Source organism: Dyadobacter sp. HNCC25DJ183, assembly GCF_056895175.1.
The window spans coordinates 229137-318814 of the sequence record NZ_JBXHAP010000010.1; the positions used below are offsets into that span (position 1 = coordinate 229137).

The window sequence follows — 89678 nt, forward strand, 5'->3', positions numbered from 1 at the left end:
AGCCAGGATCACATTCAAGCCGACCGACTTACCCTGTCCGGTTGCACCCGCCATAAGCAAGTGGGGCATTTTGGCAAGGTCAACAATGTGAATATCGTTTGAAATCGTTTTACCCAAAACAATGGGCAGATCGTAATTAGACTTCTGGAAACGCTCATTGGCCAGCACCGATCGTGCAAAAACAGTCTCACGGTTTTTATTAGGTACCTCAATACCGATTGTCCCGCGTCCCGGCATAGGTGCAATAATCCTGATACCCAATGCAGCAAGACTTAATGCAATATCTCCTTCCAGGTTTTTGATCTTCGAAATACGGACACCTGCTTCCGGGATAATCTCGTATAATGTAACAGTCGGGCCGATCGTAGCTTTGATCTTGGATATATTGATCCCGTAGCTTCCGAGCGTATCCACAATCTTGGTTTTATTGCTTTCCAGCTCTTCCTGACTTACTTTTTCGTGGTGGTTATCTTCCACTTCATTCAGCAGATCCACTTTCGGAAAATGGTAGGAAGGCAAATCGAGCATCGGATCATACTGGCCGAATTCTCTCAGGATAGACGCATTTACATCCTCGTCTTCAAACTCCTCCGGCGCAGGCTCAGCGACCTGGGTAGTATCTTCCACTTCCAGTTCCAGCCTTGTTTCAACCGGGGCGACAGGCACAACAGGTACAACCGGCACTGGTGCTTTGATCACCTTTTCCTGTTCTAGTATCAATTCCGGCTCTTCTTCCGGTAACTCTTCCTCATCATCATCTTCATCAGCCGGCAGGTCATCGTCATAGGTATCGTTTACAACTGCTGCGAAACCTTTCGCCGGCTCAGCTATCTTCTCTGCGGGTGCCTTTTCCTCAGCTGCTACTGCGGGTGCTGCGCCATTCAATTCGGGCGATACTTCCGGACGGGCGTTTTTCTGCTGCCAGGCTTCGTAAGCAGAGCGGGCATCGTAGAAGAACACGGCAAAGACAAACAATGCGAAAATGATCGGGAGGATACTTCCCCATTTCAGCCAATCAAACAGCGCCACGTTGACCATGTAACCAATACCGCCGGAGACGAAGCTCATGGTACTTTCCGTATTGCTCATCAGGATCACATAGCCCATCAATGCGCTGATCCACAATGTGAAAAAAATCACTTCCTTCGTAGTACGGTTGAGCGGGAGTATTTCTTTGTCAAAGGCTATTTTCCAGCCGGCCACAATGGGCACGAGCGGGAGCAGCAATGCGCCCACGCCAAACCACCTGTAAACAAAGAAGTGAGATATCACCGCACCAAGTACCCCGAAGAAGTTGCGCGTTTGCCGGCCCGCATCACGGATCGACTGCTGCCCCAGGCCATCGATCACGCTCTGATCGGAGATACCTGTAACGATATAGGAGATAAAGGCGATTTCCAGGAAGATTCCCAGCAAAATGAAAAAAGTCCCCCAGGCGAAAGTGCCTTTTGGACTTGAAAAAATTTGCTCCCAATCAAAAGAGAAGCGAATGCGCGGCTCCGCAGCTTCCTCCGCTTTCGCACGTTGTGTGTTTGCTCTTGGCTTATTAACAGACATTTATTTCAACTCTGGGATGCGTGAAAGGTAATTTTCTACCTATTTCTGATCAGGGACTTACAAATGTTCTTCGCGAGCCCCGGACCTTCATAGATGAATCCGGTATATAACTGAATCAATGCAGCACCTGCATTTTTCTTCTCCAATGCATCCGCTGGCGAGGATATTCCACCTACGCCTATGACTGGAAAAGCATGATCCGATTTATCGCAAATGTAACGAATAACTTCCGTTGACCGATGTGTAAGTGGCGCCCCGCTTAGCCCGCCCGCACCTATTTGTCCGATCTCCTCAGCACTGGTACGAAGGTTATCCCGGGCGATTGTAGTATTGGTTGCAATCACGCCGGCGATTCCGGTTTCTTTTACAATATCGATGATATCGTCCAGCTGACTGGTGGTCAGATCCGGAGCAATCTTTAAAAATATAGGTTTTGGATTAAACTTCTCGCGATTCTTTTGTTGAAGCTCTTTCAGCAATGCAGTAAGCGGTGCCTTTTCCTGCAAGTCGCGCAGGCCCGGCGTGTTGGGGGAACTTACATTGACAACAAAATAGTCAACCACGTCGAACAACTCGCGGAAACAGATCAGGTAATCGCTCAATGCCTGGTCGTTGGGTGTATCCTTGTTCTTACCGATATTCCCTCCTACCAAAATCCCCGATTTGCGTTTACTAAGCTTAGCCGCCGCCACAGCAGCGCCTTTATTATTAAAACCCATCCGGTTGATGAGCGCCTTGTCTTTTTTTAACCGGAACAATCTCGGCTTGTCATTTCCCGGCTGCGGGCGGGGAGTTACCGTTCCGATCTCGATGAAACCAAAGCCCAATGCTTCCAGCTGATCGACCATTTCGGCATTTTTGTCAAACCCGGCCGCAAGTCCCACGGGGTTCCTAAACCGCAACCCTGCTACTTCGGTCACCAGGTCTGGATGCTCAAATGTGTACATCGACCGCAATAACTGGGGCACGAACGGGATTTTGAATGCAAAATGCAGCAGGTCGGTCACGAAATAATGGATCCGCTCCGCATCAAACAGGAAAAGTATAGGGGAAATGAGGATTTTATACATGCTGCAAAAATAGGTGGTTTCGCAGCAAGGGGTGGAAGCAAGAGGAATTTATTTTTGACTGTCCAAACGCCCCGGCAGGCTCACTGCTCTTTGCGTTTTGCTAATTCTTCGAGCATCTGATCTATCATCAGTATATCATTCAAATCGCGCGGGCGGCGCGACAGCAACTTTGCCTCGCGCAGGTCATTGATATGAATGAAATAAATGTCTCCGGCCTGCGTAGTGAAGCGTCGTGCCCTGCTGCGGCAAACGTGATAATCCATTCGAAAATGAATGAAAGTAAGAACATCAATGGGGCCATCATGATTTTCTAAATCCAATCGGGTCTGGAAATGATGATCCTTTTCGCAGAACCTGCCTGACTTTCCAAAGGAAAAAGACTTTTGTAGAGCTTTCTGAGCTGCCAGAATTTTTCCCATCGCTCTTCGAGCGATGATTCCAGATTATCCCTAAGCTGATCAGCGTCAAGCTGCTCGAAAGAATCGTAAATTTTGATTTCCTTCTTTTTCATAGTTGCCGGATCATTGGAAAAAGTCACACAAAGATAAGTAAACATAAAATTCTGAAAGAGAATCTTCCTGAACTTACAGCGCCGGATTGTTTATGAATGTTTCCTAATCTTAATTTTTTAATAATTTTATGTAATTGTTTCTGAGAAACGCGCGTTAGCAATATTCAGGTAACTTTGCAGTTCCCGGTTCAGATCCGGTTCTTTTTGGCTACTCCCACACTACCTTCGTTCGCCTTCCGGCAATTTAATTCCTGGTAAAAATCAAAATCCTATCCCCGTGACAAAATCTACTTTTCTGTGCCTCATTACCTTTCTAGCTTCTCCGGTCAGCCTTCTTGCAAACCATTCCCCAATTTTTACGGAAACATTTACGGTAACGTCACCGGCGGCTGAGGGTGGAAAGCTGGTAGGAAAAGTAGTAGAATCTCCGGCCAATACCGCCGTGAGTTTTGCCACCGTGGCACTGCTCGCCGCACGCGACTCGTCCATTACCGACGGTGTGGTAACGGACGAGAATGGCGCATTCACCATGGCGAATGTAGCTGCGGGCAGCTATTTGCTCCGCATTACCAACATGGGCTACCAAACTTTGTTTGTCCCCAATATTCGTGTTTCTCCCGAAGCCAATCTGATCGATCTTGGTTCTATTACCCTGATCCCGGAAGCACAAAAGCTTGCAGAAGTAGTTGTGAGAGGTGAAAAAAGCATGATCGTGGACGATATCGACAAAAAGATCGTCAACATCGGAAAAGATATGCTGGCTACCAGCAACAATGTAAGTGACCTGCTCGAAAAGGTACCCGCCGTTTCGCTCGACGAAAATGGCAATCCACAGGTTAGGGGAAAAGGCAATGTAGTGGTATTGATCGATGGAAAACCTTCCAATCTCTATGGCAGCGACCTTCCTACCATTCTTCAATCTTTCCCTGCCAACCTGATCGAAAGAATAGATGTAATGACCACGCCGTCGGCCAAGTATGAAGGCGAAGGCGCGTCGGGTGTTATTGATATTATAACCAAAAAGACGAAGATCCGCGGAACAAATGGGGGGTTGCGCCTTGGTCTGGGAAATAAAAACAACCATAACGTTTCCGGTAATCTCAGCTACCGCGCTGGTAAGTTCGGGCTTAATGCGTCGCTCAGCGGACAAAGCCGCGGGATGACGTGGAAGAGAACGCTGAGCCGCGACAATTTCCTCTCCGAAGCAAGCTCTCACCTCGAACAAAGCGGTACCGGTGCCAATAAAGGAAACAATGCATTCGGCAGGATCGGGATGAATTATGATTTCAATGAAAAGAATTCGCTTGAAGTCGGAATGAATTATTCACAAAACAACAACCGCAACAACAGCAACCTGCTCAATGAAACAAGCAACACTGCCGGCGCCGTGGTTGAAACTTTCCGCAGGTTGAACAACAGCAAGGGAAATGGAAATAACATGAACTTCAATGTGGACTACCGCAAGAAGTTTGATAAAAAAGACCACCAGTTTAACTTCACTACCAGCTACTCGCTCGGTGAGTCGGACGGTGAATCGTATTATGTGCAGGAAAGCGAGATTGACAGTCTGATGCGCAACCAGCAGAACCTGCGCAACAACAACCGGAATTCACTTTTTGTGAATGCGGATTACACCTGGCCTATTACATCAAAAGCGACCATTGAGACAGGTTTCAGGACAAGAATGAGCTCGAACGACAATACCAATTCGTTTTACAATAAAAATCTCGAATCCGGCGCGTATGTTTTTGATGAAAACATCAGTAACATCTTCGGATATAAAGACGCTACTTACACGGGCTTCATGACGTTTTCACAAAAAACAGACGATTGGGGAATGCGGGTTGGTTTGAGGGTGACAGATTACAACCAGGAAATTAACCAGATCAGTGCTGCCCGGAAGTTTGACGTGCATTTCCTTACGCTGGTACCTTCCCTGGCGCTTACCCGCAAGCTGAGCGATGCTTCGCAGCTGAAATTGAATTACAGCCGCCGCGTGCAGCGCCCCGAGGCTGACTGGCTCAATCCATTTACCGACGTATCCGATCCACGGAACATTCAATCGGGTAACCCTAACCTCCGGCCAGAGTTTACCCATAAGGCGGAAATGGGCTACTCGAACTACGAAGAGGCAGGCGGCTTCGGCCCGTCACTTTTTATGGATTACAGCAATAATGCGATCACACGTATCCGCACGCTCGACGAGTCGGGTATCTCTTTGACAAGATACGACAACGTGGGCCGCGAGCTTTCGTACGGCTTTGAAACAGATTTCTCGAAGAAGATCGGTGATATATTGAAAATCAATGGAAGCGGCAGGGTTTTCAGAAGTGAAGTTGTTTCGCAAGTCGCACAGATCGATAACCGCACGTGGAGCTATTCGGGTAACCTGAATGCATTTATCACACTTCCTGCCGACTTCCGCGCTTCGGCTTATGTGAATTACGAAGGTCCGCGAGCAATTGCGCAGGGTACGCGTGAAGGTGTTTTTATCGCCAATATGGGTATCCGGAAAGATCTTCTGGAAAAAAAGGCCACAATCTCGTTTAATGTGCAGGATATATTTTTGTCAAGAGCATATAAAAGTCAGCTGATGACAGAAACGTACTCTCAGAGCTCTTTATGGCAGCAGACAAACCGCCAGGTAAACCTTACATTCCAATATAGGTTCGGTAAGATCTCCGCAAGCGGGGACGACGCATAAGGAAAATGTCACCACGAAACACAATTGGGAAGGGCCTTCAAGCTCTTCCTTTTTTGTTTTACCCATATTATCATGGATATTCCAGCTAACCCGACGATATGGAATGGTTTTTGCAACTCCCGCAAAACAGCAGGCGTATAGGCTAAGATTAAACCTAGCGCGTCCTAACTGATCTAAAATGTTGAAATTGGGCGATGATCGAAAAAGTGCATTCCCAAACACATTTTAAACAAACAATAAGATGATACAAATGAAAAACACTTGGAGAATTCTGATCGCATTGATGCTGATCAATACTGCTTCCTTTGCTCAAAAACTACCTGCCGATTCCATTTTCAATAATTTCTATAAAGCAACGGGAGGTAAGGCACTTTGGGATGGTGTGAAATCTTACAGTCTGAAACGGAATTACAGTGCCGCCGCTGCTGCGCCTTATGACGCAAACATTACGGTTTCGTTGCCGGAACAATCTATCTACAAATCCAAAACCATCATGAAACGCAGTTTTGTGTATACGGTAAAAGGTGACCAGGGCTGGATCAAAGTTCCACTGGGGCAACGGATGGATGTGAAAGACCTGAGCCAGGCCGAGCAGCAGAACATGCGACTTGAAATGTACGATATGCTCGCGCCATTTATCGACTACAAAATCAGAGGCCTGATTGCTACCACGGTGGGTACCGAAACATTGAATGGTGTACAGGTTAACCAGGTAGAACTGCAGGGAAAAGGTGTCAAGTATAACCTGTATTTCGATGCAAAAACAGGCTTGCTGGTTCGCCAGAAAGAAACGAGCGGCGGAGTGGAAACTACGACCGATATGTCGGATTATACAAAATCGGCTTACGGTATTTCATTTCCTTCCAAGCTGGTCGAGATCAACACAGCTGACAAAAAACCTGTTACTATCAAGTCTGCATTAACAGTCAACCAGCCTGTTAGCGCAGATCTTTTTAAAAGGTAATTGTCAGGATAAATCGAAAATGAACTGGATAGCCGAACAGGACTTTGGCTGTCCAGCTTTTTTATAAAAACGGGACGCAATTTAAATCACCAGCCTTGAAATACGGGCCGGATCAAAAGCAAGGGATGAAGAAAGCATTAAAGGTACTGGCAATCGTAATCTTAACAATACTTATTCTGGTGGGTGTGCTGATCTGGGGGATTACAACACCTTACGGCCAGAATGTTCTTACATCCCAGGCGAATTCATTTTTACGTAAAAAGCTGAAAACGAAAGTCAATATCGAGAAAGTCCGCTTCGATATCCCCGACTGGATCCTGCTGGAAGGCGTTTACATTGAAGATACACACGGAGATACCCTTGCTGCGGGTAAAAGGCTGTATGTGGACCTGGACATGTTCAGCCTGATTAAAGGTAATATCGGGATCAACAAGGTGGAACTGGAAGGTATCAATGCAAATATCAATCGCGTATTGCCGGATACTACTTTCAACTTCCAGTTTATCGTAGACGCATTTGCAAGCACCGACACAACTACTGTAGAGGATACTACCGCTGCTCCGCTGGAAATGCGGCTTGACCAGATTTCACTGAAACAAGTGCGTCTGTCATACCGGGATGCGGTGACGGGAATGGACGCGATTGCGGTAATCGACTCGGCTCATGTTGAGTTTGATAAGTTCAACCCTACAAAATCACAGTACCACCCTACTATGGTGGCTTTGCTGAACAGCCAGGCGAAACTCCGAATGTACGCCCCGCTTAAAACGGCTGCAGCCGGCCCGCCACCTGAAACTGAACCGGGAGATACGTTGGATCTAAAACTAGGAGATATCCTGCTCAGCCAGTTCAAATTCCAGCTTGACGATGAAGTTTCGGGATTGAAAAACGGAGTATCTGTGGGAAAACTGCAGGGACATATTAATAAGCTTTTCATGGAGAGCCAGCAGGTGGATGTGAAAAACCTGAACCTGGAAAATATGTCGCTTTTCGCGGAGTTTGCTAAAAAGGCTAAAACTCCTGAGAAGAAAGATGCAGATACTACTGCTGCTGAAACGCCGGGATGGAATGTAAAAGTTGGCCAGATCAGGCTGGTGAATAACGATATCCGCTACGACGATAACAATACGGCGGCACTGCCGAAAGGACTTGATTTCGCTCACTTAAATGTAAAAGACCTGAACATTGATCTGCAGGATTTCGTGTTCTCTCCAGAAGTGATTTCAGGCGCATTGAAATCGGGCTCATTCAATGAGAAAAGCGGATTTAAGTTGCAGGAATTCCACACTAATTTTGCCTACGGAGAACAGGAAACGTACCTGCGGAACCTGCTCGTAAGAACCCCAAATACGATTTTACGCGACGAGCTGAGCCTGCGCTATGCGAACATGGACCAGCTCACCAAAGACATAGCGAAGGTAAAACTCAAACTAAGACTGACGAACAGCCGGGTATCCTTCTCGGACGTGCTCCTGCTGATGCCCGACCTGGCAAAAACACCTCCATTTGATAAAGAACCAAATGGCGTTGTGCAAGGGTCAGCCAACATTACCGGATCTGTGAATGATATGCTGATTTCGAAGGCGGACTTCCGGATGCTCGATGGAACAGTATTGAATGTAAATGGCCGCGTACAAGGATTACCGGAGGCAGAAAAGCTGGCAATGGACCTGAACATCAATGAGATTTCTTCCAGCAAGCAGGATCTTATGAAAATGCTGCCGGACAGCGCGGTACCTGCTTCTATCGAGTTGCCTGAAAACATCAAGATCTCCGGAAAAGTGAAAGGTTCGATGGAAAACCTGACGATGACTACTACCATCAATACTTCATTTGGCACAGGTACTTTTTCCGGAAATCTCAAAAACATCACCGACAGTCTCAAAGCCCAATACAACGGAACATTGGCATTCCAGGATTTCGATTTGGGTAAATTAATGAAACAGCCGCCGCAGGAAATGGGCAAGCTGACGCTCCGCACTGACCTGGAAGGTACCGGATATGCTCCTAACACCATGAAGGCGCGGCTCGATGGTACCATTGCAAGCGCGGATATTAAAGGATATGTATATCAGAATCTGCAGTTGAAAGGGGATATTGATCATGGTCTCGCCAATATCACTGCTGATATGCAGGACCGTAACATCGATGTAAACCTCACAGCGCAGGCGGATCTTTCCAAAGAGTACCCTACTGTTAAAGCAGATGTTTCCATTGATAACCTGGACTTGACTGCCTTGAATCTGTATGCGGATTCTCTGCAGGTGAAAGGGAACATTAAGGTAGATATGCCTTCGACCAATCCCGAAAACCCCATTGGAACTGTCAATATCAATAATCTGGTACTAACCCATCACCGCCGCCCGATTGGCGTGTCGGATATTAATATGGCGCTGACCGATTCAAGCGGACAAAAACAGGCGAATATAGACTCACCATTTTTGAAAGTGAAAATGGAAGGAGATTATTCCTATACCGAACTCAGCGACGCATTGCTGACCGAGGTTGGAAAGCACTTTAAAGCGCCAAGTCTGACTTATACAGAGGTAACCAAACCGGTCAACTTTACATTAGCAGCGACCGTTACCAACCACCCTGTTCTGCAAATGTTCGTTCCGCAGCTGCGGGAAATGAATGAAGTCCAGTTTAATGCGAAAATGGACAACCAGAAAGATTCGTCGATCGTAGCGCGGCTGAGCATTCCGATGGTGGATTACGACAGCATCCGGGTGGAGCGCGTTTCGGTGGATCTGAGCAGTGTTGAAGAGAATGCCGCATTGAATGCTAATGTCGGTTCAGTAAATACAGGCAGTTTCAGGATCCAGAATACTTCATTGCAAAGCAAGATTGTTGACAATGACGTTAAGTTCGATTTTGTTGTAAGAGACTCGGTTAATACGGAGCGGCATTCGGTGAAAGGTGATCTTGCTGTTGCTGATACCCGTTACCGTCTCAATCTGCGAGAAAACCTGCTCCTGAATTACAGCGAATGGGAAACTGATACTGCAGGCTACATTCAGTATGCGACAGACAGTTTGTATGTCAAAGATTTTGTGATCAAAAACGGTGAGCAATCGCTGACAATCAACTCTACCGAGCCGGTACCAAACAGTCCGTTGAATGTAGAAATGGCAAATATCTCCATTGGCAACCTGATCGAGATCGCTACCCGCGACTCTACAATGGCGACTGGGATATTGAATGGGAAGGTATTGCTGAGCAATTATATGGTTGCGCCCGTGTATACCGGCGAGCTTACCATTGACAGCCTCGCCGTAACCACGATCCCTGTTGGAAACCTTTCTTTGAAATCGACCAATGAGACGGAAAACCTGATCCGTGTAGCTATGTCGCTGGTAAGTGCGCAGAACGATATCAGCGTAGATGGAAGCTATAACCTGAAATCCGAAACTCCGATGGATTTCAAGATGGACCTTAAAAAGCTGAGTGCAAAAACGATTGAAGCATTTAGCTTCGGTGAATTGCAGCGGGCTGAGGGTAATCTGACGGGAGATATTGCAATTACCGGCTCAACCAGCAGTCCCAAACTGAATGGCGCACTGAACTTTGATAATGTCGCATTCAATGCAACGCAGCTGGGTTCACGGTACTCACTGGGCAACCAGAAGATCAATTTCAATGGCCAAACGATCAATTTCAACAACTTCACCATTGCCGATTCACTGAACCAGCAAATGAAGATCAACGGTAATGTGAACATTGCGAATATTCCGAATGTGGGTTATGATCTTTCCATTTCCGGTAAGAATTTCAATGTGCTGAATTCAACCCAAAAACAAAACGAGCTCTTCTTCGGAAAAGCGAATATTGATGCAAACCTGACTGTAAAAGGTGTGGGCAGCAAATCGGTGATCGACGGAAGCGTGAAAGTTGATCCGGGAAGCAACATTACCGTGGTACTGCCAAACGAGGCTACCGAAGCCGGCGATGCGACCAAAGGTGTGATCGAGTTTGTGGATATGAGTGATTCGACGCAGGTAGCGCAGGCAGATTCGGCAGAAAAGACGCAGCAGATCATGGTCGATTTTGCTTCGCAGATTTCGCTCGACGTAGCTGTAGATGACAAGTCCGAATTTAAAGTGGTGATTGATGAACTGAATGGGGATAATATCAGGCTTAAAGGAAATGCGCAACTGAACACAGGTATCGCTCCAAACGGACAACTCTTCCTGCTCGGTTCTTACGATTTGACGGAAGGTTCCTACGATCTGACATTGCAGATCCTGAAAAGACAATTTGAAATCAAAGACGGCAGTACACTACTTTGGACAGGCGATCCGATGAAGGCCGATCTGAATATTACCGCGGCTTACCCTGTAATGGTTGATCCGGGTTCGATTTCCTCCAAATTCCAAGGGGCAAGTAAGATTCCGGTGGAAGTACAAATCATTATTACCGGTAACCTGACTACGCCAAATATCACATTTAATATCAATCTGCCGAAAGCTCAGATCGACGAGCAGATCATCAGCGATATATCCAGCCAGAGATTCTGGGAGGATATGCAGGGCAATCCCGCAGAGATGAACAAACAGGCATTTGCCCTTTTAATCACCAACAAATTTATAACAGATCAATCTTCGCCCGGCTTTAACCTGGGATCTAGCGCAGAGGCAGTAGCCCGCCAGAGCGTAAGCCAGCTATTAACTGACCAATTGAACAATCTGGCATCGGATCTGATCAAAGGCGTCGACCTGGATATCGGCTTGAACTCAACGGCTGACCAGATTTCGGGTGCACGTACAGATTTAAATCTAGGATTGAGCAAAGCATTTTTGAATAACCGATTGAAGGTTTCAGTAGGTAAAAACTTCGAATTAGAGAGCCAGAATAACTCTGCAAGCTCCACGGAGGTTTTTGACAACATTGCCCTCGATTACTCGCTGACCAAAGACGGAAGATACCTGTTCCGTGGTTATCGCAAGAATCAATACCAGTCCATTCTGGAAGGTTTTATCGTCGAAACCGGCGTGAGTTTTATTATCACTGCGGATTATGATCTTTTCCGTGAAATTTTTCAAAGGCAGCGAAATGAAGAATAGTTTATTTGGAATATTGATTTCATGTGCATTGTTGACGGGCTGTTCGGTCAACAAATATGTTCCGGAGGGGCAAAGTCTTTATGTAGGCAGCAAAGTCAATGCACAGCCGGATAGTATTACCCGTCCCAATATTTCCGGCGTTGCCAGTCAGCTTGAAGGCATTATCAAACCGCCACCAAACAAAACGCTATTTGGTTTTCCCTGGAAGGTTTGGTTCTACTATTGGATCGGGGAACCCAAAGATGAGGGTGGATTGAAGAGCTGGTTCCGCAATAAACTGGGAGAGCCTCCGCGTTTTGCAACACAACGTGTAGCGGATATCAATGCTGATAACATGGTTTCTTTTCTTGACAATGAAGGCTACTACCGGTCTTCGGCTGAGGGTAAGCTTGTACAGAGCAAGAAGGCGAAGCGGAGAACCGCAACCATGGAATTTGATGTGTATGTCATGCCGCGGTATGTAATCAATGAAATAAGTTACGTTGTACCCGACAGCTCCCTGTTCAATAGGGACCTGGTTCTTGCTAAAAAAGATACTTACCTGAAAAAAGGTGACCCTGTCAGGCTGGATGTGATTTCATCTGAAAGAACCCGCATTGACAACGAGCTCAAAGGAAAGGGTTACTATCTATTCAATCCTGATTACCTGATCATCAAGGTTGACTCTACCATCGGGAGAGCCGACTCTACATTGGCGCCGCAGCAGGTTAATTTGTTTTTGGAAGTAAAAAACACAACTGCTCAAACCTCATTGAAGCAGTATTTTATCAACCGTATTTATGTCAACACAGGAACTGATGAAAATAAATCTGCGGACACAGTAACAAACCAGCCAATACGCCGGGGATTGAACATCACGGATCCGGGCAAGCTATATAAGAGACGGATTTTCTATGATGCTATCGGATTTCGTCGTGGTAGCATGTATAACAACAAAATGCATGATGTTTCATTGCAGCGACTTGTCAACCTGCAAAACTTCAAGTTCGTACGTAACCGGTTTGAGCTGGTACCGCGTTCGGATTCTGCATTGTTGGATGTTTATTACGACTTGGCTCCATTAAAGAAAAAAGCCCTACAAACTACAATTGCTGCAAGTACCAAGTCCAATAACTTAGGAGGATCGCAGCTGGATGTAACCTGGCGCAACAGGAACACCTTTAAAGGGGCTGAAATGCTGTCAATCAGTCCGTACTTTGGATTTGACGTACAGCTCGGTGGCGGACAGCGCGATAATTCGAACCAGCTGGGAAGGGAATATATCAGGTACGGAGCACGTGCCGATTTGTCTTTCCCCAGATTTGTCGTGCCCTTTGTAAGGATCAGGCCGGAAAAAAGCCAGGCGCTACCGAAGACTATCCTATCACTTACTTATGAAAACAGGGTGCAGCGTAATTTTTACACTACTACATCCATTCGTGGTGACTGGTCTTATGTTTGGAGAAAAAACCAGGAAGTGGAGCATACACTTACGCCAATCTCCATCAACTTTGTAGAACCAAGGAATGTAAATGGAGAGACTCTGGACGCAATTGTATTTGATCCAAATACTAATCCGCTTGATGTTAAAAGGTACCTTGACATACTCAGCCAGAAATACCTGATCGCAGGTTCCAACTATTCCGTTTCATACCGGCCAACTCCCAAACCATTCAGTCGAAACCAATTTGCGCTGACAGGAGGAATTGACTACGGTGGCAACTTGCTGAGTCTCTTCGCAAAAAGGCCTGTCGGCGATACTTTGCCGAAAGAGTTCTTGGGAGTTCCCGTATTTCAGTATATCAAATTGGATGGTGATGTAAGATATTACAGAACTATAACCCCGGGTATTAAATGGGCAAACAGGCTTTTGCTGGGAGCTATTCGCCCGTATGGGAATTCCAGGACAATGCAAACTCCTCAATTCAAGCAGTATTTTGGAGGGGGAAGTACGGGTATCAGGGCGTTCCGGGCCAGGTCACTTGGGCCTGGATCTTACCCTCCTGATACGCAACAAATAAGTTTATATGGGTACCAGTCTTTTGCGGATATCCGAATGGAGTTCAACAGCGAACTTCGCTTTAAACTAACTAATCTGATTAACATAGCAGCGTTTGTTGATGCAGGAAACATCTGGGCTTTTGGTGACTCATTACGGGCCGGATTTGATTCGCGGGGAATAATAAAAAAGGATTTTCTCAGAGAATTGGCAGTTGGCGGCGGCATCGGCCTGCGGCTGGACTTTTCATTCCTGGTTTTCCGCCTCGATCTTGCCACGCCTTTCCGGAAGCCCTGGTACAAAGGTCTAGCTGATCCTGACAACCCCGACGATCCTACAAGAAACAAGAACCCCTGGGTGTTCAATGAGGTTAATTTCCGGGACAAAGCCTGGCGGCGCGAGAATCTTGTACTGAATATTGCGGTGGGGTTACCGTTTTGAGTCTGAATTACGCTATCGCGAAAATGATGATCTCATGCCCTGCCGTAAAATAAACAGACTGCCAGCCAGACAAACGCTATTAACCAGATAACGCGCGTTTTACTGCGCCCAGACCAATTCCTGATTGTAAAGTAAATTATTGCTTCCGCTGTAAGAGATAATGCAGCGGCAAGCATATAATATCGGAACGGAAGTCTTTCAGACGGGACATTGTTTTCAACCAAAACACAAAATATCGAGAACAGGAAACTTCCTATAATTATATACTGCCACAGGTTTTTACTCAGATCTTTTGGGGTAGACTGGTCCATAAGGTGTGATTTAAGAGTCTGCAATCTCCTGACATAACTCAATTAAAATCCCATTGGTACTTTTCGGATGGAGAAAGCATACCAGCTTATTATCGGCGCCGGGTTTGGGTTCGGGGTTCAGGAGGGTGAAACCTTCTTTTTGAAGCCGCTCCATTTCGGCATATATATCTGCTACTTCAAAGGCGACGTGGTGAAAACCCTCGCCTTTTTTTTCTATAAACCGGGCAATTACGCTATCCTCCTTCGTTGCTTCCAGCAACTCGATTTTCGTTTGGTTGATTTTGAAAAACGAAGTAGCGACGCTTTCAGATTCTACGATTTCCTGTTTGTAGGGCTGCACATTGAAAAGCGCAGAAAAAAGCTTCTCAGCAGCCGCCAGCTCCTTCACCGCAATCCCAATATGCTCCACATTGATCATATCAAAAAACTAAAAACTTATAGACTCTAAACTCATAAACTCTAAACTCATACTCACTTCCTGTTATCCTGCCCACCCACCATGCTCAAATAACTCTCATACCTGCTGAATGCAATGTCACCCTCCGACACTGCATCTTTCACAGCACAGCCCGGCTCATTAATATGCTGACAATTATTAAACCGGCACTTGTTTAAGAGCTCGCGCATTTCAGGAAAATAATGACTGATCTCCGAAGCTTCCATATCGGCGAGGCCCAGCTCTTTGATACCCGGCGAATCAATAATGAAAGTGCCGGGTTCCAGCTCGAACATTTCGGCGAATGTGGTCGTATGTACCCCCTTGTTGGCAAACGTGGAAACTTCCTGCGTTTTAATGGAAAGATCAGGTGCAATCGCATTCACAAGCGTGGACTTACCCACACCAGAGTGGCCGGAAAGCAGCGAAACCTTGCCGCTTAGCAATGCAGCGAAATTATCCAGCCCCTGCTCGCTCAATGCAGTCGTTGCCAGACAACGGTAACCGAGGCTGCTGTAAAGCTCCATCAGCTCCGATTGAAACTCTTTCATTTCGTCGTTCAGCAAATCCTGCTTGTTAAAAATAAGTACACCAGGTATCCTGAACGATTCGATAGCCACCAGAAAACGGTCAATAAAGCCGAGGGATGTTCTTGGGAACACCAGTGTGGCGATCAGAATTGCCTGATCCACATTGGCTGCAATTAAATGTGCGTGGGCCGTTTTGTGGACTGATTTACGTATCACATAATTCTCCCTGGGCAGTATTTCGTGAATAATACCGAAATTCTCTCCCTCATCTTCCTCCTCAAAATTGACGTAATCGCCTACCGCTATCGGGTTGGTTACCTTCAATCCCAACGCTTTGAATTTGCCCTTCAACCTGCATTGCCAGATATGTCCGTCGCGGCTGTCGCGCACTTCATACCAGGATCCGGTTGACCTTAATACCAAGCCTTTGATCAAGCTCATTCTATGTTTTTTTCGACTAAGTACAGAAAATAAACAGCAGTTTTCCAAACCACATGAAAATTAATGCCACTTTAAATAAATGCGGATCGCTATTCCAGTAGTTTTTAGTTTTAAATGGTTTTATTTGGCAAAATACCATACCTAACTACTAGGGTAAACATCACCCATAAGTCTCCATCGGTTACCCGCAACGAATTTTATTAAATAATATTTTTTAAAAAAATCGATCATGCGCAGCTTTTTTCCTACATTAGTTCGCATTTATCATAAAGAATATTAATAATACACCTACAAAAGAGCTTTACCTTGATGGACTTAGTTGCCGAAGAACCGAATTCGGTCATTGATATTCGAAAAAATCGCATTAAAAGCAATCTGCTGCTTCATTTATATCAAAATGGCGATACTTCAATTAACAAGATGGCGCGGCTTTTCCACGCCAGTATTCCATCGGCAACCGGAATAGTCAACGACCTGATCAGGGAAGGCTGGATTACTGAAACAGGTACCGGACCCGCACGCGCTGGCCGCCCGCCGGTACTCTACGGTCTGAATGCAAAAAAGTACCTTACCCTGATCATGGATATCAACCGGCACGACACCCAGCTGGTTGTATTTGATCTGCATAATCAGCTCGTTGTCAAGAAGAAAGTTGATATCCGTCTTGACGATTCCACGACCTTTCTGGAACAACTTTTCGAACAAACCGACGAGTTTTTAAACTCCAATAATATCAATATCAGCAAGCTCTGGGGAATAGGCGTGTCCATGCCCGGACTGATCAATTCATCGCAGGGTATCAATTTGACATACCCGAACCTGACTGCACCCGGGGAACCGCTGATCGTGCGATTGAAGAAGCATTTTAAAGTACCGATCTGTCTTTTCAACGATACAAAAGCGACTACCATCGGAGAGCACCGTTTCGGGCTGGCAGCTCAAAAATCGCAGGTACTTACAATCAACATTGACTGGGGTGTCGGATTGGGCATTATCATTAATGGAGAAGTATTCAATGGAGCTTCCGGGTTTGCCGGTGAATTGGGCCACATCCAGGTGAAGCCTGACGGAATGCTGTGTCACTGCGGGAAAGTAGGTTGCCTGGATACGATTACCTCCGCGATCGCGCTGATACGTCGCGCAAAAGAAGGTATCGCGTCAGGCCGGGCCACGATCCTTACGCAAATTGTGAATGGTGATCTGAGCCGGCTTGAAACGTCTCATATTATAGAAGCAGTGCACGCCGGAGACGAGTTTTCCATTGACCTGCTCAGCAATGTAGGCATAGAACTTGGCAAAGGTCTGGCGACGGCTGTACACCTTTTCAACCCAGAAGTAATTATTGTCGGCGGCTTGCTAGCTGAGGCAGGACCTTTCATTTCGAACCCGATAGAACAGGCGATCAACAAATACTGTTTATCTGACTTCAAGAACTCGCTGTCGATCCATATCTCCAAACTAGGTGCAAAGGCCCGCTTGCTGGGAACCCAGGCGCATTTGTTCGAACACTTGATTGTAAAAGAATTTCCGTGATAGAAGGGCTGGCGCTGGTCAGCCCATTATTTCTTTTACCTGATCCATTATAATCGACGTAGCACCAGTGCCGCTAGCTACGTAATCCCTGGAAATACTTCCCGCCTGAGACCTGTAAGCGTCATCTTGCAGCATTTTGGTTAGCAGCAGCCCGGTATCTGTACTGTTGGTTACTGCAAATGCACCACCAAGCCTGACAAGATCTGCTGCTTCCTGAAAGCGCTGATAGCTTTTGTTCCCAAAAATGACGGGCAATCCGAAAGTCGCCGCTTCCAGGATATTGTGTAGTCCCGCGCCGAAAGATCCGCCTATAAAAGCGAGCTCTCCATATCGGTAAAGGGATGAAAGCATTCCGATGTTGTCAATAATAAGATAATCAAAGGCAGCTGTGTTCATTCCTGCTTTAAGCTCCGAATAGCGGATCGTTTTTCCCGAAAGCTGCTTCCGCCAGGCTTCGATCTCTTCACTTTTGATCTCGTGTGGAGCAATAACTGCCTTCAAGCCGCTCCCGATTTTGTTCAGAGCTGGAATCAAAACCTGCATATCCGCTTCCCAGACTGAACCTGCAATCAGACAGGTCTTACTATTTTTGAATGCCGCTATTTCAGGGAGGTCACGCGCATTCAATGCGATTTCGCTAACCCGGTCGAACCTGGTATCGCCCGCAATACTGCAAGACGAAATTCCGATCCCATTCAACAACCGGACAGACTCCTCATTTTGAACAAACAGATAGTCAAGACTAGCGAGCATCTGACGATGAAGAAAACCGTGTGGTTTAAAATAGATTTGTTGAGGACGGAAAATGGCTGAAAATGAAATGGTGTAGCAATGCTGCTGTTTGAGCTCCTGCAGGTAGTTCAGCCAGAATTCGTATTTGATAAAGAATGCAATCCTCGGCTTTACAATTCGGACAAACTCAGCCGCATTGGCGCGGGTGTCGATCGGGAGGTAGGCGATATAGTCAGCGCCTGTATAATTCTTTCGTACTTCGTAACCGGATGGAGAGAAAAATGTCAGCAGTATAAAGTGGGTCGGATAGGCAATTCTGTAAGCTTCTATAACCGGTCTACCCTGTTCAAATTCACCCAGAGAGGCTGCATGAAACCAGGCAGCAGGTCTGTTTTTCGGCTGCTTTGAAAACTGCTCTTCCAACCTTTTCAGCACGCTATTTCTCCCTTCAACTCCCAGCTTTATCTTTTGACTAAAAGATGCAGCCATTTTTACAACCGACGCGAACAGTTGTATAGCAATCTGATAAATAAAATTTCCCAAGGATTCTGATTAAAAGGGGATTAGAGAGAAAAAATGTTTCCAGGAACGCTCAGATTTCAGGCTATCTGGCAGGCTTTTTTCCCTCTTCTTTCGTTTAAAGAACATAAAAGTACAAAAAACCGTTAAAGTGGAGTCAGCATAAGATTGCTTACCCGATTATTTTGTATTTTCACTTTTTAGAAGACACATACCTATTCACGGAGAACTTATTTTACGAAATGATGCGTGTAAAACTTTTACTTTCAGTATCTATCCTGTTTGCACTATCAACAGATATATACGCTCAACGCCGTGCGGCAAAGAATGAGGACAGTGAGGAGAGCTATAAATCTTTCACCTCGGTAGGTATCACTACAAATACGAACTCAGGTATCCTTGGCGGGGCTGTCTTCCGTCAATCTTCCGCGCTTCCTTCCAAGCTTTTTGGCAAAAACCAATATAGATATCTGGCTGTGGAAGTGGTGAATGTTAAACATCCGAAAGAGCTTTCAACGCAGGATTTTGTTACCGGCGCCCGCCTGGTTTTCGGAAAGGAAAATTATCTTTTCGTGGTAAGACCAGAATACGGACGGGAGCTATCGCTGTTCAGCAGGCAGGATGACGAAGGGATTTCGATCAGCGCGATTGTAGCTGCCGGACCTTCTCTCGGTCTTGAAAAACCTTATATGGTGCAATTCCAGTCCTCGGATGGTCGTGTTATCACAGAGCCTTTCGATCCCGTTAAGCACGCGGGAAGTACGCAGAGCACAGGTATTGTAGGCGCAGGAAGTTTCTTCCAGGGTTTTGGTCAAATGAAGGTGGTACCCGGCTTGCACATAAAAACCGCAATGAGTTTTGAATTAAGTGCATTCAGGGAGAACGTTACTGGCCTCGAAATTGGTTTTGTAGCAGAAGCGTTCACCAGAAAAGTTCAGATCATGGCATTTGCCGAAAACCGCAGCCTGTTTACGTCGGGTTATCTCACACTTTATTTCGGAAGCAAAAAACGCTAGTTCCCATTACAAATTGGCTGACCGCTCAACAAAACCGGCTGGCCAGAGATTACAGATTTTATGATTGAATTACCAGTTATTCCATCGGAGCGCAAAAAAAGGCCCGATTGGTTGAGAGTTAAACTTCCCGCAGGACCAGAATTCAGGAAAGTAAGGCAGCTTGTTGATAACTATAAACTGCATACAATTTGTGAAAGCGGCAACTGTCCCAATATGGGAGAATGCTGGGGAGCCGGGACAGCTACTTTCATGATCCTGGGAAATGTTTGTACACGAAGCTGCAGCTTTTGCGCAGTAGCAACAGGCCGCCCCAGCGAATACGATACAGACGAGCCCAGGCGCGTGGCAGAGGCGATTAAGCTGATGCAGGTAAAACACGCAGTACTTACATCCGTTAACCGCGACGAGCTGAAAGACAAAGGCGCCGAGATATGGTACCAGACGGTGAGGCAAGTGAAAGAGAACACGCCTGAAACAACAATCGAAACTTTAATCCCGGACGTAAAAAGCAACTGGGATGCATTGATCCGAATGATTGAAGGCGGCCAGGAAGTGGTGTCGCATAACATGGAAACCGTGGAACGTTTATACCGCGCAGTGCGCCCGCAGGCTAAGTACGCCCGCAGCCTTGAACAGATTAAAAGGACGAAAGAATATGGTCAGCGGACCAAATCCGGCATTATGCTGGGACTGGGCGAGACGCAGGACGAAGTGTATAAAGCAATGGACGATCTGGCGGAAAACGGTCTGGATATCCTTACCCTCGGCCAATACCTGCAGCCAACCAAAATGCACCACGAGGTGATCGAATGGATCACCCCTGAAATGTTTGAAAACTACAAAGAGGAAGGATTGAGACGGGGACTGAAGTATGTAGAGTCCGGACCGCTTGTACGTTCCAGCTATCATGCGGAAAGACACGTGAATGTTCCTATCTGATTTTCACCAAATGAAAAAGCCTGTCTGGATTGATCCAGACAGGCTTTTTCATTTTTAGCTTCCTTATTTCACCTTAATTATTACCCGCTCAGGCCCTCGTTTTTCAGTTTGTTTTATTTGGTTAATGACTTAAAAAAAGTCAATTTTGTCTTTTAGTCTATACACTACATTGCAGTCTCTACAGATCAACTTTCATCAATTCAGTTTATGCCGTACTTATTCACCTCGGAGTCCGTATCTGAAGGACACCCAGACAAGGTAGCAGATCAAATATCAGATGCGCTCATTGATAACTTTTTAGCCTGGGATACAGATAGCAAAGTGGCTTGTGAAACTTTGGTAACAACTGGCCAGGTAGTGCTCGCAGGAGAAGTTAAAACCAACACCTATCTCGATGTTCAGAAAATTACGAGAGAGGTAATCAGACGAATAGGATATACCAAGAGCGAGTACATGTTTGAAGCCAATTCCTGCGGGATTTTGTCTGCCATTCATGATCAGAGCGCAGATATCAACCAGGGTGTTGACCGTGCAGTATCCTCTTCAAGCTTCGAAGAAAAAGCAAATGCACAAGGTGCGGGTGACCAGGGTATGATGTTCGGCTACGCAACGCGCGAGACTGAAAACTACATGCCACTTGCGCTCGACCTTGCTCACAAGATACTTCAGGAAATGTCGGCTATCCGTAATAACGAGGCCAGCCTGATTCCTTACCTTCGTCCGGATGCAAAGTCGCAGGTAACAATTGAGTACAGCGACGATAATGTGCCTCAGCGCATTGACACGATAGTGGTTTCTACCCAGCACGACGACTTCGATTCAGAAGAAGCAATGCTGGCAAAAATCAAGCAGGATATTATCAGCATTGTAATACCACGTGTAAAATCCAAGCTGACTCCTGAACTTCAAAAACTATTTACAGGTGAAATTACCTATCACATCAACCCAACCGGCAAATTCGTAATCGGTGGCCCGCACGGTGATACAGGCTTGACTGGAAGAAAAATCATCGTAGATACTTACGGTGGAAAAGGTGCACACGGCGGTGGCGCATTCTCAGGAAAAGATCCTTCCAAAGTGGATCGCTCAGCCGCTTACGCAACTCGGCACATCGCTAAAAACATGGTAGCATCCGGTCTGTGCGACGAAGTACTTGTTCAGGTATCTTACGCGATCGGTGTTGCAAAACCTTGCGGTTTGTATATCAATACCTACGGAACTGCGAAAGTAGCTGACCACGACGGTGTAATTGCAGAAAAAATTGCTGAGATCTTCGACTTGCGTCCATACGCAATCGAGCAGCGCCTGAAACTGCGTAACCCAATGTACTCGGAAACTGCGGCTTACGGTCACATGGGACGCAAAAATGAGATCGTTACCAAGTATTTCAAAGGCGCAAATGGCGAAGAGAAACAAGTAGAAGTCGAACTTTTCACCTGGGAAAAACTTGATTTCGTTGACAAGATCAAAGAGAAGTTTTCGATCTGATTTAATCTGAAATTATATAAACTAAAAATGCCAGCATCCGTGCTGGCATTTTTAGTTTATATAATCTTCCGGACAGATCAAAACTGAGCCTGCTCTTCTAGTTCGCTATCGTGTGCGATGCGCTCGATCATTCGCATTTTCTCGTAGTTCTTAGGCCGTGAGAAGAATGTGTAAATGGCTGGGATTACATATAAAGTCAAAACAAGCGAGAACAGCAATCCTCCCATAATAACAATCCCCATGGACATCCGGCTTTTACCCGCTGAGCCCAGCGCCATTGCAATGGGTAATGCGCCCAGGATTGTCGCCAGACTCGTCATTAAAATCGGCCTGAATCGCAGGGTAGCTGCTTCCAGTGCGGCTTCCTGAATACTCCTGCCCTGCTCCCGTAGCTGGTTTGCAAATTCCACAATCAGGATACCGTTTTTAGTTACCAGCCCAATCAGCATGATCATTCCGATCTGCGAGAAGATATTTAGAGTCTGATCAAAGAACCAGAGTGAGAACACTGCTCCTCCGATAGCCAGCGGCACGGTGAACATGATTATAAACGGATCCACAAAGCTTTCGAACTGGGCTGCCAGAATGAAATAGATCAGTATCAATGCAAGGAAAAACGAGAACATTGTATTGGACGAGCTTTCGGCATAGTCACGCGAAGAGCCGCTGAGTGACGTTTGAATGGATTCATCTTTCAATTTATCCCTGATCCTGTCCATTGCAGCAATTCCGTCACCAATGGTTTTTCCGGGCGCAAGTGCGGCTTGTACCGTCGCGCTCATGTAGCGATTATAGTGAAACAGCTGCGGCGGACTGCTTTCCTCCTCCGCTTTCACGATGTTATCCAGCTGCACCAGCGTTCCGTTGGCCGTTTTTACAAACATACTTTTCAAGTCGAGCGGCTCGTCCCGGTTTGTGCGATCGTACTGACCTATAACCTGGTACTGGCGACCATTCATCGTGAAATAACCAAAACGTTGACCTGCAAATGCAAGCTGCATAGTTTGCGCTACGTCCTGAACAGATACGCCAAGTGACTTCGCCTTTTCCCGGTCAATGGATATCTGGATTTCGGGCTTGCTGAATTTCAGGTTAACATCAGTAATCGCGAATGTCGGGTCGTTTGAAGCTTCCTCCATGAATTTGGGCAGGTACTCCCGCAACTTTTCGAAATCGGGCGCCTGGATCACATACTGAATGGGCAAGCCGCCGCGCGAATCCACAGAGATTGTCTGCTGCTGCACTACAAAAGACTTGGCGTCAGGCATTTGCTTCAACTTCTGGTTGATATAGTCCGCAATTTCCTGCTGCGACTCTTTCCTGAATTTCTTATCAACCAATGCAATCCTTCCGCTGCCCGTATTGGCCGCACCCAAACCAGAGTTACCCGGCGAAGTGATCAACATCAGCCCCTTTCTACCCGGCATGGAATCCATTAACATTTCACTTACATTTTGCACATACCGGTCTGTAAACTCAAATGAAGAACCTTCTGGCGCAGTCATATTGATCCGGAACCAGTTGCGGTCATCCAAGGGCGCCAGCTCGGATTGAAGGTCTTTTCCAAAAAACCAGATCATACCCACCGTCACCAAAACCAGCGGCACAGCTACCCAGCGCATCTTCAAAAACTTGCCCAGCGCAGTTCCGTAGTTCTCAGTTATTTTTTCAAAAAAGGGCTCCGTCTTTTCATAAAACCAGCTCTTTTGATGCGTTTTACGAACCAGGTATGCATTCAGCATAGGTGTTAATGTGAGCGATACAAATGCAGAAATCAATACTGCTGCTGATATCACGATCCCGAATTCCCTGAAAAGCTTCCCAACAAATCCTTCCATAAAAATCACCGGCAGAAACACGGAAGCCAGCGTAATGGAAGTTGACAAAACCGCGAAAATGATCTCATTGGATCCCTTAATAGCCGCTTCAATGGGGCTCATTCCCTGCTCTATCTTTTTAAAGATATTTTCCGTGACCACAATTCCATCGTCGACTACCAGGCCAGTCGCCAGTACAATTGCAAGCAGCGTAAGTACATTGACCGAAAAGCCCATGATATACATAATGAAGAACGTCCCGATCAGCGAAACCGGAATATCAATCAATGGACGGAATGCGATCAGCCAGTCGCGGAAGAAGAGGTAAATGATAATAACCACGAGAACAATCGCGATCAGCAGCGTTTCGCCTACTTCCTCAATCGACCGTTCTACAAAAATGGTATTGTCGATCAGCGTATCCAGCTCATAATCTTTCGGCAGCTCCTTTTTAATATCCGCCATTCTCTTATTCACCTCTTCGGCGATATTGAGGTAATTGGCGCCCGGCATCGGGGATATCGCAAGACCGATCATCGGCACATTGTCCAGACGGAGAATTGTTTCTTCGTTTTCAGGTCCTAATGTTGCGTGGCCGATATCTTTGAGGTGGATGGTTTGAGTGGATGAATTTTTAACGATCATCTCATTAAAATCATTTTCCGTGCGGAACCTTCCGATCGTCTTGACGGTCAATTCAGTATTGTCGCCTGCCAGCTTTCCACTCGGCAACTCTACATTCTCCTTATCGAGCGCGACTTTCACATCCTGCGTCGTAATACCCAGCGCGGCCATTTTAATAGGATCCATCCAAATCCGCATGGCGTATTTTTTCTGCCCGAAAATGCGGATCTCACTTACTCCCTCAATGGTTTGAAGGCGCTGCGCGATGACGTTTTCAGCATAGTCACTTACTTCCAGATGTGAGCGCGTGTCGCTTTTGAAAGTAAGTACAATAATAGGTTCAGAATTGGCGTCGGCTTTACTTACAACAGGCGGGCCGTCAATATCAAGCGGTAAAGTCCGCGAAGCCGAACCTACTTTATCCCGGACATCATTGGCAGCCCGCTCCATATCTACTCCAATATCGAACTCAACAGTAATCTGGCTTGTACCCTGGCTGCTCGTGGAGTTAATGGATTTTATTCCCTCAATGCTGTTCAGCTGCTTTTCGAGGGGTTCTGTGATCTGGGACTCAATGATATCTGCATTCGCGCCGGTATAGCTCGTCCTGATCGAAACGACCGGCGGATCAATGGAGGGGAATTCACGCATTCCCAGAAACTTATACCCCAGAAAACCGAAAAGAATAATCAGCAGGTTCATGACAATCGCAAGAACCGGCCGTTTGATTGAAAGAGTTGAAATACTCATAAATAAGTAGGATATCAGTTCATCTTGACGGCTGTATTCGGCTTGATCGCAATGATTCCGGAGGTAATGAGCGAGTCGCCGGGTTGAAGACCGTCAACTACCTGAATTTTCTTGTCGGTCCGTAAACCTGTCGTCACCATCACTTCCTGTGCCTTTCCATTCTTTACCACAAAAACCTTCTTGCCTTTCAAAACGGGCACAATCGCCTCGGTAGGGACCATCAGAGCGGCTCTGTTTGCTTCCAGATCTGCAAGTATCTTAACAAACATTCCGGGAACAAACCGGTTTGACGGATTTTGTGCGACTGCTCTAATGCGCAGTGTTCTCAAATCCTCGTCAACCTTCGGGTCAATGGCCAGAATTTTCGCATTGTAAGTAGCGGGGTCACCGTCGAGGCTGAACTTCACTGTGTTACCGATTCGGATATTCGGGGAGTATTTTTCAGGCACTGTAAAGTCAATCTTCACCGGATTGCTTTGCACAATGGTTACGATGGGCGTACCCGGAGCCAGATATGCGCCTTCACTGATGTATTTCAAACCAATGCGGCCACTGAAAGGCGCGCGGATCTCGGTCTTTTCAAGCTGAGCTTGCAATACTTCCTTTTCCGCTTCCAGAAGGCGAATGTTATTAGAAGTCACATCATATTCTTCCAGGTTGATCGCTTCCACATTCAACAGCTTCTTCTGGCGCGCCTCGATTTTCTTGCTAAGATCCTGGTTGTAAGCTACTTTTTGCAACTGCGCCTGTAACTCGCGGTCATTGATCTTGGCGATCAGCTGGCCTTTTGTGATTTGCGCGCCTTCCTGGATATTCAGCTTTACGAGCCTTCCCGAAGTTTCCGCCATCAGATTTACCTCTTCATTCGGCAGCACGGTACCTGACGCGAATATTTGATTTTCAATGGTTTCATTTTTCACAACAAACACATTCACCGGAACCGGAGCGCCACCCGCGGACTTGGCACCTTTCCCTTCACCGCTCTTTTTGGTGTTGCCGCTTCCATCGGTACCTGGCTTTGAGAAGATAAAAAGCTTACCTATTACCAGCCCTACAATGATTACCCCCACCAGCATTATTGTACGCATGATCTTACTTCAAATAAATTTCGTTCAAAAACAATACTAATAAATTATATTCCCTTATCTCACCTAATTAAAGATACTTCATATTGTACAAAGCGGCAACGAGTAATTTTTATACTTCCCGGCAATGGGAAAGTTGTGTTACCATTTTATTTCCAAATACCTCCTTTGGATAATTGGTTTACCCTCATTTACTCTGTTAAACTATATTTAATAAAACCTCACATTACCAAAATGAAAACCTCCTACAGTGCCACGATTTTACTATCCACACTATTTCTTATCCTAAATACAATGCACGCAAACAGCCAGAACCCGATTAAAACCTATGATGCCAATTGGAAGAAAGTAGCAGATTTACAGGCAACGGGTCTTGCTAAATCTGCATTGACGGAAGTCCGCGAGATTTACAGGCAAGCCAGACAAGAAAAGCAGGACGCACAGGTGATCAAAGCTGCCATCGCAATGGTCACTCTGCAGAGCGAGCTCAGGGAAGACAATGAGATTGCAGCTATTAAAGACCTGGAAGCCGAACTTGCAAACAGTTCGGGTGTGGTTAAGTCAATTTTCAGCAGCCTGTTAGCCAGTCACTACTACAATTACTACCAGCAAAGACGGTGGCAGATCTATCAGCGCACCGAAACAACCGGCTTCGTAAAGGAAGATATTAATACCTGGTCAACGGGTGATTTTCATAGCAGGATCGCTGAGCTATACCTGGCTTCCCTTCAGAATGAAAAAGAGCTGCAGCAAACAAAACTGGAACCCTTCGATGCAATCATCACAAAGGGCAACGTCCGCCAGCTGCGTCCTACCTTATACGATTTGCTTGCTCATAACGCATTAGGATACTTTTCTTCAGACGAAGCAGAATTGAAGAGACCTGCCTATGCCTTTGAAGTCAATTCAGCATCAGCCTTCGATCCTGCGGCGGATTTTATACACCGCCATTTTGAAACGAAAGATTCTGCCTCGCTCGAACTGTATGCATTGAAGCTCTATCAAAAATTAATTGCATTCCACCTTAATGATCCGATTCCTGATGCATTGATTGATGTTGACTTGGCCCGCATTCAATATGTGAAGCAAAAGTCTGTGCATGAGCAGACGGACGAGCTTTACTATATGTCAATCAATCACATTGCGCAGCAATATCAGCAAACCCCGGCGGCGGCCCAGGCTTGGTACTTGCTGGCTCAATACTACTTTCTGCTGGGGAGTTCCTACAATGCAGGAGCAGATTCTGCGCATCGGTTTGAGAAAGTAAAAGCGCTGTCTCTCTGCAAGGATATCATCAAACAAAATCCTAAAACCGAGGGCGGGATCAATGCGGTGGGTTTACTAAGTAGCATTCGGGAAAAGACACTGCAATTTAATGCGGAACATGTAGTAGTTCCTGAAAAGCCTTTCCTGGTTTTTGTTGAGTATAAAAATATTAACAACTTATACCTCAGGTTTGTACATGCAACAGCGTCACTTAAATCCGGCTTTGAAAAACGCGATAGTGATACTTTCTGGCGAACGGTTTCCAAAGCGCCGGCTGTCAGGAACTGGACCCAGCCTTTGCCGGAGACCAAAGATTATCAGGAGCATAGCGTGGAAATCAAAGCAGATGCATTGCCGACAGGCGAATACATGCTGCTGGCCAGTTCAAGCCCCGACTTCTCCGATACGCAATCCATTGGCGGCGTGCGGCTTTTGTATGTAAGCAACATCAGCTACATCCAGCGCGAGCGCGACTATTTCGTTTTGCACCGCGATACCGGACAGCCACTTGCAGGAGCTACTGTGAAAAGGTGGGATTCCGCATTTGATTATCAAACACGAACTTATAAGAAAAGCCTTGCTGCGCATTATACGACAGACAAAAACGGGTATTTTAGAGAGAGTATGCCCAGCCAGTCGAAGGTACAGTCAGAATCTTTTGAGATACTTCATGGGAGTGACAGGCTTTTCATTCAGGAATCTACAAATACCTACTACAATGATGAGGAAGAGGAGGAGGAAGCGGGCACTACGATTTACCTGTTTACAGACCGAAGCTTGTACAGGCCGGGACAAACTGTTTTCTTCAAAGGCATTGTGGCCGAGGGAACCAGTGTCCTGAAAGACAAGAGCAGGAAAATTGCGATCAAGCTTCAAAATGCCAACTATGAAGAGGTTGAGACCGTTACCAAAACTGTGAACGATTTTGGCAGCTTCTCAGGCTCCTTTGTGCTTCCTGGAACGGGCTTGAATGGTGACTTTTCGATTTTGGCTGACGACGACCACGCCGTTTCTTTCCAGGTTGAAGAATATAAGCGGCCCCGGTTTGCAGTCAGCTTTGATACACTTCGTAATACTTACAAGTTGGGTGACACGATCAGGGTTATGGGTACCGGAACCGCTTATGCGGGCAACCGGATAGATGGCGCAAAGGTGGTTTACAGAGTAGTGAGAAATGAAAGGTTCTTGTATCCGTGGACGCGGAGAACCGGCTATTTTCCACTCAGCCCACCAAAGGAAATTACCCACGGCGAGACTGTTACAGATCAGCAAGGACGGTTTTATGTGATTTTTGAAGCAACACCAAATGCAAAGACGGACAAGAACTTCGATCCCGTATTCAACTACACCATTTATGCAGATGTGACAGATACAAACGGAGAAACAAGAAGTGCTGAAACTTCGGTTTCTGTTGGATATAAATCATTGCTGATCAACGCCGAAATCCCCGAGAGAGCTTCGGCTGATGATTTTACCCGGCTGAAAGTCCGCACAGAAAACATGAATGGCGGGTTTGTTCCAGCTGCGGTAAAAGTGAAACTTACCCGCCTCATTCCTGAGAGCAGACTAATTCGTCCACGATACTGGGCACAGCCAGATATGTTTGTGATGACCAAATCCGAGTTTGTAGACAGTTTCCCACACGATGAATACAACAATGAAACTGAAAAAGAAAACTGGCCGGAGCAGGCGGTAGTTTTCGAAAAGTCGCAGGCACTTACCGCTCATGAAGAGCTGGCATTTCCCGGCCAGAAAGTCGCCGCGGGATTTTACAAAATAGATATTGCTGCGACGGGTCAGGACGGGGACGAAGTAAAGGATACCAGGTACATTGAACTGACCGAAGAAACGAATCCTAAGCTGCCAAGCCCGGAGTACCAATGGACTAAGAGCGGCCCAGCGGTTGAACCCGGAGAGGAAACGAATGTGCAATTTGCAACTTCTGCGCCAGACGTTTTCTTAATCAGCACTTCCGGCAAGACTGAAAATCCTGTGAATTTTTCATTTCTAAAACTGAACAATGAAAAACGGATTTTCACACTTTTGGCGAAAGAAGCGGACCGGGGCGGATATGCCATTGATTATGTATTTGTAAAACATAACCGCGTGCACCAGGCGCAGAACTTCGTAGATATCCCCTGGACTAATAAAGAGCTGAAAATCGAATACGAAACATTCCGCGACAAAGCATTGCCAGGAAGCAAAGAGCAATGGAAGGTCAGAATATCCGGGTATAAAAAGGAACAAGTCGCCGCTGAAATGCTAGCAAGCATGTACGACGCTTCACTTGATCAGTTTTACGACCATCAATGGACCAAGCCGGACCACTGGCCAACTGGCAGGATGCTAAACAGGTGGGCTAATGGAATTAATTTCATGTCGAAAGATGCGGGAATTGTCAACTTTCTGTTTTCTCCGGAAAAAACTTTTGAGAAGAGTTACGATCAGCTAATCTATCCGAGGACTGGTCGAATGTCAAGAGGGGGTGGGAGAAATGTTCGACATCGTCGAACTCTGTCCCGAGACCAGCTCTCTTACAAGAAGCCGGAAATGCCAGAAGAAGAAGTTGCGACTACAGTAGAAGCTCCGCCGATGATTGGCGAGGATTTAAGCGCATTAAACGAAGTTGTGACAGTCGGGTATGGACAAACAAAGCCCCAAACTCCTGCTGTTGAACCTGAAAAGACCAAAGTCCGAAAGAACTTCAACGAAACTGCATTCTTTTTACCGGATCTAAAAACGGATGAAAATGGTGCGATAACCTTTTCATTTACATTGCCTGAGGCACTTACCCGCTGGAAGTTTCAGGCTTTGGCGCATACGCCTGAGTTGGCATTCGGTTATAGTAAAAAGGAGATTGTCACCCAGAAAGAGCTGATGGTACAGCCTAATGCGCCGCGTTTTTTGCGCGAGGGTGACCAGATCCTGTTCCCCGCAAAAATTGCCAACCTATCTGATCGTACATTGAACGGGAATGCGACTTTGCAACTTTTCGATCCTGCCACCAATGAAAATGTTACCGCACACTTCGGGCTGATTTCAAATGAAAAAGCTTTTTCAATCACAGCCGGGCAAAGTGCAACCGTCGATTTCAATTTAAACATCCCGGCTGGTTACCATCACGCACTTACCTGGCGTGTAGTTGCAAAAGCCGCGAACCTGTCCGACGGAGAGGAGAATACCTTACCTGTATTGTCAAACCTGATGCTCGTGACGGAAAGTTTGCCGCTGACAATGCGCGGGTCCGGCAAAAAGGAATTCAGATTTGAGAAGCTGATCAACTCAGCGAATTCAAAGTCCCTCGCCCATGAATCTGTTACTGTTGAATACACCAGCAATCCGGCCTGGTACGCGGTGCAGGCGCTGCCCTATATAATGGAATATCCACATGAATGTGCCGAGCAAACCTGGAACCGTTATTGTGCCAATGCAGTAGCAAGCAATATCGTAAGCAAATCACCCAGGATCGCTGCCATTTTCAATTCCTGGAAAACAGTTGATACAGTTGCGTTGGCGAGCAACCTTCAAAAGAATCAGGAGCTCAAATCCTTACTTCTTGAAGAAACACCCTGGGTACTCGCCGCGAAGTCCGAATCGGAACAGAAGCGGAATATCGCATTGCTTTTTGATTTGATAAAAATGAAAGGCGAACTGGATACTTACCTCGCAAAACTGAGGGAAATGCAAAACGAAAGTGGCGGATTTCCCTGGTTCAAAGGCGGGCATGACGATCGGTATATCACCCAATATATTGTAACAGGAATTGGCAGGTTATTTCAAAAGAAGGTTATCGCCGAAAATCGTGATATCAATGCGATCATTGAAAAAGCATTCCCGTATCTGGATCGTCAGATCAAAGAAGACTATGACAGGCTGATCAAAAATCAAGTCAACATGCAGGAATACGTTCCCGGACCGCAGCAGGTGCAGTACCTGTATATGCGATCGTGCTTTGACGATGCGCCTATTGAAACAACTGCATTCGATGCGTATGAATTCTTTCTGCAACGCGCCAGGGCGAGCTGGCCAAAGCAATCCAAATACATGCAGGGACTGATTGCACTTATGCTGCACCGTTCAAAAGATGCGGCCACGCCGAAGGCGATTCTGAAATCACTGCGGGAAACTTCGATCAGCAACGAAGAACTGGGGATGTACTGGAAAAACACCCGGAGCTGGTGGTGGCATGAGGCTCCTATCGAGCAGCAGGCACTTTTGATAGAAGCTTTTCATGAAATAGCGGGTGATAGTGCAACAGTGGATAAACTGAAAACCTGGCTGCTCAAAAACAAGCAAACCAACCGCTGGGAAAGTACCAGAGCAACTGCCGAAGCTTGTCACGCACTTTTGCTGACGGGAAATAATTGGCTGGTTGAAGAGAAAGTACCAACTGTCCGAATCGGGAGCGAGGTTATAAAGCCCGACAATATCGAATCAGGAACCGGCTATTTTAAGAAGGCTTTCGAAAGCAGCGTGGTCAATGCTGAAATGGGCAAAATTGAGGTGGATATAAGCAGCAGCGGTAATTCCAAATCGCCCGGCTGGGGAGCTGTGTACTGGCAATATTTTGAGGATCTGGATAAAATCACGTTTTCAGAAACGCCATTGAAATTATCCAAGAAGCTGTTTATACAAACAAATACAGACCGCGGACCTGTGTTGTCGGAGGTTAAGGAGGGTGACAGCGTCAAAGTGGGAGACAAAATCGTCGTGCGCATTGAGCTGCGCGTGGATCGTGATATGGAATACGTGCATATGAAGGATATGCGTGCAGCTGCACTGGAACCTGTGAACGTATTAAGCGGCTACAAATGGCAGGGCGGATTGGGATACTACGAATCCACGAAGGACGCCAGTACCAATTTCTTCTTTGACCGACTGAGAAAAGGGACTTACGTGTTCGAATATCCCCTATTCGTAAATCACCAGGGCAATTTCAGCAATGGAATAACGAGCATTCAATGCATGTACGCGCCCGAGTTCACCGCGCATAGCGAAGGAATCAGGATCAGCATTCGAAAATGAGGTTAGCATGAACATAAACAAGCTGCTGGAATACGAAAAAATCCCTTCCAGCCTTAAAGATATGATTGCTGACGAGCAGATTGCCAATCAGCTTAACAGGATGGAATGGGTCGCAACCGAGAAAATCCATGGCGCAAATTTCAGATTTATATACCAGGGGAAAAGGCTGTATTTTGGAAAACGAAAGGAATTGCTTGCCTGGGAAGACGATTTCTTTGGTTTTCAAGAGGTGGTAGTAGCAATAGAGTCTCACATTATCGCCTTGTGCGAGCAGTTGTCGCTTGATTCCGGTGCTGACACTATCATAATTTTTGGCGAGTTGTTTGGCGGCTTGTACCCACATGCGGATGTACCTGTTCGCGCGCACATTGAAGCAATTCAAACAGGCATTTACTATTCGTCTGACATTCGTTTTTGTGCCTTCGATATTGCATTTAAAAATGAGCCAGACAAGAAAACATACCTGAGCTACGCACAATCCCTGACCTACTTCGATCGCTTCGGCATTCTTTACGCAAAGCCTTTAAAGACCGGAAAACTAACGGATTTGCTGAATCTTGACCTGCGCATTGAAAGCCGCATACCCTTTGAGCTTCGTCTGCCCGTGATTGCAGGTAACTGGATTGAGGGTGTTGTCATCAAGCCTTTCGGCCAGCTTCCGGATACAGTACCATTCCGCCCGATTCTCAAACTCAAAAATCCGGAATTTGAAGAGAACCAAATGTACCATCAGGCTAAAAAATGGTCATTGATACCAAATGTGAATAGCCTATCCCGAAAGCTGGATTTCCTGATGGATGAAGTAAGAAATTACATCAACGAAAACAGGCTCAACAGCGCCATCTCCAAAATCGGAAAACTCAGCCCAGCTAACAAAAATCAAATCGTTACGGAGTTCATGGAAGATGTCCTGACGAATTTTAACCTGAATCATAACAACATACTGGAAGAATTGGGTGAAGCAGAAATTAAATGGATCAGGAATCGGGTGGAAGCTGAAATCCTGCGGCTACTTGCTAGCTGATCATCGCACGCTGTATCTTCAAAATCGCATGCACGAATTGCTCTATATCCTCTTTATCCCCCAGCATTGCATGTTGCAGTATCCAGACTGCGTCTGTGCTGCAAGCTTGCTCAGCTACCGGGCAATGCACCTTCGTATAGTCAACATATTCAGGAATGGCGTAGCACATGAAGTTCTTATTCTGAAAAAGCGGCTGCTTGTAGAGCGGGTGCGGATAACCCTTGAAGCAAGGCACACCTTCCGCAGCCAGCATTTCAGCAAATTCATTCTTAGGTAATCCCCCAAATGCGGAAGCGTCGTACTTGAAAATGTATATATGATAACAATGCAGGGTAACTTCCTCGTTACGTTGCAGCGGGGTAATTCCTTTAACCTTACTCAGCAAAGTATTGAGATACATTCCATTGCTGTTACGCGCTCGCGTTTGTGCTTCCAGTCTTTTCAGCTGTGCAGACAGCAGTACCGCCTGCATTTGAGTGATCCGATAGTTGCAGCCGGGATTGTAGTGATCATACCACTGTCCTCCTTCAATGCGGCCCACATTTCTCAGAGAATGCATTGTTGCGTAGAGTTCATCATCGTCCGTGATCACAATTCCGCCTTCACCGGCAGTCAGGTTTTTGGAAGATTGAAAACTAAAACTGCCTACATGCCCGATTGAGCCCAATTTTTTCCCTTTGTATTCCGCGCCGTGTGCGTGCGCCGCGTCTTCAATTACTTTCAGATTATATCGCCGGGCAATATTCATAATCGCATCCATATCGCAGGCCAATCCGCCGAAATGTACCGGTATAATTGCCTTGGTACGTTCCGTAATGGCAGCTTCAATGGCAGCCGGACTGATGTTATAAGTATCAGGATCAATGTCTACGAAAACGGGTACGCAATTGCATTCAATGACGGAAGAGGCTGTTGTGATAAAAGTATAAGGCGGAACGATCACCTCATCTCCCGGCTTAACCCCGCACGCAATCAATGCAAGGCGCAGTGAAACAGAACCATTCACACAGGTTATCGCATATTTACTGCCGCAATAAGCTGCAAATTCCGCTTCAAACCGGGCTACTGCGTCACCACAGTCCGGGTTTCCCCATTTGCCGCTCGCAACGATTTCCGTTACTGCATTCACTTCCTGCTCGTCGAAAACAGGCCAGTGAAAGTTGGCATTAATGGTTTTCGGACCGCCTTGAATTGCCAGTTTTTCGCTCATAATGGTGTCTCGTTTTAATTGTATACTAATCGTACCCGCAACTATTTACGGATTACCAACTCGTCTTTCAGCTTTCCGGCGGGATCCAGGCATTTATAATGGAGCTCCCCGTCTTTAATAGAAATATGCTGGTAAAGTGGCCCGTCCTTGTATCTGACAACCGCATAGCTCTCGTCTGGCCATTGCTCCTGCTTACCCGGTATGCTGATCGACATGGTATAAATGGTCCCTTCTGCGGGACTCACAGCCGGCTTCCCTGCGTACATGGGCTTGGTCCGGAGATAGTAATGCATGTGCCCGTTCATCACCATATCCACATGGTATTTGTCAAAAAGTGAACACCATTCCCGCATGATCTCCTCGTAAGGTTCTTGCAGATTGTAAGGCGGAAAATGGAACATCACAAACTTCCATTTCGATTTGCTGTTTTTTAACGTCGCTTCCACCCAGGCGCTTTGTTTCGGAACAGACAATGTTGCGTCCAGCATTACAAACAATGCATTCTGATATTCAAAAGAATAGGTCATTTCAGAAGGCTGACCTGCGGGCCCGTTTTCAGGCAAACTAAACATTTCCTTGTACATCCAGGCACCGAGCCCATCCTGACTATCGTGGTTTCCGGGAACCGGCATCAGCGGGCGTGTAGTGAAAGTTTTGCCGCTATGCGCCCAAAGCTGGTCCCATTCGTCCCGATGTAAGCCTGTACTCACCAAGTCCCCCGCAATAGAGAAAAAGGCAGTTTCAGGATGTCGCCTGATCGACCACTGCGCCATATCCCCCCATACAGGTGAATAATGCGTATCGCCAAACCAGATGAATGAGAAATCCGCTTTGTTTGCCGGTGCCGTTTTAAATGCAGCCGCTTGTGCCCATTGATTTTGCTCACTCCGCAATGCATATCCGTACTCAGAGCCCGGCTTTAATTCTTTGAGCTTGGCAGTAAAGCGGTTTACATAGCGATCATTTTGTAACAACCTGTCCTCCATTTTAAACAAGGAGGCTTTTGCAAAAAGCGTATCATTTGCGCCCGTTTTCCAGTATTTGACTTCGCCAGCTTGCACGGTGCTTGCTGTCCGCCATTGAATGTCCACGGTTGTTTGCGGATCGCCGCTCCATGTAAGCAGTACCTGGTCAGGCTGCGCCGACGAAGGATGCGGTGTAGTCCTGAATGCTTTTACCAGATGTGCTTCTCTCGCCCTGCCGCGCACGGTTGTAAAAAGTACCTGCCCTTTCAATTTGTCCGGCACTTCCGTTAACACAAGTCCGTCCCAATCGTGGTAGGTAAATGCGCCCGGCTGCATGGTGCTCAGCTTGTACTGGGCGGGCATCACATTTGAAATTTCAAGCTTACTGGCTTTATCTTGCGGAGCTACACTGATAAAGTAAACAGGCCTGTGCTTATCAAAGCCATTGATCCCCAAACCAATGTCGCCTTCATCGAAATCTTTCTGCCAGACTTCGTACGTATATTCTTCGTTTTTGACCAGCATCTCCGTTTTCCTGAAACCGCTTTCTGCCAGCCAAAATGGTTCGACGCGCTGAGCAGTATCCCGCATTACGGAAACCGTCACAGGCACATTGGCATGAAAAGTCCAGAATTTACCGGCAAGCACTTCTTTCTCTTCTGCGGTCAGAAAGCCAAGTATGTAGTTTTCAGAAATCGTGTCCAGCTGCGCAGGTGAAAGGTTTTCATAAAACCGGGTTACCGCGCTATCGATTACCTCCTTCACATTTCCTTCCGGCAATGCTTTCTTCTGATGATTACAGGATACTAATGCAAGCAGCAGCAGGCCGGTCGTAAGTAGCTTCATTTTCATATATCATTTATCAAAACAAAACCGGGACTGTCAACATTTGCAGCCCCGGTCTAAAATCTATTCACTTCAAAACAATTTCAATTACCAGGGCTTTCCGGTTCCTTGTATCAACCAGGGTTTGGACCACTGGCTATTCTTTTTGCGGGGACCTGAAAAACTCGTTTCTTCCAACCTGTCAATTGCGCTCCTTACACTTGCGCCATTGTTGTTCAATTCATTATTACTGTAAATGAAGCGCAATGGAAGCGCCCGGGACGAAGGTGCCACACCTGGAACCAGCGCAGGTAAGCCCGTCCTTCTGAAATCAAACCAGGCCTCGGTTGCTGTTGTCCAGCTGGCTATCCACTTCTGCTCGATAATCTGCGCCAATGTACCTTTATAAGCTACCGTTTTGATAAAAGCATCGTATTGATTTTCAACTCCCCAGGTTTGCAGTGATTGCCGGATCGCGTTGTTGTAATGCGTTTCTGCACTTCCTGCTGCCCAACCCTTCTGTGCCGCTTCGGCTAGGATGAATGAAGTTTCAGAAGCAGAAGCCAGTCTCGCTTTCAATATCCCTCCTTTTTGCCCCTGATACGTATAGCTCAGTTGTGACGCATGCTGATTTTGTACCTGCTGACCGGTAGTCGGATTTTCATTGTAATAAGTTGGATCGAGCATCCCGGCAGGTATACCCACGTATTCATTGGTATTGATTGGTCCATTAAAAAAGTCAGGACGCGTCGGTTTGTACGTATTTGGGTTAAAATGGCGGGTGTACTTGTTTCCGGCAGCGATACCAGCTTTCAATTCTTGCTCGGTAAGTGACTTAACCCCTGTCTGGATCACCCCGTTTTTGCGGATAAACTCGTCCATTCCCGTAGCAAGTGCCGGATCTGCAACCCACCTCACGTGAACTGGCTGAAACCAGACTTTTAAACGCGGATCATTGTTGGTCACCAGGCTGTTCATCAATGTGGCAGCCGGTCTTCTTCTCCGCCAGCCGGACTCACTTACGTCATAAGCTATTGCATTTGGCCAGGAGTTGTTTGAAGCTGTGCCTATGAACTCCATCACGGCGTCGTCCGCTGCATCCTTAATGTAGATACCTGAAGTGTAAACGGATTCTATGCCTGCTTTTGAAATGTCAGGCAGCTTGGAAGAAATGCGCATATAGTAGCGCAGCAAAAGTGTATTTGCAAACTTCTGCCACTTTTGCGTGTTTCCATTGAAATAAACATCGTACCCCGGCGCATAAGTACCCGCATCGCCAGTGGCGAACATGGCAGAAGCTGTTTTCAGATCTTCAATCACACCTTTGTAAATAACTTCCTGGCTATCAAACTCCGGAAGCATTTGACCTTCATCACCTTTCAGTGCATTGGTGTAAGGCGCGTCGCCCCATAAATCGGCGATAGTCCCGAAAATAAAGGACTTCATGGTCAGCGCTACTGCCTGGTGAAACTTCGAATTGGTCTCAACCGCTCTTTTATAAAGCAGATTGTTGTTACGCAGGAAACCGTACCAGGCTGTCCATTCAGAATCCTCTTCCGACCAGTCATAGTCATTAAAACCATTTTTCCAGGCATCTTCCTGTGTATGCTGAACTACGCCGGCAATGCGGCCAAACCCCAGCCCAAGGTATTGATTGGCAACACCAGTCATCACAGTCGGCATAAGCAGGTTTGGATTTGCGCTGTTCGGATCCACGCCATTCGGGTTTTCATTGATCTCCGTCAGCGACTCGTTACAGGAAGTCACCGCCAGCAGCATCATGATAAATGCTATTTGAGGAATGTATTTAAAAATCTTCATCGCTTTATGATTAAATATGAATAAGCGTTTGAGCCTTAAAAGTCAAAGTTGAGCTTGAATCCGAATGGAATGGTCCAGGGCATTACGTTCTGGCGCTCGATACCCTGACGGAAACCACCTTTGGAAGGATCTGCCCAGAATGCTCTCTCAGGATCAATACCAATGTTCGCAGCTGTCCACAACATGATATTTCTTGTGTAAACAGAAAGGTTCGCATTGCGGATTGTACCAAAAAGCACCGGGATCTTATAGTTTAACGTCACCTCTCTCAATTTCACAAAAGAAGCGTCGAAAGTAATCTGCTGATTGTAATCCCATGGATAGGCATTGGTAATCGGCATTGTTTTTGTGCCTGGGCCACCTAACCATTCGTGGTAGTTACCATCTTTATCCTCCCAAACACCCGGAATAAATGCACCGTCGCCATCTTCACCAAACCCGCCGGTAGCGGCTGTATGTCCACCGACTCTCGGGAAGTTTCCATTTTTCGGAATAATGTATTTCTCAGGGTCCGACTTCAAGAGTGCTACCAATTCATCAGGACTGTACAGGCCGCCCGGGATCAGGTTGTCGATCTGGCGTTGTGATTTCCAGTCGGATTCTCCATAACGATAAGTAAATGACATAAACTCTCCGCCCTGGCGCCAGTCAAAGCTCAGGCCAAGCGAAAATCTTTTGTAAGAAAGTGTAGCCTGCGCGCCCACAAGAAAGTCGGGATTATAGTTACCTACCTTCACGTTGGTCTCGCGCCCGCCTGCTCTTTGCCAGTCCATATCACCATTACCCTCTTCATCATAAGCGATAATTGGCCAGCGATAGTACGGTGAACTTTTGTCTGTAACAGATGCAAAACCGCGGCTGTAAATGTTACCAATCTGCTCACCTACGTAAGTATAAGCACCAGCGCCGTTTTCACTCCATTGCTCGAAGAAGGGGAAGTTTGGCGCCAGCTCCTTCACAGTGACACGGTTGCGGCTGAAATTCGCATTCAGATCAAGGCTCCATCCATTCCGGTTATTGATCGGAGTTCCGCCTAATCCGATTTCCCAGCCACGGCTCACCAGTTTTCCTGCATTGATATTCTTGCTGGCGTAACCTGTAGAAGGCGCCATTGGAACACTGAAAATCTGGTTGGTATTGGCGCGGTCATAATAGGTAAGGTCAAAACGCAACCGGTTGTCAAACAAATTGAAATCAACACCACCTTCGACAGATGTTGCTATCTCGGGCAATAAGGTAGGGTTCAGCAAAACATCACCCAGGTTAGCAGTTACCAGATCTCCCCAGTTGCCTGTACCCAGATTTGGGTACAGCTGATAAGGATCTGTATCATTACCCACCTGCGCCCAGCCTCCGCGAAGTTTGAAGAGAGACACATAGGAAGGCAGATTGAATGTAGTGCTCGCCAGCCAGCTCAGAGAAGCAGAAGGATAGAAGTATGACCTGTTTGTCTCAGGCAATGTACTCGACCAGTCATTGCGGGCAGTCAAATCCAGGTATAGCTGGTTTTTAAACCCGATTGAACCCAGCGCGTACAAACTGTAAATCGCCTTTTTGAAGATGCCATTTCCAACAATCCGGTTCCCAACAGGGATATTGGAGATATTATATAACCCCGGAACCGACAAGTCACGACCGCCCAGGTTTGAGCTGTTGCCGTGCTGCTTCATGATGTTACCACCACCGGAAATGTTCACATCCAGATCACCTGCCTTGATATTTTTAGTAATCAGGAAGTCGGCATTGCTTTCATTACGACCGATGTTTTCAAGATAGTAACCACCTTTCGCCATGCTTTTGTAGCTCCACGGAATTTTGGTCTCCCGGTCTTCATCGTACATATCATGTGAGTAGCGAACAAACGCAGTCAAGCCAGGTGCGATAGTCCAATCCAGTTTCAAGTTTCCATATAAACGGTCACGAGTATACGCATTGGTCAGATACTTGGCAAGGAAGTAAGGGTTGTCGATTTCACCTTTGGCAATGGTAAGCTGTTCTATTTGCTCCAATCCCGGCTTCCATACACCTTCCAGATCCTTTATATTATAGCTGGGCGAATAGTACACTGCCTGTAAAGGGTTTCCGTCGCGCTCGGAAGTCTGCGGCCGACTGTTCGAGTTGGATCTAACAAAATTGACATTGGTACTCAATTTCAGATTCTTGTGCATATCGAACGTTCCTGCCACTGACAACGAGTTACGGTAAAGGTCCGAATTGGGGATCAGGCCGCGGTTGCTCATGTTGTTGTAAGAAACCCGGTAAGTAGACTTGTCCGTCGAACCCGAAACCGTCAGGTTGTTGGTTGAAGTAATTCCGGTTTGCAGGAAGTTCTTCATATTGTCTTTATACGATTTCAGCTCGGTCGGCACCGGCTGCCCGTTGGCGTCCAGCGGGCTGTTCCATTGTACTTCTTTAATTCCCTGATCGAGTGGCAAGCCGCCCCAGTAAGCGGAAGATTCGTCCAGCTGAAAAGGTCTTTCTCCGTTCGCATATTTATAATGTAAATCGAGATAGCGGTAAGGTTTTTCAAAAACATTGGATGTTGAAAAAGAAACCCCCAGACCTTTGCCTTTCTTGCCCGATTTGGTAGTGATCAGGATTACCCCGTTACCTGCACGCGAACCATAAAGTGCTGCTGCACTGGGCCCTTTCAATACCGACATACTTTCAATATCGTCGGGATTGATATCAGAAATCGCATTACCGTAATCGACTTTATTACCATTTCCCTTCTCGCTTACGTTGGCGAGACTGTTAGCAAGAGGAACACCGTCGACCACAAACAGCGGCTGGTTGTTTTTCAATGAAGCTGCGCCACGGATAACAATGCTGATCGAAGACCCGATACCGCTCGTCTGGTTGATAGAAACACCTGAAACGCGCCCGGAGAGAGAGGTAAGTACGTTTTCGTTGGCTACATTGGCAATATCCTTAGCTGCCACTTTACCCACATTATAGCCCAGGGAGCGCACATCCCTTTTAAGACCAAGCGCCGTAGTTACAACCGCTTCCTGCAGTGTAGCGACATTTTCTTCCAATACTACATCCATCACACTTTTCCCCTGTACCTCCATTTCAATGGTATTGAAACCAATATAAGAGAATACGAGTACTACATTGCTTCCGTCGGCATCAATGGAATAAGCACCTGCCGCGTCCGTGGTGGTACCTATCTGTGTGCCTTTGATCAGTACATTCACACCCGGCAGCGGCGCACCGTCAACTGCGGACGTTACTTTACCCCTGATCCTGGCCACTGCGAAATCATTTTCAATTTTCACGATCCCGGCTGCAAATGCGGAGATGTCCGTTCCGGAGAAGAAGAGCAGAGCGAGCATACATCGTGCCGCCATTTTCAAAGTCGCTTTCGGTTTCATAATAACAAGTTGGTAGTAGTTAAAAACATAGGTTGCGTTTTGTTAAAATCATTTTTCCTGCTTTTGCCCCTCTTTCAGGAGCTGGTTGAAATAGGCTTCCAAAACATCCGAGTACTCCTGCTGCTGCTCTTCGCTCGTAATGCCGGCGAGCAGCTCAGAAAGCTCTTCCCCTGAAAGCTTATTGCTGATGAGCTTTTCTATCAATGTTTCCGCCCGGGAAAGTGACATGGTTTTTGGCTTGTTATGTATGTCAAGGATACTGGCGGGGCCGGGGAATGGACTACTGATTTTGCAATGTATTTTCCATCATTTTTCACCATATTCAAGGAAAGTATCGTTTCTTTACGGAAACCCGGTTGTGAAGAATGAATTCTGTCAAACGCTGTATTTCTTTTATTTTTCTTCTACTCACTTACACACAAGCAACTTATTCACAAGAGGTTGTACCCGACAGCACCGGCACAATCGTGATTGGAGAAGTAAGTGTGGAGGGAAACCATAAGACACGCACCGGCATTATCCTGCGTGAAATGGCGATCAAACCGGGCGATGCCATACCGGCAGCACTGCTGAAAGAAAAGCTGGAAGTTGACAGGCGCAAGGTGATTAATACCAACCTGTTCATTACTGTAGAGCTTCTTGCCAAACCCAATCCCGATTCGCTGCGTACAGATATCCTGATCCTGGTCAAAGAACGTTGGTACCTCATTGCATTGCCGGTATTCCAGCTGGCCGACCGTAATTTTAATGAATGGTGGTACGAACGCAAGCGTGATCTTTCCCGAACAACTTACGGAGCCTATTTCAGTTACGGAAATGTGACAGGCCGCGCGGATAAGCTTCGTATTCTGGCGGAATTCGGCTTCATTCCGAAGTTTGAAATCGCCTATACCCTGCCCTATCTGGACAAGGCACAAAAGACCGGCATTACCATCGGTACCTCATTTTCGATCAACAAAACCACTGCATACAGGACCTGGCGCGACAAGCTGCAGTACCTCAACAGCGAGGATGTGAACCGCAGGCGCTTTTACACGTACGTTAGCCTCACCCGCCGCAACAAATACTATGCATTTCATTCGGTAGATCTCAGATGGAGCCATTCCCGGATTTCGGATACCATTGCGATTTTGAACCCGAACTACATGCTTGACGGGAGAAGGCGGCAGCAATATGTGCAGCTTACCTACACTTTCAGCTACGATAAGCGGGACAATGTCCAATATGCATTGCAGGGACAGAGCTTTTCGGCACAGATCTCCAAACTGGGTATCCTCCCCGGCGACGATGTGAACACACTTTACTTGTACGGTTCGTACAGGAAATATGTCCCTCTGGGCAAGAATTTCTACTTCAACACCGGCATGAGAGGAAGGGTATCTTTCCCGAAAAGGCAACCATATCTGCAAACGATCGGACTTGGCTACCGGAACGATCTTGTACGGGGTTATGAACTTTACGTGGTGGACGGGCAGGATTATGCCCTTCTTAAAAACGAATTGAAATACCGGCTGTTTTCCGTTCAGAAACATCTCTCGTTCATTCCGATCAGGCAGTTTAACACCATTCCGCTGGCGGCTTATATCAATACTTTTGCAGATGCCGGCTATGTCAAAAACAGTTATCCTGAATTCAGTAATACGAGGCTGGGCAATTCCATGCTATATGGCGCAGGCGCCGGGCTGGACGTGGTAACTTTTTATAATATTGTAACCAGGTTCAATATCACACTGAATGCAAAAGGCGAGCGCCGGTTCTTTTTCAATGTTTCGAGAGAATTCTAGGGCCGTTTTCAGAGTTTGTATTTATCATTAAATTGCATTGACAGGCCAAACCACAGAGCAAGGCACGACTATTTTACCGCACATTAACCTGACTGAATGAAAATAATGTTTACGCCCATGAAATATTGTACTTATTGGGCCTCTATAATGCTCCTGGCGATTATTGTAGGTGGCTGCGATACCAAAACAAATGAAAAATCCGAAGCCTCAACCGATTCGGTAGTTACAGAGCAACCTTCACAACCTGATCTTAACAGCGATCAGTCAGAGCTCCTGGATACCATTCTCGGGTCTGCCGAAGATAGTGAGCAAACTGTGCTGAGAGGAGTTGCATTCGGAGATCCGGTAGCGAAAGTCAAAGCTGCCGAGACATTCGAAATGTTTGAAGAAACAACTGATCACCTCGGCTACACGCACGAAACGAGCCGGCTGGAAACGATCGACGTTCAATATTTTTTTGATAAAGACAAGAAGGTTAACAGGATCACCGTTGACGTTTACCTGAATAGCCCGGAAGCAACAAAACAGCTTTGGCGGGCAGGAAAGAGTCATTTTACGGAAAGTCAAGGTGCACCGAAGGAGGAGCCTAAGAAGATTGTCTGGAACGGAAAATCTGTTCGCGTAAATATGGAAGATGTTTCCGAAGGCAAAGATTACGGGTTAAAATTCCAGTTTTACCCGGCAAATAAAAACGTACTGGCTGCAAACTAATACTTATGAAGACCAAAAATTCGATTATTCTGGCAGCATTGTGTCTGCTGTCTGTTCATGCATTTGCTCAAAAGAAATCTAAAAAAGACGAGGTAGTTACCATCGAGACGGATAAGGGAACAATGCGTTTTATCCTATTTGACGAAACCCCTAAACACAAAGCCAATTTCATTAAGCTTGCCAAGGAAAACTTTTACGACGGCGTACTTTTCCACCGCGTGATCGACGATTTTATGATCCAGGGAGGCGATCCCAAATCGAAAAATGCCAAACCTGACGATAACCTGGGCAATGGGGAAAACGGGTACCGGATACCTGCTGAATTCAGCCCTAAATTGTTTCATCAGAAAGGCGCACTTGCTGCTGCCCGCGATAATAATCCCGCGAAAGAATCGAGCGGCTGTCAGTTTTATGTCGTAGAGGGTCGGAAATGGAGTAAAAACGATCTGGACAAGCAAGCCTCACGGGCAGCCCGTAAGCTGACCGACGCACAACGGAAAGTGTACGAGACTGTGGGAGGTACCCCTCATTTGGACGGTTCTTATACTGTGTTCGGTCAGTTAATTGACGGAATGGATGTAATTGACAAGATTGCTTCTGTTGATAAAAATGAAAGAGACCGGCCGGAGAAGGATATTACGATGAAGGTTTCCGTCAAAAACATGAAAAAGAAGAAGATTACAAGAAAATACGGCTGGAAATACGAGGCTTGATTTACCATTGAAAAAACGAATCTTAATTACCGGCTCAAACGGGCTGCTAGGTCAAAAGCTGGTTGAGCTTCTTGTTCAGCATCCTGACATTGAAACGATTGCGACTGCGAAAGGCGCAAACAGGTTGCCTTTTCAGGAAGGTTATCAGTACCTCGAAATGGACATTACCGATCCCGTGCAGGTAGATGCGATTGTGGGAGAAGTTCGTCCGGATGTAATCATCCACACGGCAGCAATGACCAATGTGGATCAATGCGAACTGGAAAAAGAAGCTTGCTGGAAGCTGAATGTGACTGCAGTTGAAATCCTGATCGCTGCTTGCCGCAAGTACAATGTATTTCTGCAACACCTTTCTACCGACTTTGTATTCGATGGAACCTCCGGCCCGTATAAAGAGGAAGATCTACCAAACCCGATCAGCTTTTATGGTTGGAGCAAGTACGCGGCCGAAAAGGCGGTACTCAGTTCGGATATCCGGTTTGCTATCACCAGAACCGTACTCGTATATGGCATAGCGCACGATATGAGCCGCAGCAATATTATACTTTGGGTTAAAAAATCGCTGGAAGCCGGGAAAAACATTCAGGTTGTTACAGATCAGCATCGCACACCAACCCTTGCGGAGGATCTGGCGACAGGCTGTTTTTTGATTGCTGTAAAAGAAGCAGAGGGCATTTTCCACATTTCCGGAAAAGACTTTCTAACCCCATTCGAAATGGCGATTATGACAGCGGAGTACTTTAATCTTGACAAGTCATTGATCTCCCCTACCGACGCTTCCGCATTCACCCAACCTGCCCGCCGCCCGCCGCGAACAGGTTTCGACCTCAGCAGATCCCGCAGCATTTTAGGCTACGAGCCGCATTCATTTAAAGAAGGAATTGCATTGCTGGCCAGCCAGATAAATTGATTATTCAATGATCTGAATAACTGATTTATCTGGCTGAAAAGGAAAGCTGGATGATCCTGCGGCCTAGTACAACTTTTCGTAATACTCTCTCGCCATACGATCGGAGTTGAATGGTACACTCACGTCGTTCATGCTGTTGAGTACCATTTCCCGCCACTTTTTCTGACCATTATAATACGTCGGAATCACCTCACGTTCGAGCTTTTCCATCAGGTTATCACAGTCCTGCTTGTTGATATCATCGCCTTTCGCAACCGGCAGCAAAAATGAGTTTTCACCATCTTTTGCAAATTCACAGATCCAGCCGTCGAAAGTTGAAAGGTTAAGCGACGCATTCATCGCCGCTGTCATTCCGCTGGTACCCGAAGCTTCACGGGTCACTACGGGCGTATTCAACCAGATATCCGAACCGTCTTTCAACAGCTTGGAAAGCGCCAGTTCATAACCCGTCAATACTGCCAGATTAGGATAAAGGTGACTCAGATAGAAAAGCCGGTTGAATGTATTGACTGCATCTTCATCTTTCGGATACGGTTTACCTGCCCAGATAACCTGCACCGGCTGCTGGATATTGTTCATCATCCTCGTGAACCTGTTCATATCCCATACAAGCATATCCGGCCGCTTATAGGCTGCAAACCGGCGAGCCCATACTATTGTCAGTACATTCGGGTCAAATATCTTACCGCATTGGTCAGCTACGGTTTTAAATAATACTGCTTTCAGCTCTTTCTTCCTGGCTGCTATGCGGTCGGTATCCTTATCGATCCTGGCTTGTTCCAGCTGAGGATCAACCCAATATGTATTATTTTGTGCATTGGTGATGTGCCCGATCGGCGCAATGCCCGGAAATGCCTTCCACATCCCCCGCGACACTTCGCCGTGCAGTTTGGATACTCCGTTTGCATTCCGGCTCAGACTTAATGCTGCGAGAGAATGGTTGAATATATTATCCTTTATCCCACTGATCTTCTTGATCGTAGGCAGATCCAGTCCTGAGAAAAATCCGAGCTTTTCCAGAAAACCGACTTCGTGTTTTTCATTTCCGGCTTCTTCCGGAGTGTGTGTTGTAAAAACAACGCGCTTTTTCACTTCATCCACTTTCCCGTACTTTTTGTACAAAGAGAAAACGGCTGAAACCGCGTGTGCTTCATTAAGGTGATATACTTCCGGCTCATACCCCAGTTCTTCCAAGAGCCGCGCGCCACCTATCCCAAGCACCATGCATTGCGCTACTTTGTAAGTCGGGTCGGCATCATATAAAGAATAACTGATCGCTCTTGTAGTATCATCATTTCCGTCTGTATCGGTCGTCAGCAGGAACATCGGAGCGGTTTTGAACACTTCTGGATCCAGATAATATGCTGCTACCCAGACCTTCTTGCCCATTACCGGTATCTGAAAACGGATTTTTGTGTCAGTCAGGAAAGAGTACATCTTTTCTCTGAACTCCGGCTGCATACTGCCGTCTTTGGCGCGGCCCTGGTCGTAATAGCCATATTTCCAGAGCATACCAACACCGATAAGGTTCTGTTTTAATGCATATACACTGCGCATGTGCGAGCCTGCCAGAAATCCCAGACCGCCTGAATAGATTTTCAGCGCCTGGTCGACGGCGAACTCCATTGAAAAGTATGCAACTGATTTTTTGTATTGATTATCCGGGGTAAAAGGATGTTTGTAAGGAAGTGAAAACGTGGACTTAGCCATTGCTAGGAGTTTTGTTGAAAATTGACAGCCGAACCCGGCCACTATACGTGCTACAAAATTGTGCCATCAAGTTAATCAACCTATTTTAAAATCCGCCCTTCCATTTTTGTGCGATGTTCATTGCCGTTTGCAGCATATGCGGTTCCCAATGTTCAATGTGCCAGTCGGTATCACTAAGGTCAGAAGCATTCAGTAGCCTCTGCGCCTCTTTGAGGTCGCCGGCTATTTCCAGAATGTTTGAAAGCTGCATTTGCTGCTGGTACAAAGCCAGGTCTTCGACGGGCAAGCCAGCAGGAGAAGTCGGCGAGAAAGGCAGGAAGTTGTTTGCCGAAATGCGGCCGGTTTCTCCAACTGACTTAATAATGTGGTCCATTTGTAGAAAATCTTTCTGAAAATCCGCCTGCTTTTCGGCTGTATCCAGCGCGGTGCCCAGCTGCTCCATTACCACAAACTTCAAATCAGGACAGCGTGGAATTGCTTGCCTCAGATACTCGAAAACTTCGGGCGGTACTGCCTCATCGTGCGTATCGCGGCGCACTATCCTGCCAGGAATCTGCGCATCCCAGCTACCGCCTGAGATATGCATTTCGCGCACGCGATCCAGCGGGTAAAAGGAAAGGAATTCAGTAAAGTCAAGTTCAAAATTGTGACACTGACAATACAGGTTATGCAGGTCGAGAATAATGAAGCCGTTGACACTTTCCACCAATTGGGCCAAAAAATCTCCATGCCGCTTTACCTCATCCAGCGAATAGGAGAAAGCCAGGTTCTCTAAGCCGACCGGACAATTACACGCATTCTGAATGCGCGCCAGTCTGTCTTTCCCGATAGCCAGTGTTGATGCATTGAAAGGAATGCCGAGCGGCGCGCCTTTGTGGAAGTCGGAGCCTGTCATGAAACCGAAGTGCTCCGTAACGTGATCAAAATGAAACTGGCCGCAGAGCTTGCTGAGCTGGTCCAGCCAGTGTTGCTGCTCCGCAGACCATTTTCCGGAAAACAAGGAAAAATAAACGCCGTGACCGATCAGTCTTCCCTGATCGCTGAACTCTCCAATCAGGTCCGTAAACCATTCAGGCACTACATCAGCTTTGAAAAGCGCATCGAAAGACCATTCAATGGCTTCTACTTTTTCCATTTCAAATAACGGAATGGACGATTGCAGAATGTGCGCGTCGAGGTTGCAGGCGATTGTGGAGAATATCTGTGGCATAGGAGTAACGATCAACCCATTCCGCAGCCAGGGCAAGGATACATGGTGCGTGTTTTCGCCTTTTTCTCTTTTCCGGGTTTGATATCAATGTCGGCGCAAGCGGTAATTGTGCTCAACGCAACTGCAACGGCGACAGCCTGAAGTACTGATTTCGAAATTTTCATATTTGAAATGGATAAGGTGGAACCGGAATATGCTATCAAGATGAAAATTTATCATAATTCGTTGTAACCATCGTGTATTAAAAATGCAAAATGCCCGACTTTCGGCCGGGCACTTAACAATATCTGCTTTGAACAGACTATTTACCAAACAGTCTGGCCCAGAAGCCTTTTGCTTTCGTCTTGGTTTCCACGTATTTCTCCGACGCGGCTTCTTTCAGTTCTTCCATCTCAATCTCTGCCTTTGCTTTCAGCTCTGCTGCTTTTACCTGTGCTTCGGCCAATTTCTCGGCGGCTACTTCTCTGGCATCCTCAAAAGCTTCGGCGGCATCTTCCCTGAGGTCCTCATATTTGTCAATAGCAGCTTCTTTCAGGTCCGCAGCTTTTTCCGACAGATCTTCGTAAATCTCACCTGCCTTATCCTTGCCTGCCGCAATGCCCAGTTCAACCTCATTTTGCAGACCAGCAAATGTCGATTTCGCTTCTTCCGACTTCTCTTCTGCAAAATCTTTTACTTCTTCTACCTTATCCCCTGCCGCCGCTCTGACCTCCTGCACTTCGGCAGTTGCCTCCTCTTCCAGCTCCGCAACCGAGTCTTTTGTTTCTTCAATGGCCATTTCAGCTTCTGCTCTCAGATCGTCCGTCGTTTCATAAACTTCCGTTTTGATCCCGTCTGCACCTTCTCCTACCTCCTCCACGATCTCATCTCCTGCTGCTACGGTTGTAGCCTTGATTTCTTGTGTTGTAGTTTCCAGCGATTCTTCTGCATCTTCCGGAAATGGTTTGTCGTTTTCGGCCATTGCTAACAGGTTTAAGGTAAAAAGTTGATACACTTAAAGTTGTAAGCTACAAAGGAGTTTGGATGTTACAAACAAACGGACTTGCTTTCTTTCATTCTAACCTTCTAACCATCAAATTTTTAACCAGCTCATAAAATGGCTCCGGCTGCAAGGTGCGCCAGTTGCCAATGTGCAGCGTACCGCCAAAATTGATAAAGTAATCGAGCCTGAACTTCTTCCATTGCTCCTCCACATGCTCCCTGAAATTGACAGCTGCGATCCAGCCGTCTTCGATATCATCAAACCATTCGGCATAGTAATCATCTTCGTTGCCGTGGAAGTCGAGCAGGTTTTCGCCCATTAATATAAATTGGTTGATCCCCTCGTCAACAAGCGGGTCCACGACCTGTCTTTTGAAGAACATGATATCGTTGTGCAGCGCATCGTTCCATTCACCAAATACTTCGATCACGGCAAAGCGCTTTTTGTAATCAGCGAAAATAATCTTCACGTAAAGCGTCTCCGACCCTATTTCGTCCCAGAGCGGGTGGATATAGTAGCCGTAGATCGCATTTTCATAATAGTCGAGATTGTAAGTCCTGCCGAAAAAGGGCGACTTCTCATCGTGACTTGCCACATAATGTTTTTCCCAGTTATAATAGGGTTCTATCTCCTGCATAATCGCTCCTTGTAATGGGTACTTACTTTATTTTATTACAAAACAAAAAAGGCTTAAACGATGTTTTAAATCGTTCAAGCCTGATAAAATTATTGTACCTGTTATCTCTTACAACTCGCGGATCCAGACGTTGCGGAAGCTCGTTGTGTTATTGTGGTCCTGCAATTTGATAGGTCCTTTTCCGTGCGGCTCAATGGTTGGCTGGCCCACGTAAGGAGTTGTACCCTGGATCATCGTGTGGTTTTGCACCAAAACTCCATTGTGGATCACGGTAATGTAAGGCGGAATTGTCATTTGACCGTCTTTGTTGAAATGCGGCGCAGTGTAAACCACGTCGTAAGTCTGCCACTCGCCCGGTCCTACTGAAGCATTTACCAGCGGCATGGTTTGCTTGTAAATAGAGCCTGCCTGTCCGTTTGAATAAGTTGCATTGTTGTAGCTGTCGAGTACCTGCAGTTCATAAATTCCCTGCATAAAGATCCCGCTGTTGCCACGTCCCTGTCCGTTTCCGTCCACTTTCGCAGGAGTGCGCCACTCAATGTGAAGCTGATAGTCACCAAAGGTCTGTTTAGTCTGGATATCTCCTGATTTTGGAGCAACCGTCATTGCGCCGTCTGCAACTGTCCACGGAGCAGCTGATTTTCCGTCTTTACCTGAAACCCAGGCGTCGAGGTTTTTACCGTCGAATAAAACGATGGCATCGGAAGGTGCAGTAAAGCCCGAAACCGCAGAAGAACTTTTACCTGGCGTCACAACACGGGGCACCGGGCTCCACAATTCGCTCGATTCCGGCGTTTGTTTGGCAGGTTGAAGTTGTGCATGAGCAGCAAACGCCGTAGCCAGGCTGAACGCGGTAAGAATTAATTTTTTCATTTTAAAAATAAACTTTTTAGTCAGATAAAACTGATTGAAAAATGCGTGAAAACGCACCAAATATCAAAAGCAGGCAGCCTCACGATTCTCATCTAATTAAATGCAATTTTACCAATTCTTATCACGTAATTTGCACCGATTCGGCGACCTGCGGCCGGTATTTAATCAAAAACCTACCAAGCTTACCCAAGTATGTTTAAAATCAAATGTTCGTTTTTACAGTTAATCGTTTGTGGCATAGCGGTTATTGTAAGTCAATCTGCTTATGCCCAGCAACCTATTCCTCTTGACAATCTCAGTGCATTTACCACCAAATCCGATAACTGGAAAATCGTCGGAAATGCGTCTGCTGACATTTCAAAAGAAAATGTGCTGACTACAACACCCGGAAAAGGCGTGTTGGCCTGCATTCATGAAAAAGGAAAATACGGAAACCAGTATGAGCTGATCTCCAACTTCAAGCACGGCGACCTTGACATTGAAATGGACTTTATGCTGGCGAAAGGATCCAACTCCGGCATTTACCTGCAAGGAAACTACGAAGTACAGCTGTTTGATAGCTGGGGTAAAAAAACAGCCAAATACAACGACTGCGGTGGTATTTACGAGCGCTGGAATGATTCAAAGCCGGAAGGCGAAAAAGGCTATGAAGGATACGCACCGCGTTTCAATGTAGCCAAAGCACCGGGTTTGTGGCAGAATATCAAGATCTCCTACCAGGCGCCACGTTTTGAAGCGAATGGAAAAAAGGTATCCAATGCCGTTTTCCTGTCCGTAGTACTGAACGGAATCATCATTCACGAAAACGTAGAAGTGAGCGGCCCAACCCGCGGCTCCCTGACTGCCGAGGATGTGGCAATGGGACCTATCCGCATTCAGGGCGACCACGGTTCACTGGCTATCAGGAATATTGTTATCAACAATTTTGATAAAAAACCAGGTACCCTTTCCGAGCTGAGCTACAAAACTTATTACGGCAGCTTGTCCGAAACAGAGGACCTATCCAAGCAAACTCCTGCTGAAACGGGTAAAACGGACGCATTAAGCTGGGAAATCCTGAAAGAGAACAACAACTACTCCTACGTTTACACAGGAAGATACAATGCACCAACCGCAGGTGAATACAATTTCAAATTGCAGGCTTCTGGTAATTCTTACCTGAAAATCGACGGAAAGTTTGTGATCGACCAGCAATGGAAGAACAACAACGAATTCCGCACTGGTGCGGTAAACCTGAAAGAAGGCGACCATACCATTGAGATCTTCAACAACAAAAGAGACGGCTGGATGCGTCCCGTTCTGGGATTGTGGGTAAGCGGACCTGGCTTCCGAGAAGTGGCTTATCACAGCAAAAGCTCCGTTATGGCATCAGGCTCCACCGATCCTATCCTGATCACTGCGGGTACCAATACCATTACGCGCAGCTTTATGGATTTCAAAGCAGATGACAAAGGCAAGAGACAGCGTGCGGTTCACGCGGTATCTGTGGGCAGTCCTACCAACCTGCATTATACCTATGACTTGGACAAAGGCAATGTGTTGCAGGTATGGCGCGGCGAATTCCTGGATGCTACTCCTATGTGGCACGATCGTGGTGACGGCTCTTCCCGCCCGCGCGGCAGCGTTACGTTGCTGGGCGATGATATGATTTTGGGTAAAGTAAGTGGCAAATCGAAGTGGGCGGCAGATACAGCCGGCAGCGGCTACCGTCCGAAAGGCTATGTGCTGGATGATCAGGATGTTCCTACATTCCAGTACCAGGCATTTGGCTCGACTGTTACCGACTATATGTCGATTGTTAACAATCAGTATTTTGAAAGGATTATCAAAGTAAATAACCCGACTAAAAATCTGGTTGCAAGATTGGCAGATGGCGCGAACATTGAGAAGGTTTCTGACGCTCTTTACGCAGTTAACAACAAATCGTACTACATCCAGCTTGCCGACAAGAACATCAAACCCGAGATCAGAAGTATTGACGGACGTCAGGAATTGATTGTTCCGGTGACGAATGGCGAAGTGAAGTATTCCATCCTATTCTGATTAAATCCCAATAGATACCGCATTGATAATGAAAAAATTAATTCAGATTACATTCATTTTCTTGGCAACACTTAATGTGCTGAAAGCGCAGGAGTCGCCCAAAGAAGAAGATTTTTACAAGATCATTACCCCGCCCATTCCGGAAGGCATTATCCTTGAAGTAGGTGGATTGACTACCATGCCAAACGGATCACTGGCGATTTCAACACGTCGCGGAGAAGTCTGGATCGTGGATAATCCTACCAGCCGCACGCCTTATTTCAGGAAATTCGCGACAGGTTTGCACGAAATACTCGGTTTGGCTTACAAAGAAGGTGCATTGTACTGCGCACAACGTGGCGAGCTTACCAAGCTGGTTGACAAAAACGGCGACGGCAAAGCGGATGTTTACGAAACAGTGTACCAATGGCCGCTTTCAGGACACTACCACGAATACTCTTTTGGCCCGAAACTGGCACCAGACGGAAGCTTTTTCGTGAGTGGTAACGTAGCGTTTGGCGATGAAGAATGGTGGAGAGGCGAAAGCCGCGTTCCTACCAGAGGCTGGATTTTCCACATTACCAACGATGGTAAATATGAACCTTACGCAACGGGAGTTCGCTCCCCTGCCGGTATCAGCATGCTGAATGGCGAGCTGTTCTATACCGACAACCAGGGTGACTGGATGGGAACTGGTGCTATTTTCCAGGTTAAAAAAGGTGGTTTTATGGGGCACCCGGCTGGTTTGAAGTGGGCTGGACTTCCTAACTCACCTGTTAAGTTAACTGAGAAGCAATTCTTTGCTGAAAGAGATAACCGCCAGAACAAAGACGCAAATGGCCGCGCGATCAAGCCGGAAAATACATTGAACGAGACTCCTCAGTTCTTGTATCAACTGAAAGAAAAATACGATATGGTACAGCTTCCGGCAGTTTGGCTGCCTTACGGTGTACACGGAGTTTCTACTGCTGAGCTGATCCTTGATGATACCAAAGGTGGTTTTGGTCCATTTACCGGCCAGGTTTTCGTGGGCGACCAGGGACAGAGCAACATCATGCGGATTGTCATGGAAAAAGTAAAAGGGGAATACCAGGGAGCAAGTATCGGTTTCCGCAGCGGGTTCCAGTCTGGTGTTTTGAGAATGGCATTTGATAAGGACGGTTCCATGTTCGTGGGTGAAACCAACCGTGGCTGGGGCTCGGCAGGTGACGCAAACCAAGGTTTGCAGCGCCTCGTTTGGAATGGGAAAATGCCTTTCGAAATGTATACTGTAAAAGCGCAGCCTGATGGTTTTGAAATCGCATTCACAATGCCGGTTGACCGCAAATCAGCAGAAGACCTGGATTCTTACAAAGTGAGCAGCTATCTGTATAAACACTACCCTGTTTACGGTAGCCCGCAGATCAACCTGGAAGATGTGAAGATCAAAGGTGTGAAGGTATCTGACGACAACAAAAAAGTACGTATCGTACTTGACGGAATGCGCCAGTACTATGTTCATAAGATCTCGCTGGAAGGTGTGAGAGCAGCTACAAACAGCTGGTCACTGGTTCACCCTGACGCTTACTACACGTTAAACAACATTCCTGACGGCGAAAAACTGAAAGTTTCTGAACTGAAAACTATGCGGTCCGGAAGCACAAGCTCTGGCGTATCTTCAACAGGAAGTGCTTCGGGTCCTTCTTCCGCTGCCAAAGAGCACGTTTCCCCGGACGGAAAGGGAAAGCAAGCCGCAGCAGTGAGCAGCAAAGCACCAACCTGGGCGGAAATTAAACCGATCCTTGAAAAGAATACCTGCCTTGCCTGCCACGCGGCCGAAAAGAAGGTAGTGGGTCCATCTTACCAGGATGTTGCCAAAAGGAAATATTCGAACGAGAAAATAGTTGACCTGATTTATAATCCTAAGCCTGAAAACTGGCCGGATTATGCAACACCGATGGCGCCAATGCCGCAGGTTCCAAAAGCGGAAGCGGCCAAAATCGCTGCGTGGATCAACTCTCTTGCCAAATAAGCATTTTCGAAATCCGAAATTGCATTTGCAACAGTTACAAAAGGTTGTCTGTTAAACAGGCAACCTTTTGTGCTTTTGAAGTCCTGATACTTTCTCAGGAAAGCTGTATCTTCACACTATAAGTCAGACAGATGCAGGTCCAATTGCAAGTTTTGTTGTCTGAAATGCGTTAGTTGATATTGAATATCGTAAGTCTGCTATGTCAATTCTGCGTGACCTTTCTTTTTTGAAATCCGTCAAAGGCAAGATCTTCCTCGGCTTTTTCGTGGCATCCATTGCACTTGGTGCATCGTGGATTATCACCAATCTGGCTTTCCATCAGATCATGGGAAAAGTGGAGATGATCTCTACACCCAATGACAAGCTGCGGCTGGTTAATAAAATCTTCAAGAATATCCTTCAACTGGATCATCTGCAGCGTATCCGGCGAATGAACGATGAAGAGCATAAGGCGGCCGTCATGTACAAATCTGCAGAGCTGGCAGCCACGCTTGATTCACTCAGCGAAATGAGCCTTGATGATCCGTACCAGATCATACGGATCGATTCAATGAAGAATATCCTGAAAGAGCGTGATAAGATTTATGGCAATTATGTCAAAGTCCGCTCCAAGCTGGTCAATACGAAAACACTGGAAGACGAGGTCAAGAACATCTCAGGGTTAATCACTACAAAGCTCAGACCGGACAGTACGGTAGTCAAAACCGAAAAGCGCACGACGACCACCACTATTTATACAGTACCTGACTCTGTTCAGAAAGCAACGGAGAAGAAAGGATTTTTCAACCGCGTTTTTGGCGGCTCCAAAAAGGGCAAAAAAGAACAGGTAACAGCCCCAGCCCCGAAAGTAGTGCAGCGGCAGGAAGTGAATGTGGAAGTGGATACCATTAAAGTTGCACAGGAAGATAGTACAATCGAAAAAGTAGGGGAAGCGGTACACGCCATTGAAAAAGCGCAGAAAAAACGGACAATAAGCTTTGTAGATAAGGAGCAGGAACTCGCTACCGCCGGCAATTCCCTGGTTAATCAACTTCTGAGTGTCATGCAGGAAGTGGAAGGCCAGGTGCTGAAACAATCGGATCTCGACAGCCGCCAGGCCAATTATATGGTCAACAAAAGCATTGATATGCTGAAATGGGTAATGGTCGGGTTTTTCCTGTTAACCGCATTGCTGATCTACCTGATTTTTACGGATATTACTAAAAGCAACGATTACCGCAGCCAGCTGGAAGAAGCCAAAGAGGAGGCCGAATACCATAGTATGGCAAAGCAACGGTTTCTGGCCAATATGAGCCACGAGATAAGAACCCCGCTGCAATCCATTCTCGGCTACACAGAAGCTTTGAAAAAAGCCGACAAGCCGCGCAAGCAGGATCTGGAAACGCTCTATTCCGCCTCCGAACATTTGCTTTACCTCGTCAACGAAGTGCTTGATTACAGCCGCATTATCTCTGACAGGTTTACATTCGAGGAGCGTGTTTTTGCGATAACGCCGCTGTTGAATGAGGTTATCCAGGTGTTGAAACCAAATGCAAATTCCAAGAACCTTTCGTTGCGGATCGAAAATCTTTTGCCCGCCAACCTTTACCTCTGCGGAGATCCGTTCAGGTTGCGCCAGGTTTTGTACAATCTGCTTACCAATGCGATCAAATTCACAGACAGCGGAGAAGTTGTATTAAAAGTGAATAGTGTTGAATTAAACAACAATGTACAGGTAGAATTCATCGTTGCCGACACCGGAATAGGATTGTCGCCTGAACAGGTACAACGCATTTTTAACCAGTTTGAACAAGCCGACTCGTCCATTTCCCGTCGCTACGGGGGAACAGGCCTCGGTCTCACAATCGTAAAGGCGATTGTGGAGGCAATGCGGGGGAATATACGCGTTAAAAGCAGTCCCGGGCAGGGCACGACTTTTTTTGTAACCGCCAGTATGAAAAAAGCTGACACACTGGAATTGACAGAGGAAGTACCTGAGAGAGACTACCACGTGACCGGCAAAGTGTGGCTGGTGGACGATGATTCTTTCATTCTGAAATGGTGCTCTTCCGTTCTCGAAATGAACGGCATTCCGCATAACTCATTCTCATCTGCCGAAGAAGTACTTAACCGGCCCTGGGATAATCAGGTTAAATTCGTGCTGACGGATATGCGCATGTCCGGCATGAACGGGGCAGAGCTTTGCAAGAGGCTGCGGAAAGTAGCCAGCCCAGACGTAAAATTCTTTGTTTTAACTGCGCAGGCGCTTCCGGAAGAACGTGCCAACCTGCTTAATCTTGGTTTTGACGGGTATTTGATGAAGCCATTTCATTCCAAGGAGTTATTGGAATTGCTGGAATCCTCGTCGGCAACGCGAGGTCAGATCAGGGAGCACAGGCCCATAGAACTGGACTTTACAATGCTCAATGAAATGACTTTCGGGGATGAAAGTTTAATGCGGGAAATCCTCGACCAGTTCGTGAAAGACTCCCGCCAGGATGTAGAGGCGCTGGAAATACACCTTGAATCCCGCGAGCTGGATAAAGTAATGGAAATCATGCACCGAATGGCGGGACGAACCGGGCAAATCGGCGCGAAAGAGCTTTCGGCGCGTTTCCGGGTTTTTGAAATTGAGCTGCGCAATGATGTAACGCAGGTTCCTTTTGCTGATATGCAGCAAATCACGCGTGATGCAAGATCGGTAATCGAGCAAATAGAAGAAAAAGCGCTCGCTTACTCGATCTGATATTTTTCTATCTTATAATAAAGGGTCTTTCTGTCGATGTTCAACAACTTGGCAGCCTTGCTCTTGTTGTAACGCACTTCCTGCAACACCTTCTCGATCATTTCTTTTTCATGCGTCTCCTGCAAAGCTTTCAGGTCCGAGCCGGTTGGCTTTTGCGTACCTTCCATAGCAGTAATCATTTCAGCAGGCAATGCACTTGAAGTTGCTACTTCTTCTTTTGACAGCAGTACCAATCTTTTAATTACATTATTAAGCTCCCGCAAATTTCCCGGCCAATCGTATTTCTGGAAAATCTCCATTACCTCTTTCGAAAGCTCTCTTACATTACGGTCGAGCTCCTGATTGGCTTTGTCTACAAAGTGCTGAATAAAAATGCCCAGATCTTCGCCGCGCTTCCTCAATGGGGGCACTTCGATTTTGAACTCATTTAAACGGTGGTAAAGATCTTCTCGGAAATCACCGGCGGCGGCACTGGAAATCAGGTCTTCATTGGTTGCTGCAATCAGCCTAACATCCACTTTTACCTGCTGGGTGCCTCCTATCGGAACGATGATACGTTCCTGCAGAGCGCGTAATAGTTTGATCTGAACGTCGTAGCCAAGGTTACCAATTTCATCCAGAAATAAGGTACCGCCGTCGGCCGCTTCAAACTGACCGATTTTGTCCAGCAGCGCACCTGTAAATGCACCTTTTTTATGCCCAAAAAGCTCGCTGGCAGCCAGTTCTTTGGAAAGCGAACCGCAGTCAATCGCGACAAACGGTCCATTACTACGTTTGCTCAGCTTGTGAATGGATTTAGCTACGTGTTCTTTCCCTGTACCGCTTTCCCCCTGAATGATCACCGACATATCGGTCGGTGCCACAAGGCGAACATACTCGTATAGCTGTTTGGATATTTTGCTTTTACCCTCGATATATTCCAGGGATTGTTTATCGGATTTAGCACCGCTTTTAGCCTTGGGCGCGCCCTTTACACTCGACACCTCACCTTTGTTAAGTGCCTCACGGAGAACCATTAACAACTCTTCCGGATTAACCGGCTTGGTAATATAATCGAATGCACCCAGCTGCATGGCGGTGACTGCTGTTCTTACATCATGAAAGCTCGTCATGATGAATGCAGCTGTCCTGTTCCCCTCTCCACGCAGTGTTTTCAAAAAATCCACAGAGTTACCGTCTGGCAGGCGATAGTCCAGCATCAGTACTTCAAACGGCCCATTGGGATCGTTATGGAGTGCTTCTCTCGCCTCTTTCAAATCTGAACAAGCCCTGACCTGGTGTCCATGTTTGCCAAGAAAGTTGGTCAACAGTTTAGAAAAGGTGGTATCGTCTTCAACGAGGAGCAGGTGAGCCATGAGAATAAAGTATGTCAGAAATAAATAGCTAACTAACGAGCCGATGAAATGTAAAATTATAAAAACAAAAGTCAAAAAGCCGGAGAAATGTCCGGCTTTTCATTGTGACAGCAGCAAAATGAAGGGCCAGCGTTCTCAGTCCACTTTTCGCCCATATTTGTCAAGACTTACTATAGTAGTCTCCTCGCCTTTTTTGAGATTGATTTCGTAGTACTGAGCATTATTTTCCCGTGTAATCAGGTATGCACTAGCCACTTTCCAGTCTGCATAACCATCACCGGAGAGGGTAGTTTTTACAGCTTCCGGCAGATCTTCCGGTCTTACCGCCACCTTACTTTGCTCCACTGACTGGACAGCAAACGGTGCACCTGAAACGTCCGCAACTGTGGCGGAAAATGTGAGGCAAATGCCTAGTATAGTTCCAAAAAAAAGTTGTTTCATCACATTGAATTTAATGTAAGTACTGCATTAAAGGCGTATTTCCCTGATGTACCCGCAACAAAAAAAGCTTTTTCGATGCTCTTAAAAAAACTTTACGAGATCATTCTCGCAAACCAGTGCATGATCAGAAATACTTTGTTACAGCCGTTAACTCAGAATTTTCATAGCAAATCGGGCTTTAACCGAAACGGGGCTACTTGTTACTGCAAATTATTCAACAAATTTTTAATATAAACTATGAAAAAGAAACATTTCAACTATCTTTGCATAGTAGGTTTTTTCTACACAAAGGTAGAATGTTTACTACACGATATTAGCGCTATACATTCAAAGTTGAATCTCTGTTGGCATTTTTTCTCAACGTTATTTAATACCTATCGCTTAGTTTTAAACAAAAAGAGCCTGGAAACAGGCTCTTTTTGTTTTGGTACTCGCCCGTCATCCATTTCGGAACTCAAAATTGTTTTTCCCTCTCTTCTGATCTAAAGCTTTTCGAAGGGCGTAGGTCTTTACAAATCTTTCGAGGTACGAAAGAGCTCAATAACCTTTGAAGCTATGAACCAATTATTGAAACCAAACACCAATTCTGCTAAGGAAGAAGGAGGCAATGTGTCGCCGGTGAACAGGCGCTCATTCCTGCGTGCAGCCGGTATCGCTACCTCACTGGGCACTATCGCACTCACTACTGCTTGTAACGATGACGATGATCCAAATCCTACTAACCCCAGCGGCGACACCGTTGATCTTGGCTCGGGAGATGTAGGTGTATTGAACTATGCATACGCGCTGGAACAACTCGAAGCTGCTTTCTATTCACAAGTGATTACTACGCCGTACGCCGGCATGACCGACGCGGAGAAAATCATCCTGACGGACATCCGTGATCACGAGATCATTCACCGGGATTTTTTCAAAGCTGCATTGGGTGATAAGGCGATCAAAGGTCTGACCCCAAATTTCGCAAGCATCGATTTCACTAAGAAAGATGCGGTTCTGGGTGCTGCCAAGTTGTTTGAAGATACCGGCGTTGCTGCATATAATGGTGCGGGCAAGCTGCTTAAAGATGGTGGAAATTTATTGCTGGCTGGCAAAATCGTATCCGTGGAAGCACGCCACGCTGCTGTGATCCGTGATTTGATCAAACCAAAATCGGCTGACTTTGCTGGTGACGACATTATTGATGCCAACGGAATGGACAAGGCTGTTTCGCCCGCGGATATCCTTGCAGCAGTTAAAGGATTTGTCAAAGAAACCATCAACGGAGCCAACGTCGGCAAATAATCTTCACAATTAATCTGAATCAGAAATCATGGATATATTTAAAATAATTGACGATTTTCAAAAAGCCGACGGTGATACAGTGGGCAGACTTGAATACGCGACACGCCGCCATTTCATGAGCAAAATGAGTAGCAAAGTGGCTTTGGCCGCTGTACCTACTATGTTCGCGAGCATTGTCAACAAAGCATTCGGACAATCGGCTGCTGCTGTGGATGTACTGAACTATGCTTTGACACTGGAATACCTGGAAGATGAATTTTATAAGGCAGGACTTGCTGCTGCCAACCTCATCCCGGCCAGCGACAGAACTATTTTCACACAGATCGGCAAACACGAAACGCAACACGTGGCATTTCTTGTTAAAGCACTGGGTACGAAAGCAATTGCAAAACCATCTTTCGACTTCCAATATGGTGGCGCATTCGGTGATGTGTTTTCTAACTACAAAACATTCGTAACGGTGTCGAGTGCGCTGGAAGATACTGGTGTTCGGGCTTACAAAGGACAAGCAGGCGCATTGCTTGCTGATCCGCAGATTCTCGAATATGCATTGCAGGTACACTCGGTAGAAGCACGCCACGCGGCAGTAGTTCGCAGACTGGCTGCTACTGTGACGGGAAATGCGGCAATGAAAGGTTGGATTACGGGCAAAGAAGGCGCTGTACCTGCTATTTATGCAGGCGAAGAAAACATGACCCAAGGCGGCAAAGACCTGAAAAATCTCGCCTCCAAAAGCGATGCGGCTATCACAGAGGCATTTGACGAGCCTTTGACCAAGCAACAGGTACTGGCCATTGCAGGACCATTCATAAAAGCATAATTGTAAATTCTCCCTGTTGGACATATACATACACTTGTCAGGTGACAGTATGTTCGAAATGTTACAGCACACTATGTTTGACCTTGAAAAGGCTACCCGATGGTAGCCTTTTCGCATTTCTGGCGGGAATGTCAATTTTCCGGCTGGTTAACCGGGCAGTATTATTAAATTTGATTATTGATCAATACTAAAATATCCTGAACCTATAATGAACCCCGCGTTTAACAGAAGAGGTTTTTTGAAAAAAAGCGGCTTGACCGTGCTGGGTACCGCACTGGGCAGCCAGATGGTTTTTGCAGACCGGATGCCTGAGGGATATGTACCTCTTGCATGGGATGAAGGTGATGCGCTGAAAGGTAAAAATCCGGAAATGATCGTTCAGGGAGACAAACCCTGGAATGTTGAATCGCCCGTACACCTGCTTGACGATAAGGTTACACCGGTGGACAAAATGTTTATTAGGAACAATGGCCTGATACCCGAAAAAATAGATGTGAGCAAATGGACACTGACGATTGACGGTGAGTCGGCCAAGGCAACCAAGACCTATACACTGGAAGAACTTAAAAAGAAGTTTAAAACCTATACTTACCAGCTTGTACTTGAATGCGGGGGCAATGGACGCTCGGGCTTTACGCCGCAGGCTTCGGGTAACCCGTGGGGCCAGGGCGCTGTACATTGCGCTTCGTGGACGGGTGTACGTTTAAAGGATATCCTTGCTGATGTGGGCATTAAAGATGATGCTGTTTACATCGGGTACCATAGCAAAGATCTGCACCTGAGCCGCGATCCCAAAAAAGAATCTATCTCGCGCGGCGTGCCCATTGCAAAAGCGCTTGAAAATGAAACTTTGATCGCCTGGCAATTGAATGGAAAGGATATTCCTGAATTCCATGGTTATCCGCTACGCCTTGTGATCGGCGGCTGGCCTGCTTCTGTTTCGGGTAAATGGCTGAGCGGGATTTCTATCCGCAACAAAGTACATGACGGGGCTAAAATGGACGGACATAGTTATAAGATGCCCAAAAGCCCGGTAGCACCCGGTGAAGATGTTCCGCAGACAGACCAGTATTTCAGGATCATTGAATCAATGCCGGTGAAATCGCTTATTACTTATCCTAAAACGGGCGCGATGATCAAGCCGGACAGCGAACTTGCATTGCGCGGTCACGCCTGGGCGGGCGATCTGAGCGTGAAGAAAGTGGAAGTATCCATTGATTTTGGCTCAACCTGGAAAGAATGCAAACTGGAAGCGCCTGTTAACCGGCTTGCCTGGCAGCATTGGGAAAGCAAAATCAAGTTTCCTACGACGGGCTACTACGAGGTGTGGGTTCGTGCTACCGACTCCAAAGGTGTGGCCCAGCCCATGGTTATTCCAGCCTGGAACCCGGGCGGATACCTTAATAATGCGTGTGAAAGAATTGCAGTGAAAGTTGGTTAAAACGAAACTATGAAGTTATTGATAACGCTGTGCACCAGCCTGGGCATTCTGCTTTTTTCAGTTAGTGAACAAGCCAAGTTACCAGTGCAGCACGTGGCTGCTTCATTGGCAGACACAGTTAAAAAAGACCCTGAAACGGGATTAGTTACAGATGGAAATCTGTACCTGGTAAAAGCGCAATGCACTACTTGCCACAACTCCAAGCTGATCCTTCAGAACAGGTTTACTCGTGACGGCTGGAAACAAAAAATCCGCTGGATGCAGAAAAACCACAATCTCTGGGATCTGGGCGAGACAGAAAAGCCCGTGCTGGATTATCTGGAAAAGCATTACGGCCCCACTGTTACCGCTGCCCGAAGAGCGCCATTGAAAGATGTCAAATGGTATAAGCTCGACCAATAGTCCATTTTATTTTATTACTGAATAGCGTACGCGTGCAATCCTTTTTGAATTTCCCAGCCGGAAAACTGGCATTTCTGATCTGTTTTCCGGTTTTGAGTGCCTTTGTTAATTCCCCATTAAATACATCAGCAGAAAGCCGCTTTTTACAGGCTGATCCTTCGAACCCGCTTAAAGCTGAGGTGATCGGAATACAGGACGGGGATACCATTGAGTTGAAATACATTTATACCGGCAGAAAAGCAGGCCAGAGAGCAGGAAAGAACATCCGGATCAGACTGCTTCATGTTAACTGCCCGGAACGCGGCCGGCCCTATTACAAGGTTGCGAAGGATTTTACTTCCAAATACTGCTTCCGAAAGGTGGTACAGATTCGTCACACCGGCGAGTTTGACAGATATGGTCGCCTGCTTGGGGAAGTTGTAATTCCAGGCGGTAAGATTTTGAACAAAGAACTGGTAAAGAACGGGCTGGCTGTTCATTTCAAAAAATACTCTTCCAGTATGGAATATGCCAACCTGGAAATTCAGGCAAAGAAGCAGAAGCTGGGTATTTGGAGCCAGCCTGGTTTGTATACGGGTAAATATTAAAACTGGTCAGCGATGAATAATCCCGCATTATTTAAGATCCTCTATCAGGACGAGACGCTTTTCTATTTAGGGGATATTAAAACTGCCACTCAGGAGACTGTGGCAAGGGTTGAAAAAAAACCAGAACCGGCAACCGTGCAGACCAATGTAACTGTGACGCCAGCCATTCCGGCAATTCCGCCGAAGTCGGCTATTCCTGCGACGCCAGCTATTCCCGTCGCCGCTCCTGAATTCCCACAACTGCGGCACAAGATCTTGATCCTGATTGACGAGCCGAAGCAGGAGGAAATGCTTGCATCAGAAGCCGCTTTTTTGAACAACATCCTGAAAGCTGTCGGACATTCAACCGACCATTCTGACATTCTCAATTTCAGTTTTTTGTCAGGCACCGATGCTACAAAGGTGTTTAAAGACAAGAAAACTAATTACTTTATCACGTTTGGCGTGCCGCTGATCAAGCTGCATCTGGATCTGCTGCTACCGCCTTATACCCCAAAAAATATCGAGGGTGTCTGGTTCCTTTTAACTGACCCGCTCGTGGTAATTGAAGCCGACCGCAATCTGAAGAAAAAACTCTGGCAAGCTTTACAGAAAATGTTTGAAGTGTCCTAGATCTGAGTGAGTTACCTTTTTTAATAGCCGATCATCACAATAATGTAGTGAAATTCTGTGTTTTCATGGATAATCGCAGGTTAACCCATGAAAAGCTATGGCAAAATTCACTGAATACATTGCAAACTGGTTCCGCGCGAAGGAGGCCGACGAGAACCAATATTATGATGATGAACCTGTCGAGGTAAATGCAAATCCCTCCCCAACTTCCTCAGTAACTGCAATTCAACAAACAACTTTATCGGAAAACAAGCCAGGTCAGGCAGAACCTGTGTTGCAACAGCCTGCATTCAATGCACAGGAATTGCCGAAAGTGGACGTAACAATTCCATACTGGCTGGAAGACGAAGATATGCTGCGTGATGAAGGTGTTTTGTTTGGATTGTCAGAATCGGACCCGAATGAAAAAACTGACATTATCCAAAAGTACTTTTCAAACCTTGCGGCTGGTCACATCGCCAATATAGAGCAGCAAAACGAACGTATTCAGGAGCTGAACCTTTTTATTGGCCAAAAAAATAACCGGATCGATGAGTTGCAGGAGCGACTGAAACTTCCGGCCGGCCAGCAGACGACTGAGCACCACTTACCAAGAACGCTGATTGGAATTACCTTGTGCATTGCCATGTGCATTGGTAACTTCTTCCTGATCCGCGAGTCGCTCAAACCCGTTTTCAATGATAATTCCTGGATCGCGCTGGGCGTTTTCCTGGCAGGTATGTTCAGCCTTTTCGGAAGGATTTCATTGTTTCACGATACGGAGTTGAAAGTAACCTGGAAATCGCTGCTGGAAGAAGTAGGACTTCCGTTTGCATCCGCACTGTTTGTTTTTGCCAATGTGATCACCCACCAGACCTGGTGGCAGGCATTTGCACTTTTCATCTTTGTTTTCTTCCTCTTCCTTTTTGCCGGAAAACTGCTGCTGAGCAATATCACAGTACTTCGCAATGATCTGCAAGCCTGGCTGAACATCCGGAAGGATCGCCAGGATTCCAGTGATAACCAGTACAACTGGGAGGCAGAATGCCAGATTTTACAGGGAGAAATTGATGAATTAAGGGTCAAAAAGTGGCAGGTTTTAAGGGAACAAAGTACAGCCGAAACAGAGCGGGACAAGCTGTATGCCAAACGTGATATGCTGATCAAACTCTTCGAAAGTGAGTTCTATCTGGCCCGACGCATGAAAAATGAGCTGACAACCCGGCAGCTTAACCTCATTCAGAAGAGCTCCAAGTAGCATTATAGCCCAGGCTTATGGCCTGATTTTTTATCCCATTCTCATCTGATCAATCAAAAATAACAGGTCATGAACGAGCAGAATCCAAACGAACACGGCGATTACCAACGCGGCTACACACGCGGCATTGAGGGGATTGACCGTCAGGTTTATGAAGCATATTTGTCCAGCGATGTTAATCATGACTGGATCCAGGAGCGGCTCACTTCCAAAAAGGAAGAGCTCTCCTCCATTAAAACGTCACACCAGGAAACACGCCAGCTGCACAAGGTAGCTTACGATAAGCTCCAGACAGAAGTAATGGAGCTGAACCGTACTGCCAGACAAATGCAGGACCTTGAAAGGAATGTAGCAGATATCGACCTGCAAACAGAACAGTTACGGGAGAAAAGAACCGAAAAAGCGCCTTCGTACTCGCTGGTAGCAGGACTTATCTTTCTGGCAGCCGGTATTTCGTTCATTGCAGGTGACCTGATCATCTCGCATGAAATTGTTGCCTATGCATTGAATATCAGGAATTCAAATGAAGCCTGGGCATTTGCAATAGGTTTGGCTATGCTGTCAATCCTGCTGAAACCTGCGTACGACAGGTTGGTTGAAGAACCTTACCACAAGAATGAATCGCCTAAGGCGAGGTCAAGATATGCAGGATTCAAGCTGGTGCTTTCAATTTTCGCCATTGTTACCCTGATTATCCTTGGCTGGTTCCGGTATGAGGCTTACCGTACCGATAAGCTGAAAGAGGCGATCAACAAATCTGTCAAAAACCTGCAGTTAAATGCGGTGGACCCGATGACGGGCGCACCTATCAACAGCCCCGAGCTGACCAACAAGATCGAGAATGCGCTTCGCAACTCGGACCAGCTTAACCTGGATCTGGTAAACAGTCCCTGGGCATTGCTTTCTTTCGTGTTAAGTGGTGTTTTGTTCGCTGTTGCAGGTGCGGTGTCGCTTGGAATGGCACTGCCGGTCTTGCAGGGTTTTTGGTACCGGTGGCTGCAAATTGATCCTAAACTGGGCAGACTGAGAAGACGTCGTAAAAAGATCATCAAAGCAATGGAGCCACTGCAGGAGCAGCTGACCTTGCACATGACGCAGAAGAGCATTCTCGAAAATGACCTATCCGTACTACCCGCATTGGAAGAACTCAGGGAAGAAGAAGCACGGATCCGCGCTGAAATTAATACTTTGGAAAACGAGCGCAGAAAAGCACTGACCGACAGTCGTATTCAATCTTTTGGTGACGGATACGAACATGGAAAAGTGAGTCGAGATGTAATGAGCGAAGAAGAATATGATTCGTGGAGAGACAGTCACCTGACGGTTTCAAATCTGGCTTTACGTGCCAGATCAAATGCTTCGGCCGATCGCGCGGTGCAACGCGCAAAGAGCACAGGAATGCGCCCGCACCAGGCGATCAGAAAAGCAATTACAGATCGTTTCGACGAAAACAACTCATAGTTTCCTAAATTGGGGGTCGATATTGGATTAACATGATTGAGACCCCCCATTTAAGAATTGTCCCCTGCGACGACACGCTTTTCGATGCGATCCGCATGGGAAATCATACACTTGCCCGCGTCATGGGTGTGAATGTCCCTAAGAAATGGACAGAATTCCGTGACACATTTACGCCTTCTTACCATCGCTGGAAAGCCCACCCGCCTTTGCGCAACTGGTGGGTTTATCTCATTATTTACAAGCCTGACAACCAGCTTATCGGATCCTGCGGATACAAGGGAGAGCCGGATGCCAGTGGAATGGTGGAGATCGGCTATGAAATTACGCCGTCGCACCGCGGCAGAGGACTGGGAACGGAGACTGCAAAAGGGTTGCTCGACCATGCATTCCGCCAGCCCGGCGTACACAAGGTAATTGCTCATACCCTGGCTGAGGAAAACGCCTCTGCACATCTGCTGGAAAAAATCGGATTTGTTCATAAAGAGGATGTTACTGATCCGGAAGACGGTTTTCTCTGGCGTTGGGAGATAGCCCGCAGATAATAGGTACAGGCTGGTTTCCGTTTAAATGACAGGACAATGCGATTAAAAATTATTGCATTGTGTTGATAAACTTTTGGCTTAATTAGCTACTTTGAATCCGTCAAAAGTTTGTTTTGCAGAACCCTTACCCACACCAATATGACCGGCATATCAAAGAATTCCTATCCCTGGCTTCGGAATTATCCCGAAGGCATTCCTTTCGAAATCAATCCCGAGGCTTATTCTTCATTGCTTGAAATGATGGAAGTGAGCTTCCGGGAAAATACCGACAAGCCTGCTTATACCAACATGGGTAAGTCGCTCAGTTTTGGCAAAATCGATGAGCTTTCAAGGAATTTCGCGGCATATCTGCAGAGTGTGGGTTTACAGCAAGGTGACCGGATTGCCATACAAATGCCCAATTTGCTGCAATACCCGGTCGTGATGATGGGCGCATTGCGGGCCGGACTGGTGATTGTAAATACCAACCCGCTTTATACCTGCCGCGAGATGCAGCACCAGTTTAAAGACTCGGGTGCGAAAGCGATCGTGATCCTGGCGAACTTTGCTCAAAACCTCGAAAAGGTTATTCAGAACACCAATATCCAGCAGGTTATCATTACTGAAATCGGCGACCTGCTTGGCTTTCCCAAGAAGCTGATCGTGAACTCGGTGGTGAAATACATCAAGAAAATGGTTCCCGAATACCACATTCCGAAAGCGACCAGCTTTTCAAATGCAATTTCGATCGGGGCGGGACTTACTTATAAGAGGCCCAACATCTCAGGTCTTGACATTGCATTTATCCAATATACGGGCGGCACCACCGGTGTTTCCAAAGGCGCAATGCTGACCCACCGGAACCTGATCGCCAATGTGGAAGGTATCAATGAATGGCTGATGTCCAAATTGCGCAACTCGCAGATATCCGGCCAGCTGACCCTGATCGGCGCACTTCCGCTCTATCACGTTTTTGCATTAACGATCAATGGATTGTGTGGGATCAAATGGGGCGCATTGAATGTGCTGATCACCAATCCGAAAGATCTTCCGGCCTTTGTCAAAGAACTGAAGAAGTTCAGGTTCCATATTTTCCCCGGCCTTAATACGCTGTTCAACGGGCTTTTAAACAATGCGGATTTTGCTTCCGTTGATTTTAGCCAGCTGAGAATCACTATTGCTGGTGGAATGGCGCTGCAAAAAGTAGTAGCCGAACGCTGGGAGAAAATTACCGGATGTCCACTCGTGGAAGGTTACGGGTTATCAGAGACTTCGCCGGTACTTTCAGTCAATCCGCTTGACGGGCACCACAAGCAGGGTACCATCGGGCTCCCTTTTCCGAGTACCGAAATGCGCATTCTGAAAGATGATGAAACCTGGGCGCCTGTGGGTGAAAAGGGCGAAATCTGCGCGCGCGGGCCACAGATTATGCTGGGCTACTACAATCGCCCGGACGAGACTGTGAAGGTAATTAAGGAAGACGAAAGTGGGCGGTGGTTCAAAACAGGGGATATCGGCATTGAAGATGCAGACGGTTTTTTCAAGATCGTCGACCGGAAGAAGGATATGATCCTGGTTTCCGGTTTCAATGTTTATCCAAATGAAGTAGAAGATGTAATCGCCCAATGCCCGGGTGTACTGGAAGTTGCCTGCGTGGGCGTTCCTGATGATAAATCCGGCGAGATGGTAAAAGTTTACATTGTAAAAAAAGACCCCGCGCTTACGGTGGAGAATGTAAAGGATTACTGCCGCGAAAACCTGACGGGCTATAAGCGGCCGCGTGAAATTGAATTCCGCACCGAGCTTCCAAAAACCAATGTGGGCAAGATCCTGCGCAGGGCATTGCGTGAGGAAGAAATGGCAAAAATTGCCGGGTAGGGCACCTTTGGGAATGTGTTTATGTATATTTAGGCAAAAGAGTTCTCAACAATGAAAGCCGATTTATATGAATCTACACCGAAAAACCCTGGTATTGCTACACGGCCACGGAGCAGATGACACCATTTGGGACTACGTTGATGCCGTTATAAATGACGAGTTTACGATCGTCAGACCTAATATTTCACTTTTTACATTTTGCCAGTCCGTGGAAGATTATGCGGACGAGCTGCACCGTTTCCTGACGAACGCCGGCATTTCCCGGTTTACGCTGATCGGGCACTCAATGGGCGGCTACATCGCCCTTGCTTTTGCGGAAAAGTACCCTGATATGCTGGAAGGCTTCGGGCTTTTCCATTCCACAGCTTTTGCAGACGATGAGGCGAAAAAGGCGCAGCGTGGCGATATGATCGAGTTGCTCAGAAATGAGGGAACGGCCGCTTTTATCACTAAAACTGCTCCTAACATGTTCGGCGACAGGTACAAGGAACTGTTCCCCGAGAAAGTGGAAGCGCATATTGAATATTTCAAAAAGCTGCCAGCGGAAGCCTTGATTTCCGGACTTACTGCAATGCGCAGCCGGCCTGACAGAACAGCTGTACTTGCCTCAATGCCATTTCCGGTTTTGTTCATTATCGGAATGCAGGATAAGCTGATCCAGTTTGAAAGTGTGATCTCCCTTTCGGAATATCCGAAACAAAGCTACCCCTTTATCCTGGCCGAAGCCGGTCACATGGGAATGGTGGAAAGGCCTGATGCGACCGCAAGAATGATCAGCTGGTATATGGGCAAAATATAATCATTGATAAATAGTCGATTAGCGATCAAAAAAGGGTGAACGTTCGTTATAACAGCGATCGCTCACCCTTTATTCACTTATGCGAACCTTTACACCAATCAAACAATCTAAGAAAATCGTTTTTCTCCTTTTCTGGAGTCTGCTTCTGCTTAATTCCTGTAATGATGATAACCCGGTGGTTGAACCGCCTGTTGAGGATCAGTTTTTACAGAAAAGCGAAGATGTGAAGCAGCTCTCCCGCGAGCAGGTTTTACAGCTTGCAAATGATCTTAGTCCGATCCTCGGTGGATATGTCAAGAACGGGATCAAGGTTTATAAACTTTCTTATAAGACGAAAAACACGGACGGAACTGAAATTACGGCATCCGGAGCCCTGATCATTCCCGATACGGACCAGCCGGTATCGATGATCAGTGTGCAGCATGGTACGATCCGGGAAGATGCTGCTGCGCCTTCTTATTACAACAATAACACCGAAGCCGCGCAGTTTGGCTCCTTGTTTGGTTCAATGGGCTACATTATCTCCTATCCGGATTATATCGGTTATGGCGAATCCAAAGCTCTTCCTCATCCTTACGAGCATGGAGAGAGCCTGGCATCTGCTTCGCTGGATATGTTGCGGGCTGCAAAGGAGTTTTTGAAAAAACAGGATGATGTAAAATGGAATGAAAAGCTGTACGTAGCCGGCTATTCGGAAGGGGGCTATGCAACAATGGCGCTGCATAAGAAGATCGAGGAAGAAGCTGCTTCTGAATTCAACCTGAGGGCTTCAAGCTGTGGCGCGGGCGCTTACGATAAGACGGCTTTTATGAACTACATTATTAATAATAATACCCAGGGTGTTGCTTCCTACAATGCACTTTATCTTTGGGTACTTCTGACTTACGATCGGATTTACAAGCTGAACCGGCCCGCTTCCTATTACTTCAAAGAACCATTTGCAACCCGCATTGCACAGTCGGGTATCAATGTGACTATTTCCCAGAGCTTCGACACGATTTTGAACGAATCATTTAAAACCGCATTGAATGATGGGAACGACAAAGGTTTCAGGGATGCGGTTGCTGATAATGATGTATATAAATGGAAACCGAAGGCGCCAATCCGTCTGTACCACGGCAATGATGACAATCTCGTTTTTTATTTTAATTCTGAGAATGCATTTAAAACAATGCAGGGACTTGGCGCGGATATACAGCTGACAACTGTTCCGAAAGGAAATCACGGCTCGTCTGTTCTTCCTTTTCTGGCTGGTACCCTGTCATTTTTCACTTCTACTCCATAACCGGGATAGTTTTTATAAGTAACAAAAGATTAGCATCAATGTCCTCACTTCTTGATCTGGTAGGTAATACCCCTCTTGTAGAATTAAAAAGAATCAATCCTAACCCGAACGTAAAGATTTTCGGAAAGCTCGAAGGAAACAATCCCGGCGGCAGCGTGAAAGATCGCGCGGCTTACAGCATGATCAAAGGCGCACTTGACAGGGGCGAGGTGAAAAAGGGGATGAAGCTGGTAGAGGCAACAAGCGGAAATACTGGTATCGCACTGGCAATGATCGCCCGCCTTTTTGATCTTGAAATTGAGCTTATTATGCCGCAAAATTCTACGCGGGAACGTGTGCTGACCATGGAAGCATTTGGGGCGAAGGTTATCCTGTCTGAATCAATGGAAGGCGCGAGGGATATGGCGGAAGACAAAGCGGCAAAAGGTGAGTATTACATGCTCAATCAGTTTGCCAATCCCGATAACTGGCGCGCGCATTATAATACCACCGGCCCTGAGATTTTCAGGGATACCAATGAGAAAATCACGCATTTCGTATCTTCAATGGGCACTACGGGCACGATCATGGGCGTGTCGCGCTATTTGAAAGAACAGAATAGCAACATTGAGATTGTGGGCTGTCAGCCTACCGACGGTTCTTCCATTCCCGGGATCCGTAAATGGCCGGTTGAATATCTTCCGAAAATATTTGAGCGTGAGCGGGTAGACAGGGTCATGGAGGTAACCCAGGAGAATGCGGTTTTAATGACCAGAAAGCTGGCGAAGCAAGAAGCTGTTTTTGCAGGAATGAGCAGCGGCGGTGCAACCTGGGCGGCTGTCGAATTAGCAAAGGAGCTGGAAGAAGGTGTAATAGTTTGCATCATCTGCGACCGCGGCGACCGGTATTTGTCGAGCGAGCTATTTGGGTAGTACATCGGCTGTCGGCTATCAGCAATCGGCTGTTGGCTGTCGACCTCAAAGAGCCGATTGCCGACAGCCGATTGCCGATGTACGTCAAAACCAGCCTGATCCCAGGTTCCTGAAAGGCCAGGGGATAGCTACGATAATGATGATCAGCGCCATCGTATAGAAGTACAGCACGGTCCGGTGTCTGTCAGCTCCCACCATTTTCTTGGATTTGATTCTCCCGATCGTAATAAGTACAATCGCGATAAGCATCATGAAAATGTGCTCGATAGAGAAAAAACGGAACACCTTTTCACTAATCAGATCAAAGTTTACTTTGGGGCTCATGACGTATAAAACCAGCCCGATCAGCAATTGTGTATGCGTTGCTATCAATGCAAAAAGATAGATTTTACTGTCCTCCTGCTTTCCACTCCGCCAATTGGAATAAGCAGTAAAAATGGCGGCGAGAAGCAATGCCAGAACAACATACCGCAGGCCGGAATGGGCTCTTAGAAGAATATTCATTGTTGAATAAAAAGTTATGGTGAATAAGTACAGGTTTTACAAATGTAGCTTACAAACCACCATCCCCCAAATACGCTCTGACCTGAGCGGGCTTATTCAAATCATAAATATTAACCCGATATTTCGGTTCTATTAACCACTTACTTATGATTATCTACAATATCACGATCAACATCAGCTATGAGGCAGAGAATGAATGGCTGACGTACATGAAAGGAACGTACATTCCCGAAATCCTGCAAACTGAATTGCCGCTTGAATGCAAGCTGCTGCGCCTGCTGACCGAGATTGAAAATGAAGGCTCCACGTATACTACCCAGTTCACTTTCAGAACAATGGAAGATTTCCTGGCTTACCAGACCGATTTTCAGGCCGACTTTCAGCAGCGTCACCACGATCTGTTTAATGGAAAATATGTGTCTTTCCGAACACTTTTGGAAGAAGCCTGAGCCTGCACGGAGTACATTTTGGATCGAAAGAAATAAATTAACAAACACTCCCTTTTACTTGACATTGGCTTAATATTTGACGTACTTAAATTACTGTTACGGGAAACCGGGAGGCAGTCGAAATGGGGATTTTTATGCTTTTAACAAAAATCCGGACTGAAAAGATGGCGCTCCTGGTTTTTAGGTTTCAGTAAAAAATTTATGTTTTACCATTAAAACAATGTGCTTATGAGACTGCAGATGCAAGCAATTCATTTTGATGCTGATCCTAAATTGTTGAACTTCATTCAGCAAAAATTAGATAAACTGGACACGTTCTATGACCGGATAACCAGTGGAGAGGTATTCCTTAAGCTCGATAAAAGTGAGAATGCAAAAACTCAGACTAAATTGCTGGAAGTTAAGCTCTACGTCCCAGGCGGAACGATGTTTGTAAGGGAGCAGGGGACTACATTTGAAGAAGCGACGGATCTCGCGATTGATACGTTGAAAATGCAGGTAAAGAAGTTTAAGAATAAACGTAATAATGCCAGGGCTGCCAAGATATCGGAAGCTACGGCAGTAGTTCTGACAGAAGAAACCGAAGAGTAACCACATATAGCCAGTGCATACAGGAAAGTCGCCGCAAAGGCGGCTTTCTTTGTTTTAGGGCATTACGCAACTTGGATGCGTGCAGGATTTCGCCTTAATTTTGAAGCAAATAATATTCAGTTAAACTTACCGATATGCATATCGAACCTATTGTTGACTCGACTTTTGATTATCCGTTTAAGATCACGCAGGAAGAAGTGCAGCGCTTCGCGGACCTGACGGGCGATAATAACCCCATCCATCTTGACGCAGAATATGCCGCAACTACTGCATTCAAAAAGCCGATCATTCACGGAATGCTGGGCGCGACTGTGTTTACAAAAGTACTCGGCACGCAATTCCCGGGATTCGGCTCCATTTATGTGAAGCAAACGCTGGAATTTTTAAGACCTATGTTTGTGGAGACGAATTATAAGGCGGTATTCAGGATTCAGAGCATTAATCCTGATAAACATCTTGCGGAGATCTCAACTGAAATCGTGGACGTGACAACCAATAAGGTGATCACAAAAGGAGTAGCCACAATGATCAATAAGGAGAAGTTTTAAAACAAAAAAGGCCCGGATTATGACAAACCCGGGCCTCAAACTCTTTATGTGCTTCTTAACCTTCGCTCTCGTTTTTCTTGTTCTGAACTTCTGCGCGAATATCCTGAGCTAACGTTTTGAGGTCTTGCATACCTTTCCGAACGCGGGTGCCAGCTGCCTGGTTTCCTTTATTGTAAAACTTATCGAAATCACCTTCAAGCGAAAGGATCAGATCTTTGACTTCATCAAATCGTGCCATGTTCTTTTGTTTTTTAGTTTAAAAATGCCTCTAACACGCCAAAAACGCATGTTTTGACCGAAATTTAGTAATTAAAAGTATTTTCGCAACCCAAAAAACAAAAAAAAACACTTCTAAAATACAATTATCCGATTGCAATCAGCTAAGTAGCAGCATTTCAGATAGTTAACTATTTTTTATTTTCTATACGCAGGAGCAAAAAAAGAGGGCTTTTTTTGAAAAAAGCCCTCAGAATGCGAAAAAAGCAGATTTTTATTATTCGGCAGTCACTTCCTCAACCTGGTATACTCTGTTCTTGAGTTTGTCGGCAAGTGTAGTAAATGCGTTCAAGGTATACTCCACATCTTCAAGTGTATGGGCTGCCGTCGGGATAATCCTCAGCATAATCTGGCCTTTTGGAACTACCGGGTACACTACAATCGAGCAGAAAACGCCCATATTTTCACGCAGGTCACGTACCATTCTGGTCACCTCGGGTACGCCGCCTTCACTGTGAAGGAACACAGGAGTAACCGGTGACTCGGTTTCGCCGATATTGAAGCCGCGGCTTCTCAATCCGTCCTGCATTGCCCTTACATTCTCCCAGAGCTTGGTCCTGAGTTCAGGCATTTTCTTGACCATATCCAAACGCTTGCGGCAACCTTCCACGTAAGGCATTGGAAGCGCCTTGGCGTAGGTTTGCGAGCGCATGTTATATTTCAGGAACATAATGATTTCGGGATCATCGGAAGCAATGAATGCACCGATAGCCGCCATTGATTTTGCAAAAGTGGAGAAGTAAAGGTCAACTTCTTTCTGCACCCCGAGCATTTCCCCTACTCCGGCGCCGGTTTCGCCCATGGTACCAAAACCGTGCGCGTCGTCAACCATCAGGCGGAACTCATACTTCTTTTTCAGCTCTACAATTGCTTTCAGATCGCCTACCTTGCCGGACATTCCGAAAACACCTTCTGTGATCACCAGCACACCGCCGCCTTTTTCATTGGCCAGCTTGGTAGCGCGGATCAGGTTTTTTTCAAGACTAACCATGTCATTATGGTTAAACTTGTAATATTCACCCAACTTGGCTTTGTGCAAACGAATTCCGTCGATCAAACAAGCATGTGACTCGGCATCGTAAACAATCACGTCGCGGTGATCGCAAAGACATTCGATGGCCGACATAATTCCCTGGTAACCGTAGTTCAGCAGGAATGCGTCTTTCTTACCTACGAATTCAGCAAGTTCTTTCTCAAAAGTCTCATGCAGACTCGAGTTTCCGGACATCATTCTGGCGCCCATTGGATAAGCGAGTCCCCATTTGGCAGCTGCATCTGCATCCGCCTGGCGTACTTCGGGGTGATTGGCCAATCCCAAATAGTTGTTCAGACTCCAGTTCAAAACTTCACGTCCCATAAACCTCATGCGCGGGCCTAATTCTCCTTCCAGCATTGGAAATGAAAAATAGTGATGGCTGTTCAGCATTTTTGCCGGAGTTCCAATCGGACCAGAGTTGTTGCGCAGTTTCTCGAAAATATCCACTCTCTTCTTTTTTATGTGGGTAACAAAAGATTCTAAATGTTAGATAAATGCAAAATTAAAGAATTTCAACGGTACTTTAATGAGCTGCATTTCTCCATCTTAAACAGTAAGTTAGTAAAAATAGAATATACCGGCACAACTATACTAAATCTATATACTAAACTTTTTTAATATTAATACACTGTTATGTATAGAGAAGAGTAGTACGCATTTGGAAGAATGCTTTTGCTATTTTAGGAACTGATACTACCAAGGAGCTGAATGAATCAGATCAAGAAGATACTGGTCGCCAACCGGGGCGAAATTGCGTTGCGGATTATGCGTACTGCGAGGGAAATGAATATTTCGACAGTAGCGGTTTTTAGCGAGGCAGATCGGAAATCGCCGCACGTGCGCTATGCAGACGAAGCTGTTTGCATTGGTCCCCCCGCTTCCTCAGAGTCTTATCTGAATATCGATAAAATACTGAAAGTCTGCCGGGACCTGCAAGTTGACGCCATTCATCCGGGCTATGGTTTTTTGTCTGAAAATGCAGCTTTCGCAAGGAGAGTAAAAGAAGCAGGTCTGATCTTCATTGGTCCGTCGGCTGAATCCATTGAGGTAATGGGAAGCAAACTGGCCGCAAAGCAGGCTGCTGCGAAGTATAATATACCCATGGTGCCCGGAACAGCCTCCGCAATAAGTGACCGCACAGAGGCTAAGCAAACCGCCCGGGAAATTGGTTATCCGGTTTTGATCAAAGCGAGTGCAGGTGGCGGGGGAAAAGGAATGCGGGTTGTGGATAGTGAAGCCGATTTTGACGAACAAATGGACCGCGCAGTAAGTGAGGCGCTTGCTTCGTTTGGCGACGGGTCTGTTTTTATCGAAAAATACATATTATCTCCCAAGCACATCGAAATTCAGGTGCTCGGGGATCAGCACGGCAACATTGTGCATTTGTTTGAGCGGGAATGCTCGATTCAGCGAAGGCACCAGAAAGTTGTTGAAGAAGCGCCCTCCGTTTCCATTACTCCTGAAATACGCGCCGCAATGGGCCGCTGCGCAGTGGATGTGGCGCGGTCTTGCGGTTACTATGGTGCTGGTACGGTGGAATTTATTCTGGACGAGAACAAGGATTTTTATTTTCTCGAAATGAATACCCGGTTGCAGGTGGAACACCCGGTTACCGAGCAAATCACCTCAGTCGATCTTGTGAAACAAATGATCTGGATTGCAGAAGGGAAAGCATTGCAGATTAAACAGGAAGATCTGACAATTACCGGACATGCCATTGAGATCCGCGTGTACGCCGAAGATCCTTCCAATAACTTCCTTCCCGATGTGGGGCAGCTGCATACCTACGTGAAGCCCGACGGGAATGGCGTGCGGGTAGACGACGGGTTTGAGCAGGGAATGGATATCCCTATTTATTATGATCCGATGATTGCCAAATTGATCACTTATGCAGAAAACCGCGAGGATGCGATCAAGAAAATGATCCGGGCGATTGACGAATACCAGATTTCCGGCGTTCGGACGACGTTGCCATTCTGCCGGTTTGTAATGGAGCATCCTGCATTTATCTCAGGCGACTTCGACACCAACTTTATTTCCAGGTATTTCAATCCGGATATGATTAAACCAATTTCGTCTCCCGATGCGGACGAGATTGCCGCGCTGGTTTCCGCACTGTTGCTGAACGACAAGGTAACTGACAAACCGGTTCAAAGTCAGCTTTCAGCAGCTGTTCCCGGCAAGTGGAAAACGAGAAGGCTGGGTTTGCGCTAATGTTACAAACTGATAGGATTTACGCCGGAAAATTCCTACTTTTGCGCTCTTAATTTTTTTGTGCCACATATTTATTGTAAATAATAACTGATAACTGATTCTTTACAAGTATCCACAGTCGCAAATTTTCTTTGATAAGTGGATGCATTGCCTTTCAGGAATTGGTTTACTTTATAAAGGCCGGATCGAGTGAATAGGTACATTTATCCAGCCGGCATTTTATTCTACTACATAAGAAATACACAGATTTTCCAGCTATGAAGCTTTCCGAATTTAAGTTTGATCTCCCTCAAAGTCTAATTGCACTTCATCCTTCCGATCGCGGCGAGTCCCGGCTGATGGTTGTACATCGTAAAACAGGTGAAATCGAACATAAAACATTTGCTGACCTGATCAATTATTTCGATGACGGTGATGTAATGGCGATTAATGATACAAAGGTTTTTCCGGCCCGCTTATATGGCCAGAAGGAAAAAACCGGCGCCAAAATCGAAGTCTTCCTTCTGAGGGAATTGAACCGTGAAATGCGCCTTTGGGACGTTCTGGTTGATCCGGCACGTAAAATTCGCGTTGGTAACAAGCTATATTTTGGCGACAGCGACCTGGTTGCAGAAGTAATTGATAATACAACTTCCCGTGGCCGCACAATCCGCTTTCTCTATGATGGGGATAATGATGCTTTTATGAAGCTTGTGGACGAGCTGGGCGAAACTCCGCTTCCTCCTGAAATCATTTCACGTCGCAAGGTTGAAACCTCCGACCGTGAACGTTTCCAAACAATTTTTGCAGAACATGTCGGTGCAGTGGCCGCGCCTACTGCGGGAATGCACTTTACCAAAGCAATTATGAAGCGCCTGGAAATTAAGGGTGTGAATTTTGCTCCTGTAACTTTGCACGTTGGTCTTGGTACCTTCCGCACTGTGGATGTGGAAGATCTTACAAAGCACAAAACTGACTCTGAAAACTATCGGATCACACAGTCGAGCGCAAACATTGTAAATACCGCAATTGACTCAAAGAAACGCATTTGCGCAGTAGGAACTACTTCATTGAAAGCGATTGAGTCTTCTGTATCAGCGAGCGGGCATTTGAAACCGGTTGAGGGATGGACAGACAAATTCGTTTTCCCTCCTTATGATTTCAAAATTGCAAATGCATTGCTATCCAATTTCCAGCTTCCGGAATCAATTTTATTGATGTCTGCCTGCGCATTCGGAGGATTTGACCTGGTTATGAAAGCATACGAAATCGCGATTAAGGAAAAATATAAATTCTTCACTTACGGAGATGCGATGCTGATTATTTAGCATGCCTTTTCTGAGGTTAAATGGTCATTTATGTATTAGGTTTGAATCCTGATCCTTAAATGACCTTTTTTTGTAATATGATGCAGGAATTTGCAGTATTAGTTGCCGGAGGAAGTGGCAGCCGGATGAAAAGTGACGTGCCCAAGCAATTTCTTGTGGTAAATGGCCTCCCCGTGTTAATGCATACCATTCTTGCATTCAGAGCTTACTCTGACAATTTGCATATCATCCTCGTCTTGCCCGAGACACAGTTCGCATTCTGGCAAAATTTATGTGCTGAATACCGCTTTAATGAAAAGTACTTCCTCGTAGCAGGAGGTAATACCCGTTTCCATTCGGTGCAAAATGGCTTGAAAAGTATTGGATCCGGGCACGGGCTGGTCGCTGTTCATGACGGGGTAAGACCTGTTATATCAAAAGACATTATCGCTGCGGGTTTCCATACTGCACGCGAATTCGGCTCGGCAGTTACCAGTGTTCCATTGAAAGAATCGATCCGGACCATTGAACCGGGCATTGGTAATAAAGCACTGGACCGTACACATTACAGGCTGGTACAAACTCCCCAGACTTTCCGCCTTGATTGGATGTCCGACGCATTTTCAACCGAATATCAGGAGACTTTCACTGACTGCGCGAGTGTTCTTGAATCAAAAGGCTATCCCATTCAGCTGATCGATGGGGCTTATGAAAACATCAAAATCACAACGCCTGAGGATTTACGCTGGGCAGAAACATACCTCCGTCAGCTTTCCTGAATTCATTTAATTGGTCGGCACAATGACAATCCGCGATATTCAGAATCTCCGGCTTCACAATTTGCTTCTCTCCGATCCACGTTTTAAAACGCCTGCGGAAACCGTGCGTTGGCTCGGGGCTATTCAGGCGCAGGATCACGCGGGTGCATTGTTTTCCATTGCGTTGAGGATGCAGGGTGGAACCCAGACAGATGTTGAAAAAGCGATTGCAGAGAAATCAATTGTCAGAACCTGGCCAATGCGCGGCACGCTCCATTTCGTGGCAGCAGAGGATGCGCACTGGATGCTGCGTTTGCTCACGCCCAGAATTATTAAGCGTTCGGCAGGCAGGTATAAACAACTGGAACTTGATGATCGTATTTTCGCCAAAAGCCGTGACCTGATTGTTCCCGAGCTGCTTGGTGGCAGACAAATGACGAGGGCTGAGGTATACGCATTGCTTGAAAACGGAGGGATACCGACGGGCGAACAACGTGGCATGCACATCATTAATCACTTGGCGCAGACCCAGATCCTTTGTCACGGCACGCACAATGAAAAGCAGCCTACCTATACTTTGCTTGACGAATGGGTTGCTAATCCAAGACAGCTGGATGAAACGGAAAGTATTGCCGAGATTACCTTACGCTACTTTACCAGTCACGGTCCTGCCACTTTAAATGATTTTGTGTGGTGGACGGGGCTTAAAGTTTCAGATGCGAAGCTTGGATTACAATTGAATGCAGACAAGCTGCAATCCATGGAAGTAAATGGAGACACTTATTGGTGTCCGCAAGAGCAAATGGAAACCGTGGTTGAAAAGGCAACTTTCCTGCTGCCTGGCTTCGACGAATACATGCTGGGCTACACCGACCGCTCCGTCATTCTTGAAGAGGCAAATTGGGGCAAGATTATTCCGGGTAACAATGGAATGTTTATGCCCACAATCGTCATCGACGGCAAAGTGGAAGGTATCTGGAAAAGGACTTTAAAGAAGGATAGCGTGCAATTGGACATGTATCCTTTTAAAAAGATCTCCCAAACAAAAAAGCGACTTCTGGAAGGCTGCGCCCGGGAATACGGGAAATATCTTGCCAAAAATTTATCTGCTATCAACTGGCTTTAAGCTTTACTAAGCAAGCCACTTCCCAAGCCAGGCAAATGCATCTTTCTGCATCTCAACATCGAACTTGTGCGGACCGTCATAAAACTTCGCTGCGTACTTTTCTGACGCATTAGCCTTCTTATATACGGCTGTCAGAATGCGGTCGGCTTCCTGCATCTCCGGTAATGTATATAGTGGATCCTGATTGTTGTTTTGAACCAAAGTAGGTAATGGTACCCTCAAACCAAGTATCTCCGGAAAGTCAATAAACTGCGGTAACAATGGCGTGTACGTCATCCAGGTGTGATTGAAAGATCTGTTAAGGATTAAATCCGACCACGTTGTCATAAAGCCTACGCAAACCGCGCATTTGATTCGCGGATCCAGTCCGCCAAGATAAACAGTACGCAGACCGCCGCCTGACAATCCGCAGCAACCTATCCGCTCCGGATCAACATCTTTTCTCGCACTTAAAATATCCAATGCAACCTGATCTTCTGACAGAAAGACCCCTGGCCAGGTTGTCCCGGCGGAGAATAGCGACTTCGACATCACGTGCTCGTGCTCCGATGACCACGCATTATAAGCTTCTATATGCTCCGGTTTCTCAGGATCTTTATCGGTTTTCCCTGTGGTATCGACGCCTCCCCAGTTGAGGCCTTCTACATCATCGTAGTGTACCCGCCTGCTGCCAAATGCAAAAGTATCATGCACCAGAACTGCATATCCAGATCTGGCGAGCTCATTGGCCCACGCCTTACCGCCATAATCAGATTTCTGATGTTCTATAAGGATCGGATGTTGATCTTCCGACGTTTTCACGATTTTCCGGTAACCGAAATACTTCATACCGGCGTGATCATGCAGGCCGAGTACCGCAGGTAATGGTTTAGTTGCACCTTGCGGTTTGAGGAAAACTGCCTTTGTTGGTCTTCCGTAGCCCAATTCCCACGATAGCTCTTCTATTTCAAGTCCGTCGAAAACATATTTTTTTTCGACAGTAACCTTGGGCATAACTGGTTTTGGCGGACTGGCGACGAGCTCCCTGGTCTTGGCTAAGGCTTCCTTTTGCCAGCTTTTCAGGTCTTTGTATTTCGCATTTCTGTAAGAAAGGTTCGGCACTTTGGGCTGCAATGCATTCGCCCATTGACCATAATGTCCGATTACACTTTTCTCCGGTAGCATAGCTGGTAAACTATTAGATTTCGATAAAACAGGAGCTTGATTTTGGATAAGATGTGGGAACGTGGCTGTTCCGAGTATTGCTGCAATAAAGTTTCTCCGTCCTATTTGCCCAGCCGGATCTTCGTTCGTGTTTGATTCCATACAAGTTATACTTTGACAAAAATCTTATTTCGATACAGAAAGTATAGAAAGAGCCAAACCAGCACGAATCCGCCCAGCGCGTTGTAAACCTCATGCCATTTTTCAGGCGCGTATTTGTAAAATCCCTCAAATAGTAGTTTGGAAGATGCATTGAAGTTTACAAACCTGACTGCCAGGTAAATAACCAAAGAATTCATTCCAATAACCTGAAAGAAAAAAGCCCATCTGGAAAAACCCTTTACATCGATGATCCAATAGAAAGTGGCAAGGAACATAAATGCGAGCCCGGAAGTGAGCATAATGAATGAGCTCGACCACAAATGTTTGTTGATCGGAAATATCAGGTCCCAGGCGAGACCAACCACAATGCCGGCAAGTCCAAGTAAGACTAGCTTCTTAACTTTTTGATTTTCAGGAGCAGCTTTCAACAGAATATCACCTGCAATTGTGCCAAATAATGTTAGACAAATCGCGGGAAATTGTGTCAGTATCGCAAGTTCATCGTAAGTACCCTGTTTGAGTTTGCCAGGCATAAAAGTGCGGTCAAACCAGCCTACCAGATTTCCCTCAAATGACAAATCACCAGCGCCATAACCTGGTACAGGAATGAGCTTTAATGCGAGATAATATACAACCAACGTGGCGATAGCGATACCAAACCGCTGAACAAAGCTGAATCGCATGAATAGCAGCGCGCTCACAAAAGTAGCCAGCCCAATGCGGCCAAGTACACTTCCGTATCTGATATGGGCAGGGTCGAAGACATCGATAGGTGCATTTTTATCAAGGATACCCAATGCGATCAGAATGAGCATTCTCACAAAGATTTTATTTCTGATTTCGGAATGGTGCATTCCTTTCGACAAGCCTTTTTGAATACTAAAAGTCAAGGAAGTACCGGCAAGAAAAAGGAATAATGGAAAGATGAAGTCATAGAATGTGAATCCATTCCATTCAGGATGCTCGAATTGATCAGCCACTGCATCTATCATTGGAATACCCGTTTTGCCTTTTAGTAGAAAAATAAAGGCGCCACCTCCTGAAATCATCAGCATATCAAACCCGCGCAGTGCGTCGATCGAAGCTAGTCTGGTATTTCTGACAGGCACAGCCTGTTCTGCCGGGGCATAAAGCGTTTTTGGTTCCATCAGTCGGTTTAGGCAAGGTTCTGGATTTCTGAGCTCGCGAGCAGACTTGCAGAGCTTTTATCCAGATAAAATACACAATCGGGATGGAGTTGCAAAATGCTGGCCGGAAACAAGTTACTTACTTCATTTTCAAGGCAATCCCGTACTGCCACTGCCTTGCGCTGATCAGGCACTGAGCAAATAATATGCGCAGATTGCATGATTTGTCTGATCGACATGCTGATTGCTTGCTGCGGCACTTCTTCCAGCGCGGCAAACCAGCCTTCGCCCATTTGCTGCCGTCTGCAGGGTTCATCCAGATTGACAATCAGGTAAGGCTTTTCCGTGTCGAAATCCGCAGGTGGATCGTTGAATGCAAGGTGGCCATTTTCGCCTATTCCCACCAGGGCCAGATCAATAGGATGCTTGCTGATGATCTTATCAAGAAGCTTTGTTTCTTCCTTTACGTCGCCTTCTCCATTAATCAGGTACGCCGCCTTCAATGGAGGTAGCTTTTCAAGAAACCGTTCGCGCAAATACTTGCGGAAACTGGCGGGATGCGAATCAGGCAAATCGATGTATTCATCCAAATGGAACATCGTTACCCTGCTCCAATCTATTCCGGTTTCCGAAATCAGCTGGTTTAAAGTCTCAAACTGGCTGGTACCGGTCGCAACAATGATATTTGCAAAACCTTTGCTTTTAATACTCTCACGAATCACTTCCGCTGCTGCTTTGCCAGCAAGAAGGCCAAGTTCCTTATTCGTTTGGCCAATATTAATCTTCATATTGAATTGATTAGATCTGGATTATGGATATCAGGATTTAACTTTGGTGTTTCCTCCTTTGGATAGGGCAAGGTCTACCGGTTGGTTATTCTTCCACGCCCCGGAAGTAAAATCAGGAATATCGATACTGTTGGACCTGTTTGCTACCGACCACTCGGATAAAGGTGCAATCACGCTCCACGAAGCTGCATCGTATACATCCTGATCCAGTGGAAGTCCATTCCGCAGACAGTCGATCAACCGCCAGTCCATCAAAAAATCCATTCCGCCGTGCCCTCCTACCTGCTTTGCGAGCTCACCAATGCGTTTGACGATTTCAGGCTGATACTTTCGTTCGAGTTCATTGTATTCTTCATCAGATACCCATTCATGCCCTTGAGAAATCCTTCCTTTCCCTTCTTTCCCTTCCAGCGGATATTTCTGTGCAGCGCCTTTGGTACCACTTACCAGGTGAATGCGCGAATACGGGCGCGGAGAAGACACATCATGTTGCAGCATGATCGTTCTTCCTTTGTTGGTTTTAATCGTCGTGGTATTCATGTTACCACGAAGCGGCTTCGTGGTGTATTGTTTAAAATCAGGATCTTTGGCTGCCATTTGCTTCGCCTTTTCACCCAACATAAAATCATTGCTCGCAACAGAAACAAGAAAGTCCATCTTATCGCCTCTGTTAATATTCAGTATTTGCGCAACCGGACCTAGTCCGTGAGTCGGGTACAAGTTGCCGTTCCGCTGGTTTTCTTTCAACCTCCAAAGGTCATATCGCTTTGATTTATCAAAAAAGGAATCGAGGATATCATGAATGTAAGCACCTTCTACGTGGACGATTTCACCGAAGAATCCCTGACGCGCCATATTCAACGTGAGAAGCTCAAAAAAGTCGTAACAACAATTTTCCAGCATCATACAATGCTTTTTCGTTCTCTCTGAGGTTTTAACCAACTTCCAGCAATCTTCCACGGTGGTAGCAGCAGGAATTTCGACAGCCACATGCTTTCCGTGCTCCATTGCATACAATGCCATCGGAGTGTGAAGACTCCACGGTGTACATATGTAGATCAGATCAATGTCATCCCTTTCGCAAACCTTCTTCCATTCATTTTCGCTTCCTGAGTAAAGGGTCGGTTTCTGATTTGATTTCTCAAAGACCTTCGCTGCCTCATTTACATTTTCTTTCCTAATGTCACAAAGCGCCTTTACTTCGACATTTTCAAGATGAATGATCCGCTTTATTGCACCACCGCCCCTGTTGCCCAAACCGAGGTATGCAATGCGAACTGTATCGATTTTTGGCGCGGCATACCCTGACATATTGAAGAGCGGTGCCTTACTGTCAGTTGTGGTAGCCCGTTCCGCCTTAACAGCAAAATTGGAAGTCAGGCCGGCAGCTATGCCCAGCCCGGAAAGTTTCAAGAAATCTCGTTTTTTCATGGATGTGTTAGAGCTTAGGAAGTGATTTAACGAATGCGGAAGTGCCTATCGCCAGAATGTCAATCTTACATTTAAAGAATGGATCCGACGTATACCGAATCAATTTACATGATTGAGGGAACGACTAATAGTGGATTGAAATAAATATTAGCGAGAACGTTTACGATAACGGAGGGTATAAAGTCACCTTTGTCATTCTTCCTATCATATACATCTAATAAGAGGTCACAAGTGCAGCGAAGGTCAAGTACTATTAAGGATATCGCCCGGGAACTGAATATCTCGGTAGCTACTGTATCGCGTGCTTTGCGCGATGCTTATGATGTAAGCAGAGAGACAAGAGAGCGGGTTTTGGAAGTTGCAAAGAAGTTAAACTACAAACCCAACCTGAATGCCCTGAACCTTGTGCAACGTCATACCCGAAACATAGGAGTTTTGATTCCGACAATAACTAATTACTATTTTTCAACAGTAATAACAGGAATTCAGGAGACAGCAAACTTGCACGGGTATAATATCATTCTATACCTGACAAACGATTCCGCCGAGACTGAGGAGAGGCTCATAGCTGAACTGCCTTTTAATCACATAGATGGATTGTTGGTATGCGTCTCATCACAAACCCGCATTCATAAGTATTTACAGGAACTTAGCGAAAGAGGAATATCAGTCGTATTCTTCGACAGGGTCATTGAAGAAGCAGGCTTTTCAAAAGTGATGCAGGATGACTATAATGGGGCCTTTATGGCGGTTGAACACCTACTTTCCTGTGGCTACCGTAGAATCGCGCACATCACAGGCCCGAGCAATCTGTTATTAACTCAGAACAGAGTAAAGGGTTATATGTCCGCTCTTCAGCAATTTGACATTGAATATAATGAAGTGGTTTCCTCAGGCTTTTCCAGGCTCGATGGTCAGGCAGATACGGATAGCCTATTTAGGCAAACAGCAGATAAACCGGACGCAATCTTCGCTGTAAATGATCGAAAAGCTATAGGTGCTATTCTAGAATTAAGAAGAAGGGGTATTGCCGTTGGAAAGGAGGTTGGTGTTATTGGATTTACCAACGATTCAATGGGAGAAGTAATCTCACCAACACTATCCACTATCGCAGAACCTGCATTTGAAATTGGTCAAAGCAGTTGCGAGCTCATAATCAATCAGCTTATAAATAAGTCCCAGGTTAGCTCAGTGCAGGAAATCTTACTGCCCTGTCATCTGATAACAAGAGAGTCCACTCTTAAATCTTGACTATCATTAACGTATGAGAATATCAGCGATCTAATTAGAAAGCAACATAAAAAGACCATCTTTAAGGGATGGTCTTTTGCGATGTATTGTGGCGACCAGGCTACGCGCCCCGCTTACTTTACCAGGTTTGATCCAAGTATCATCGGCGGTTCTGGGGATCAAGACCAAATGTTGTGGAGCAACTTAGATTAAGCATATAACTGAGTAAGCCGGTAAAGGAAGAATTCCACGTTTCGCACCCCTCTGAACTGTGCCCTGAATGCTTTGATCTTTGCGTTGAAGGATTCGGCAGAAGCATTGGTACTTCTGTTGTCAAAATAATTCACGATAGTTTTATAGTGATTCTCGATTGAGCGAGCGACGGTATTGAATGGTTTAAAACCGGACTGCCTGACCTTTTCGTACCATTTGGCCAATCTGGTCAGTCCGTATATTTTTTCAGTTGTGTTTGTGAAGATGTTACTGAGCTCTATTGCCAGCTCGTATGCCTTTTTGAGGTCTGGGAATCGTTCAAAGAGAAGTTGCACCCTTTCTCGCTGGCTTTCAGTCCAGGTATTGGGCTTTTTATACAGCGCATATCGGCTCCGAGCCAGGAGTTGTTTTACGGTGTCGCCGTTGGGTAATATTTCTGGCTGATATTCTGTCTGAGAGATTTTTGCCTGCTCAATGGCGTCATGTTCATTATCCAGCGCTTCCCAGCGATGTTTTATGCGGATTTCCTGCAAGGCTTCGATAGCTAACCTTTGCACGTGGAAACGATCAGTGACACGCGTGGCTCGTGGAAAACAACGCTTGGAGATCATTGTCATGCTGCCAGCCATATCCAGAGTTATCTCAGTAACTTTTTTGCGTTGTGATCCGGGGATTTTGCGAAGAACCTCAATAACCGTCTCAGCCTTAGTACCCGCGACAATGGCTACTATGCATCCTTTTCCGCCTTTCGCTGACTTGTTGGTGAGGATCGTGTACAGCTCGCCGTGAGAAAGGCTAGTCTCGTCAATTGATAAATGAGAACCGATATTTTGAGGGAACAGTAGCCATTTTTTAGCGTGTCCTTTTTGGCTCCAATTCTTGAATCCGCTTTGAAAATCACGGTAATGGCGTAGCAGATCCTTGCCATTCACTCCATAAAACCGTCCGATTGTCAAGGCGCTATTCGGGTTGGTATCGACCGATTTCCGCCCGGCGGCCCGGTTTTAAAAAAGCCGCGAATTCACTAGTCATTCGCGTCCCCTCTGCTACCTCCGCCCAGTCCCTGTAAACCACTTTACCGGTCTTGGTATTAAGCCATCTGCGGCGTTTAATGTGAAGAAAAACTTTATGTCCACGAATTGGGAAATCCTGAATTGTGATGGTAGGGAAAAAGCCTTTGGAGCGTAAATTTTTCTTGTCCGAATCGTTATCAGCAGTGTTCTTTTCTTCGATGCGAACGTGAAATGTATCTCCGTCTTTGTCTACGGAAGTAAGACTGAAATTTTCTAAAATGAATTCGGGTAATAAAAACTGAACAATAGGCAGGAAACTCTCCAAAACAAACAAGTTTGATTAAAAACACAAACCTAGAAAAATCGGATCAAGCAGAATTCTTGGGGTGAGATTAAGCATAAAGTTTCGTGATCCTGAATAGGAAGAACGGAATATCCCTCA

The 89678-nt window shown here is 46.3% G+C and carries 69 protein-coding genes (1 of these 69 only partly in view); 38 read left to right on the forward strand and 31 right to left on the reverse strand.

Going from position 1 to position 89678, the window contains the following annotated elements:
- The 4 genes from AC1XTG_RS24115 to AC1XTG_RS24130 all read right to left on the reverse strand — a co-directional run.
- Nucleotides 1-1557, reverse strand: the 5' portion of a protein-coding gene (locus tag AC1XTG_RS24115; RefSeq protein ID WP_484843735.1) for an FtsK/SpoIIIE family DNA translocase. 975 nt of this gene lie to the left of the window's left edge; the window shows 1557 of its 2532 coding nt (coding positions 1-1557); its start codon is at nt 1555-1557; its stop codon lies beyond the left edge, outside the window.
- Nucleotides 1558-1592: 35 nt separating this feature from the next.
- A complete protein-coding gene (locus tag AC1XTG_RS24120; protein WP_056291547.1) occupies nt 1593-2627 on the reverse strand; it encodes a quinone-dependent dihydroorotate dehydrogenase in 1035 nt (344 codons plus the stop codon).
- 80 nt (nt 2628-2707) lie between these two features.
- Entirely contained in the window at nt 2708-2890 is a 183-nt protein-coding gene (locus AC1XTG_RS24125; RefSeq protein WP_484843736.1) for a hypothetical protein, read from the reverse strand.
- A gap of 47 nt (nt 2891-2937) precedes the next feature.
- A complete protein-coding gene (locus tag AC1XTG_RS24130) occupies nt 2938-3138 on the reverse strand; it encodes a hypothetical protein (RefSeq protein ID WP_484843737.1) in 201 nt (66 codons plus the stop codon).
- Between the two features lie 277 nt (nt 3139-3415).
- On the opposite strand from AC1XTG_RS24130, the gene AC1XTG_RS24135 reads away from it, so the two are divergent.
- The 4 genes from AC1XTG_RS24135 (at nt 3416) to tamL (ending at nt 14288) form a co-directional block, all read left to right on the forward strand.
- On the forward strand, nt 3416-5842 hold the full coding sequence (locus AC1XTG_RS24135; RefSeq protein ID WP_484843738.1) for a TonB-dependent receptor: 2427 nt from the start codon (nt 3416-3418) through the stop codon (nt 5840-5842).
- A gap of 250 nt (nt 5843-6092) precedes the next feature.
- Complete coding sequence (locus AC1XTG_RS24140) at nt 6093-6806, forward strand: hypothetical protein (RefSeq protein WP_484843739.1); 714 nt, start codon at nt 6093-6095, stop codon at nt 6804-6806.
- A gap of 125 nt (nt 6807-6931) precedes the next feature.
- Nucleotides 6932-11869: a translocation/assembly module TamB domain-containing protein gene (locus AC1XTG_RS24145; protein WP_484843740.1), complete on the forward strand. Its 4938-nt coding sequence runs from the start codon at nt 6932-6934 to the stop codon at nt 11867-11869.
- Nucleotides 11859-14288, forward strand: coding sequence for a translocation and assembly module lipoprotein TamL (gene tamL, locus AC1XTG_RS24150; protein WP_484843741.1), 2430 nt, complete (start codon nt 11859-11861; stop codon nt 14286-14288). The genes AC1XTG_RS24145 and tamL overlap by 11 nt, the downstream gene beginning before the upstream one ends.
- 321 nt (nt 14289-14609) lie before the next feature.
- Here the strand turns inward: tamL and mce are convergent, their stop codons facing one another.
- Both mce and rsgA read right to left on the reverse strand, forming a co-directional pair.
- Nucleotides 14610-15017 (reverse strand): methylmalonyl-CoA epimerase, encoded by a 408-nt coding sequence (mce, locus tag AC1XTG_RS24155; protein WP_056291554.1) that lies wholly within the window; start codon nt 15015-15017, stop codon nt 14610-14612.
- 53 nt (nt 15018-15070) lie between these two features.
- Nucleotides 15071-16006 (reverse strand): ribosome small subunit-dependent GTPase A, encoded by a 936-nt coding sequence (gene rsgA / locus AC1XTG_RS24160; protein ID WP_056291556.1) that lies wholly within the window; start codon nt 16004-16006, stop codon nt 15071-15073.
- 309 nt (nt 16007-16315) lie between these two features.
- Here rsgA and AC1XTG_RS24165 point away from each other — a divergent pair, with 309 nt between their 5' ends.
- On the forward strand, nt 16316-17539 hold the full coding sequence (locus AC1XTG_RS24165; protein ID WP_056291558.1) for an ROK family transcriptional regulator: 1224 nt from the start codon (nt 16316-16318) through the stop codon (nt 17537-17539).
- A gap of 18 nt (nt 17540-17557) precedes the next feature.
- Here the strand turns inward: AC1XTG_RS24165 and AC1XTG_RS24170 are convergent, their stop codons facing one another.
- Entirely contained in the window at nt 17558-18760 is a 1203-nt protein-coding gene (locus AC1XTG_RS24170; RefSeq protein WP_484843742.1) for a 3-deoxy-D-manno-octulosonic acid transferase, read from the reverse strand.
- 272 nt (nt 18761-19032) lie between these two features.
- Here AC1XTG_RS24170 and AC1XTG_RS24175 point away from each other — a divergent pair, with 272 nt between their 5' ends.
- From AC1XTG_RS24175 to metK, 3 genes are all read left to right on the forward strand, one after another.
- Nucleotides 19033-19806: a hypothetical protein gene (locus tag AC1XTG_RS24175; RefSeq protein WP_056291560.1), complete on the forward strand. Its 774-nt coding sequence runs from the start codon at nt 19033-19035 to the stop codon at nt 19804-19806.
- A 60-nt stretch (nt 19807-19866) separates the two neighbouring features.
- Complete coding sequence (gene lipA / locus AC1XTG_RS24180) at nt 19867-20745, forward strand: lipoyl synthase (protein WP_056291562.1); 879 nt, start codon at nt 19867-19869, stop codon at nt 20743-20745.
- A 207-nt stretch (nt 20746-20952) separates the two neighbouring features.
- Nucleotides 20953-22233, forward strand: coding sequence for a methionine adenosyltransferase (gene metK, locus AC1XTG_RS24185; RefSeq protein WP_484843743.1), 1281 nt, complete (start codon nt 20953-20955; stop codon nt 22231-22233).
- 77 nt (nt 22234-22310) lie between these two features.
- Here the strand turns inward: metK and AC1XTG_RS24190 are convergent, their stop codons facing one another.
- Together AC1XTG_RS24190 and AC1XTG_RS24195 are read right to left on the reverse strand one after the other, a co-directional pair.
- Nucleotides 22311-25424, reverse strand: coding sequence for an efflux RND transporter permease subunit (locus AC1XTG_RS24190; RefSeq protein WP_484843744.1), 3114 nt, complete (start codon nt 25422-25424; stop codon nt 22311-22313).
- Nucleotides 25425-25438: 14 nt separating this feature from the next.
- Nucleotides 25439-26512, reverse strand: coding sequence for an efflux RND transporter periplasmic adaptor subunit (locus tag AC1XTG_RS24195; RefSeq protein ID WP_484843745.1), 1074 nt, complete (start codon nt 26510-26512; stop codon nt 25439-25441).
- A 231-nt stretch (nt 26513-26743) separates the two neighbouring features.
- On the opposite strand from AC1XTG_RS24195, the gene AC1XTG_RS24200 reads away from it, so the two are divergent.
- Both AC1XTG_RS24200 and AC1XTG_RS24205 read left to right on the forward strand, forming a co-directional pair.
- Nucleotides 26744-32800: an alpha-2-macroglobulin family protein gene (locus AC1XTG_RS24200; RefSeq protein ID WP_484843746.1), complete on the forward strand. Its 6057-nt coding sequence runs from the start codon at nt 26744-26746 to the stop codon at nt 32798-32800.
- A 7-nt stretch (nt 32801-32807) separates the two neighbouring features.
- Complete coding sequence (locus AC1XTG_RS24205; protein WP_484843747.1) at nt 32808-33824, forward strand: RNA ligase family protein; 1017 nt, start codon at nt 32808-32810, stop codon at nt 33822-33824.
- Here the strand turns inward: AC1XTG_RS24205 and AC1XTG_RS24210 are convergent.
- The 5 genes from AC1XTG_RS24210 to AC1XTG_RS24230 all read right to left on the reverse strand — a co-directional run bounded on the left by AC1XTG_RS24210 (nt 33817) and on the right by AC1XTG_RS24230 (nt 42250).
- Nucleotides 33817-35034 carry a DegT/DnrJ/EryC1/StrS family aminotransferase gene (locus AC1XTG_RS24210; protein WP_484843748.1) on the reverse strand — a complete coding sequence of 406 codons (1218 nt, stop codon included), beginning with the start codon at nt 35032-35034 and terminating at the stop codon, nt 33817-33819. The two genes, AC1XTG_RS24205 and AC1XTG_RS24210, sit on opposite strands and share 8 nt — an antisense overlap.
- A 41-nt stretch (nt 35035-35075) precedes the next feature.
- On the reverse strand, nt 35076-36851 hold the full coding sequence (locus AC1XTG_RS24215) for a purple acid phosphatase family protein (protein WP_484843749.1): 1776 nt from the start codon (nt 36849-36851) through the stop codon (nt 35076-35078).
- An 81-nt stretch (nt 36852-36932) separates the two neighbouring features.
- Nucleotides 36933-38645: a SusD/RagB family nutrient-binding outer membrane lipoprotein gene (locus AC1XTG_RS24220; protein ID WP_056291580.1), complete on the reverse strand. Its 1713-nt coding sequence runs from the start codon at nt 38643-38645 to the stop codon at nt 36933-36935.
- Between the two features lie 35 nt (nt 38646-38680).
- Entirely contained in the window at nt 38681-42022 is a 3342-nt protein-coding gene (locus AC1XTG_RS24225; RefSeq protein WP_484843750.1) for a SusC/RagA family TonB-linked outer membrane protein, read from the reverse strand.
- A 48-nt stretch (nt 42023-42070) separates the two neighbouring features.
- Complete coding sequence (locus AC1XTG_RS24230; protein WP_056291582.1) at nt 42071-42250, reverse strand: hypothetical protein; 180 nt, start codon at nt 42248-42250, stop codon at nt 42071-42073.
- A gap of 137 nt (nt 42251-42387) precedes the next feature.
- Here AC1XTG_RS24230 and AC1XTG_RS24235 point away from each other — a divergent pair, with 137 nt between their 5' ends.
- The 4 genes from AC1XTG_RS24235 (at nt 42388) to AC1XTG_RS24250 (ending at nt 46140) form a co-directional block, all read left to right on the forward strand.
- Nucleotides 42388-43806 carry a BamA/TamA family outer membrane protein gene (locus AC1XTG_RS24235; protein ID WP_484843751.1) on the forward strand — a complete coding sequence of 473 codons (1419 nt, stop codon included), beginning with the start codon at nt 42388-42390 and terminating at the stop codon, nt 43804-43806.
- A gap of 96 nt (nt 43807-43902) precedes the next feature.
- Entirely contained in the window at nt 43903-44517 is a 615-nt protein-coding gene (locus tag AC1XTG_RS24240; RefSeq protein ID WP_484843752.1) for a hypothetical protein, read from the forward strand.
- A gap of 5 nt (nt 44518-44522) precedes the next feature.
- Nucleotides 44523-45230: a peptidylprolyl isomerase gene (locus AC1XTG_RS24245; protein ID WP_484843753.1), complete on the forward strand. Its 708-nt coding sequence runs from the start codon at nt 44523-44525 to the stop codon at nt 45228-45230.
- Nucleotides 45231-45237: 7 nt separating this feature from the next.
- Nucleotides 45238-46140: an SDR family oxidoreductase gene (locus tag AC1XTG_RS24250; protein WP_484843754.1), complete on the forward strand. Its 903-nt coding sequence runs from the start codon at nt 45238-45240 to the stop codon at nt 46138-46140.
- 63 nt (nt 46141-46203) lie between these two features.
- Here the strand turns inward: AC1XTG_RS24250 and glgP are convergent, their stop codons facing one another.
- The 6 genes from glgP to AC1XTG_RS24280 form a co-directional block, all read right to left on the reverse strand.
- A complete protein-coding gene (glgP, locus tag AC1XTG_RS24255) occupies nt 46204-47850 on the reverse strand; it encodes an alpha-glucan family phosphorylase (RefSeq protein WP_484843755.1) in 1647 nt (548 codons plus the stop codon).
- A gap of 85 nt (nt 47851-47935) precedes the next feature.
- Nucleotides 47936-49060, reverse strand: a complete 1125-nt coding sequence (locus AC1XTG_RS24260) for a multinuclear nonheme iron-dependent oxidase (RefSeq protein WP_484843756.1) — start codon at nt 49058-49060, stop codon at nt 47936-47938.
- A gap of 11 nt (nt 49061-49071) precedes the next feature.
- Entirely contained in the window at nt 49072-49224 is a 153-nt protein-coding gene (locus AC1XTG_RS24265; RefSeq protein ID WP_484843757.1) for a chryseobasin-related MNIO class RiPP peptide, read from the reverse strand.
- Nucleotides 49225-49361: 137 nt separating this feature from the next.
- Nucleotides 49362-50021: a hypothetical protein gene (locus AC1XTG_RS24270; RefSeq protein WP_484843758.1), complete on the reverse strand. Its 660-nt coding sequence runs from the start codon at nt 50019-50021 to the stop codon at nt 49362-49364.
- Between the two features lie 91 nt (nt 50022-50112).
- Complete coding sequence (locus AC1XTG_RS24275) at nt 50113-50679, reverse strand: hypothetical protein (protein ID WP_056291597.1); 567 nt, start codon at nt 50677-50679, stop codon at nt 50113-50115.
- A 108-nt stretch (nt 50680-50787) separates the two neighbouring features.
- Nucleotides 50788-51552 carry a 3-keto-disaccharide hydrolase gene (locus tag AC1XTG_RS24280; RefSeq protein WP_056291752.1) on the reverse strand — a complete coding sequence of 255 codons (765 nt, stop codon included), beginning with the start codon at nt 51550-51552 and terminating at the stop codon, nt 50788-50790.
- Between the two features lie 192 nt (nt 51553-51744).
- On the opposite strand from AC1XTG_RS24280, the gene AC1XTG_RS24285 reads away from it, so the two are divergent.
- The 3 genes from AC1XTG_RS24285 (at nt 51745) to AC1XTG_RS24295 (ending at nt 58310) form a co-directional block, all read left to right on the forward strand.
- Nucleotides 51745-53595, forward strand: coding sequence for a 3-keto-alpha-glucoside-1,2-lyase-like domain-containing protein (locus AC1XTG_RS24285; RefSeq protein ID WP_484843759.1), 1851 nt, complete (start codon nt 51745-51747; stop codon nt 53593-53595).
- 28 nt (nt 53596-53623) lie between these two features.
- Complete coding sequence (locus AC1XTG_RS24290; protein ID WP_484843760.1) at nt 53624-55585, forward strand: c-type cytochrome; 1962 nt, start codon at nt 53624-53626, stop codon at nt 55583-55585.
- Between the two features lie 199 nt (nt 55586-55784).
- The gene (locus tag AC1XTG_RS24295) at nt 55785-58310 is read left to right on the forward strand and encodes a hybrid sensor histidine kinase/response regulator (RefSeq protein ID WP_056291603.1); all 2526 of its coding nucleotides are present in this window, start codon (nt 55785-55787) and stop codon (nt 58308-58310) included.
- Here the strand turns inward: AC1XTG_RS24295 and AC1XTG_RS24300 are convergent.
- The gene (locus AC1XTG_RS24300) at nt 58298-59665 is read right to left on the reverse strand and encodes a sigma-54-dependent transcriptional regulator (protein WP_056291605.1); all 1368 of its coding nucleotides are present in this window, start codon (nt 59663-59665) and stop codon (nt 58298-58300) included. The two genes, AC1XTG_RS24295 and AC1XTG_RS24300, sit on opposite strands and share 13 nt — an antisense overlap.
- Before the next feature lie 135 nt (nt 59666-59800).
- On the reverse strand, nt 59801-60106 hold the full coding sequence (locus tag AC1XTG_RS24305) for a hypothetical protein (protein ID WP_484843761.1): 306 nt from the start codon (nt 60104-60106) through the stop codon (nt 59801-59803).
- 555 nt (nt 60107-60661) lie between these two features.
- Here AC1XTG_RS24305 and AC1XTG_RS24310 point away from each other — a divergent pair.
- The 13 genes from AC1XTG_RS24310 (at nt 60662) to cysM (ending at nt 73341) form a co-directional block, all read left to right on the forward strand.
- Nucleotides 60662-61387 carry a ferritin-like domain-containing protein gene (locus AC1XTG_RS24310; RefSeq protein ID WP_056291611.1) on the forward strand — a complete coding sequence of 242 codons (726 nt, stop codon included), beginning with the start codon at nt 60662-60664 and terminating at the stop codon, nt 61385-61387.
- Nucleotides 61388-61415: 28 nt separating this feature from the next.
- Nucleotides 61416-62207 (forward strand): ferritin-like domain-containing protein, encoded by a 792-nt coding sequence (locus tag AC1XTG_RS24315; protein ID WP_056291615.1) that lies wholly within the window; start codon nt 61416-61418, stop codon nt 62205-62207.
- A 208-nt stretch (nt 62208-62415) separates the two neighbouring features.
- Nucleotides 62416-63648, forward strand: a complete 1233-nt coding sequence (locus tag AC1XTG_RS24320; RefSeq protein ID WP_484843762.1) for a sulfite oxidase — start codon at nt 62416-62418, stop codon at nt 63646-63648.
- A 9-nt stretch (nt 63649-63657) separates the two neighbouring features.
- A complete protein-coding gene (locus tag AC1XTG_RS24325) occupies nt 63658-64050 on the forward strand; it encodes a hypothetical protein (RefSeq protein ID WP_484843763.1) in 393 nt (130 codons plus the stop codon).
- Between the two features lie 32 nt (nt 64051-64082).
- The gene (locus AC1XTG_RS24330) at nt 64083-64637 is read left to right on the forward strand and encodes a thermonuclease family protein (protein ID WP_484843764.1); all 555 of its coding nucleotides are present in this window, start codon (nt 64083-64085) and stop codon (nt 64635-64637) included.
- A gap of 12 nt (nt 64638-64649) precedes the next feature.
- The gene (locus AC1XTG_RS24335; RefSeq protein WP_484843765.1) at nt 64650-65249 is read left to right on the forward strand and encodes a hypothetical protein; all 600 of its coding nucleotides are present in this window, start codon (nt 64650-64652) and stop codon (nt 65247-65249) included.
- Between the two features lie 97 nt (nt 65250-65346).
- Nucleotides 65347-66486, forward strand: a complete 1140-nt coding sequence (locus AC1XTG_RS24340) for a hypothetical protein (RefSeq protein WP_484843766.1) — start codon at nt 65347-65349, stop codon at nt 66484-66486.
- Between the two features lie 69 nt (nt 66487-66555).
- On the forward strand, nt 66556-67947 hold the full coding sequence (locus AC1XTG_RS24345; protein WP_484843767.1) for a hypothetical protein: 1392 nt from the start codon (nt 66556-66558) through the stop codon (nt 67945-67947).
- A gap of 32 nt (nt 67948-67979) precedes the next feature.
- Nucleotides 67980-68489: a GNAT family N-acetyltransferase gene (locus tag AC1XTG_RS24350; RefSeq protein WP_484843768.1), complete on the forward strand. Its 510-nt coding sequence runs from the start codon at nt 67980-67982 to the stop codon at nt 68487-68489.
- A gap of 138 nt (nt 68490-68627) precedes the next feature.
- Nucleotides 68628-70346, forward strand: a complete 1719-nt coding sequence (locus AC1XTG_RS24355; protein ID WP_484843769.1) for an AMP-binding protein — start codon at nt 68628-68630, stop codon at nt 70344-70346.
- Between the two features lie 67 nt (nt 70347-70413).
- The gene (locus tag AC1XTG_RS24360; protein ID WP_056291639.1) at nt 70414-71145 is read left to right on the forward strand and encodes an alpha/beta fold hydrolase; all 732 of its coding nucleotides are present in this window, start codon (nt 70414-70416) and stop codon (nt 71143-71145) included.
- Nucleotides 71146-71224: 79 nt separating this feature from the next.
- Nucleotides 71225-72430 (forward strand): alpha/beta hydrolase family protein, encoded by a 1206-nt coding sequence (locus AC1XTG_RS24365; RefSeq protein WP_484843770.1) that lies wholly within the window; start codon nt 71225-71227, stop codon nt 72428-72430.
- 38 nt (nt 72431-72468) lie between these two features.
- Entirely contained in the window at nt 72469-73341 is an 873-nt protein-coding gene (gene cysM / locus AC1XTG_RS24370; RefSeq protein ID WP_484843771.1) for a cysteine synthase CysM, read from the forward strand.
- An 84-nt stretch (nt 73342-73425) separates the two neighbouring features.
- Here the strand turns inward: cysM and AC1XTG_RS24375 are convergent, their stop codons facing one another.
- Nucleotides 73426-73845, reverse strand: coding sequence for a hypothetical protein (locus AC1XTG_RS24375; RefSeq protein ID WP_056291648.1), 420 nt, complete (start codon nt 73843-73845; stop codon nt 73426-73428).
- A gap of 146 nt (nt 73846-73991) precedes the next feature.
- On the opposite strand from AC1XTG_RS24375, the gene AC1XTG_RS24380 reads away from it, so the two are divergent.
- The 3 genes from AC1XTG_RS24380 to AC1XTG_RS24390 all read left to right on the forward strand — a co-directional run bounded on the left by AC1XTG_RS24380 (nt 73992) and on the right by AC1XTG_RS24390 (nt 75433).
- The gene (locus AC1XTG_RS24380) at nt 73992-74294 is read left to right on the forward strand and encodes a DUF4286 family protein (protein ID WP_031530765.1); all 303 of its coding nucleotides are present in this window, start codon (nt 73992-73994) and stop codon (nt 74292-74294) included.
- Nucleotides 74295-74522: 228 nt separating this feature from the next.
- The gene (gene hpf, locus AC1XTG_RS24385; RefSeq protein WP_056291651.1) at nt 74523-74885 is read left to right on the forward strand and encodes a ribosome hibernation-promoting factor, HPF/YfiA family; all 363 of its coding nucleotides are present in this window, start codon (nt 74523-74525) and stop codon (nt 74883-74885) included.
- Nucleotides 74886-75019: 134 nt separating this feature from the next.
- Nucleotides 75020-75433, forward strand: coding sequence for a MaoC family dehydratase (locus AC1XTG_RS24390; RefSeq protein WP_484843772.1), 414 nt, complete (start codon nt 75020-75022; stop codon nt 75431-75433).
- 55 nt (nt 75434-75488) lie between these two features.
- Here the strand turns inward: AC1XTG_RS24390 and AC1XTG_RS24395 are convergent, their stop codons facing one another.
- Both AC1XTG_RS24395 and AC1XTG_RS24400 read right to left on the reverse strand, forming a co-directional pair.
- Nucleotides 75489-75671 (reverse strand): hypothetical protein, encoded by a 183-nt coding sequence (locus AC1XTG_RS24395; protein WP_031530768.1) that lies wholly within the window; start codon nt 75669-75671, stop codon nt 75489-75491.
- A 255-nt stretch (nt 75672-75926) separates the two neighbouring features.
- Entirely contained in the window at nt 75927-77192 is a 1266-nt protein-coding gene (locus tag AC1XTG_RS24400) for an aminotransferase class I/II-fold pyridoxal phosphate-dependent enzyme (RefSeq protein ID WP_484843773.1), read from the reverse strand.
- 261 nt (nt 77193-77453) lie between these two features.
- Between AC1XTG_RS24400 and accC the strand changes: the two genes are divergently transcribed.
- The 4 genes from accC (at nt 77454) to AC1XTG_RS24420 (ending at nt 82129) form a co-directional block, all read left to right on the forward strand.
- Nucleotides 77454-78959: an acetyl-CoA carboxylase biotin carboxylase subunit gene (accC, locus tag AC1XTG_RS24405; protein ID WP_484843774.1), complete on the forward strand. Its 1506-nt coding sequence runs from the start codon at nt 77454-77456 to the stop codon at nt 78957-78959.
- Between the two features lie 257 nt (nt 78960-79216).
- Nucleotides 79217-80266 (forward strand): tRNA preQ1(34) S-adenosylmethionine ribosyltransferase-isomerase QueA, encoded by a 1050-nt coding sequence (gene queA, locus AC1XTG_RS24410; protein ID WP_056291662.1) that lies wholly within the window; start codon nt 79217-79219, stop codon nt 80264-80266.
- An 80-nt stretch (nt 80267-80346) separates the two neighbouring features.
- A complete protein-coding gene (locus tag AC1XTG_RS24415) occupies nt 80347-81024 on the forward strand; it encodes a 2-C-methyl-D-erythritol 4-phosphate cytidylyltransferase (RefSeq protein ID WP_056291763.1) in 678 nt (225 codons plus the stop codon).
- 22 nt (nt 81025-81046) lie between these two features.
- Complete coding sequence (locus tag AC1XTG_RS24420) at nt 81047-82129, forward strand: winged helix DNA-binding domain-containing protein (RefSeq protein WP_056291666.1); 1083 nt, start codon at nt 81047-81049, stop codon at nt 82127-82129.
- Nucleotides 82130-82135: 6 nt separating this feature from the next.
- On the opposite strand, the gene AC1XTG_RS24425 is transcribed toward AC1XTG_RS24420, so the two are convergent.
- The 4 genes from AC1XTG_RS24425 to AC1XTG_RS24440 all read right to left on the reverse strand — a co-directional run bounded on the left by AC1XTG_RS24425 (nt 82136) and on the right by AC1XTG_RS24440 (nt 86780).
- Nucleotides 82136-83293 (reverse strand): acetylxylan esterase family protein, encoded by a 1158-nt coding sequence (locus AC1XTG_RS24425; protein ID WP_484843775.1) that lies wholly within the window; start codon nt 83291-83293, stop codon nt 82136-82138.
- A gap of 146 nt (nt 83294-83439) precedes the next feature.
- The gene (locus AC1XTG_RS24430; RefSeq protein ID WP_484843776.1) at nt 83440-84582 is read right to left on the reverse strand and encodes an acyltransferase family protein; all 1143 of its coding nucleotides are present in this window, start codon (nt 84580-84582) and stop codon (nt 83440-83442) included.
- An 8-nt stretch (nt 84583-84590) separates the two neighbouring features.
- Entirely contained in the window at nt 84591-85349 is a 759-nt protein-coding gene (locus AC1XTG_RS24435; RefSeq protein WP_484843777.1) for a glucosamine-6-phosphate deaminase, read from the reverse strand.
- Nucleotides 85350-85379: 30 nt separating this feature from the next.
- Nucleotides 85380-86780 carry a Gfo/Idh/MocA family protein gene (locus AC1XTG_RS24440; RefSeq protein WP_484843778.1) on the reverse strand — a complete coding sequence of 467 codons (1401 nt, stop codon included), beginning with the start codon at nt 86778-86780 and terminating at the stop codon, nt 85380-85382.
- A 231-nt stretch (nt 86781-87011) separates the two neighbouring features.
- Between AC1XTG_RS24440 and AC1XTG_RS24445 the strand changes: the two genes are divergently transcribed.
- Nucleotides 87012-88031, forward strand: coding sequence for a LacI family DNA-binding transcriptional regulator (locus AC1XTG_RS24445; RefSeq protein ID WP_484843781.1), 1020 nt, complete (start codon nt 87012-87014; stop codon nt 88029-88031).
- A 188-nt stretch (nt 88032-88219) separates the two neighbouring features.
- Here AC1XTG_RS24445 and AC1XTG_RS24450 read toward each other — a convergent pair whose 3' ends face one another.
- Nucleotides 88220-89179 (reverse strand): ISAon1 family transposase, encoded by a 960-nt coding sequence (locus tag AC1XTG_RS24450; protein ID WP_484843779.1) that lies wholly within the window; start codon nt 89177-89179, stop codon nt 88220-88222.
- Nucleotides 89180-89183: 4 nt separating this feature from the next.
- Nucleotides 89184-89561: an ISAon1 family transposase N-terminal region protein gene (locus AC1XTG_RS24455; RefSeq protein ID WP_056291768.1), complete on the reverse strand. Its 378-nt coding sequence runs from the start codon at nt 89559-89561 to the stop codon at nt 89184-89186.
- Nucleotides 89562-89678: the final 117 nt, after the last annotated feature.

Bases quoted from the DNA above. Each gene is read 5' to 3' on its own strand.
- AC1XTG_RS24240 (WP_484843752.1), top strand. From the start codon at position 43,903: ATGAAAATAATGTTTACGCCCATGAAATATTGTACTTATTGGGCCTCT.
- AC1XTG_RS24435 (WP_484843777.1), bottom strand. From the start codon at position 85,349: ATGAAGATTAATATTGGCCAAACGAATAAGGAACTTGGCCTTCTTGCT.
- AC1XTG_RS24345 (WP_484843767.1), top strand. From the start codon at position 66,556: ATGAACGAGCAGAATCCAAACGAACACGGCGATTACCAACGCGGCTAC.
- AC1XTG_RS24265 (WP_484843757.1), bottom strand. From the start codon at position 49,224: ATGAAAATTTCGAAATCAGTACTTCAGGCTGTCGCCGTTGCAGTTGCG.
- AC1XTG_RS24260 (WP_484843756.1), bottom strand. From the start codon at position 49,060: ATGCCACAGATATTCTCCACAATCGCCTGCAACCTCGACGCGCACATT.
- AC1XTG_RS24305 (WP_484843761.1), bottom strand. From the start codon at position 60,106: ATGAAACAACTTTTTTTTGGAACTATACTAGGCATTTGCCTCACATTT.
- AC1XTG_RS24230 (WP_056291582.1), bottom strand. From the start codon at position 42,250: ATGTCACTTTCCCGGGCGGAAACATTGATAGAAAAGCTCATCAGCAAT.
- AC1XTG_RS24200 (WP_484843746.1), top strand. From the start codon at position 26,744: ATGAAAACCTCCTACAGTGCCACGATTTTACTATCCACACTATTTCTT.
- AC1XTG_RS24195 (WP_484843745.1), bottom strand. From the start codon at position 26,512: ATGCGTACAATAATGCTGGTGGGGGTAATCATTGTAGGGCTGGTAATA.
- queA (WP_056291662.1), top strand. From the start codon at position 79,217: ATGAAGCTTTCCGAATTTAAGTTTGATCTCCCTCAAAGTCTAATTGCA.
- accC (WP_484843774.1), top strand. From the start codon at position 77,454: ATGAATCAGATCAAGAAGATACTGGTCGCCAACCGGGGCGAAATTGCG.
- AC1XTG_RS24425 (WP_484843775.1), bottom strand. From the start codon at position 83,293: ATGCTACCGGAGAAAAGTGTAATCGGACATTATGGTCAATGGGCGAAT.
- metK (WP_484843743.1), top strand. From the start codon at position 20,953: ATGCCGTACTTATTCACCTCGGAGTCCGTATCTGAAGGACACCCAGAC.
- AC1XTG_RS24225 (WP_484843750.1), bottom strand. From the start codon at position 42,022: ATGAAACCGAAAGCGACTTTGAAAATGGCGGCACGATGTATGCTCGCT.
- lipA (WP_056291562.1), top strand. From the start codon at position 19,867: ATGATTGAATTACCAGTTATTCCATCGGAGCGCAAAAAAAGGCCCGAT.
- AC1XTG_RS24420 (WP_056291666.1), top strand. From the start codon at position 81,047: ATGACAATCCGCGATATTCAGAATCTCCGGCTTCACAATTTGCTTCTC.
- AC1XTG_RS24395 (WP_031530768.1), bottom strand. From the start codon at position 75,671: ATGGCACGATTTGATGAAGTCAAAGATCTGATCCTTTCGCTTGAAGGT.
- AC1XTG_RS24175 (WP_056291560.1), top strand. From the start codon at position 19,033: ATGATGCGTGTAAAACTTTTACTTTCAGTATCTATCCTGTTTGCACTA.
- AC1XTG_RS24300 (WP_056291605.1), bottom strand. From the start codon at position 59,665: ATGGCTCACCTGCTCCTCGTTGAAGACGATACCACCTTTTCTAAACTG.
- AC1XTG_RS24130 (WP_484843737.1), bottom strand. From the start codon at position 3,138: ATGAAAAAGAAGGAAATCAAAATTTACGATTCTTTCGAGCAGCTTGAC.
- AC1XTG_RS24190 (WP_484843744.1), bottom strand. From the start codon at position 25,424: ATGAGTATTTCAACTCTTTCAATCAAACGGCCGGTTCTTGCGATTGTC.
- AC1XTG_RS24205 (WP_484843747.1), top strand. From the start codon at position 32,808: ATGAACATAAACAAGCTGCTGGAATACGAAAAAATCCCTTCCAGCCTT.
- AC1XTG_RS24125 (WP_484843736.1), bottom strand. From the start codon at position 2,890: ATGGATTATCACGTTTGCCGCAGCAGGGCACGACGCTTCACTACGCAG.
- AC1XTG_RS24285 (WP_484843759.1), top strand. From the start codon at position 51,745: ATGTTTAAAATCAAATGTTCGTTTTTACAGTTAATCGTTTGTGGCATA.
- AC1XTG_RS24170 (WP_484843742.1), bottom strand. From the start codon at position 18,760: ATGGCTGCATCTTTTAGTCAAAAGATAAAGCTGGGAGTTGAAGGGAGA.
- AC1XTG_RS24315 (WP_056291615.1), top strand. From the start codon at position 61,416: ATGGATATATTTAAAATAATTGACGATTTTCAAAAAGCCGACGGTGAT.
- AC1XTG_RS24145 (WP_484843740.1), top strand. From the start codon at position 6,932: ATGAAGAAAGCATTAAAGGTACTGGCAATCGTAATCTTAACAATACTT.
- AC1XTG_RS24415 (WP_056291763.1), top strand. From the start codon at position 80,347: ATGCAGGAATTTGCAGTATTAGTTGCCGGAGGAAGTGGCAGCCGGATG.
- AC1XTG_RS24335 (WP_484843765.1), top strand. From the start codon at position 64,650: ATGAATAATCCCGCATTATTTAAGATCCTCTATCAGGACGAGACGCTT.
- AC1XTG_RS24245 (WP_484843753.1), top strand. From the start codon at position 44,523: ATGAAGACCAAAAATTCGATTATTCTGGCAGCATTGTGTCTGCTGTCT.
- AC1XTG_RS24355 (WP_484843769.1), top strand. From the start codon at position 68,628: ATGACCGGCATATCAAAGAATTCCTATCCCTGGCTTCGGAATTATCCC.
- AC1XTG_RS24320 (WP_484843762.1), top strand. From the start codon at position 62,416: ATGAACCCCGCGTTTAACAGAAGAGGTTTTTTGAAAAAAAGCGGCTTG.
- AC1XTG_RS24390 (WP_484843772.1), top strand. From the start codon at position 75,020: ATGCATATCGAACCTATTGTTGACTCGACTTTTGATTATCCGTTTAAG.
- rsgA (WP_056291556.1), bottom strand. From the start codon at position 16,006: ATGAGCTTGATCAAAGGCTTGGTATTAAGGTCAACCGGATCCTGGTAT.
- AC1XTG_RS24235 (WP_484843751.1), top strand. From the start codon at position 42,388: ATGAATTCTGTCAAACGCTGTATTTCTTTTATTTTTCTTCTACTCACT.
- AC1XTG_RS24360 (WP_056291639.1), top strand. From the start codon at position 70,414: ATGAATCTACACCGAAAAACCCTGGTATTGCTACACGGCCACGGAGCA.
- AC1XTG_RS24375 (WP_056291648.1), bottom strand. From the start codon at position 73,845: ATGAATATTCTTCTAAGAGCCCATTCCGGCCTGCGGTATGTTGTTCTG.
- AC1XTG_RS24340 (WP_484843766.1), top strand. From the start codon at position 65,347: ATGGCAAAATTCACTGAATACATTGCAAACTGGTTCCGCGCGAAGGAG.
- hpf (WP_056291651.1), top strand. From the start codon at position 74,523: ATGAGACTGCAGATGCAAGCAATTCATTTTGATGCTGATCCTAAATTG.
- glgP (WP_484843755.1), bottom strand. From the start codon at position 47,850: ATGGCTAAGTCCACGTTTTCACTTCCTTACAAACATCCTTTTACCCCG.
- AC1XTG_RS24310 (WP_056291611.1), top strand. From the start codon at position 60,662: ATGAACCAATTATTGAAACCAAACACCAATTCTGCTAAGGAAGAAGGA.
- AC1XTG_RS24365 (WP_484843770.1), top strand. From the start codon at position 71,225: ATGCGAACCTTTACACCAATCAAACAATCTAAGAAAATCGTTTTTCTC.
- AC1XTG_RS24140 (WP_484843739.1), top strand. From the start codon at position 6,093: ATGAAAAACACTTGGAGAATTCTGATCGCATTGATGCTGATCAATACT.
- AC1XTG_RS24325 (WP_484843763.1), top strand. From the start codon at position 63,658: ATGAAGTTATTGATAACGCTGTGCACCAGCCTGGGCATTCTGCTTTTT.
- AC1XTG_RS24380 (WP_031530765.1), top strand. From the start codon at position 73,992: ATGATTATCTACAATATCACGATCAACATCAGCTATGAGGCAGAGAAT.
- cysM (WP_484843771.1), top strand. From the start codon at position 72,469: ATGTCCTCACTTCTTGATCTGGTAGGTAATACCCCTCTTGTAGAATTA.
- tamL (WP_484843741.1), top strand. From the start codon at position 11,859: ATGAAGAATAGTTTATTTGGAATATTGATTTCATGTGCATTGTTGACG.
- AC1XTG_RS24430 (WP_484843776.1), bottom strand. From the start codon at position 84,582: ATGGAACCAAAAACGCTTTATGCCCCGGCAGAACAGGCTGTGCCTGTC.
- AC1XTG_RS24350 (WP_484843768.1), top strand. From the start codon at position 67,980: ATGATTGAGACCCCCCATTTAAGAATTGTCCCCTGCGACGACACGCTT.
- AC1XTG_RS24275 (WP_056291597.1), bottom strand. From the start codon at position 50,679: ATGCAGGAGATAGAACCCTATTATAACTGGGAAAAACATTATGTGGCA.
- AC1XTG_RS24440 (WP_484843778.1), bottom strand. From the start codon at position 86,780: ATGAAAAAACGAGATTTCTTGAAACTTTCCGGGCTGGGCATAGCTGCC.
- AC1XTG_RS24220 (WP_056291580.1), bottom strand. From the start codon at position 38,645: ATGAAGATTTTTAAATACATTCCTCAAATAGCATTTATCATGATGCTG.
- AC1XTG_RS24165 (WP_056291558.1), top strand. From the start codon at position 16,316: ATGGACTTAGTTGCCGAAGAACCGAATTCGGTCATTGATATTCGAAAA.
- AC1XTG_RS24270 (WP_484843758.1), bottom strand. From the start codon at position 50,021: ATGGCCGAAAACGACAAACCATTTCCGGAAGATGCAGAAGAATCGCTG.
- mce (WP_056291554.1), bottom strand. From the start codon at position 15,017: ATGATCAATGTGGAGCATATTGGGATTGCGGTGAAGGAGCTGGCGGCT.
- AC1XTG_RS24215 (WP_484843749.1), bottom strand. From the start codon at position 36,851: ATGAAAATGAAGCTACTTACGACCGGCCTGCTGCTGCTTGCATTAGTA.
- AC1XTG_RS24120 (WP_056291547.1), bottom strand. From the start codon at position 2,627: ATGTATAAAATCCTCATTTCCCCTATACTTTTCCTGTTTGATGCGGAG.
- AC1XTG_RS24290 (WP_484843760.1), top strand. From the start codon at position 53,624: ATGAAAAAATTAATTCAGATTACATTCATTTTCTTGGCAACACTTAAT.
- AC1XTG_RS24210 (WP_484843748.1), bottom strand. From the start codon at position 35,034: ATGAGCGAAAAACTGGCAATTCAAGGCGGTCCGAAAACCATTAATGCC.
- AC1XTG_RS24295 (WP_056291603.1), top strand. From the start codon at position 55,785: ATGTCAATTCTGCGTGACCTTTCTTTTTTGAAATCCGTCAAAGGCAAG.
- AC1XTG_RS24280 (WP_056291752.1), bottom strand. From the start codon at position 51,552: ATGAAAAAATTAATTCTTACCGCGTTCAGCCTGGCTACGGCGTTTGCT.